The sequence below is a fragment of the Prevotella sp. P5-108 genome, assembly GCF_002251385.1.
In the GTDB taxonomy this organism is placed as follows: Bacteria; Bacteroidota; Bacteroidia; order Bacteroidales; family Bacteroidaceae; genus Prevotella.
Genome location: NZ_NPJJ01000057.1, coordinates 1 through 115343, shown reverse-complemented (window position 1 = coordinate 115343; position 115343 = coordinate 1). Strand labels below are relative to the sequence as shown.

Annotated in this window: 93 protein-coding genes, 2 tRNA genes and 1 pseudogene (1 of these 96 running past the window's edge); 53 read left to right on the top strand and 43 right to left on the bottom strand. The window is 55.7% G+C overall.

Annotated features, from left to right (window positions below; translation table 11 throughout):
• The 6 genes from CIK95_RS11105 to CIK95_RS11080 form a co-directional block, all read right to left on the bottom strand.
• On the bottom strand, window positions 1–2383 hold the 5' portion of the coding sequence (locus CIK95_RS11105) for an efflux RND transporter permease subunit (RefSeq protein ID WP_094388172.1). 887 nt of this gene lie to the left of the window's left edge; only the first 2383 of its 3270 coding nucleotides appear in the window; its start codon is at window positions 2381–2383; its stop codon lies beyond the left edge, outside the window.
• A 37-nt stretch (window positions 2384–2420) separates the two neighbouring features.
• Window positions 2421–3632 carry an efflux RND transporter periplasmic adaptor subunit gene (locus tag CIK95_RS11100; protein WP_094467013.1) on the bottom strand — a complete coding sequence of 404 codons (1212 nt, stop codon included), beginning with the start codon at window positions 3630–3632 and terminating at the stop codon, window positions 2421–2423.
• Window positions 3633–4025: 393 nt separating this feature from the next.
• A complete protein-coding gene (locus tag CIK95_RS11095) occupies window positions 4026–5138 on the bottom strand; it encodes an energy transducer TonB (protein WP_144007815.1) in 1113 nt (370 codons plus the stop codon).
• The gene (locus tag CIK95_RS11090; protein WP_094467011.1) at window positions 5135–5641 is read right to left on the bottom strand and encodes a DUF4251 domain-containing protein; all 507 of its coding nucleotides are present in this window, start codon (window positions 5639–5641) and stop codon (window positions 5135–5137) included. Before CIK95_RS11090 ends, CIK95_RS11095 begins: the two co-directional genes overlap by 4 nt.
• Window positions 5642–5859: 218 nt before the next feature.
• Entirely contained in the window at window positions 5860–8370 is a 2511-nt protein-coding gene (locus CIK95_RS11085) for an outer membrane beta-barrel family protein (RefSeq protein ID WP_254046461.1), read from the bottom strand.
• Window positions 8371–8742: 372 nt separating this feature from the next.
• Window positions 8743–9552: a helix-turn-helix domain-containing protein gene (locus CIK95_RS11080; protein WP_022311689.1), complete on the bottom strand. Its 810-nt coding sequence runs from the start codon at window positions 9550–9552 to the stop codon at window positions 8743–8745.
• A 184-nt stretch (window positions 9553–9736) separates the two neighbouring features.
• On the opposite strand from CIK95_RS11080, the gene CIK95_RS11075 reads away from it, so the two are divergent.
• The 3 genes from CIK95_RS11075 (at window position 9737) to CIK95_RS11065 (ending at window position 13712) form a co-directional block, all read left to right on the top strand.
• Window positions 9737–10969, top strand: a complete 1233-nt coding sequence (locus tag CIK95_RS11075; protein ID WP_094467010.1) for a TolC family protein — start codon at window positions 9737–9739, stop codon at window positions 10967–10969.
• Window positions 10970–11040: 71 nt separating this feature from the next.
• The gene (locus CIK95_RS11070; protein WP_371591421.1) at window positions 11041–12075 is read left to right on the top strand and encodes an HlyD family secretion protein; all 1035 of its coding nucleotides are present in this window, start codon (window positions 11041–11043) and stop codon (window positions 12073–12075) included.
• Between the two features lie 20 nt (window positions 12076–12095).
• Window positions 12096–13712, top strand: coding sequence for a hypothetical protein (locus CIK95_RS11065; protein ID WP_094467008.1), 1617 nt, complete (start codon window positions 12096–12098; stop codon window positions 13710–13712).
• Window positions 13713–13966: 254 nt separating this feature from the next.
• On the opposite strand, the gene CIK95_RS13220 is transcribed toward CIK95_RS11065, so the two are convergent.
• On the bottom strand, window positions 13967–14146 hold the full coding sequence (locus CIK95_RS13220) for a hypothetical protein (RefSeq protein ID WP_158215133.1): 180 nt from the start codon (window positions 14144–14146) through the stop codon (window positions 13967–13969).
• A 157-nt stretch (window positions 14147–14303) separates the two neighbouring features.
• On the opposite strand from CIK95_RS13220, the gene CIK95_RS11055 reads away from it, so the two are divergent.
• The 8 genes from CIK95_RS11055 (at window position 14304) to CIK95_RS11020 (ending at window position 27072) form a co-directional block, all read left to right on the top strand.
• Window positions 14304–16838 (top strand): outer membrane beta-barrel family protein, encoded by a 2535-nt coding sequence (locus CIK95_RS11055; protein WP_094467007.1) that lies wholly within the window; start codon window positions 14304–14306, stop codon window positions 16836–16838.
• A gap of 513 nt (window positions 16839–17351) precedes the next feature.
• The gene (gene guaB / locus CIK95_RS11050) at window positions 17352–18836 is read left to right on the top strand and encodes an IMP dehydrogenase (protein WP_022311684.1); all 1485 of its coding nucleotides are present in this window, start codon (window positions 17352–17354) and stop codon (window positions 18834–18836) included.
• A 24-nt stretch (window positions 18837–18860) separates the two neighbouring features.
• Window positions 18861–20291 carry a peptidylprolyl isomerase gene (locus tag CIK95_RS11045; protein ID WP_094467006.1) on the top strand — a complete coding sequence of 477 codons (1431 nt, stop codon included), beginning with the start codon at window positions 18861–18863 and terminating at the stop codon, window positions 20289–20291.
• Between the two features lie 3 nt (window positions 20292–20294).
• Window positions 20295–21743: a peptidylprolyl isomerase gene (locus CIK95_RS11040; RefSeq protein WP_094467005.1), complete on the top strand. Its 1449-nt coding sequence runs from the start codon at window positions 20295–20297 to the stop codon at window positions 21741–21743.
• Window positions 21740–23413, top strand: a complete 1674-nt coding sequence (locus CIK95_RS11035; RefSeq protein ID WP_022311681.1) for an OstA-like protein — start codon at window positions 21740–21742, stop codon at window positions 23411–23413. The genes CIK95_RS11040 and CIK95_RS11035 overlap by 4 nt, the downstream gene beginning before the upstream one ends.
• Entirely contained in the window at window positions 23397–23771 is a 375-nt protein-coding gene (locus CIK95_RS11030; protein ID WP_094467004.1) for a hypothetical protein, read from the top strand. Before CIK95_RS11035 ends, CIK95_RS11030 begins: the two co-directional genes overlap by 17 nt.
• Before the next feature lie 12 nt (window positions 23772–23783).
• On the top strand, window positions 23784–25595 hold the full coding sequence (mutL, locus tag CIK95_RS11025) for a DNA mismatch repair endonuclease MutL (protein ID WP_094422578.1): 1812 nt from the start codon (window positions 23784–23786) through the stop codon (window positions 25593–25595).
• A gap of 331 nt (window positions 25596–25926) precedes the next feature.
• Window positions 25927–27072, top strand: coding sequence for an OmpA family protein (locus CIK95_RS11020; protein WP_094384891.1), 1146 nt, complete (start codon window positions 25927–25929; stop codon window positions 27070–27072).
• A 1-nt stretch (window position 27073) separates the two neighbouring features.
• Here the strand turns inward: CIK95_RS11020 and CIK95_RS11015 are convergent, their stop codons facing one another.
• Complete coding sequence (locus tag CIK95_RS11015) at window positions 27074–27712, bottom strand: hypothetical protein (RefSeq protein WP_144007814.1); 639 nt, start codon at window positions 27710–27712, stop codon at window positions 27074–27076.
• A 563-nt stretch (window positions 27713–28275) separates the two neighbouring features.
• Between CIK95_RS11015 and CIK95_RS11010 the strand changes: the two genes are divergently transcribed.
• The 5 genes from CIK95_RS11010 (at window position 28276) to asnS (ending at window position 33131) form a co-directional block, all read left to right on the top strand.
• Window positions 28276–28350: transfer RNA gene (locus tag CIK95_RS11010), tRNA-Val, on the top strand.
• Between the two features lie 278 nt (window positions 28351–28628).
• Window positions 28629–28703 (top strand) — tRNA-Val (locus CIK95_RS11005).
• Window positions 28704–28825: 122 nt separating this feature from the next.
• Window positions 28826–30172 carry an adenylosuccinate lyase gene (gene purB, locus CIK95_RS11000; RefSeq protein ID WP_022311676.1) on the top strand — a complete coding sequence of 449 codons (1347 nt, stop codon included), beginning with the start codon at window positions 28826–28828 and terminating at the stop codon, window positions 30170–30172.
• Between the two features lie 73 nt (window positions 30173–30245).
• Window positions 30246–31709: a pseudouridine synthase gene (locus CIK95_RS10995; RefSeq protein ID WP_094384895.1), complete on the top strand. Its 1464-nt coding sequence runs from the start codon at window positions 30246–30248 to the stop codon at window positions 31707–31709.
• A 27-nt stretch (window positions 31710–31736) separates the two neighbouring features.
• Window positions 31737–33131 (top strand): asparagine--tRNA ligase, encoded by a 1395-nt coding sequence (asnS, locus tag CIK95_RS10990; protein WP_022311674.1) that lies wholly within the window; start codon window positions 31737–31739, stop codon window positions 33129–33131.
• A gap of 119 nt (window positions 33132–33250) precedes the next feature.
• Here asnS and CIK95_RS10985 read toward each other — a convergent pair whose 3' ends face one another.
• On the bottom strand, window positions 33251–33673 hold the full coding sequence (locus CIK95_RS10985) for a hypothetical protein (RefSeq protein WP_094422588.1): 423 nt from the start codon (window positions 33671–33673) through the stop codon (window positions 33251–33253).
• 588 nt (window positions 33674–34261) lie between these two features.
• Here CIK95_RS10985 and CIK95_RS10980 point away from each other — a divergent pair.
• The 4 genes from CIK95_RS10980 to typA all read left to right on the top strand — a co-directional run bounded on the left by CIK95_RS10980 (window position 34262) and on the right by typA (window position 40333).
• The gene (locus CIK95_RS10980; protein ID WP_094467002.1) at window positions 34262–35515 is read left to right on the top strand and encodes a DUF3575 domain-containing protein; all 1254 of its coding nucleotides are present in this window, start codon (window positions 34262–34264) and stop codon (window positions 35513–35515) included.
• Complete coding sequence (locus tag CIK95_RS10975; protein ID WP_094467001.1) at window positions 35512–36582, top strand: DUF6562 domain-containing protein; 1071 nt, start codon at window positions 35512–35514, stop codon at window positions 36580–36582. The genes CIK95_RS10980 and CIK95_RS10975 overlap by 4 nt, the downstream gene beginning before the upstream one ends.
• Before the next feature lie 77 nt (window positions 36583–36659).
• Window positions 36660–38309 carry a DUF6562 domain-containing protein gene (locus CIK95_RS10970; RefSeq protein ID WP_144007813.1) on the top strand — a complete coding sequence of 550 codons (1650 nt, stop codon included), beginning with the start codon at window positions 36660–36662 and terminating at the stop codon, window positions 38307–38309.
• A gap of 221 nt (window positions 38310–38530) precedes the next feature.
• The gene (gene typA, locus CIK95_RS10965; protein ID WP_094384907.1) at window positions 38531–40333 is read left to right on the top strand and encodes a translational GTPase TypA; all 1803 of its coding nucleotides are present in this window, start codon (window positions 38531–38533) and stop codon (window positions 40331–40333) included.
• Window positions 40334–40562: 229 nt separating this feature from the next.
• Here the strand turns inward: typA and rpsO are convergent, their stop codons facing one another.
• The 5 genes and pseudogenes from rpsO to CIK95_RS10940 form a co-directional block, all read right to left on the bottom strand.
• Window positions 40563–40832: a 30S ribosomal protein S15 gene (gene rpsO, locus CIK95_RS10960; RefSeq protein WP_022311668.1), complete on the bottom strand. Its 270-nt coding sequence runs from the start codon at window positions 40830–40832 to the stop codon at window positions 40563–40565.
• Window positions 40833–41009: 177 nt separating this feature from the next.
• Window positions 41010–41126, bottom strand: a pseudogene (locus CIK95_RS12935) (GntR family transcriptional regulator); the annotation flags it as partial.
• A 544-nt stretch (window positions 41127–41670) separates the two neighbouring features.
• Entirely contained in the window at window positions 41671–42516 is an 846-nt protein-coding gene (locus CIK95_RS10950) for a S1 RNA-binding domain-containing protein (protein ID WP_094466998.1), read from the bottom strand.
• Window positions 42488–43192 carry an ABC transporter ATP-binding protein gene (locus CIK95_RS10945; protein ID WP_094466997.1) on the bottom strand — a complete coding sequence of 235 codons (705 nt, stop codon included), beginning with the start codon at window positions 43190–43192 and terminating at the stop codon, window positions 42488–42490. The genes CIK95_RS10950 and CIK95_RS10945 overlap by 29 nt, the downstream gene beginning before the upstream one ends.
• Before the next feature lie 10 nt (window positions 43193–43202).
• A complete protein-coding gene (locus CIK95_RS10940) occupies window positions 43203–45332 on the bottom strand; it encodes a cation:proton antiporter (protein WP_094384911.1) in 2130 nt (709 codons plus the stop codon).
• A 144-nt stretch (window positions 45333–45476) separates the two neighbouring features.
• Between CIK95_RS10940 and CIK95_RS10935 the strand changes: the two genes are divergently transcribed.
• From CIK95_RS10935 to CIK95_RS10895, 8 genes are all read left to right on the top strand, one after another.
• Window positions 45477–46490, top strand: a complete 1014-nt coding sequence (locus tag CIK95_RS10935) for an aspartate-semialdehyde dehydrogenase (protein WP_022311663.1) — start codon at window positions 45477–45479, stop codon at window positions 46488–46490.
• Between the two features lie 181 nt (window positions 46491–46671).
• Entirely contained in the window at window positions 46672–47208 is a 537-nt protein-coding gene (locus tag CIK95_RS10930; protein WP_158215132.1) for an RNA polymerase sigma factor, read from the top strand.
• On the top strand, window positions 47192–47509 hold the full coding sequence (locus CIK95_RS10925; RefSeq protein WP_022311661.1) for a hypothetical protein: 318 nt from the start codon (window positions 47192–47194) through the stop codon (window positions 47507–47509). Before CIK95_RS10930 ends, CIK95_RS10925 begins: the two co-directional genes overlap by 17 nt.
• Window positions 47510–47596: 87 nt before the next feature.
• Window positions 47597–47962: a hypothetical protein gene (locus tag CIK95_RS10920; RefSeq protein ID WP_144007812.1), complete on the top strand. Its 366-nt coding sequence runs from the start codon at window positions 47597–47599 to the stop codon at window positions 47960–47962.
• A 1408-nt stretch (window positions 47963–49370) separates the two neighbouring features.
• Complete coding sequence (gene dxs, locus CIK95_RS10910; RefSeq protein WP_094422608.1) at window positions 49371–51263, top strand: 1-deoxy-D-xylulose-5-phosphate synthase; 1893 nt, start codon at window positions 49371–49373, stop codon at window positions 51261–51263.
• Window positions 51260–52603, top strand: a complete 1344-nt coding sequence (gene trkA / locus CIK95_RS10905; protein WP_094466994.1) for a Trk system potassium transporter TrkA — start codon at window positions 51260–51262, stop codon at window positions 52601–52603. The genes dxs and trkA overlap by 4 nt, the downstream gene beginning before the upstream one ends.
• 15 nt (window positions 52604–52618) lie before the next feature.
• Complete coding sequence (locus CIK95_RS10900) at window positions 52619–54076, top strand: TrkH family potassium uptake protein (protein WP_094384920.1); 1458 nt, start codon at window positions 52619–52621, stop codon at window positions 54074–54076.
• Window positions 54077–54115: 39 nt separating this feature from the next.
• On the top strand, window positions 54116–55078 hold the full coding sequence (locus CIK95_RS10895) for a type I phosphomannose isomerase catalytic subunit (RefSeq protein WP_094466993.1): 963 nt from the start codon (window positions 54116–54118) through the stop codon (window positions 55076–55078).
• A gap of 141 nt (window positions 55079–55219) precedes the next feature.
• On the opposite strand, the gene CIK95_RS10890 is transcribed toward CIK95_RS10895, so the two are convergent.
• Entirely contained in the window at window positions 55220–56311 is a 1092-nt protein-coding gene (locus tag CIK95_RS10890) for a DUF4435 domain-containing protein (RefSeq protein WP_022311202.1), read from the bottom strand.
• A complete protein-coding gene (locus tag CIK95_RS10885) occupies window positions 56304–57128 on the bottom strand; it encodes an AAA family ATPase (protein WP_022311201.1) in 825 nt (274 codons plus the stop codon). Before CIK95_RS10885 ends, CIK95_RS10890 begins: the two co-directional genes overlap by 8 nt.
• Before the next feature lie 111 nt (window positions 57129–57239).
• Between CIK95_RS10885 and CIK95_RS10880 the strand changes: the two genes are divergently transcribed.
• From CIK95_RS10880 to CIK95_RS10860, 5 genes are all read left to right on the top strand, one after another.
• Window positions 57240–58163, top strand: coding sequence for a DMT family transporter (locus CIK95_RS10880; protein WP_094384924.1), 924 nt, complete (start codon window positions 57240–57242; stop codon window positions 58161–58163).
• 124 nt (window positions 58164–58287) lie between these two features.
• Window positions 58288–59694 (top strand): aminopeptidase C, encoded by a 1407-nt coding sequence (locus CIK95_RS10875; RefSeq protein WP_094388743.1) that lies wholly within the window; start codon window positions 58288–58290, stop codon window positions 59692–59694.
• Between the two features lie 163 nt (window positions 59695–59857).
• A complete protein-coding gene (locus tag CIK95_RS10870; RefSeq protein WP_158214759.1) occupies window positions 59858–62701 on the top strand; it encodes a glycosyl hydrolase in 2844 nt (947 codons plus the stop codon).
• Window positions 62702–62802: 101 nt separating this feature from the next.
• The gene (locus CIK95_RS10865; RefSeq protein WP_094384930.1) at window positions 62803–64341 is read left to right on the top strand and encodes a glycine--tRNA ligase; all 1539 of its coding nucleotides are present in this window, start codon (window positions 62803–62805) and stop codon (window positions 64339–64341) included.
• A 59-nt stretch (window positions 64342–64400) separates the two neighbouring features.
• Window positions 64401–65009, top strand: a complete 609-nt coding sequence (locus CIK95_RS10860) for an FKBP-type peptidyl-prolyl cis-trans isomerase (protein WP_094384932.1) — start codon at window positions 64401–64403, stop codon at window positions 65007–65009.
• 231 nt (window positions 65010–65240) lie between these two features.
• Here the strand turns inward: CIK95_RS10860 and CIK95_RS10855 are convergent, their stop codons facing one another.
• From CIK95_RS10855 to CIK95_RS10810, 9 genes are all read right to left on the bottom strand, one after another.
• Window positions 65241–66110 carry an RNA polymerase sigma factor RpoD/SigA gene (locus CIK95_RS10855; RefSeq protein ID WP_094467053.1) on the bottom strand — a complete coding sequence of 290 codons (870 nt, stop codon included), beginning with the start codon at window positions 66108–66110 and terminating at the stop codon, window positions 65241–65243.
• 384 nt (window positions 66111–66494) lie between these two features.
• Window positions 66495–66725: a hypothetical protein gene (locus CIK95_RS10850; protein ID WP_094466992.1), complete on the bottom strand. Its 231-nt coding sequence runs from the start codon at window positions 66723–66725 to the stop codon at window positions 66495–66497.
• A 539-nt stretch (window positions 66726–67264) separates the two neighbouring features.
• Window positions 67265–68911: a calcineurin-like phosphoesterase family protein gene (locus CIK95_RS10845; RefSeq protein WP_094466991.1), complete on the bottom strand. Its 1647-nt coding sequence runs from the start codon at window positions 68909–68911 to the stop codon at window positions 67265–67267.
• 98 nt (window positions 68912–69009) lie between these two features.
• Window positions 69010–71409, bottom strand: a complete 2400-nt coding sequence (locus CIK95_RS10840; RefSeq protein WP_254046460.1) for a calcineurin-like phosphoesterase C-terminal domain-containing protein — start codon at window positions 71407–71409, stop codon at window positions 69010–69012.
• 28 nt (window positions 71410–71437) lie between these two features.
• Window positions 71438–73321 (bottom strand): BACON domain-containing protein, encoded by a 1884-nt coding sequence (locus tag CIK95_RS10835; protein ID WP_094466990.1) that lies wholly within the window; start codon window positions 73319–73321, stop codon window positions 71438–71440.
• Between the two features lie 493 nt (window positions 73322–73814).
• Entirely contained in the window at window positions 73815–75587 is a 1773-nt protein-coding gene (locus CIK95_RS10830; protein ID WP_094466989.1) for a hypothetical protein, read from the bottom strand.
• A gap of 2 nt (window positions 75588–75589) precedes the next feature.
• On the bottom strand, window positions 75590–75799 hold the full coding sequence (locus tag CIK95_RS10825) for a hypothetical protein (RefSeq protein ID WP_094466988.1): 210 nt from the start codon (window positions 75797–75799) through the stop codon (window positions 75590–75592).
• A 237-nt stretch (window positions 75800–76036) separates the two neighbouring features.
• Entirely contained in the window at window positions 76037–77413 is a 1377-nt protein-coding gene (locus CIK95_RS10820; protein WP_094388730.1) for an MATE family efflux transporter, read from the bottom strand.
• A gap of 191 nt (window positions 77414–77604) precedes the next feature.
• A complete protein-coding gene (locus tag CIK95_RS10810) occupies window positions 77605–78018 on the bottom strand; it encodes a hypothetical protein (RefSeq protein WP_094466987.1) in 414 nt (137 codons plus the stop codon).
• A 417-nt stretch (window positions 78019–78435) separates the two neighbouring features.
• On the opposite strand from CIK95_RS10810, the gene CIK95_RS10800 reads away from it, so the two are divergent.
• The 5 genes from CIK95_RS10800 (at window position 78436) to CIK95_RS10780 (ending at window position 81347) form a co-directional block, all read left to right on the top strand.
• The gene (locus CIK95_RS10800; RefSeq protein ID WP_371591419.1) at window positions 78436–79263 is read left to right on the top strand and encodes a MotA/TolQ/ExbB proton channel family protein; all 828 of its coding nucleotides are present in this window, start codon (window positions 78436–78438) and stop codon (window positions 79261–79263) included.
• Window positions 79260–79754: a hypothetical protein gene (locus tag CIK95_RS10795; RefSeq protein ID WP_094466984.1), complete on the top strand. Its 495-nt coding sequence runs from the start codon at window positions 79260–79262 to the stop codon at window positions 79752–79754. The genes CIK95_RS10800 and CIK95_RS10795 overlap by 4 nt, the downstream gene beginning before the upstream one ends.
• Before the next feature lie 9 nt (window positions 79755–79763).
• Window positions 79764–80285: a biopolymer transporter ExbD gene (locus CIK95_RS10790; RefSeq protein WP_094466983.1), complete on the top strand. Its 522-nt coding sequence runs from the start codon at window positions 79764–79766 to the stop codon at window positions 80283–80285.
• Window positions 80282–80734: a biopolymer transporter ExbD gene (locus CIK95_RS10785; RefSeq protein WP_094387483.1), complete on the top strand. Its 453-nt coding sequence runs from the start codon at window positions 80282–80284 to the stop codon at window positions 80732–80734. The genes CIK95_RS10790 and CIK95_RS10785 overlap by 4 nt, the downstream gene beginning before the upstream one ends.
• Before the next feature lie 85 nt (window positions 80735–80819).
• Window positions 80820–81347 (top strand): Lrp/AsnC family transcriptional regulator, encoded by a 528-nt coding sequence (locus CIK95_RS10780; protein ID WP_022311180.1) that lies wholly within the window; start codon window positions 80820–80822, stop codon window positions 81345–81347.
• Window positions 81348–81527: 180 nt separating this feature from the next.
• Here the strand turns inward: CIK95_RS10780 and CIK95_RS10775 are convergent, their stop codons facing one another.
• Window positions 81528–82076 carry a DUF3332 domain-containing protein gene (locus CIK95_RS10775; protein WP_022311179.1) on the bottom strand — a complete coding sequence of 183 codons (549 nt, stop codon included), beginning with the start codon at window positions 82074–82076 and terminating at the stop codon, window positions 81528–81530.
• 209 nt (window positions 82077–82285) lie between these two features.
• Here CIK95_RS10775 and CIK95_RS10770 point away from each other — a divergent pair, with 209 nt between their 5' ends.
• Window positions 82286–82921 (top strand): deoxynucleoside kinase, encoded by a 636-nt coding sequence (locus CIK95_RS10770; protein WP_094387485.1) that lies wholly within the window; start codon window positions 82286–82288, stop codon window positions 82919–82921.
• A 15-nt stretch (window positions 82922–82936) separates the two neighbouring features.
• Window positions 82937–83563 (top strand): deoxynucleoside kinase, encoded by a 627-nt coding sequence (locus CIK95_RS10765; RefSeq protein ID WP_022311177.1) that lies wholly within the window; start codon window positions 82937–82939, stop codon window positions 83561–83563.
• Here the strand turns inward: CIK95_RS10765 and CIK95_RS10760 are convergent.
• The 9 genes from CIK95_RS10760 to CIK95_RS13215 are packed head-to-tail and all read right to left on the bottom strand — an operon-like array spanning window position 83533 to window position 91427.
• A complete protein-coding gene (locus tag CIK95_RS10760; RefSeq protein WP_094466982.1) occupies window positions 83533–84651 on the bottom strand; it encodes a DegT/DnrJ/EryC1/StrS aminotransferase family protein in 1119 nt (372 codons plus the stop codon). The two genes, CIK95_RS10765 and CIK95_RS10760, sit on opposite strands and share 31 nt — an antisense overlap.
• Window positions 84648–85622, bottom strand: coding sequence for a GNAT family N-acetyltransferase (locus CIK95_RS10755; protein WP_254046027.1), 975 nt, complete (start codon window positions 85620–85622; stop codon window positions 84648–84650). The genes CIK95_RS10760 and CIK95_RS10755 overlap by 4 nt, the downstream gene beginning before the upstream one ends.
• The gene (locus CIK95_RS10750; protein WP_094387487.1) at window positions 85588–85983 is read right to left on the bottom strand and encodes an FdtA/QdtA family cupin domain-containing protein; all 396 of its coding nucleotides are present in this window, start codon (window positions 85981–85983) and stop codon (window positions 85588–85590) included. Before CIK95_RS10750 ends, CIK95_RS10755 begins: the two co-directional genes overlap by 35 nt.
• Window position 85984: 1 nt before the next feature.
• Window positions 85985–87166, bottom strand: a complete 1182-nt coding sequence (purT, locus tag CIK95_RS10745; protein ID WP_094467051.1) for a formate-dependent phosphoribosylglycinamide formyltransferase — start codon at window positions 87164–87166, stop codon at window positions 85985–85987.
• A gap of 24 nt (window positions 87167–87190) precedes the next feature.
• Entirely contained in the window at window positions 87191–88342 is a 1152-nt protein-coding gene (rfbB, locus tag CIK95_RS10740) for a dTDP-glucose 4,6-dehydratase (RefSeq protein ID WP_094387488.1), read from the bottom strand.
• Between the two features lie 22 nt (window positions 88343–88364).
• The gene (locus tag CIK95_RS10735; RefSeq protein ID WP_094466981.1) at window positions 88365–88874 is read right to left on the bottom strand and encodes a metallophosphoesterase; all 510 of its coding nucleotides are present in this window, start codon (window positions 88872–88874) and stop codon (window positions 88365–88367) included.
• Entirely contained in the window at window positions 88867–89511 is a 645-nt protein-coding gene (locus CIK95_RS10730) for an AAA family ATPase (protein WP_094388739.1), read from the bottom strand. Before CIK95_RS10730 ends, CIK95_RS10735 begins: the two co-directional genes overlap by 8 nt.
• Window positions 89501–90877 (bottom strand): MATE family efflux transporter, encoded by a 1377-nt coding sequence (locus CIK95_RS10725; RefSeq protein ID WP_094466980.1) that lies wholly within the window; start codon window positions 90875–90877, stop codon window positions 89501–89503. Before CIK95_RS10725 ends, CIK95_RS10730 begins: the two co-directional genes overlap by 11 nt.
• A complete protein-coding gene (locus CIK95_RS13215) occupies window positions 90870–91427 on the bottom strand; it encodes a hypothetical protein (protein WP_158215131.1) in 558 nt (185 codons plus the stop codon). Before CIK95_RS13215 ends, CIK95_RS10725 begins: the two co-directional genes overlap by 8 nt.
• Between CIK95_RS13215 and CIK95_RS10720 the strand changes: the two genes are divergently transcribed.
• Entirely contained in the window at window positions 91405–93243 is a 1839-nt protein-coding gene (locus CIK95_RS10720) for a glycosyl hydrolase 115 family protein (protein ID WP_158215130.1), read from the top strand. The genes CIK95_RS13215 and CIK95_RS10720 overlap by 23 nt on opposite strands.
• 139 nt (window positions 93244–93382) lie before the next feature.
• Here CIK95_RS10720 and trmB read toward each other — a convergent pair whose 3' ends face one another.
• Window positions 93383–94144 (bottom strand): tRNA (guanosine(46)-N7)-methyltransferase TrmB, encoded by a 762-nt coding sequence (gene trmB / locus CIK95_RS10715; RefSeq protein WP_094387493.1) that lies wholly within the window; start codon window positions 94142–94144, stop codon window positions 93383–93385.
• Between the two features lie 267 nt (window positions 94145–94411).
• Here trmB and CIK95_RS10710 point away from each other — a divergent pair, with 267 nt between their 5' ends.
• Window positions 94412–95446, top strand: coding sequence for a low specificity L-threonine aldolase (locus CIK95_RS10710; protein WP_094466978.1), 1035 nt, complete (start codon window positions 94412–94414; stop codon window positions 95444–95446).
• A gap of 145 nt (window positions 95447–95591) precedes the next feature.
• Here CIK95_RS10710 and CIK95_RS10705 read toward each other — a convergent pair whose 3' ends face one another.
• From CIK95_RS10705 to CIK95_RS13490, 5 genes are all read right to left on the bottom strand, one after another.
• The gene (locus CIK95_RS10705; RefSeq protein ID WP_094387499.1) at window positions 95592–96608 is read right to left on the bottom strand and encodes a branched-chain amino acid aminotransferase; all 1017 of its coding nucleotides are present in this window, start codon (window positions 96606–96608) and stop codon (window positions 95592–95594) included.
• 90 nt (window positions 96609–96698) lie between these two features.
• Complete coding sequence (gene xseB, locus CIK95_RS10700) at window positions 96699–96875, bottom strand: exodeoxyribonuclease VII small subunit (RefSeq protein WP_022310422.1); 177 nt, start codon at window positions 96873–96875, stop codon at window positions 96699–96701.
• A gap of 8 nt (window positions 96876–96883) precedes the next feature.
• Window positions 96884–98119: an exodeoxyribonuclease VII large subunit gene (gene xseA / locus CIK95_RS10695; RefSeq protein ID WP_094387501.1), complete on the bottom strand. Its 1236-nt coding sequence runs from the start codon at window positions 98117–98119 to the stop codon at window positions 96884–96886.
• Window positions 98120–98122: 3 nt separating this feature from the next.
• The gene (locus CIK95_RS10690; protein WP_254046459.1) at window positions 98123–99493 is read right to left on the bottom strand and encodes a S8 family serine peptidase; all 1371 of its coding nucleotides are present in this window, start codon (window positions 99491–99493) and stop codon (window positions 98123–98125) included.
• Window positions 99494–99544: 51 nt separating this feature from the next.
• Complete coding sequence (locus tag CIK95_RS13490) at window positions 99545–100717, bottom strand: helix-turn-helix domain-containing protein (protein WP_254046069.1); 1173 nt, start codon at window positions 100715–100717, stop codon at window positions 99545–99547.
• A gap of 300 nt (window positions 100718–101017) precedes the next feature.
• On the opposite strand from CIK95_RS13490, the gene CIK95_RS10680 reads away from it, so the two are divergent.
• The 6 genes from CIK95_RS10680 (at window position 101018) to CIK95_RS10650 (ending at window position 107584) form a co-directional block, all read left to right on the top strand.
• Complete coding sequence (locus CIK95_RS10680; protein WP_144007811.1) at window positions 101018–101383, top strand: hypothetical protein; 366 nt, start codon at window positions 101018–101020, stop codon at window positions 101381–101383.
• A gap of 372 nt (window positions 101384–101755) precedes the next feature.
• Entirely contained in the window at window positions 101756–102628 is an 873-nt protein-coding gene (locus CIK95_RS10670; protein ID WP_022310426.1) for a hypothetical protein, read from the top strand.
• Between the two features lie 12 nt (window positions 102629–102640).
• Complete coding sequence (locus tag CIK95_RS10665) at window positions 102641–104128, top strand: TolC family protein (protein WP_094466974.1); 1488 nt, start codon at window positions 102641–102643, stop codon at window positions 104126–104128.
• 7 nt (window positions 104129–104135) lie between these two features.
• The gene (locus CIK95_RS10660; RefSeq protein WP_022310428.1) at window positions 104136–105122 is read left to right on the top strand and encodes an HlyD family secretion protein; all 987 of its coding nucleotides are present in this window, start codon (window positions 104136–104138) and stop codon (window positions 105120–105122) included.
• A gap of 14 nt (window positions 105123–105136) precedes the next feature.
• Window positions 105137–106300: an ABC transporter permease gene (locus CIK95_RS10655; RefSeq protein ID WP_173823504.1), complete on the top strand. Its 1164-nt coding sequence runs from the start codon at window positions 105137–105139 to the stop codon at window positions 106298–106300.
• A gap of 6 nt (window positions 106301–106306) precedes the next feature.
• A complete protein-coding gene (locus CIK95_RS10650; protein WP_254046458.1) occupies window positions 106307–107584 on the top strand; it encodes an ABC transporter permease in 1278 nt (425 codons plus the stop codon).
• A gap of 86 nt (window positions 107585–107670) precedes the next feature.
• Here the strand turns inward: CIK95_RS10650 and CIK95_RS10645 are convergent, their stop codons facing one another.
• Complete coding sequence (locus CIK95_RS10645) at window positions 107671–108774, bottom strand: Mrp/NBP35 family ATP-binding protein (RefSeq protein ID WP_094389098.1); 1104 nt, start codon at window positions 108772–108774, stop codon at window positions 107671–107673.
• An 11-nt stretch (window positions 108775–108785) separates the two neighbouring features.
• Complete coding sequence (locus tag CIK95_RS10640; RefSeq protein WP_094466973.1) at window positions 108786–109187, bottom strand: hypothetical protein; 402 nt, start codon at window positions 109185–109187, stop codon at window positions 108786–108788.
• A 265-nt stretch (window positions 109188–109452) separates the two neighbouring features.
• Here CIK95_RS10640 and CIK95_RS10635 point away from each other — a divergent pair, with 265 nt between their 5' ends.
• From CIK95_RS10635 to CIK95_RS10615, 5 genes are all read left to right on the top strand, one after another.
• Complete coding sequence (locus tag CIK95_RS10635; RefSeq protein WP_022310433.1) at window positions 109453–110127, top strand: hypothetical protein; 675 nt, start codon at window positions 109453–109455, stop codon at window positions 110125–110127.
• 3 nt (window positions 110128–110130) lie between these two features.
• Window positions 110131–110997 carry a DUF4384 domain-containing protein gene (locus CIK95_RS10630; protein ID WP_144007810.1) on the top strand — a complete coding sequence of 289 codons (867 nt, stop codon included), beginning with the start codon at window positions 110131–110133 and terminating at the stop codon, window positions 110995–110997.
• A 6-nt stretch (window positions 110998–111003) separates the two neighbouring features.
• Window positions 111004–112038: a hypothetical protein gene (locus CIK95_RS10625; protein ID WP_144007809.1), complete on the top strand. Its 1035-nt coding sequence runs from the start codon at window positions 111004–111006 to the stop codon at window positions 112036–112038.
• Window positions 112039–112106: 68 nt separating this feature from the next.
• On the top strand, window positions 112107–113483 hold the full coding sequence (locus CIK95_RS10620; RefSeq protein WP_158215129.1) for a caspase family protein: 1377 nt from the start codon (window positions 112107–112109) through the stop codon (window positions 113481–113483).
• Between the two features lie 22 nt (window positions 113484–113505).
• Window positions 113506–114996 (top strand): transglutaminase domain-containing protein, encoded by a 1491-nt coding sequence (locus tag CIK95_RS10615; protein WP_022310438.1) that lies wholly within the window; start codon window positions 113506–113508, stop codon window positions 114994–114996.
• Window positions 114997–115343 lie beyond the last annotated feature (347 nt).

The window sequence follows — 115343 nt, the reverse complement described above, 5'->3', positions numbered from 1 at the left end:
GTATCATTACACGATAGAGCTTGCCGTAGGCGTTGAAGTTAGACGCATACATACCTCCGTAGTAGCCCTGCAGGGTGGCGAGCACCGTAGAGGGTGAGATGCCGGCCTGCTTGGTCTTGGCTACGTCTACATCCACCATGTACTGGGGATAGTTGGGGTTGTATGAAGTCATGGCGTTCTGTATCTCGGGGCGCTTGTTGAGCTCGGCGAGGAAGTTCTTGGTCACCTCGAAGAAGCGGTTCAAGTCGCCACCGGTCTTGTCCTGCATGGTCATCGTCACACCGCTCTGGGCAGAGAAGCCAGGAATCATAGGAGGGCCGAAGGCCAGAATCTGGGCGTCCTTGATGGTCGCGGTCTGCTTGTAGATCATGCCCAGCACTGAGCCCGACTCCATAGGATTGACGAAGAGGGCCTCGATGCCGCCGCCGGTAATCGCGCTCTTGATGCGGTGGAAGAAACCGCCAGGGCGCTCGTCGAATGGCTTCAGCTTGATGATGAAGGTGGCCTGGTCTGAGCCCTGGCCTGCGATGAAGTTGTATCCGATGATGGCCTCACGCCGCTGGATGGCGGGGTTGCCTGCCAGCATCTTGTCTACCTGGTCCACAATCTTCAGCGTGCGCTCCTGGCTGGTACCAGGGGCTGCCGAAATGGTCACAAAGAGGGTACCGGTATCCTCGTCGGGCACAAGTCCGGTCTTGGTGGTAGCCATCAGGATGACCAGCACGGCAATACCTGCGACTATCGTACCGGCGGTTATCATGCCGTGGCGGATAATCCACTCGACACCACCTTTATACTTATTGGTAATCTTCTCAAACTGGTAGTTGAAGCCAGCGTGGAAGCGGTCAATGAACGACTTGGCCTTGTGGCTGTCGGCGTCGTCGGCATGGGGCTTCAGCAGCATGGCACAGAGGGCTGGCGACAGGGTGAGGGCGTTGATGGCGGAGATGACGATAGATACGGCCATGGTCACACCAAACTCGCGATAGAAGGTACCGGATGTGCCGCCCATGAATGACACGGGGATAAACACAGCCGACATTACCAGCGTGATGGAGATGATGGCACCCGAAATCTCGTTCATCGCGTCGATAGAGGCGGTCAACGCGCTCTTGTAGCCCTGGTCCAGCTTGGCGTGGACGGCCTCGACTACCACGATGGCATCATCGACCACGATGGCGATGGCCAACAGCAGCGCCGAGAGGGTAAGCAGGTTGACGGAGAAACCGAATATCCAGAGGAAGAGGAAGGTACCTATGAGCGCCACAGGTACGGCAATCATAGGGATGAGGGTCGAGCGGAAGTCCTGGAGGAAGATATACACTACCATGAATACCAGCAGCAGCGTGATGATGAGGGTAAACACTACCTCCTCGATAGAGGCGTAGAGGAACTCGGTCACATCCTGCTCGATGGTGTACTCCAGTCCGGGAGGGAAGCTCTTGCTGGCTTCAGCCAGGGCTTTCTTCACGTCGGTGGCTATCTGGGTGGCGTTAGAGCCGGCAATCTGCTGTACCATACCCATCACGGCGGGCTGGCCGTTGTTCTTCAGACTTACGGCGTAACTCAGACCGCCCAGTTCGATGCGTGCCACATCACCCAAGCGCAGGGTCTGACCTGTGGTGTTGCTCTTGAGCAGTATGTTCTCATACTCGGGCACGGTCTTCAGACGACCCTTGTAGCGCAGCACATACTCGTAAGCCATATCCGAGTTCTCGCCAAACTTACCTGGGGCAGCCTCGATGTTCTGCTCACCCAGGGCGGTTGAAATATCAGAAGGTACGAGTCCGTACTCCTTCATCTTCTCGGGCTTGAGCCATATACGCATAGAGTAGTTACGCATAGAGGGACTCTGCACATCACCCACACCGGTAATACGCTTAAGCTGGGGGATGACGTTAATCAGCGCGTAGTTGGTAACGAACTCGTCGTCGTAGCGGCCGTCCTCGGAGGTGATAGAGAACATTATCACGTTGGATGTCTGGCGTTTCGACACGGTCACACCCACGCGGGTTACTTCGGCGGGGAGCAGCGCCTGTGCTTGAGACACGCGGTTCTGCACGTTTACGGCTGCCATATCGGGGTCAGATCCCTGCTTGAAGAATACGGTGATGTTGGCCATACCGTCGTTGGTGGCCGACGAGGTCATATAGGTCATGTTCTCCACACCGTTGATGCTCTCCTCGAGCGGTACGATGACAGAGTTGAGCACCGTCTGGGCATCGGCACCGGTATAGGTGGTCGATACCGAGATTGTAGGCGGTGCGATATCGGGGTACTGCTCCACTGGCAGCGATATCAGACCGATGGTACCCAGCAAGACGAAGAAGATGGAGATTACCGTCGAGAGTACCGGTCGTTTGATAAAGTTTGTAAATGTCATGATTTACTTGTTTTCTTATACCTTATTATATATATGCTTACTTCTTCTTGCCGCTCATGGTGGCAGCGAAGTCGTGGGCGTTGCCCTGGCTCTCGGCCAGCTTGGCTGCCTCGTCTATCTTCTGCTGATAGCGTTGCTCGGTGATGGGGACAATCTCCATACCGTCGGTGAGCTTGGTGATACCCTTGGTCACGATGCGGTCACCCACGTGCAGACCCGAGGTCACGATATAAGTCTGGCCGTCGTTCTGGGGGTTGATGGTTATCTCGGTATATTTCACCTTGTTGTCCTTGGTCACTACATACACGAAGGTCTTGTTCTGTATCTGTGAGCAGGCCTCCTGAGGTATCTGGATGGCACCCTGGTCTACCGAGGGCACGATGATGGTGCCGGCGCCGCCGCTCTTCAGCAGCTTGTCGGGATTGGCAAAGTGGGCTATCAGAGATACCGAACCGGTAGTGGCGTCGAGCACACCGCTCATCTTGACTACCTTGCCGGGATGGTTGTAGATAGAGCCGTCGGCCAACTTCAACTTCAGCTCAGGGAAGGAGGCGATGGCAGCCTGGGTGCTGCCGTTGGTCTTGCTCAGAGCCAGCAGCTCGCTCTCAGAGACTGAGAAGAACACCTCTACGGTGCTTACGTCCGACACCGTGGTCAATGCCTGACCCGACGCGCTTACCAATGCGCCAGCCTTGAAGGGCAGACTGCCCACTACACCGGCTGCCGGGCTCTTCACACTGCACCATGCCAACTGCTCGCGGGCAGCGGCAAGAGCGGCCTCGGCCTGGGCAAGTTGAGCCTGGGCTGTGGCGTAAGAGTTGGCAGAAGAGGTATACTCATACTGGCCGATGATGGCCTTGTCATACAGTTTCTTGTTGTTGTCCATGGTCAGCTTGGCGGTGCTCAGCTGAGCCTTGGCGGTGCTGACGGCTGCCCGGGCCTGACGCACGGCAGCGGCATAGGTCTCGCTGTCGATGGTGAAGAGCACCTGACCGGCAGCTACGGTCTGACCCTCATGCACCAGAACCTTGGTGATGAAGCCTGACACCTTCGGACGTACCTCTACATCCTGAATACCTTTGATGGTGGCGGGGTAGGTGGTCTGCAGCGCAGCGTTCGACGATGCTATCGTGCGTACGGCAAACTCGTTGTCACCGAAGTTGGGCATTCCGCCACCACTTTTCCCACATGAAGCTAAAAGAGTAGCCCCGATACAGGCTACCACAAGCGAGAATTTTCTTACTTTCATACCTAATTATGCTATTAATATTGATGTTTCAATTGTATCCCTAAACACGACACTGTAGAAAACCTACAGCGGTCAAAAAGTTTTTTGACACTGCAAAGTTAATAAACTTCTCAGTAACGTAGTTCAGTTTTGTGCGTATTTTAACAATAATTGTACACTTTTTTCTGATTTTTGTGCCATTTGTCGTATCTGGTTGACATAGTGCAATTTGCGTGGCTTTTTCGCCGCCTGTCGCCAGGCTTGTCACCACCGCTTTCGGCACCCTTTTCTGCCGCTTCCCGACCCTTGAAGACAACACCAGCGGCGTGGAGCATAACTCTGCGTCGCTGGAGGGTGTCTTGGCATCGCTGGAGGATGCCTCTGCGCAGCTGGAGATGACCCACCGTGCGATTTCTATTTCTTCAGCACTATGGGCAGCATGCACCACACGTTGGCTGGCTTGCCTCCCACCGTTCCTGGTGCCCATGCGGGCATGAGTCGGGCTGCGCGCATCAGTTCGCGGTCAATCCCGGGCGTGGCACTGCTCACCACACAGGGGCGGCGTATGTGTCCGCTGGCGTCTACGATGAAGGCAATGACGGCGCGAGCCCCTGCAGGAAGCCGCTCGATAGCCACAGGGTCGAGTCTGAGGTTGCGAGCCAGATAGTTCATCAGGCTCTCGCCGTTGAAGTCAAATCGGGGAGCCTGGTCGGCATGGGTGTATACCGTGTCGCCATCCACGCGCGTGGGCAGCATATACTGGTCGGTGAGGAGAGTGACGCTGCCGCTCATGAGCCGCTTCACGTTCTTGGTCACGATGCTCCTGATGCGGTCGGGAGCCACCAGCGTGGTGAAGGGGGTGATGCGCTCGCCGTCGGTGCAGCACATGTCTATCAGCAGTGCGTCGTCAGCGAGACAGGCATCGTTTACCTGTAGCGTATAGATGTTGTCGGGCAGCGGGGTGTGGGTTCCGGCGAGCAGGTTGTAGACGACGTCGTCGCCGTAGTACCCGTCGCGCAGTCGGTTGATGCGCAGCAGGTCGGCATCGCGCATGATTGTGCCGCTGCCGAGGTCATACGTGACCAGCATCGACACCGTATCGCCCTTTTGCGTTGAGTTCTGCTCGGGCGAGCATACATAGCTGGCTCTCATCGAGATATAACTGTCGGCACGGTGACCTATCAGCTTGAGCGTACAACTGACGTAGCAGAAGCGGCTGTCGTCGGGGATAGAGTCAAACTGCCGAGTCACGGGCTTGCCAAAGCGTGCGAGAAAGCGGGTGTAGGCACTGTCGAGCGTCGAGTGCTCGTTGCCGAGCAGGGTGCGTGTCAGCAGCCGCTGCAGAGGCACCGCCGCCGACCCGTCGACCATCTCGGGCCACTCCATGTCTATGTCTATCACGTTGGTCTCAGCCCCCCGCTGGTAGAGCAGATGCTCCTTGACATAGCGGGCACAGTAGCGAGGATTGGCGTGGGCGCCCATAGCCGTCACCACTATACCTATTATATATAGTATAAGGCGTCTCATCGGCGCGCCTCCTTGGTGATGTTACCGTTATAGCGTATGCGGTCGCGCTGCCGGCTGTCTACCGTCAGGTCTACCACGCCCGACGGATAGATGTGGACCGTGTATACGTACGAGTCTTCCTCGTTCTCCACCCATATCTTCATCTGCTGCTCGCCTTTCTTCATCTCTGTCAGCGTCCATCGTTTCATCGGCTCCGAGAAGTCGAGCCCCTTGCCGCCGCCGTAGGGCACCTCGTAGGCACGGCCGAAGTAGGGGAGATACGAGCGCAGCGTGTCGCCGTGAACCTGGATGCCGTAGTCGTAGTTGAGATGGCGCATCGAAGCACCCTGGGGGAATACAGCCGACACCTCCACGCCGAAGCGGCGGCTTTTTACCAGGCTGTCGGTCTCCTGGGCTATCAGGGTCTGCCTGACGAGTTTCTCCGTCTGGCTCAACTTCTGCACGCCACAGGCGGTGAGTGCCAGCGTGGCGATGATGACTGTCAGTGTCTGTTTGGTTTTCATGCTTGTTGTCGTTATCTGAATGTCGGTTTCAAAGATACTCACATTTATCTTACCGACAAAGGTTTGGCACAAAAAAAATGCAGCCGTGCTGCATTTTTCTGAGTGTCGCGTGTCGATGCGCGATGTCCCTTGCTGTCTTTCTGGCCGCTTTCTCTGTCTTTCAGCCTGTCGCTGGTGGCTCTGATGTCAGCCAGAGCCGTGCCGGGGCAGGCTCTGCGCTAACCCTTGCCGCCACCGCCGCCCTGCTTCACGTCGTCGTTTTCCACGCTACGCTCTGCACGCTTCACCTGGGCCTTGAGCTTGCCGATGCGCAGGCTTGCCGACACGCCAAACGTGCGCTGGCTGTATCTGCTGCTTGATGCTGTGTAGTAGTTAGGGCCCCTCTGCTCGTCGCGCCATGTCATATATCCCTTGAAGGGATTGACGATGAATACCGAGAGATTGAGTCTCTTGTCCATCAATGTCTTGTTGAGCGAGTAGGAGTCCTGGAAGAACCCGCAGCTCTTGCCCTGCAGCATGATTTCAGGTGTGCTCTTGTAGATGTTTGCGCTCACTGTCCATGTCTTGGCGATGGTCTGCTGCACGCCGAGATTGACGTTGGCTACCCATCCATGGTTGCGCAGCTCCTGGCCGTCGCTCATGCTCTTGTATCCGCCCTGTCCGTTGAGTGTGATGCGTGTGTCTGTCCAGGGGTTCCAGTTGACATACGCGCTCAGAGCCGCTCTCTGCGTCTCGCCTATGTTGGCATAGGTGGTGTAGAGCACCTCTTTGCCCGTGGGGTGGGGCAGCCCCGCGATGTCGCGGTCGTCGGTGAGACGGGTGATGCTCTCGATGCTGTTGTTGTTGAAGCGGTAGCTGGCGGTGAGGTTATAGGTGAGCTTGCTCGAGTAGTTGCTGTACTGCAGGCTGATGTCGTGGCTCTTCTCCGACACCAGGTTGGGGTTGCCCTGCATGATGTTCTGTGGGTCCCGGTCTACGAGATAGGGATTGAGAAACCATATACCCGGACGGTAGATGCGCATCTTGTAGCCCAGTGCCACGTTGGAGGCTTCGCCGAGCTTGTAGCCCAGACGGGCGGAGGGCACCACGTCGTCGAAGTCCTTGTGGAAGTCGGCGCCGCGACCCAGCAGATACTTTACCTTCTGCAGCGTGTGCTCATAGCGCATGCCCAGACGTGCCGACCACTTGTCTTTCTGGTAGCCATAGCCCATATAGGCAGCCAGGATGTCGTTGCGGTGACGGTAGTGCGAACTGTTGTCGCTGTCGTAGGTCTCGTCGCTCTGTCCGGGTGCCTGCGTATACTTGTCGTTGTCCGAGCGGTTGTTGCGCAGTATGTATTTCACTCCCGTCTCCCAGTTGTGATACTTGGCGAAGGGCGTGGTGTAGTCTATCTGGAACGTGTGCTCCACAGAGAGCTGGTTGTCGGTGTTGCGCTGGTCGGCTATGCGGTTCATGAAGGCGTCCCAGTCGGCATTGCTGTACCTGTCGGTATATCTCAGCCGCTGTTCGCTGTCAGAGGGGTCGCTGTCTATGCGGTAGGAGAGGGTGAGGCGTCGGTCTTCTACGCTGAACGAGCGCTGGTAGTCTATGTTGGCATACAGTCCGTTCCAGTTGGCGCGGTTGTTACGGTGGATGCCATATCCGTAGAGGCGTTCGCCCGTGGCGGGTAGGGTAGACGAGACGTCGCTGTCAAAGTCGTAGTTGCTGTGATAGCGGCTGATGGAGATTGAGCCCGAGAGCAGTCTGAGCGAGTCTATCTCGTAGCTTGCGTCCAGGTTTCCGCCGTGCCAGATGGAGTGCCCGCGGTCAGTCGATGTGGTCACGTCGCGCTGGGTCTCGTTGCCGCTGTCGTCGGTCTTGACCACCAGCTGGTCGCCATGGCTCTTAGGCTGCCACTGGGGGTAGGCATTGTAGCTGGCGCTCATGGTGAGCTTGCCCTGCTTCACGGTGGCAAAGACGCCGGTGCTCACGTGGTGGTTGCTGGCTCCGGCAGAAAACGAGGCATTATATCCCTCGGGGCCGCTGCCGGTGGTGATGATGTTGAGTATGCCGCCCACGCCCTCGGCATCGTATTTGGGTCCGGGGTTGGTGATTACCTCTATCTTCTTGATGCTCGATGCGGACATGCTCTTGAGTATCTCCTTCGGGTTCTTGGTCATCATGTTGTTGGGCTTGCCGTTCACATAGATTTTGAACGAGCTGTTGCCGTTGACCCGTATGTTGTCCTGCCCGTCTACAGTCACCATGGGCACCTTCTTGAGCATCTCTATCACTGTGTTGGTGTTGGCCTCGGGGTCGTCCTCCACGCTGTAGGCTATCTTGTCTACATCGGCCTTGACCAGCGGCTTGTAGGCCACCACCTCGACCGTCTCCAGCTGGTTGCCGCCGTCCTGCAGGAGCAGCGTGCCCAGGTCTATGGTGCGTGTGGTGGCGTCTACGGTGTAGGCGCGCTGCATCGGCTTGCGTCCCATCGACCTTACCATGAGCAGATAGCTGCCCGTGCCGCTTGAGCTGATGCTGAAGCGGCCCTTGATGTCGGTGAGCGCTTGCTTTACGGGCTTGGCTGCCGAGTCGGCTCTCGCTATGGTCAGCGTGGCGTAAGGCTCGCCCTCGTGGGTGACCGAGTCGGCCACCACGCCTGTGATGGTGTAGCTGTGCTGGGTGTTCTGTGCTTTGGCGCATAGCGCGAGCATCAGTATGAGCGCCATGCTTATCAGGGTCTGTTTCATTGTCATGTCTGTTTTGGTTGTTGCAGCGTAGGGCATCGTGGCCATCGGTGCCATCGGCGCGGTTACACTACTAAAGACGATTGAAACGCCGATTATGGATGCCGCAGCCCCGTTTCTTAAGATTGTTTAACGCTGACAGCGCGCCCGCCGCCATGTCTGTCGCCGTGGAGGTCATGGCTGTCGGCTCGTAACATAAGTCACGAGCCCGCGTGCCTTATGTCACGAGCGCACGTATCGTAAGTCACGAGCTCTCGTACCTATTGAAACGAGCCGGCGGGGGCGCTCCCCACGTCGCCCATGAGGGTTGCCCCACCATCTGGTCATGCACGCTCTGCCGGGCTGCGTGGCTTGCGGCTCCCGCTGCCGTGCAGCCTACTGGCGCAGACGGTACTGCTGTGGCGACAGCCCCGCATGATGGCGGAAGTAGCGGGTAAGAGCGCTCTGGTCAGAGAAGTTGTAGTCGTCGGCTATCTGCTTCAGACTGCGCTTGGAGGTACGCAGGGCGAGCTTGAGCCTCAGCATGATGTACTCGTCGATGATGCGCTTGGGCGATACGCCAGTCCTGTCGCTGACGATGAGCCCCAGATACTTGCGCGAGATGTTCATGCGCTGCGCATAGTAGTTTACCTCGTGTCCCAAGCGGTATTCGTCTTCGAGCAGCTGCATAAACCGGTTGAACAGCTCTACCTTGCGCTGGGTGCCGCGGTCATTGCCCGGCTCGCGGGGATTGGCGAGCAGATAGTCGTAGAAACCCAGGAAGAACGCCTGCAGCTGCAGGGTCACGATGCGGTCGGTGAGCGTGTAGTGTTCTACGGTGAAATAGAAGCGGAAGATACGGAACATGCTGTCTACGACATGGGCGATGAGCTCGGGGTAGCCACACCGGCGGTCGGCCCTGAGCGTATCGTAGACCGTGTGCTCGATGTTGAGGCTCGCCGTACGCAGTATGTCGCTGCTGTAGATGATGGCGTCGGCAGAGAAGTCGTCATCCATCATTTCCCATTTTATAACATCTCCAGGAAACATGATAAGCACGCTCTCGCCCTGCATATCCCAGTGGTCGAAATTGATACGTACCGAGGCGATGCCCCTGTGGCTGTAGATGATGGCTCCCCGGTCGAGTGTGTGGCTCTCGCCGTCGATGACGGCACTGCTGATGGTGGTAAGTTGGGTCTCTTGCATGCTGCAAAATTACTCCAAGTTTCCCAAAATGTCAAATTCTGGCGTATTTTTATTCACTGTTGCTTCCCAAATAGTAACTACCTTTGCACCGATTTTTAGAAAAGATATGAACTGAAGACTATTCTATGCGATAACCGTGTGTATCGCCATTACGACCAACGCTCATGCTCAGAATGAGCACAGGATGACTATCGGAGACATGTATGGATTGATAGACCAGCACAACCGCACCATCCGCGCGGGCAAGACTGCTGTGGCAGCTGCCGACGAGGGTGTCAGGGCAGCCCGCAGCCAGCGTCTGCCCGATGTGGGAGCCCAGGTCTCTGCCAGCTATATCGGCAATGCAGTGCTTACCGACCGCGACTTTGCCCATGTGCATGGCCTCCATTCGCCCCACTTCGGCAACCAGCTGGTGGTAGATGCCCGCCAGACCGTCTATGCCGGCGGAGCCATCGATGCAGGCATCCGTCTGGCACAACTGGGTGCCGACCAGGCTCGGGCCGAGCTGGCTCTCAATCTGCAGAACCAGCGCTTCATCGCTCTGGGCCAGTATCTGGACCTGATGAAGACCGCAAACCGCGAGAGGGTGGTAGAGAACAACATCGCGCTCACCCAGAAGCTCATCGACAACATTACCGAGAAGCAACAGCAGGGCGTGGCGCTCAAGAACGACATCACCCGATACGAACTGCAGATGGAGCGGCTCCGTCTGAGTCTTACCCAGCTGCACAACAGCCGCCGCATACTCAACCACCAGCTCTGCAACACGCTCGGACTGCCTATAGACTATGCGATAGAGCCTGCCGACGATGCCTGCTCTGCCCTCTATGGCAAGGATGGCGAAGCCTACTGGCAGACTGCAGCCGTGGCGGCAAGCCCTAAACTGGTGATGGCGGGCGTGGGCGAGCAGATGGCACGCCAACAGGAGCGCATCGCCAAGAGCGAACTGCTGCCCAAGGTGGCTCTCGTGGCGCAGAACAACTTCAACGGCCCCATCACCTTTGAACTGCCGCCCGTAGACAAGAACCTCAACGTGTGGTATGTGGGCGTGGGCGTGCAGTATCAGCTGTCGGCGCTCTTCAAGAGCAACCGCAAGCTGGCGCAGGCCCGGCTCAACTCCCGCAACGCCGCCGAGCGCAAGGAGGTGGCTGCCGAGCAGGTAAACAACGACATACAGGCTGCCTACACCCTCTATCTGCAGAGCTATGCCGAGCTCGAAACCCAGCAGAAGAGCGTGGAGCTGGCGCGCCAGAACTATCAGGTGGTCAACAACCGCTATCTCAACCAGCTGGCGCTCATCACCGACATGATAGACGCTACCAATATGAAGCTCGACGCCGAACTGGGCGAGGTCGATGCGCGCATCAACATCGCCTATGCCTATTATAAGATGAAGTACATAGCCGGGCAGCTGTAGCCACCGGCACCCCTACACCCCATACCCTATACACCAACCCAAGGGTCGCCACCGGCAGACCCGCAACAACCATCAAGATGAAGAATATCAAGAAATACGTTTACAACAGCATGGTGCTCCTGCTCATTGTAATCGGAGCCAGTATCGTCATTGTCAATTTCGGCCACTTCGGCCATGTAGAGTTTACCGACAACGCCCGTGTGCGCCAGCACGTCACTCCCCAGAACACCCGTGTGCAGGGTTTCGTCAAGGAGGTAAGGTTTGAGGAGTTCCAGCACGTCAAGAAGGGCGACACCCTGGTGGTCATCGAGGACACCGAGTTTCGTCTGCGTCTGGCCCAGGCCCAGGCCGACCTTGCCCGCGCCGAAGAGGGCTCCAAGGCCACTGGCTCCAGCATAGCCACCACCGAAGCGGGCATGCAGGTGACCGATGCCAGCATCGAGGAAGCCCGTGCCCATCTGGACAACGCCCGTCGCGAGGACGCCCGCTTCGAAGCCCTGCTCGCCAAGGAGGCTGTGACCCGCCAGCAGTATGACAACGTGCATACTGCCTACCTCAGTGCCAAAGCCCGATACGAGCAGGCGGCTCGCTCGCGTGCCACCCAGACCAGCGTCAAGACCGAGCAGGGCCACCACCTCTCTGCCTCTATCAGCACGCTGCGACTCGCCCAGGCTGCCGTCCAGCTGGCCCAGCTCAACCTCTCCTACTGCTACATCATCGCCACCTGCGACGGCGTGGTGGGTACCAAGGACATCCAGGAGGGCATGCTCGTGCAGCCCGGTCAGACACTGGTAAACATCGTCGATGCGGGCAGTCTGTGGGTCGAGGCTAACTACAAGGAGAGCCAGCTCGACCATATCCACGAAGGGTCTGAGGCGCAGTTCACCGTCGATGCCGTGCCCGGTATCGTCTATCGGGGTCGCGTGGAGCGCATCAGCCGTGCCACGGGCAGCGCCTTCTCGCTCCTTCCCGTCGACAATGCCACTGGCAACTTTGTCAAGGTCGAACAGCGCGTCACCGTGCGCATCGCCCTCGACGGCAACAGCGCCAAAGACCTTGCCCGCCTGCATGCCGGGTACAACGTGGAGTGTGAGGTGAAATACTGATTACGACGCCAAGGACGATTATGATACCAATGCCTCCTCCCCCACAGACAGCAGGCATGGGCTTCAATATGCCCATGTTCCGCGACTGGGTGCCACGGTGCATCCGGCCGTGGATATATGTGCTGTGTGCGTTCTGCATCCAGTTCTCTGGCAGTATGTACCTGGGTTCGCTTGAGGCCATCCAGGGTTCCACCAACTTCATGATAGAAGACCTGATGATGCTGCTCTATGCCAGTCTTGCCGGCATGGCCATCTACTTCCCCATGCTCTTCCGCATGAAGTTCCGCTTTACCAACCAGCAGCTGCTCATCACCTCGGCGGTGGTCATAGCCGTGACCAACCTCGTGACCATCCATACCACCTTCATGCCGCTACTGCTGGTGGTGTGCTTCATAGGCGGTATGGCCAAGCTGCAAGGCACCTTTGAGTTGATGAGCAACATCCAGCTGTGGATAACTCCCCGCCGCGACTTTGCCGTGTTCTTCCCCGTGCTCCACATCGTGCTGCTCACGTCTATCGAGGGCAGCGCCTTCCTGGCGGCTTGGTTCGGCTATCACTTCACCTGGCAGATGATGCACGTATTCATCATCGGCGCCATGTGCGTGGTGGTGGGCGTGCAGCTGGTGATGTGCCGTCCCTTCTGCCCCATGCCCAACAGGATAAGCCTGCGTGGCATCGACTTCTGCAGCGGTCTGCTTATCAGTCTGCTCATGCTCGTGCTGTCCTACATCTTTGTCTATGGCGACTACAAGATGTGGATGGACAGCCGCACACTGCGCATCCTGACGGGCGTGGCGCTGGCTCTGGCGGGCGTGGTGGTACACAGGCTGCTCAGGGTGGGCAATCCCTATGTAGACCTGAGAATCTTCAGGCTGCGCAACATAGTGCCCATCATGGTGGTGGTGACAATGGGCGAGCTTCTCTTAGGCTGCGAGCACACCCTCGAGGAAATACTCTATACCGAGGTGATACGGCTGGAAGAGCATACCAAGGCACAACTGCTCTTATGGGCACTGCCCGGCGTCTATCTGGGCATAGCCATCGACCTGTTGTGGCTCAAGGTGATGAAGTGGAAGGTGTGGAAACTCTTTGCCCTTGGCTTCGGCTTCATCCTGGCTTATGCCCTGCTCATGTACTTCAGACTCGACATGCAGGTCAACATCGAGCAGTTCCGTCTGCCTATCATCTGCCGCGGTGCGGCTTATGCCATTCTCGCCGCCACGCTCATGTGGGCTCTCAACGAGTCTGCCCCCAGTCTGGAACAGTTCTTCATGGGGCTCTTCGTGTTCAATATCTTCCACATGTATCTCGCCGGTGCTGCCGGATATGGCATCTACACCCACTGGTTCTCCTGGTTCATGAACGACGACATAGCCCGCTACGGCCAAGGGCTCACGCTGACGCGTCTGGACCTGTCGCAGATGAATTACCCTGCCTTTATGGAGCAGTATATACGCAGTATGATGAGCGTAGCCCTCAAGCAGATTTACGGCATCGTGGTCTGGATGAGCGGCTGCATGACTCTGCTCTTCCTGGCGCTCGACATACCGGCGGTGAGGACCAATGTGCGCAAGGTGCCGCTATGGCCTGTCTATGGCATAGAGTATCTCGGCAGATTGGCGCAGCGTCTGAAATAGGCTGCCCATACACCCGGACCGCCTCTTGTCGCCTCTGGCAAGAGGCAGGGGGTGCGTGCGTATCGTCTGGAAACGCATAAGACCGACAAGGGTAGTGGCGCGTCTATATATAATATAATGTATATAGGGCGGGCGCAACGACAAGCGGCTTGAAAGGGTGGGCAACGCCACTCTCTCAAGCCGCTCTTCCTGTATAGTCAGCCAAGGAGTGATTTTCGCTGGCGGATCAGAACCTGAGGTGCTCATCCATAAGCCTAATCGTTTGCAATAACTTTTCTGCCGGTTACACGGCGCAGTCTGTGGTCATCCTCTCGCCTGGGCAGAGCCATGCGGCATCTCTGCAACGGCAGCAGAGGGTGGCAGAGCAGGTCGGCAGCCGTCGCCCGATGGTGGAAGTGGCTGCCGGAGTGGTCATCGGCGACACAAATGGTCACATAATCAGCGTGGAAATGAAAAAAATGCACGGGGAACGTAAAAAAACGAGGAAAAAGATTGCCATATCGTTTTTTCTTTTTACATTTGGACATTCCTTTCTAATCCAGGAGTTTTGCGGAGCTACGCTTTGTGAATGTGTAATAAAACTATAAGCCTATGAAACCACTATCAATGATGCTGACAGTACTGGCTGTCATGTTTGCGATGCCGATGGGCGCTCAGACGCCCGCCACTGTCCCGATGTGTAAGGTTACGGGAACGGTGATGGACAAGGAGACCGGCGAGCCCGAGATGATGGCCACCGTATGCGTGGCACACAAGTCGCTGCCTGGCACCGGCGTGAAGAAGGTGCTGGCCGATAGCGTTGGCCGATTTGAGGTGGTGGTGCCCGTCATGCCCGGCCAATACACCGTCACCGCAGCCATGGTGGGCAGAGTGGCTGAGCCCCGTCGCTTCGCTCTGACGGAGGGACAGGAAGTCATGGACATAGGGGCCGTCTATGTCGCCGATGATGTGAAGATGCTGAAAGAGGTAACGGTGGATGCACAGAAACCGCTGGTGACGATGGATGTGGACAAGCTGACCTACGATGTGGCGTCGGACCCCGACGCCAAGATACTGCGACTTTCGGAGATGATGGGCAAGGTGCCACTGATAAGCGTAGACGGCGACGGCAATATAGAGATGAATGGCACCAAGAAGTTTCTCATCCTGCAGAACGGTCGCAAGACCGCCGTCACGCGCAACCCCAAGGAGGTGCTGCGCAGTCTGCCTGCCGAGATGGTCAAGAGCATTGAAGTCATTACCTCGCCGGGTGCCCGGTATGATGCCGAGGGTATAGGCGGCGTTATCAACATCGTGATGCGCTCGCAGTATGAGGGCCATCTTACCACCCTGTCGGCCGATGCAGGTACGGTGGCCTACAACGGCAGCGTGATGACGATGAGCAAGATAGGACGGTTTGCCTTTGACGCCGACTTCTCTTACAACCGCATACTGGCGCCCGAGGACAGGACGTCGCTGCTGCGCAATGGCTACGGCGCGGGTGGCACCACCCAACTCAGGAGCGTGAACAGCACCAAGTCGCAGGACAACACCGAGTTTGCCTCGGTCAACGCCAGCTACGAGATAGACAGCGTGCAGATGATCACCTTCTCGCTGATGGGTATGGCTGCCCAACAGCACATGATGAGTGACGAGCGTACCGGCATGTGGAGCCAGGGCAACAGTCAGGCAGACTACTCGTATCTGCGCCATGGCAATCTGAAGAACTCGATGCTCAACGGCACCCTTAATCTGGACTACCAGCGCAACGGAAGACGCAACCACCAGCGCGTCACCACGCTGTCGTATCAGCTGAGTACCGGTCCGTCGCACAGCAAGGACATCACCCAGTATGCCGACATCGTGAGTGGCGGCATGGCGAGCCTGATAGAACAGCTCCAACTCTATGACAACCGCTCCAACCGTGACAACAAGACCAACGAACACACCCTGCAGCTGGACTATAGCACACCGCTGGGGCGGCAGCACACGCTGGAAGTGGGCGCCAAGTACATCCTGCGCAACAACGAGAGCCAGAACGACCTCTATGACAGCAGGGCCATGTCGGGGCAGTGGGCCCACAACGACCTGCGGAGCAACCACTACAAAAACCGCAATGACATCGTGGGCGGTTATCTCAGCTATACCTACCGCGGAAAGACCGTCTCGGTGATGCCGGGCCTGCGCTACGAATATACCTATCAGGACATCAAGTATCTGGCAGGGCCCATAGGCGCAGAGGGCAACTACTCGAGCCACTACGCCAACGTGGTGCCGTCGGTGAGGGTCAACCTGAAGCTCGCCAAGGCCCAGTCGCTGAGGCTGGAGTACGGCAAGAGGCTGGCACGCCCCAGTATATACTATCTCAACCCCTACTTCAACAACCTGAACCCGCAGAACATCGTGCAGGGCAACAGCAGCCTGGACGCAGAAAACAGCTATAACCTGGGCGCCACCTATGGATGGTTTACCCGCAAGACCAACCTCAGTCTGAGCCTGAGTTACCGCCATCTGAGCAATGGTATCGAGAGCTACAGCAGACTGATAGGCGAAGGGGGCGAGTATTTCGACAACGGCAAGCACTATGCCGCGCCCGGTGCCGTCTATACCACCTATCTCAATGTAGGCAAGGTGGAGCGTACGGCTGTGAATGTCTACTACAAGTGGAACCTCACCTCCAAGCTCTGGCTCACGCTGAGCATGGGAGCCGCCTATATAGACCTCAGAGCGCCCAGCCGCCAGCTGCAAAACCACGGATGGACCGGCAACGCAGACCTCAACCTGTCGTGGAGGCTGCCGGCAGACATCTCGCTCTATGCCATCCTGTCGGCGCGGTCGAGAGACGTCACGCTGCAGGATAGGGTAGACGGTCTCGTGTATAACTACTTCTCGCTGTCGCGGCCGTTCCTGCGCAGCAAGCGCCTCATCGTGTCGCTGCGTGCCGCCGACCCGTTTCATAAGTGGCTCACCCGTACCACTTATACACAAGGCCCCGGCTATCAGAGCCAGTCGGACAGACGCTATTCGCGTCAAGGCATCAGCATAGGCGTCAGCTATCGTCTGGGCGACATGAAGTACTCCAAGACCAAGCGCTCGCGTCACTCTATCTATAATGACGACCTGAAGAAAGCGCCCACGGCGAAGTAGCGCCGAACACCCCACCGCGACGGGCAAGGCGTAGACGGGCAAGGAGATGGACAAGCACCGGGCAGAGGGCTGCGGCAAAGGTACGCCGGCGACCGCAGACTCTGCCGGGATGCTGTATAATGTAGATGCGAGGCGCGATAGGAGTATTTCGCGGCAGGATATGACGATTGCAGACTGTGAAATGACTGTTTCGCGGTCTGCAATCAGTCTGGTGATGGTCACGGCGACATCTGAGGGTGTCGGCTTTGCGGTGTCTTGCTGCTCCTTGATAATGTCTCGCCGCTTCCTGCCAGTGTCGGTGCGCTCCCTGCTGCCGTCAACCACCGCGGTCTGGATAGAGACTACGGTCGTGGTCGTAATCGTCGTGAGGCATCTCGGATGTGTAAGAGCGGGCCTGATGGGAGTCGCCCTTTCAGCGTTAAATACAATTAATTGTGATAGAAAATCGGGAAAACACACTCGTGAATGAATTTTTATTGCTAAATTTGCATGCAATAAATTTCAAAAATACATATGTCATCATTTGTTGCAGATAAAGTAGTGATGGACGGTCTCACTTTCGACGACGTCCTCTTGATTCCCGCTTATTCAGAAGTGTTGCCCAAGACGGTAGAGTTGAAAACCATGTTTTCGCGCCATATTGAGCTCAATGTGCCTTTTGTGACGGCTGCCATGGACACCGTGACCGAGTCGTCGATGGCCATCGCCATTGCCCGCGAGGGAGGTATCGGTGTGATACACAAGAATATGAGCATCGACGACCAAGCCCGTCAGGTGGCAATCGTGAAGCGTGCTGAGAACGGTATGATCTACGACCCCGTGACCATACGCAAGGGCCGCACCGTGCAGGATGCGCTGGCCATGATGCACGACTACCACATCGGCGGCATACCCGTAGTGGATGAGGAAAACCATCTGGTAGGTATCGTCACCAACCGCGACCTGCGCTTCGAGCGTCGCCTGGACAAGACCATCGACGAGGTGATGACCAGCGAAAATCTGGTGACCACCCATCAGCAGACCGACCTGGCTGCGGCTGCACAGATACTGCAGGAACATAAGATAGAGAAACTCCCGGTGGTAGATGCCGAGAACCATCTCGTGGGTCTTATCACCTATAAGGATATTACCAAGGCCAAGGACAAACCTATGGCCTGCAAGGACGACAAGGGTCGTCTGCGTGTGGCTGCCGGAGTGGGCGTCACCAAGGACACGCTGGAGCGCGCTGCAGCCCTGGTGGGCGCAGGTGCCGATGCCATCGTGATAGACACAGCCCACGGTCACTCACTGGGCGTGGTAGAGAAGCTGCGCGAGGTCAAGGCTGCCTTCCCCGGTATAGACATCGTGGTGGGCAACGTGGCTACAGGTGCCGCAGCCAAGATGCTGGTAGACAATGGCGCCGACGCCATCAAGGTGGGCATCGGCCCGGGCTCAATCTGTACTACACGTGTGGTAGCCGGTGTGGGTGTGCCCCAGCTGAGCGCTGTCTACGACGTCTACTCTGCACTCCAGGGTACTGGCGTGCCACTGATTGCCGATGGCGGTCTGCGCTATTCGGGCGACATTGTCAAGGCTCTTGCTGCCGGCGGTTCGTCGGTGATGATAGGTTCGCTCGTTGCCGGTACCGAGGAAAGTCCTGGCGATACCATCATCTTCAACGGTCGTAAGTTCAAGAGCTATCGCGGTATGGGTTCGCTCGAGGCTATGGAGCAGAAGAACGGCTCTAAGGACCGCTACTTCCAGGGCGACACCACCGATGTGAAGAAGCTGGTGCCCGAAGGCATCGCCGGCCGCGTGCCCTACAAGGGAACGGTTCAGGAGGTTATCTACCAGCTCATTGGTGGACTGCGCTCGGGTATGGGCTACTGCGGAGCTGCCACCATCGACCTGCTGCACAATGCCAAGTTTACCCGTATCACCAATGCAGGTGTGCTGGAGAGTCATCCCCACGACATCACCATCACCAGCGAGGCGCCTAACTACAGCCGCCACGAGTAATATATATAAAAGGTATAGAGCAAGATGAAACAAACAACAATACTACTGATGGCTGCCGCACTCTGGTGGGGCAGCCCAGTTCATGCTCAGAGCGACCCCGTCATCATGACGGTCAACAACAAGCCTGTGCTGCGCTCGGAGTTTGAGTACTCGTACAACAAAAACAACAATGCGGGCGTCATAGACCGCAAGAGCGTGAAGGAGTATGTCGATTTGTTCATCAACTACAAGCTGAAGGTAGAGGCGGCTCTCGACGCGAAACTGGACACGATGGAGTCGTTTCGCAAGGAGTTTGCCACTTACCGTGACCAGCAGATACGTCCATCGTTTGTCACACCCGAAGACGTGGAGGCCCAGGCCAAGAGCGTCTATGCCGAATACCGGCAGCGTGTGGACGGCAACGGCGGACTGGTAAAGCCGGCGCATATCCTCGTGATGCTGCGCCAGAAGACCACTCCGGAGAAGGTGGCTGCAGCCAAGGCGCGCATAGACTCAATCTACAGCGTGCTGCAGGCGGGAGCCGACTTTGCCGACGTGGCTCGCCGTCTCTCTGACGACAAGGGCTCTGCCCAGCAGGGTGGTGAACTGCCGTGGATAGAGCACGGACAAACGCTCAAAGAGTTTGAAACCCAGGCTTACGCCCTCGAGAAAGGGCAGATGAGCCGTCCCTTTGAGTCGCCGGCAGGATGGCATATCATCCTGATGAAAGACCGCCGCATGTGTATGCCCTACGACACACTGCGCGCGTCAATCCTGCAGTTTGTAGAACGCAGGGGAATGGTTGAGGCAATAATCAACCAGCGCATTGACTCGATAGCGCGCCAGCAGGGCAGCAATGTGTCGCACGAAGAGGTGCTCACCGCCCGCATGAAGGAGCTCGAGGCCAAGCAGCCCGAGCTGCGCTATCTTATCCAGGAGTATCACGACGGTCTGCTGCTCTTTGAAATGAGCAACCGCACCGTATGGGAGAAAGCCCAGAACGACAAGGAAGGTCAGGAAAACTACTTCAAGGCCAACCGCAAGCGCTACAAGTGGACTGAGCCTCACTACAAAGGCATTGCCTATCACACCCGTACCAAGGCAGACATCGCCGCGGTGAAAAAGGCGGTGAAGGGGCTGCCCTTTGACAAATGGGCTGAGCGGCTGCGCACCACATTCAACAATGACAGCATCCTGCGCATACGCGTAGAGAAAGGTATATTCGTCAAAGGCGACAACAAAACCATCGACCGACTGGTCTTCAAGACCGGCGATGAGGCCAAGCCCAACAAGGACTTCCCCTTCGACGCCGTCTATGGCAAGAAACTCAAGGCCCCTAAAGAGGCAGCCGACGTGAACGCCCTCGTGGTGGCCGACTATCAGGAGTATCTCGAGGAGAAGTGGGTCGGGGAGTTGCGTAAGCGGTATACTTTCACGGTCAACGAGGATGTGGTAAACACGGTAAACAAACATTAGAAGATGAAGAATATATATAAAATAGGTATAGGTGCCGCCGCCCTCACGCTGATAGCCGGCGGCAACGCGATGGCTGGCAAGGGCCAGTGGGTCATGAAAGGCCAGGCGCCCAAAGATACCGTCAAGGTAGCTAAAGACACAGTGGCCAACGTGCCCGAGTCGGCTGTGGTCGACGAAGTAATCTGGGTGGTGGGCGACGAGCCCATCCTCAAGTCGGATGTCGAGACTATGCGCCTGCAGGGACAGATGGAAGGCATGCAGTGGAAAGGAGACCCCGACTGTGCCATCCCTGAACAGATGGCAGTGCAGAAGCTCTTCCTCCATCAGGCCGAGATAGACTCTATCGAGGTGTCTGAGAGCGAAGTGACCACAAGCATAGACCAGCAGATCAACTACTGGATTTCGATGGCGGGCTCAAAGGAGAAGCTCGAAGAGTATCGCAACCAGACCGTAGCCCAAATGCGCCAGCAGATGCGTGATGAATTCAAGAACCAGCAGCGTATAGAGAAGATGCGCAAGGAACTGGTAAAGGATGTGGCGACGACTCCGAGCGAGGTGCGCAAGTACTTCGACAAGCTGCCCGTAGACAGTCTGCCCTTCGTGCCAGTAGAGGTCGAGGTGCAGATTATCACCCGCCAGCCCAAGGCTACCCGTGAAGAGATAAACAAGGTCAAGGAGGAGCTGCGCAACTTCACCGACCGCGTAACCCGTGGCGAGACATCGTTTGCCACGCTGGCGCGCCTCTACTCAGAGGACCCAAAATCAGCCCGAAGTGGCGGTGAGCTCGACTATGTAGGCCGAGGTATGCTCGACCCAGCCTTCGCCAATGTGGCATTCAACCTCACCGACCCCAAGAAGATTTCCAAGATTGTGGAGTCTGAGTTCGGTTTCCATATCATCCAGCTCATCGACAAACGAGGCGACCGTATCAAGGTGCGCCATATCCTGCGCATACCCAAGGTAGACCATGAGGTGGTCGAGAAGACGCGCCTGCGCCTTGACTCTATCGCCGACGAAATCCGCGAGGGCAAGTATTCGTTTGAAGAGGCTGCCTCTTACATCTCGGACGACAAGGATACCCGCAACAACAATGGACTTATGGCCACAAGCCAGACAGAGGAAGGCCGAACATCACGTTTCCAGATGAAGGCGCTGCCCACAGAGGTGGCACAGCAGGTGGAAAACATGCAGGTGGGCGATGTGTCAAAAGCCTTTGAGATGATTAACGCGAAGGGACAGAAGGTCTGCGCCGTCATCAAGCTCAAGAGCCGCATCCCCGGTCATCGCGCTACGCTGGCAGAGGACTACCAGCTGCTCAAGAACATCGTGCTCAACAAGATGCGCGAGGAAAAACTGCACAACTGGGTGGTCGACAAAATCAAACATACGTATGTTTGGATGGCCGACAGATACAAGAACTGTGATTTTGAATACCAAGGTTGGGTGAAATGACGAAAGGTAAACAAGTAAAGATATATTTATCAGGGCATAGAATTGCATTGGTCGCAGTTCTATGCTTTTTTGCGCTTTGCGTGCAGTCGGTGGTGACGCAGAAGAAGCACAAGCCCAAAGGCAAGGATGAGAAGATTTATCTCATCCATTCCGATGAACTCAAGTTTGACCACTATGGCATGAACCCCGATGCGCAGATAGCCAAGGGACGTGTCCACTTCCGCCACCAGGGTGCCGAGCTCTGGTGCGACAGTGCCTACTTCTTTCAGGAGTCCAACTCGGTGAAAGCCTTCGGCAACGTGCGCTTCCGTCAGGGCGACACGCTCTCGCTCACTTCCCGCTATGCCGACTACGACGGCGTGGAGCAGCGTATGGCGGCACGCTACAATGTGGTGCTGACCCACCGCAAGCAGGTGCTCAGAACCGACAGCCTCAACTACGACCGACTCTACAACTACGCTTACTTCCTTGAGGGCGGTGTGCTCGAGGACGGCAAGGACAAGCTCGTGGCTGACTGGGGAAAGTATAATCTTGAGACCCGCGAGGCTGTCTTCTACTACAATGTGCGTATGCGCAGCGAAGACACCGACATCGCCACCGACACTCTCTATTACGATACTCGCAAGTCGCAGGCCCATATCGTTGGCCCAGGTTCGACGATACATACCAAGGATGGCGTGGTGCTCACCACCGATGCCTACTATGACACCAAGACCGACAAAGCCCAGCTCTTCAATCGCTCACGACTCGAGGACAGTCAGAAGGTGCTCGAGGGCGACAGCCTCTTCTACGCCAAGGATGGCGACAGCTACGGCTACGGACGCGTGGTCTACATCGACAAGAAGAACAAGAACTCGCTCGTCTGCGATAAGCTCAAGTACAACGAGAAGACCGGCGAAGGCTATGCCACCAAGCGTGCGCTGCTCAAGGACTTTTCGCAGAGTGCCGACACGCTCTACGCCCATTCCGACTCTATCCGCATCTACACTTTCAATATCAATACCGACTCTGTCTATCGCAAGATACACTGCTACAACCACGTCAGCGTCTATCGCACCGATGTCCAGGCCATCAGCGACTCTATCGTCTTCAACAGCCAGGACTCCTGCATGACCATGTACAAGGACCCGGTGGTGTGGAACGGCGGCAGACAGTTGCTCGGCGAAGTCATACGCGTCTACATGAACGACTCGACCATCCGCTTTGCACAGGTAGACGGCCAGGCATTCTCGGTAGAGCAGTTGCCAGACAAGCAGCACTACAACCAGGTGTCGTCGCGACTGATGAATGCCTACTTCGAAGCAGGCAGCATACGCCAGACCGAGGCCATAGGCAACGTGAGGACCGTGTATTACTACACCGACGAGAAAGACAGTTCGCTTGTGGCGCTCAACTACATGGAGACCGACACCCTGCGCATGTTTCTCTCGCCCGAGCGCCAGTTGGAGAAGGTATGGGCAAGCAAGCCGCAAGGCACGATGTACCCCATGACGCAAATCCCGCCCGGCACGGAGCGCCTCGATGTCTTTGTGTGGCTCGAGGACCTGAAGCCCCGCGACAAGGATGACATCTTCAACTGGCGAGGTAAGAAAGCCGGCGAAGGACTCGTGGTGCGCAAGCGTCAGGAGGCCCCTCTCCAACATCTTGACCACGATGGGCTGGTTGAATAGCCGCAAGCCGCAAGGTTTCCACCATACCTATATTTATATAGATGAGCGCAACGAAGCCGTGCGCCGTCTCAGACAGAGTAGGGTGGAAGCGGCGGCAGATGAGGCTTCTCTTACCGCTGCGGGGGATGGCGCTGCTTCATCAGCTGATGCCGCCAAGCCGTCAGCCGACTCCGCCAAGCCATCTGCCGCCTCCGCCACTCCCGCGCCAGAGACCTCGTCAGCCGGACCGCTCTTCGTTTCGGCATTGGCAGAGCGACGCCGCCAGTCGCGCGATGCCGCCATGAGGTTGGTGGGCGCCATCGTCGTCCCGCTGCTCATGCTCTTTCTCGTTCTTACCATTTTTATCTTCCTCCTTTAGCAAATCATCATTATGAGCGATATTATCCAATTACTCCCCGACTCGGTGGCCAACCAGATAGCCGCCGGCGAGGTGATACAGCGTCCCGCCAGCGTCATCAAGGAACTGGTCGAAAACTCAGTCGATGCCGGTGCCCGTCACATTCAGGTGCTCGTGACCGACGCAGGTCGCACGGCGATTCAGGTAATCGACGACGGCAAGGGAATGAGCGAGACCGACGCCCGACTGTCGTTTGAGCGCCACGCCACGTCCAAAATCCGACAAGCCCAGGATCTCTTTGCACTCACCACGATGGGCTTCCGAGGCGAGGCGTTGGCTTCCATAGCCGCTGTGGCACAGATTGAACTGCGTACTCGCCAAGAAGCCGACGAGCTGGGCACCCATCTGTCTATCTCGGGCTCACGCTTCACAGGTCAGGAACCATGTTCGTGCCCGTCGGGAAGCAACTTCCTCATCGAAAACCTCTTCTACAACGTTCCCGCACGCCGCAAGTTTCTCAAGTCCAATTCCACCGAGCTCGCTAACATCGTCACCGCCTTCGAGCGCATTGCGTTGGTCTATCCCGACATTGCCTTTACCCTCTCGAGCAACGGCACCGAGATGTTCAATCTGCGCTCCGGAAGTCTCCGCCAGCGCATTGCCGACATCTTCGGACGCAAGATGGACAGCGACCTCATCCCCGTGGAGGTAGAGACCACCCTCTGCAGCATCAAGGGATATGTGGGCAAGCCCGAAACATCCAAGAAGAAAGGCGCCCAGCAGTATTTCTTTGTCAACGGGCGCTACATGAAGCATCCCTACTTCAACAAGGCGGTGATGGCAGCCTTCGAGCGACTCATACCGATGGGCGAACAGGTGCCATACTTCATCTATTTCACCATCGAGCCAGCCAATATCGATGTCAACATCCACCCCACCAAGACCGAGATAAAGTTTGAAAACGAGCAGGCCATCTGGCAGATTCTCTCTGCCGCTGTGCGCGAGTCGATAGGCGTCTTCAACGATGTGCCGTCCATCGACTTCGATACCGAAGACCGTCCCGATATCCCCGTCTTCACCCAGCACGCGCCCCAGGTCGAGGCCCCGCGCGTCAACTACAATCCCCACTACAACCCCTTTACCCCCGACACCTCGTTGCCGTCGTCATCAGTGCCCTGCGACTGGCAGCAGCTCTATGCCGACACACCCTCTGCCGACGCCAGCGAGGGCGAAGACTTCTTCGCCGCCAAGCCCGTGAGCAACGCCAATATCTCCGACGACCGTTCGCCCGTCCACTACCAGTACAAGGGCCGTTACATCATGACCGCCGTCAAGTCGGGCCTTATGATTATCGACCAGTGTCGCGCCCATTACCGCATCCTCTTCGAGAAATACCTCCTCCAGATGCAAAACAAGAAGGGTGACGCCCAGCGAGTGGTCTTCCCCGAGGTGCTGCAGCTCACCCCCGACGATGCGGCCATGTTGCAGGAGGTGATGCCCGAGCTCGTTGACATGGGCTTCGAACTCACCGACCTCGGAGCCAACAGCTATGCCGTCAACTCCATCCCCGCCGACATCGAGGGTATCAGCGTCACCGCCCTCATCACCGACATGCTGGCTGCCGCCCGCGAGAAGGGCAGTGGCATCAAAGACGATATCAATCATCGGCTTGCGTCGAGCATGGCCCGACATGCAGCCATCCCGCAGGGACAAGTGCTCAGCAACGTCGAGATGGAGAATATCGTCAACCAACTCTTCGCCTGCTCCAATGTCAACTATTCGCCCGACGGCAAAAACATCCTCTGCATCCTCAAACAGCAAGAGATAGAGAAACTGCTGGGCTAATCATCCCGCTCCAGCCTTACTCCAGCCCCGGTTCTGTCCTCTAAATCATCAAGAATGAGGCAGAACCGGGGTCTTTTGTTGCTCTTGGGTCCAGAAAATGGCGTCTCCAGGTTCATAAATGTGTAAAAAAGTGTTTATGCAATATAAATAAACTGAAATTACTTACGTATTTACGCTTTTTGTAACTATTTTTTTGAAGAAAACTATAAGAGCTATGGAAAATTTAACTAACTTTGCATACACTAACATACGTAGGTGCGCGTAATGCAAGGCATCCCGCGTCGACGTGAATAGCGAACAACGAGATTATTGATTGTTTAATATAAAAGTTATGAAAAAATTATTGATTGTATTGGCTTTTGCCAGCGTGTCTCTGTGCACATTTGCACAGGATGCAGATCCTACACTGAAGCACAGTGTAGCAACTAATTCTTTCTGGAGCAACTGGTTCATCCAGGTAGGTGGTGAATGGAATGCATGGTATTCAGGTCAGGAGCACGGCTCAGGCCTGTCACATAGCCCTCTGAAGGGTTTCCGTTCTAACCCCGGTGTTGCTGTTGCTGTAGGTAAGTGGTTCACTCCCGGCATCGGTCTCCGTACTAAGGTACAGGGTATCTGGGGCAAGCAGGTTAACCACACTCCCGCACGTCAGGACGTAGGTAACAAGTATTGGGTAGCTCAGGAGCAGGTTCTGTTCAACCTCAGCAACCTTATCTATGGTTACAACCCTGAGCGCGTTTGGAACTTCGTTCCTTTCCTCGGTGGTGGCTTTGGCCGCTCTATGAGCTACAACTCTTATGCTCTCGGTCTCAGCGCTGGTATCCTCAACCAGTTCTATGTAAGCAAGAAGGTCGCTATCAATGTTGAACTTGGTCTGATTACCAGCGAGAACGACAAGGATGGCAATGCTGCTTTCACAGGTACTGGCCGTGGTTGGGATGCTCACGACAACCACCTCTATGGTGAAGTTGGTCTTACTTTCAACCTGGGCAAGGCTTCTTGGGACAAGACTCCTGATGTAGACGCTATCAAGGCTCTTTCTCAGTCTCAGATTGACGCTCTCAACGCACAGCTCAACGACGCTAACGCTGAGAACGCTCGCCTGAAGAAGCTCCTGGCTGAAAAGTCAAATGAGACTCCTGCTGTTAAGGAACTCGTACACACTCCTGTATCAGTATTCTTCAACATCAACAAGTCTAAGATTGCTTCTAAGAAGGACCTCGTAAACGTACAGGCTCTCGCCAAGTACGCTGTTGACAACAACTCTAAGTTGGTTGTTACAGGTTTCGCTGATAGCGCTACCGGTAAGCCCGCTTACAATCAGGCACTGTCTGAGAAGCGTGCTGCAACTGTTGCTGACGAGCTCGTTAAGATGGGCGTAAGCCGCGACAACATTACTACTAAGGGTAATGGTGGCGTTGATGAACTGTCTCCAGTTTCTTTCAACCGTCGTGCAACTGTTACTGTTGCTGAGTAATTTATATTAGCAATACATCCAAGGGGAGTACTTCGGTGCTCCCCTTTTTTATTGCCTTTGTCCGAACATTCCCGACCGCCGAGCTTACCCTCCCGACCAACGTTTGCGCGTTAGTGACCTCCATACTGACCCTTCCGCCCTCCATGCTGCCCGTTCCGCCCTCCATGCTGACACTCCCGAGCATTATGTTAATTCTCCGGCCCATCACACGGCCCCTTCCGCCCAACATGCTGCTCCTTTTGGCCATGGCGTTGATACTCCTTCCTACCGAGCAGACCCTCCCGAGTATTATGTTAATTCTCCAGCCCATCACACAGCCCCTTCTGCCCAACATGCTGCTCCTTCTGGCCATGGTGTTGATACTCCTTCCTGCCGAGCTGACTCTCCCGCTTATATATATTAATAAGGTGTAATCCGCAGTTGCCACTCCCACCGCGCCGTCGATAGAGCCAACGCTGCTCGCTGTGTCCAGGGTTCTGTCTTTAACCGTCGCCATCCCAACCACCATCTCGATAACCCCCCAGATTCTCCCCGCCACCCTCCTGACCATCTCAGAGAGATTTATGACCACCTCCACGAGATTTATGACCACCTCCACGAAATTTATGACCACTTCCACGAAATTTTTGATCATCTCCATGAGAATTATGACCACCTCCAACATTCTCCTGATTGTCTTCGTTAATCTCGCTGACTATCGTCGGCAAGCGTTCTGACCATTGTTGGCGCGCTCCTGACCATCATCGCCGGTTCGTATCGGACGAAACGTGCTTCCGTATCGGACGACACTCGCATCCGTATCGGAAGGTACGAGCATCCGCGTCGGACGATACGCGTGGCCAACGATGGTCTCTGTGCGGCTATCTCCGCTCCTGGAGCCGCTCCGTGCGCCTCCCTTTGCAGCGGAGACAAGCAGCAATCGAGGGGTGATGGTCGCGATGGCGGTCACTGTGCGCTGCGCAGTCATGGTGGGGGAGGGGGCGCCGCGCGGTCTTTCCTCCCTGTTCTATTCCTCCAATTGCAGTCGCGTCACTGCCCTTTTGCCCTGCGCCATGGTAACGGCGGTGAAGCCGGAAATCATGTGCATTTCGCCCTTGATACCCCCGAAAACCACAAAAATCGCATATTTTTTGAAAAAACATCATGAAAAGTTTGGTGGAGTGCAGAAAAGTCACTACCTTTGCAACCGCTTACGACAAGTAAGGGCGTTTAGCTCAGCTGGTTTAGAGCATCTGCCTTACAAGCAGAGGGTCGGCGGTTCGAATCCGTCAACGCCCACTGGGGTGTTTTCCCGGTAGAGTTCTCTTATGAGACTTTGCCGGGATTTTTTTATTCCCCCAGCGCCCCCATCGTTCTTCTGCCGCCATCCCGATGTGCCGGAGAGGGTGCCATCCGCCATCAGCGTAGTGGCGTAGCCGGCAGCGGTGAACACGCAGCAAGCATCCGTAGTCGCGTCGCAGCAATCCACTATTTTGAAGATTTTTTCAAAAAATATGGGAAAACATTTGGTGGTGTCAGAAATAGTTGCTACCTTTGCAATCGCTTACGAAAAGTAAGGGCGTTTAGCTCAGCTGGTTTAGAGCATCTGCCTTACAAGCAGAGGGTCGGCGGTTCGAATCCGTCAACGCCCACTCCAAGTTGAAGAGTCTTAAAGTTAACTGCTTTAAGACTCTTTTTTTATTTTTTTCGATACATTTACGCTCTGTTTCAGATATTATTATTAATTTTGTGGGCAGTAAATAAAGCATAGAATATGAATTTGGATTTGTTGACCGCCATTTCGCCTATAGATGGCCGTTATAGAGGGAAGACAGAGGCATTGGCCGAGTATTTTTCTGAGTATGCACTTATCAAGTATCGCGTCCGTGTGGAAATCGAGTACTTCATTACCTTGTGCGAGTTGCCCTTGCCCCAGCTGGCATCGTTTGACCATGCACTGTTTGCCCGCTTGCGCCAGATATACCTGTCGTTCTCTGAAGCAGACGCCCAGCGCGTGAAGGATATCGAGATGATAACCAACCACGACGTCAAGGCCGTCGAGTATTTCATCAAGGAAGAGTTTGACAAGATAGGCGGTCTGGATGCCTACAAGGAGTTTATCCACTTTGGTCTTACTTCTCAGGATATCAACAATACCAGCGTACCCCTCTCGGTGAAGGACGCGCTCAACGAGGTCTTCTGCCCCCAGGTAGAAGAAGTCATTGACCAGCTGCAGCAGTATGCCGACGAGTGGCGCGACGTGCCCATGCTCGCCAAGACCCACGGCCAGCCCGCTTCGCCCACACGCTTGGGCAAGGAGATTATGGTCTTCGTCTACCGTCTTCAGGAGCAGTTGGCCACCCTTCGTGCCTGCAAACTCACCGCCAAGTTTGGTGGCGCCACCGGCAACTACAATGCCCACCATGTGGCTTATCCCGACTACGATTGGAAGTCCTTTGGCAACCGCTTTGTGAGCGAGAAGCTCGGACTGGAGCGCGAGCAGTATACCACCCAGATTAGCAACTACGACCATCTGGCCTCGGTCTTCGACGCTATGCGCCGCATCAACACCATCCTCATCGACTTGGACCGCGACGTATGGATGTACATCTCCATGGAGTATTTCAAGCAGAAAATCAAGGCCGGCGAGGTTGGCTCGAGTGCCATGCCCCACAAGGTCAACCCCATCGACTTCGAGAACAGCGAGGGCAACCTGGGCATCGCCAATGCCGTGCTGCAGTTCCTCGCCCAGAAACTCCCCGTAAGCCGTCTCCAGCGCGACCTTACCGACTCTACCGTGCTGCGCAATATCGGTGTGCCTATGGGCCACAGCGTCATTGCCTTCCAGAGCACCCTCAAGGGTCTGCGCAAGCTCATCCTCAACGAAGAGCGCATCGAGGCCGACCTGGCCAACACCTGGGCTGTGGTGGCCGAAGCCATCCAGACCATCCTACGCCGTGAGGGCTATCCCCATCCCTATGAGGCGCTCAAGGCGCTCACCCGCACCAATCAGAAGATGACCGAGCAGACCATCCATGAATTCATCGGACAGCTCAACGTGAGCGACAGTGTGAAGGCCGAACTGATGGCTATCACCCCGCTCAACTACACCGGTTTGTAAACTCAACATTATAACCGCAATAACCCTATTATTAACAACAGCCGTGAGGCTATAAAGTATTATCAATTAAATTATGGATTTAGAGAACAATTCGCAGAACCTGAACAATGGTAACAGCGATGCAACCGACGGTTTCGGTTCACAGGAGAAGAAGAGTGTAGGCGCCAGACCACAGCGTCCCCGTATTCGCACCACACGCGCCTACAGTGATAATCGTGACAACAATCAGGAGGGTGGTTTCCGCCCCGAGGGCTTTGGAGCCAATCTCCAGGGCGCTGCGGGTGGCAGCCAGCCAGGCGGCTATCGCCCTCGTTATAATAATGGTGGCGGCTACCAACCCCGTCAGCAGGGCGGTTACCAGTCCCGCCAGCAGGGTGGCTATCAGCCCCGCCAGCAGCAGGGTGGCTATCGTCCACGCTACAACAGCAATGGTGAAGAGGGTGGCTATCAGCCCCGTCAGCAGCAGGGCGGCTACCGTCCCCGCTACAATGCCAACGGCGAAGAGGGTGGCTACCAGCCCCGTCAGCAGCAGGGTGGCTATCGTCCACGCCAGCAGCAGGGTGGCTATCAGCCCCGTCAGCAGGGTGGCTATCAGCCCCGTCAGCAGGGAGGTTATCAGCCCCGTCAGCAGGGTGGTTACCAGCCCCGTCAGCAGGGTGGTTATCAGGGCCGCCAGCAGGGTGGTTATCAGGGCCGCCAACAGGGTGGTTACGGTCAGCAGCGCGGTGGCTACCGTCAGCGTACAGCCGACTACGACCCACATGCAAAGTATAGCATGAAGAAGCGCATCGAGTACAAGGAAGACCACATTGACCCCAATGAGCCCCTGCGCCTCAACAAGTTCCTCGCCAATGCCGGCGTATGCTCACGCCGCGAGGCCGACGAGTTTATCCAGGCAGGCGTGGTCACCGTCAACGGCCAGGTAGTGACCGAGCTGGGTACCAAGGTGCTGCGCACCGACGAGGTGAAGTTCCACGACCAGCCCGTGACCATCGAGAAGAAGGTGTACGTGCTGCTCAACAAGCCCAAGGACTATGTCACCACAGTGGATGATCCCCAGCAGCGCAAGACCGTGATGGACCTCGTCAAGGACGCTTGCCCCGAGCGCATCTATCCCGTGGGTCGTCTTGACCGCAATACTATGGGAGTGCTCCTACTCACCAACGACGGCGAGCTGGCTTGCAAGCTGACCCATCCCAAGTTCCTCAAGAAGAAGGTATATCACGTATATCTCGACAAGAACCTCACCGCTCACGACATGCAGCAGATAGCCGACGGCATTACCCTCGAAGATGGTGAAGTGCACGCCGACGCCATCGAGTATGCCGATGACAACGACAAGAGCCAGGTGGGCATCGAGATTCACAGCGGCAAGAACCGCATCGTGCGCCGTATCTTCGAGAGCCTGGGCTATCATGTCACCAAGCTCGACCGCGTGATGTTTGCCGGTCTTACCAAGAAGAACCTGCGTCGCGGCGACTGGCGCTATCTCACCGAGAAAGAGGTAGACATGCTGCGCATGGGTGCTTTCGAATAATCAGAAACTAAACGACTATAGATAAAGATGAAAAGAACTAAAGTAGTCGATGCCCTCAAGAGCACCGATTTCGGAAAAGAGATAAATGTAAAGGGATGGGTGCGTACCCACCGCAGCAGCAAGGCTGTCGATTTTATTGCGCTCAACGACGGTTCTACCATCAAGAACATCCAGGTGGTGGTTGACCCTGCCAAGTTTGACGCCCAGATGCTCAAGAACATTACCACTGGAGCCTGCATCAGCGCCGTGGGTACACTGGTAGAGAGCCAGGGTGCCGGCCAGACTGTAGAAATCCAGTGCGAGCAGCTCGAGGTCTACGGCCTCTGCGGCAGCGACTATCCCATGCAGAAGAAGGGCCAGACCTTTGAGTATATGCGCCAGTACGGCCATCTGCGCCTGCGCACCAATACCTTCGGAGCCGTGATGCGCATCCGCCACAACATGGCTATGGCCATCCACACCTACTTCCACGAGCACGGGTTCTTCTACTTCCACACTCCGCTCATCACCGCGAGCGACTGCGAGGGTGCCGGCCAGATGTTCCAGGTCACCACGATGAACCTCTACGACCTCAAGAAGGACGAGGATGGCAAAATCAACTACGACAACGACTTCTTCGGCAAGCAGACATCACTCACCGTGAGCGGACAGCTCGAGGGTGAGCTCGGTGCCACTGCCCTGGGTTCCATCTACACCTTCGGCCCCACCTTCCGTGCCGAAAACTCCAACACTCCACGCCACCTGGCTGAGTTCTGGATGGTAGAGCCCGAGGTGGCGTTCATCGACCTCGCCGACCTGATGGACCTCGAGGAAGACTTCATCAAGTACTGCGTCAACTGGGCGCTCGAGCACTGCAAGGACGACCTCGAGTTCCTCAACAAGATGATAGACAAGACTCTCCTGGAGCGCCTCCATTCGGTTGTGGCCGAAGAGTTTGTGCGTCTGCCTTACACCGAGGGTATCAAGATACTCGAAGAGGCTGTCGCCAACGGTCACAAGTTTGAGTTCCCCGTAAGCTGGGGTATGGACCTCGCCAGCGAGCACGAGCGCTTCCTCGTCGAGGAGCACTTCAAGAAGCCCGTCATCATGACCGACTATCCCAAGGAGATCAAGGCCTTCTATATGAAGATTAATGACGACGACCGCACCGTGCAGGGTACCGATGTGCTCTTCCCGCAGATTGGCGAGATTATCGGTGGTAGCGTGCGCGAGGAGAACTATGACAAGCTCATCGGCGAAATCAACCGTCGCAACATCCCTATGAAGGATATGTGGTGGTATCTCGACACCCGCAAGTATGGAAGCTGCCCCCACGGTGGTTTCGGCCTCGGCTTTGAGCGCCTTATCCTCTTCGTGACCGGTATGCAGAACATCCGCGACGTGATACCTTTCCCACGTACTCCCAAGACAGCCGAATTCTAAGAGCGCGCCACTGCCTCTCGGACTATAGATACAAAGAGCCGGTAGAGAACTATTCTCCACCGGCTCTTTGGCGTCTTGGGCGGGCGTGTGGATGTACTATGTCGCCGTGTACATGCCCGCTATTTGAATATCTCTGGAAAATTCCAGTACGGGAACATCATATTGTCGTTGCCGAACATTATCATCCATGCCTTTCCTGCCTTGTCAGACACATAGACTTTGGCAATGGGAAATTCTCCCCAGTCAGCCCCCTTCTTGCAGTATAGTTTGACCACATATTGTTGCGTTCCCAAGTATTCCTTGCGGTCTTTGTCTTCTCCTTCTCCCTTGATGTTATAGGTAGAGATCTCCGACCTGCCGCAGTATCCATACTTGGAGTAGTATTTGCTGAACTTAGGGTTCTTGTAGATGGTCAGGGCTATCTTGGTGAGCTCTGTTTGGCGCTGCGTTTCGTCCATAGACGAGAAGGTCTGGCCCAGCACGCTTTGGCTACCGGCTATGAGTAGCAGCGATGCAATGATGGTTCGGATGAAGTTGGTCATAATTGTAACGTTTTAATTGTTATTGTATTATAGGTTATGAGTTATTGTCGCTATGTCATTTGCAAATATAGCGTTTTTGCATGAATTGGTGTCCGAATTGATGCAAAAAGTTTGCAAAGAGCCGTGGTTTTAAGATAATTCTTCTTTGCAGGTGCCTGGCTTTGCCTTCTCGCGCGCGTGTACGCGTATAATATAATAAGGTGAAAACCCACAAGACTTGTCACGCGCCCGAGCCCCCGACCGGCGACAGTCCCAGCGCAGCGCAGCAGACACAGCGTGCTGGACGATGTCGCGACGGTATCTGCATGGGCTTCCATGCTGCTCGCAGCGCTCGTGGCCGAGGCGATGGGGCGGGATGCGGTAGGGCTCAGAGCGATAACGAAGGTAGAAAGGGTAGTGGGGTTGCGCAAAAAAGTTGTGCAAAAATGCATGCCGTTAACAATAATTAACGGGGGGGGGTGAATACAACGAATAGGAAATAACCTTAAATTTGCAGCGTACGATAGATACAAATCGACAATCCAATGCCATGCGTGTCAATTGTCTACAACTTCTATCCAAGGATTTGAACCGATAACTCTAACCGATATGAAACGACTGACTTACATCATCACGCTCATGCTAATCGCCTGGATGCCCGTCACAGAGTCCAGGTCGCAGAGTCATGTGGTCAACACCCATTTCAGCGTCTTCTTTCCCGTGGGCAAAACGGTGCTCGATACTGCCTATACCAGTAACGGCTGTAGTCTGTCGGCTATGCTCGACTATCTGTCAGCGGTGCGCCGCGACAGCAGTCTTTCGCTTTTGAATGTCCAGATTACGGGTATGGCGTCGCCCGAAGGCAGTTATCAGACCAATCGCCGTCTCGCCAATCGTCGTGCCCAGGCTCTGGCCTCATGGCTTCGTGCTCATACCGATACAGAGTTGCCCCTCGTGTTGGCAGACAATATGGGTGTGGGCTGGTCGTTGCTCGATACCCTCACCCTCGATAGCCCCACGCTGTCGCCCTACACTGCGTCGATGGCGCATATCCTGTCGCTCGACTCTACCCAGGTCTCCTATCACCGCGGGCAGACGATAGACCGCCGCGTGCTGCTCCTGCGCCGCGCCCAGGGTGGCCGACTCTGGCCCATACTCATGCGCGATGTCTATCCCCAGATGCGTATGGCACGTGCCGAGGTCGACGTGGCACGCGTAGAGACACCTCCCACCATCGTATGTCCGGCTCCCGAACCTATGCCCGAGCCTGCGCCAGCCGCTCCCACGGTAGCACCATCCACGGCAGATACTGTGGCGACGACGGCAGAGACTCCCTGTCAGCGCCATATCATCCTCAAGACCAATGCCGTGGCTTGGGCGTTTCTCATCTCCAATATCGCCATTGAGATGGATGTCGCCCCTCATTGGTCGGTGGCTCTGCCCGTGAACTTCTCGGCATGGAACTATTTCAGCAACAGCCGCAAATACCGCATCTTCTCGCTCTATCCCGAGTGTCGCTATTGGCCCTCAGCCTGCAATACCGGCTTCTTTGTGGGAGCCCATCTCGGCATGGCTTACTACAATGTGGCTTTTGGCGGACGCTACCGCACCCAGGACCGTGGCGGTCATCGTCCGGCGCTCGGTGGTGGCGTGTCGGCAGGACTGCGACTCCCCGTCAGCCGCAACCGTCGTTGGCAGATGGAGCTCTCTGCCGGTGTTGGCGTCTATTCGCTCAACCACGACAAGTTCTACAACCAGCCCAACGGCCTCAAGGCATATACCGAGAACAAGACCTACACGGGTATAGACCAGGCTTCGCTGTCGCTCTGTTATGTGTTTGACTTCAAACGAGGGAGGAAATGATGATGCCAAACCAGTCCACTATACTCCGCCGCCTCTGCTGCCTGCATGCAAGGATGCTGCTGGCAGTGCTGCCGCTGTTCCTTGTGGGATGTGGAGTGCATGAGTTTCCCGACGTGCCCGACACGGCGAAGGTCAGTCTGCATCTGCGGTTTGATACCGATATGCCCCAGGTCTACTACACCCTCTCGCGTACTGGCGCCCCCGTCCAGGTTACCTCTGTCCGCACCCGTGGCACGATGAGATACATCATCCGTCTCTATCCTCAAGCCTCTGCGCCCCAGGCAATTCCCGTCCGCGAATACATCGTGCGGCGCGACGTCAGTCAGGGCTATGATGCCGATATAGACCTCGACGCCCCTGCCGGCAGCTATCGCGTCATGGTGTGGGCCGACCTCTCTGATGATGATGCCGGCGTGGGTGGCTTCTACGATGCTTCCGATTTTTCCAGCATCAGAGTCCTCATGCCCTATCAGGGCAGCACTGACTACCGCGATGCGTTCAGAGGTGAGGCCGAGGCTGTCGTCGCCACCAGCACCAGTGAGCAGGCGCCCGTCGGAGTCACCGTGCAGATGACCCGCCCGCTCGCCAAGTTTGAGTTTGTGGCCAATGATGTGCGCCTCTTTATCGAGCAGCAGTCGGCAGCCATAGCCGGCCATACGCCCGTCGACCCTTCTACGGGAGCCGCGACGCCTGCCGTAGACCTGGATATGTTCACCGTGCGCATCATCTACAACGGCTACGCACCCAACACCTATAATATATTTACCGACAAGCCCACCGACGCCATTATGGGAGTGGTCTGCGATGGCCGCGTGGAGCGCCTGTCTGCCGACGAAGCCTCGTTGGGGTTTGACTATGTGCTCGTCAACGGCCACGCCTCCGAGGTCACCGTGCAGTTGGGCATCTACGATCGCCAGGGTCGTCAGGTTTCGCTCTCCCGCGCCGTCAACGTGCCGCTCCAGCGCAGCCGCCATACCATCGTCAGAGGCGAGTTTCTCACCCAGACTGCCACGGGTGGCGTAAGCGTCAACCCCGGTTACGACGGCGAGTTCAATGTCTTCTACTGACATTCCCCTTACCATAGAACAACTAATTCACATTGTTTTATATATCAATTATCTTAATCATCTAAATTATTTACAAAATGAAAAAAGTAACTATCTTTGGAATGTTTGCCGCTCTGATGCTGGCAAACTCGTGTTCGGACGACAACAATGTCCCGCAGGCAGACAGCAGTCTTGCCCAGGTAACGTTCAAGGTAAGCGCCGATGGTGCCCTTACCCGTGCTATCAGTGACGGCACCACCGTCAATGAGCTTGTCTATCGTGTGTTTGACAAGAATGGCAACCCCATTGATGCACTGCCCCTCGTTAAAGTGTCTGCAACCGACCTCAGCTCCGGCCATACGGTAGCGCTCACCTTGGCAAAGGGCCAGACCTACAAGGTAGCCTTCTGGGCCCAGAAAGCCGGAACCACTGCTTACTCCGTGAATGACAACATGCAGGTTTCGGTCAACTACAGCGGCGCCAACAATGACGAGAGTCGCGACGCATTCTTCAATGCCGTTGAGATAACCGTCAATGGCGATGTCGCTCAGACCGTTGAACTCAAGCGCCCCTTCGCCCAACTCAATGTGGGTACTACTATAGCAGACTGGAATGCAGCTGTAGCTTCGGGCGCTACTTTCGACAAATCAAAGGTGACCGTGAAGCAGGCAGCCACTATGCTGAATGTACTTGACGGCAAGGTCTCTGGCGCCGCCGATGTCAACTTTGACTATGCTGCTAAGCCTGGCGAGTCCCTGAAGGTCGATGCCGATGGTGACGGCACCAAGGAGGATTACGAGTATCTCTCCATGAGCTACATTCTGCCCAACGACGCTACCGACGGTACCCAGAAGACCCTGGCTTCGGCTGAATTTACCTTCAAGACAGCCTCCGGCACCGAAATCGTAGTCAAGAACGGTCTGCAGAACCTGCCCCTCCAGCGCAATTACCGCACCAATATCGTGGGCAACATCCTCTCTGGTACTACCACATTCTCCGTAGTGGTCGACCCTGCTTTCTCCACTCCTGACCACAACACCACCTACCGCATGGTACATGCTTCGACCCAAGCCGAGATGACTGCTGCTGCCTCTCAGCCCAATACCGTTGTGAAGTTGGCTGCCGGCAACTCCTATACTCTCTCTACTGCACCTGCCGACGGCGTGATATTCTCCAGCGACAATGCCGCTACGACCACAATCAGTATTCCCGCCGCTGTAACTGCCACGAATGTTGCCTTTGAGAATGTCACCGTAGCGTCGCCCAATGACAACTATATAGGTATCCAGCATGCTACCACGGTGAAGTACAAAGGCTGCGTGATTACCGGCCAGCCCTTCTCTTATGCAGCTGATGCTTCATATGAAGACTGTAAGTTTGTGCAGACCGCGAGCAACAGTTACAACATCTGGACCTATGGTTCATCTAACATTACCTTTACCCTCTGCACCTTCAACTGCGCCGGCAAGAGTGTGCTCATCTACAACGAAGGTGCCATAACAGGCCAGACAGCCACATTCCAGGACTGCACCTTTAACGCCTCGGCTTCCGTTACAGGCAAGGCTGCCATAGAGATTGACAGCTCTCTTCCCACAGGCGTAGGCACTCCCTTCAAGGTGGTTATCAACAACTGCACAGCTACCGGATTCGACAACGGCTCTGTCAGCGGCAACTCGCTGTGGAACGAGAAGATAGGTACCAAGGCTACCGTCATCGTCGACGGTGTTACCGTGAAGAACCCTTCATAGACTGATATAATCCCAAGACCTTAGGGTCTCTACTCTGCGACGGGCTGCCAACTGCGAGAGCGTGCTGGCAGCCCGTATTCTGTAGCAATTCATTCCTTGTAATACTCAGTACATTAGTAAATTATCATAAATTACCGCGAGTCATGTCAAAAAACTCAACAAGTATGTCTTTTTGTCCGATAGTTTCAGTAACTTTGCATCCGAATTTAAGGTAACATTTGATGCAAGACATTAGGAATATTGCAGTGATTGCACACGTCGACCACGGAAAAACTACGCTGGTCGACAAGATGATGCTCGCCGGAAAACTCTTCCGTGAGGGCCAGGATAATAGTGGTGAGGTGTTGGATGCTAACGATTTGGAACGTGAGCGCGGTATCACCATCCTCTCCAAAAACGTTTCTATCAACTGGAAAGGTGTTAAGATAAATATCCTCGACACGCCGGGTCACTCCGACTTCGGTGGCGAGGTAGAGCGTGTGCTCAATATGGCCGACGGCTGTCTGCTGCTCGTCGACGCCTTTGAGGGCCCTATGCCCCAGACCCGATTTGTGCTGCAGAAGGCGCTGCAGTTGGGCTTGAAGCCCATCGTGGTGGTCAACAAGGTAGACAAACCCAACTGCCGTCCCGAGCAGGTCTATGAGATGGTGTTCGACCTTATGTGCGACCTCAACGCCACCGAAGACCAGCTCGATTTCCCTGTCGTCTATGGTTCTGCCAAGAACGGCTGGATGTCGGCAGACTGGACCAAGCCTACCGACAATATCGAATATCTGCTCGACGAGATACTCGAGAAGATTCCTGCTCCACGCCAGTTGGACGGAACGCCCCAGATGCTTATCACTTCGCTCGACTATAGCAGCTACACGGGTCGTATCGCTGTGGGCCGCGTGCATCGTGGCGTGCTGCGCGATGGTATGAACATCACCATCTGTCACCGCGACGGCAGCAAGGAGAAGACCAAGATTAAGGAGCTGCATACCTTTGAGGGTATGGGTCACAAGAAGACCGCCGAGGTATGCTCTGGCGACATCTGTGCCGTTATCGGTCTCGAGCGTTTCGAGATTGGCGACACCATCGCTGACTTCGAGAACCCCGAGCCTCTTCCACCCATCGCCATCGACGAGCCTACGATGAGTATGCTCTTCACCATCAACGATAGTCCTTTCTTCGGCCGTGAGGGCAAGTTCTGCACCTCGCGCCACATCAACGACCGACTGCAGAAGGAACTGGAGAAGAACCTCGCGCTCCGCGTCGTTCCCGTCGAGGGCTGTACCGACCGTTGGATTGTCAGCGGCCGTGGTGTGCTCCACCTCTCTGTGCTCATCGAGACCATGCGCCGCGAGGGCTACGAGCTCCAGGTAGGTCAGCCACAGGTTATCTACAAGGAGATAGACGGCCAGAAGTGCGAGCCCATTGAGGAACTCACCATCAATGTGCCCCAGGACTTCTCCAGCAAGATGATTGACATGGTTACTCGTCGCAAGGGCGAGCTCGTGGGTATGGATACCGAGGGCGACCGCGTCAATATACAGTTTGAGATACCCTCCCGCGGTATCATTGGTCTGCGTACCAATGTGCTCACCGCCTCTCAGGGCGAGGCCATCATGGCCCACCGTTATAAGGAGTATCAGCCGTTCAAGGGCGAGATTATTCGTCGTACCAATGGTTCGATGATAGCCCTCGAGACGGGTACCGCCTACGCCTATTCGATTGACAAGCTGCAGGACCGTGGCAAGTTCTTCATCGACCCGGGCGAGGAGGTATATGCCGGCGAGGTTGTGGGCGAGCACGTTCATGACAACGACCTGGTCATCAATGTCACCAAGGCCAAGCAGCTCACCAACGTCCGCGCCAGCGGTAGCGACGAGAAGGCCCGTGTCATCCCCAAGGTGGTGATGAGTCTCGAGGAGTGTCTGGAGTATATCAAGGGCGATGAGTATGTTGAGGTGACACCCAAGAGCATGCGTATGCGCAAGGTGCTGCTCGACCATCTCGAGCGTAAGCGTGCCAACAAGGAGTAACAGCCTCACTATAGGCATCCTATAGACTGCGTCTGTCGCGGCTCTTGCCCGTCAGACTGCCGGCGGCAAGCCCATCCCGCCGGCTGCAATCCCAAGCTGTGTCAAGCTATCCTGTCGATAGCTTGGCACAGCTTCTTTTTGTGCCAGACAGAGGTACAACAAAAAAGGATGCCCATCCTTGCGGACGGGCATCCTTGTATGGGTCTTTCGACCAACCGTTGCGTTGCGATTACTTACGCAGACCGAGAGCCTTGATGATGGCGCGGTAGCGGTTGATGTCGATGCGATAGAGATAGTCGAGCAGCGCGCGACGCTTACCTACGAGCTGAGTCAGTGAGCGGGTGGTAACGAAGTCCTTGCGGTTCTGCTTTACGTGCTCAGTGAGGTGAGCGATACGATAGGTGAACAGAGCAATCTGGCTCTCGGCAGAACCAGTGTTCTTGGCGTCATTACCATACTGTGCGAAGATCTCTTCTTTCTTAGCTTTGTCTAAATACATGATTTTAAGTTGATTAATTGTTGTGCTATTACATCCATCGGGCGCCTGCTGGCCTTAATCACAACCGGCCACGCCTTCGAATGCATCGGATTTTCCGAAATTGCGGTGCAAAGGTACTGCTTTTTGCGCTAACTGCCAAGCATTTTGCCGATTATTTTGTTTGCAGCTGCCACAATCTCAGTCTTTTTGCGCTACGAGTCTTATGCCTCCGTCCTCCATGACGATGAGTCTGCGTCGGTAGAGGTCGCCGATGGCCTTCTTATAGACCTTCTTGCTCACCTCGAAGCGCGCCTTGCCTTTCTATCTGTTATTCCTGTTGCTTGTTGGCGTTGTGCCCGTACTTTATAGACGCTATCTCTTGCCTTCTCAGTTGCCCACGACGGCTTGCGATTCATTTTTTGCTTATAGACAATATCTACTCGATGGCCGTTTCTCTTGATGCCTGTTATATAGTCGGGGCTGAGAAGGGGGTTCGTATAACGTCCCGATGGGAAGAGACTGGTAGTAAACGGTGTCATTCTTATGTATAGTGATACCTTTACGCCTTATAAAGTCCTTCCATGCCATTGCTTTTACATCGGCAGGAAGTTTGAAAAGTATCATTGTCTTTACTCCCATTCTCTTGTATTTCTCTTCTACTTTCAGCCAGCCCATATAGGTTATCTCTGAAGAATGAAATAACGCATCACTTGTTAGGTATCTCTTGCCGTCATGTGTCTCGATAGTGAAAAGGACAGAGTTGCTAACCCTCTGTTTCTCTCTGAAATCCCTTTGGGCATAGATATAACAGGTGAAGGTAGATAAAAGGATAAAGGGCAATAGCTTCCTCATCTTGTTTTCATACTTTGTCTATCAGGCGTATGCCTCCGTTCTCCATGACGATGAGTCTGCGTCGGTAGAGGTCGCCGATGGCCTTCTTATAGACCTTCTTGCTCACCTCGAAGCGTGCCTTTATCTCCTCGGCATCGCTCTTGTCGCCCAGTTCGCAGTATCCGTCGTGCTGTTGCAGCCAGTTGAGCAGCGTCACCGAGAAGTCGAGTGTCTGCTGGCGGCCTGTGGGCTGCAGCGTGAGGTCTATCTTGCCGTCGGGGCGTACGCAGGCGATGTAAGCCTTCATGCGGTCGCCCGTCTGCACGTGCTTGAATATCTGGTCGCGGTAGATGAGGCCGGCATACTGGTTGTCGATGATGACCTTGAAGCCCAGATCGGTCTTCTGCCATATCATGATGTCTACCTCGTCGCCGGCGTTGTATGTGGGCTTTTCCTTGTTGAGGTATTTCTCCACCTTCGCCGTAGCCATAATGCGGTAGCTCTCTTCGTCGATGGTCACATAGACGATGTACGACGAACCTATCTCCATGCGGCGTTTCTGTTCGCGGAAGGGGCAGAAGAGGTCTTTCATCAGGCCCCAGTTGAGGAAGGCGCCGTATTCGTTCACCCACGAGCACTCGAGGTAGGCAAAGTCGCCCGGCTTAGCCAGCGGGTGCTCGGTGGTAGCCACGAGGCGTTCGTCCTGGTCGAGGTACAGAAACACGTCGAGTTCGTCACCTATCTTATAATCTTTGGGTACATAGCGTTTGGGCAGCAGTATCTCGCCCTCATCGCCTCCGTCGAGGTAGAGTCCGAAGTCTACCTCTTTCACTATTTTCAGCAGGTTATATGCTCCCAGTTGTATCTTCTCCATTGTCTTCTTGATTTTGTGTTTCGGTGTGGATGATCATGCCGTCCTTCAGGTGGATGGTGCGGTCGGTGATGGCAGCCAGCTGTTCGTCGTGGGTCACGATGACAAAGGTCTGGCCCATCTTCTCGCGCAGGTCGAAGAAGAGCTGGTGCAACTCCTGCTTGTTCTTGCTGTCGAGCGAGCCGCTGGGTTCGTCGGCCAGTATCACGTCGGGGTCGTTGACGAGCGCTCTTGCCACGGCGATGCGCTGCTTTTCACCTCCTGAGAGTTGGGCGGGCTTGTGCTGTGCCCGCTCTTCGAGTCCCATAAACTGCAGCAGCTGCATGGCTTTCTCGCGAGCCTCGCTCTTGCTTGTTCCGGCGATGAGGGCGGGAATCATGATGTTTTCGATGGCGGTAAATTCGGGCAGAAGCTGATGGAACTGGAACACGAAACCGATATGACGGTTACGGAAATCGCTCAGCTTGTTCGACTTCAGCCGGCTTACCTCTACGCCGTCGATGCACACCTGTCCGCCATCGGGCTTGTCCAGTGTGCCTATTATCTGCAGCAGTGTGGTCTTGCCGGCACCGCTGGGGCCGACGATACTCAGTATCTCGCCCTTGTTGATGTGCAGGTCTATGCCCTTGAGCACCTGCAGCGAGCCGAAACTCTTGGTTATGCCTTTGATATCTATCATAGTGTCTGTCTTAGTTCTTGTGACGCCAGTGCTTGGCTATCCAGTTGTGTATCATGTCATAAGCGCTGTCTTCCTCCGTGTGCTGTGGCTGGGCGAAGGTCATCTCGTCCATGGTGCCTCCATACTGGTCGGGGAAGATTATCATCAGGTTGGTGCCGTTGAAGTAGTGCTCTATCTCGTAGGGCAGCTTCTCCTGCGCCGACTTGTACGACACCGTGCCCTTGCGGGCTGTCACCACCACAAACAGGTGGTCGTCGGCAATCGTCGTAGCCAGATGCGGCAACTGGTTCCAGTGGTTCATGCTTATGTATTCGGCCCTGAGCGCGGGGTGCTGGTTGCGCACCCATTCGGTAATCAGTGCCATGGTGTCTTCGCGGGCGTGGTAGGTGATGCGACATTCCAGGTTCTCTGCCATACGGGCCAGTCGTTCCATCCATCGATAGAATCCAGGCTCATACTGGGCCCTCGACGGCACAGCCACCTGTATGCGGCGCAGCGTGGAGAGCGGCTGGTTGAGGCGCGCCATGATAATCTGGCAGTTGAGTCCGTTGAAGAGACTCTGGTGGAAGTTTCCCCAGAACTTGTTGGACTTGTCGGCGTGCATGTGCATGCCTATGAGTATCTCCGAAGCCTGAAACTCCTTGAAGGCATGCTTGATGCCGTTGGCTATGTTGGCGGCTATGCGCACCTGAGTCTCCATCTGCACGTCTGCCGATGCGGCATGGCGCACCAGATGTTCCAGCAGCTTCTGCCCCTCTTCCTGGTTCTGCATCAGGTCGGCGTCGTCGTAGACCACGTTGAGGCCCACGATGGGCGTCTTCAGCTTGGGGTTGCGCATCATGAAGGCCATTGACATCAGCTGGTCGGCATACTCGGGATATTTCACCGGCACCAGTATCTTCTCGTTGTCCTTGCTGGGGTTCTTGGGTGCATACTCCTTGTCGCGGAACACTATCTGCTGCGCCGCCCTGTCGGTGACGATGGTCGAGATGACGCAGGTGAAGAGTATCATCAGTACCACGCCGTTGAGCAGCGTGTCGTCTATCATCGATACGCCTCCGGGCGAGGTCAGCTTCATGCCCGTCATCAGTATGGCTATGGCTCCGGCGGCATGTGCCGAGGTGAGACCAAACATCATGTTGCCCGATGTCCACGGTAGCCGCAGTGCCACCGATGAGATGTAGGCTGCCAGCGCCTTGCCCAGCGTGCCGAAGATGGTAATCACTGCTGCCACCCAGATGATTTGCCCTCCGGTGAAGAGCAGCCTCACGTTGATGAGCATGCCCACACCTATCAGGAAGTAGGGGATAAACAGGGCGTTGCCGATAAACTCGATGCGGTTCATCAGCGGCGACAGGCGGGGTATGTATCTGTTGAGTATCAGTCCGGCAAGGAATGCGCCGAGGATGCCTTCAAGCCCAGCCAACCCCGACAGCACGGCACTCATGAAGAGTATGGCGAGCACAAAGATAAACTGCATCACCGAGTCGCTGTATCGGCGCAGAAAGCAGCGCGTCAGCCTCGGTATCACCATGCTCATAAACAGGCAGAGCGCCACGGTCTTGGCGGCAAACAGAGCCCAGAACCCTATGCCGCTGTCGCCCTGGTGTATGCCCACGATGGCTGCCAGCGCCATGAGCGCCATGAAGAGCGACAGCATCGACGACCCCACGCTCAGCGCCACACTCGGTTTGCGCTGCAGACCATAACGTCCCACGATGGGGTATGCCACCAGCGTGTTTGAAGCCATCAGACAGCCCAGCAGTAGACAGGTCTGCACCGGATAACCCAGTATCCAGCGCGCAGCGCCACCCGTGAGCAGTGCCGGCAGGATAAAGGTGAGTATGCCGTAGATACCCATCTGACCCTTCGTACGCTTCACGCCCTCCATATCCATCTCCAGGGCGGCGAGGAACATGATGTAGTACATGCCCACCTTGCCGAAGAGCTCGAAAGAGGCGTCGCGCGAGAGTATATTCAGACCGTAGCTGCCTATCGCCATACCCGCCAGCACCATGCCGATGATGTGGGGAATACGCAACTTGCCCATGATGATTGGCGCAAAGAGGATGATGAGCAGCACGACAAAGAATATGATTGTCGGGTCGGTTATGGGGAAATATTGGGATAAATCGGGCATAGCTCTCTGTGACGTATAAATCTACTGCAAAGGTCCGAAAAAAATGTCACATTTGATGATAAAATCCCTAAAAATTAACTGATAAGTGCCCCAAATGTTGTAATTTTGCACACGATAACAGATAATCAATAAGAAATAAACAAAATGAAAGTAGCAATTGTGGGCGCGAGTGGCGCCGTTGGACAAGAGTTTCTTCGTATTCTCGCTGAGAGAGAGTTTCCCATCGATGAGCTGGTACTGTTTGGCTCCAAGCGCAGCGCAGGTACCAAATACGCTTTCAAAGGTAAAGAGTACGAAGTCCAGCTGCTCCAGCACAACGACGACTTCCGCGATATAGATATAGCCTTCGTTTCTGCCGGTGGCGGCACTTCCAAGGAGTTTGCCGAGACCATCACCAAGCACGGCGCGGTGATGATTGACAATTCCAGCGCCTTCCGCATGGACGAGGACGTGCCACTGGTAGTGCCCGAGGTCAATCCCGAGGACGCCCTCAACCGCCCCCGTGGCATCATCGCCAACCCCAACTGTACCACCATCATGATGGTCGTAGTGCTGCAGCCCATCGAGAAGCTCAGCCACATCCGCCGTGTCCATGTCTCTTCTTATCAGAGCGCCAGCGGTGCAGGTGCCGCAGCCATGGCCGAACTCGAGCAGCAGTACCGTGAGGTTCTCACCGAGGGCAAGGTAAAGACCATCAACAAGTTTCCCCATCAGCTGGCCTACAACGTCATTCCACAGATTGACGTGATGACCGACAACGACTATACCAAGGAGGAGATGAAGATGTATCATGAGACCCGCAAGATTATGCACAGCGACGTGCGCACCAGCGCCACCTGTGTGCGCGTCTCTTCGCTCCGCTCCCACTCCGAGTCTGTGTGGATAGAGACCGAGCGTCCGCTCACCGTCGACGAGGTGCGCTCTGCCATCGCAGCAGCTCCCGGTTGCACCCTCGAGGACGACCCCCAGCACTATGTTTATCCCATGCCGCTTGAGAGTGCGGGCAAGGACGATGTCTTCGTAGGCCGCGTGCGCCGCGACCTGGCCGACGACCATGGCATCACCCTCTGGCTTACCGGCGACCAGATACGCAAGGGCGCCGCGCTCAATGCCGTGCAGATAGCCGAGTATCTCGTCAAGGTGGGCAATGTGAAGTAAAGCCCCACGCTGATATACCATCGGGCCACCGCCAGCCATCCTGTAGAGAGCAGTAGGGCAGGCGGTGGCTTTTTCTTTGCCTCAGCCACGGGGGGAGGTTAGGGCAGCGCCCCGTCAGAGAAAAAATATGGGCATGGGGTGTAATAATAGCGCCCCGCCGTCGTCTTATGATAAAATGACAATGAAAACAGAGATGACCGACAGACAACTGGTGACGCTCGTGCTGGGCGGCAAGACCCAGGCTTACAGCGATATCGTGAGCCGACATTCGGCCCTGGTCTTTGCCAAGGCCATGGGCGTGGTGCGATGTCGTGACCTGGCTGCCGAGATAGCCCAGCAGACCTTTGTGCGCGCCTATACCCGGCTTGCCGACTGGCATGGCGACGACTCCATCGCGCCGTGGCTCGCCATGATTGCCGTGCGCCTGTCGCTGACCCATCTCGACACCGCCCGCCGCCGTCGTGCCGGTCAATTGGACCACGATGTGCCCTACGATGACTATTCCCCCGAGCACGAACGCCGCCTGCAGCGCATGGAGCAGGCTGTCTCGCAGTTGGGCGAGCCCGACAGGAGCATCGTGCAGCTGCATTACTACCGCCACCAGACTACCGCCGAGATAGCCGCCAGGCTCAGTCTCACCCAGGCCAATGTGCTGGTGCGGCTCAACCGTATACGTCAACGATTAAAGAAACAACTGGAACATGGAGAAGATGAATGAACAAGAGTTTGACCGCCTCATCAGCGAGGCGGTAGAGCGCCAGATGCTGCTCTCGGATATCAACACCAGGGTGATGACCGAGGTAAGACGCTCGGCACGCCGCACCCTGCTGCGCCGTTGGGCGCGCGTGGTGGCTTTTGCCTTTGGCATGCCGCTGCTGGTCTTTGTCGTCGGCGTCTTGTCAGACAGCGTGGCTTCGGCGTCCACTCCCGTCGTAGCCGTGTCTATGGCAGTGGCGGCAGTGACTACCCTCGTGGCTGTCGTCCGCGTCATCTGCGATTTTTCTGTCACCAGAGTGTAATAATTTGTCTGCATGCCGGTCTTTAGGTAAAGCAATGACAACAACAGTATTAACAACATTAACACATTAAGCATTATGGATTGCATTATGGATTTAAAACAAGTCGTCGGCATCATTATGGTGTTCTCCGTCCCCCTCTCGTTGATTATCGGTCTGGTCTACTACCTTGTAGACATGAAACGCAACGCTTTCAGACTGCGTAGCGAAATCATCAGCGGCGGTGTGGACTGCGACACGGCACGCTTACTGCTCGAGGAGACCGGGCGCCGTCACTCTCTCTCGTTCGCCACCCTGCGCCTGGGTCTGCTGCTGTTCTTTACAGGCATCGCAGCCGTGCTGGCCCGTGTGGCTGACTTCACCATACTCACCCTCTGGCTTACGGCAGCCATAGGCGGCGGCGTAGGCTTGCTCATCGCCTTCGTCATCGAGTGGAAGATGGTAGAGAAAAAGTAGGCGTCTCTCCGCGCCATAACGGTTACAAGCATCAGTCCCGGGCAACAGGCAGTTGTCCGGGATTTTTCTATTTCCTCCGTCGCCGCGTTGGCGTCCTCTGCTCCCGCGTTGGCGTCCTCTGCTCCCGCATTGGCGTCCTCTGCTCCCGCATTGGCGTCCTCTGCTCCCGCATTGGCGTCCTCTGCTCCCGCATTGGCGTCCTCTGCTCCCGCATTGGCGTCGGTCTAAGTATATCTGCCGCCCATAGCAGCCAACTGTCTGGCGATGTCTTTATTTATCATTTCGTGGTTTGATACCACTATTTCGGGGCTTGCCGTAATCATTGCAAGTCCCGATTTCTCTATTTCATGCTCCGCCTCCAGCTTATATGCGCCCTCCATCACCATTGATAGCCACGCCGCGCCCGCCGCCATAACGCCCGCCGTCGCAGACGGTCACATCGGTGGTTCGTGACGGATGATACGTGGTCACGTGCCTTATGATACGGGCTTACGTAACAAGCGGCACGTGAGCCCGTGACAACCGTCACGAGCCGCCAAGGACGATTAGGACATGGCGGAACACAATTCGCCGATGGCGCAGTTCCATCGGCAGCGATACAAGTAGCCCATTGTGGATGGTGCGCACCCCTGGCAACTCTGTAGGAGTTGCGATTTCATAGCCCAGGGTTGATACGTGCAGCGCCTATGTCCATCGGCAGCGATACAAGTAGCCCATTGTGGATGGTACGCACCCCTGGCAACTCTGTAGGAGTTGCGATTTCATAGCCCAGGGTTGAGGTGCGAAGCGCCTCTACCCTGGGTGCTGATACACAAAGGGATAGCAACTCTGTAGGAGTTGCGTTTAGCCGAAGGCGTTATTATCAGTTTGATGGTATTTCCCTACACATTTCAGCCCTTTGTCCTGCTGCGGGTAACGCCTACGGCTAATCGCAACTCCTACAGAGTTGCCAGGTTAGTAGTGCAGCTACCCAGGGTAGCGGTCTTCGCCCGCAACCCTGGGCTGGGGAATCGCAACTCCTACAGAGTTGCTGCTGCTTGTGGGCTCTCTATTTGTATCATTCCCCACGTAGCTGCTGCTTGTGGGTTCCTCGTTTGTATCATTCCCCACGTTGCTGCTGCTTGTGGGTTCCTCGTTTGTATCATTCCCCACATTGCTGCTGCTTGTGGGCTCCTTATTTGTATCATCCCCACTTAACTGCTGCTTGCGCACACCTCTTGTCAATACCTGGACAGGGTGGACTCCGCTGCCCCTGCTGGCGCCAACCGTGGGGCTGTGCTTTACTCCCTTTACACCTTATTATATTATAATGCGCGCGACTGTAATGGCGGGCGCCATTTTTTTATGAATAAATAGGGTAATATCAAAAAAAATTAATACTTTTGCATGAATATAACATGTTATAGTTGTGGACAAGAATAAATTCGGACTACTAAGCCAAATAAAATACCCTTCTGACCTGCGCAAGTTGGATATAGACCAGTTGGCAGAGGTTTGCAGCGAGCTGCGCCAAGACATTATCGACGAGGTGTCGGTCAATCCCGGTCACTTTGCCTCGAGTCTGGGCGTCGTTGAGATTACCGTTGCCCTGCACTATGTCTTCAATACCCCCGACGACCGCATAGTGTGGGATGTGGGTCATCAGGCTTATGGTCACAAGATACTTACAGGACGTCGCGACACGTTCTGCACCAACCGTCATCTGCACGGCGTCCGCCCGTTTCCCTCCCCATTGGAGAGCGAGTACGACACTTTCGCCTGCGGTCATGCCTCCAACTCCATCTCTGCCGCCCTCGGTATGGCGGTGGCTGCCCGCAAGACCGGGCACGACGACCGTCATGTGGTGGCCGTCATCGGCGATGGTGCCATGAGCGGCGGTCTGGCCTTTGAGGGTCTCAACAATGTCTCGTCGACCCCCAACGACCTGCTCATCATCCTCAACGACAACGACATGAGCATAGACCGCGCTGTGGGTGGTATGGAGAAGTATCTGCTCAATCTCGACACCAATGCCACCTATAACAAGATAAGGTTCAAGGTGGCCCGATGGCTCGAGGACAATGGCCATCTGAGCGACCGCCGCCGCAAGGGCATCATACGACTCAACAACGCCATCAAGTCGGTGCTGAGCCATCAGCAGAATATCTTTGAGGGCATGAACATACGCTACTTCGGCCCCTTCGACGGTCACGACGTCAAGGAGGTGGTGCGCCTGCTGCGTCAGCTCAAAGACATGAAGGGCCCCAAGCTGCTGCACCTGCATACCACCAAGGGCAAAGGCTACAAGCCCGCCGAAGACGAAGCCACCATCTGGCACGCTCCGGGCCGATTTGATGCCGAGACTGGCGAGCGCATCGTGAGCGACTCGTCCAACAAGCCTCCCAAGTACCAGGATGTGTTTGGTGAGACCCTGCTCGAACTGGCACAGATGAACGACCGCATTGTGGGCGTGACACCCGCCATGCCCACCGGCTGCTCGATGAACATACTGATGAATGCCATGCCCGACCGCGCCTTCGATGTGGGCATAGCCGAGGGCCACGCCGTGACCTTCTCGGGAGGTATGGCCAAAGACGGTCTCCAACCCTTCTGCAATATCTACAGCTCGTTTGCCCAGCGCGCTTACGACAATATCATTCACGACCTCGCTCTGCTCTCGCTGCCCGTGGTGCTCTGTCTGGACCGCGGCGGACTGGTGGGCGAGGACGGCCCCACCCACCATGGCGCCTTCGATATGGCGGCGCTGCGCCCCATCCCCCATCTCACGATTTGCTCGCCCATGGACGAGCACGAACTGCGCCGGATGATGTACACCGCACAGCTCCCCGACATGGGTACGGTGGTGATACGCTATCCCCGAGGCGCTGCCGAGCACAACGACTGGCGCTGCAAGCTCGAAGCCATCGAGGTGGGCACCGGCCGACGCATGCACGAGGGTCACGATGTGGCAGTGCTCACCATCGGCCCTATAGGCAATGTGGCTGCCGAGGCAGTGGCTGAAGTTGAGGCTGAGGGCCAGCTCACTGTGGCCCATTACGATATGCGCTATCTCAAACCCATCGACGGCGGCATACTCGACGAGGTGGGCCAGAGGTTCAGCCGCGTCATCACCGTGGAAGACGGTGTGAGATGCGGTGGTCTGGGAACGGCTGTCACCGAATGGATGGCCGACCATCACTATACGCCCGAGATTGTAAGGCTGGGCCTGCCCGACGAGTTTGTCGAGCACGGCACCGTAAGCGAACTGCGCCGCATCGCGGGTATAGACAAGGCAACGATTATTCAACATATTAAAGGATGAAAATCATTATTACCGGTGCCTACGCCATAGGTACCCATCTGGCACGACTGCTCTCGCGCAACCACGAGGACATCACGCTCATAGACCCCGACCCCGACCGGTTGGCACGTATCGGCAGCGACTACGACCTGCTGACGATGGTGGCCGACCCCGACAGCATACAGGCCCTCACCGATGCCGGCGTGGGCCACACCGACCTCTTCATCGCCGTAACCCCTGACCAGAGTCTCAACCTCAACTGCTGTATCCTGGCCAAGGCACTCGGTGCCCACAAGACCGTGGCGCGCATAGACCGCGCCGAATATATCGAAGACGACAAGCGCGAACTCTTCGTCAGACTGGGCGTCGACGAACTCATCTACCCCGAGGTGCTCGCTGCCCGTGACATCAACAACGGTCTCAAGATGTCGTGGGTGCGCCAGCGTTGGGATGTGCACAACGGAGCCCTCATCCTGCTGGGCATCAAGCTGCGCGAGGGATGCGAGATACTCAACCGTCCGCTCCGCGAGCTCTGCGGTGCGCAGGACCCTTACCACGTGGTGGCGGTGAAGCGTGGCCTCGATACCATCATCCCTGGCGGTAACGACGTGCTGCAGCTCTACGACCTGGCCTACTTCATGACCACGCGCCAGTTTATCCCCTACATCCGCAAGATTGTGGGCAAGGAGCAGTATGCCGATGTCAAGAACGTGATGATTATGGGCGGTGGCAATACAGCCGTCAACGCCGTCAAGGGCATGCCCGAATACATGGATGTCAAAATCATCGAGAGCAGTCTGGAGCGCTGCGAACAGCTCAACGACATGCTCGACAGCCATAAGGCGCTCGTCATCAACGGCGACGGCCGTGACCTGTCGCTGCTCACCGAAGAGAGCATCAACAATACCCAAGCCTTTGTGGCGCTCACGGGCAACACAGAGACCAACATCCTGGCCTGCCTCACCGCCAAGCGAATGGGCGTGAGAAAGACCGTGGCCATGGTCGAGAACCTCGACTATGTAAGCATGGCAGAGAGCCTGGATATAGGTACCATCATCAACAAGAAGGCTATCGCCGCCAGCCGCATCTACCAGATGCTGCTCGATGCCGATGTGCTCAATGTCACCTTCCTCATGTCGGCCAATGCCGATATCGCCGAGTTTATCCCCAAGGAGGACTCCAAGATTACCCAGAAACCCGTATACGAACTGGGACTGCCACAGGGCATGACCATCGGCGGACTGGTAAGAAACGGCGTAGGTATGCTGGTGTCGGGTAACACCCAGATTATGGCGGGCGACACGGTGATGGTGTTCTGCCACAATATCAATATGAAAAAGATAGAGAAGTTCTTCATCTGATAGAGTGCAGCCGTTATGATCAACTGGAACATGATAAGCAAGATTATGGGAGCGCTCCTCTTCTTCGAGGCAGCCCTCATGTCGCTGAGCCTGGGCATCTCTGTCTATAGCGGCGAGGGCGACACGCCGGCGTTTGTCACCTCGGTGGGGCTGATACTCCTTGCCGCCATCGTCTTCAGGTATTTCGGACTCAAGGCGGGCAACCGCCTCTCGCGCAAGGATGCCTACATGGTCGTCACGCTGTCGTGGGTGGTCTTCAGCCTCTTTGGCTCGCTGCCGTTCATGCTGAGCGGATATGTCAACAACTTCACCGACGCGTTCTTTGAGAACATGTCGGGATTTACCACTACCGGCGCCACCGTGATAGACGATGTCGAGGCGCTGCCCCATGGTCTCCTCTTCTGGCGCTCGTTCACCCAGTGGATAGGAGGTCTGGGTATCGTCTTCTTCACGGTCGCCCTGCTGCCCTCGCTCGACGGCGGCTATGTCAAGGTGTTCTCTGCCGAGATTACGGGCCCCATCCAGACCAAGCTGCATCCCCGTCTGTCGATGGGAGCCAAGTATATATGGATGGTATATGTATGCCTGACGGCAGCCTGTGCAGGCTGCTACTGGATATTCGGCATGTCGCCGTGGGAGAGCATCAACTATGCCATGACCTCGACAGCCACCGGCGGTTTCTCCATATACAACGACAGCATGGAGAACTTCCACTCGCCCGCACTGGAATATACCTGCACCACATTCTGCTTCCTCGCGGGCATCAACTTCACCCTGCTTTACTTCACCGTGGCACGCCGCCGCATAGGGATGCTCTTCAAGAGCGACGAGTTCAAGTTCTATCTCTTCATGACGGCAGCCTGTACGGCATTCGTCATGTTCCAGCTCATGGCGTACCGCGGCTATGACGCCGAGCACGCCTTCCGTTGCGGCGCCTTCCAGGTAGTCAACTTCCTGACCACCACGGGCCTGTTCAACGACAACGCCGCGCTGTGGCCCCATGTCACCTGGGTGGTGCTGGCGGTATGTATGTTTGTGGGAGCCTGCTCGGGCTCTACCAGCGGTGCCTTCAAGAGCATACGCAGTATGATGGTGCTCAAGGTGATACGCAACGAGTTGCGGCAGATACTCCACCCCAATGCCGTGCTGCCGCTGAGGGTCGACGGCGTCAATGTGCCCATCCAGAAGAGGGTGACGCTGCTGGCATTCCTCGCCACCTATGTCATCATGCTGCTGGTGGTGGCGTTTATCATGATAGCCTGCGGCATAGACCACACCAATGCCATCACCATCTGTCTGAGCAGTCTGGGCAACGTGGGTCCCTCGCTGGGTCTGGAGATAGGTCCCACGATGTCGTGGAGCCAGCTGCCCGACCTTGCCAAATGGACCTGCTCGTTCATGATGCTCGTAGGGCGTCTGGAGATATTCACCGTGCTGGTCATCTTCACCCCCACATTCTGGAAAGACAATTAGAAAACGACAAACAGTATAAAACAACAAACAATAAAGCGTATGAAACCATTAAAGTTTAAGGCTCTGTTGAAGCAGACCATCTGGGGTGGCGACAAAATCATCCCCTTCAAGCATCTCGATGACCATCTCGAGAACGTAGGCGAAAGCTGGGAAATCTCTGGAGTGCCCGGCAACGAGACAGTGGTAGCCGACGGTGAGTATGCCGGCAAGAAGCTCAACGAACTGGTAATCGAGCAGAAGGACAAGCTCGTGGGCAAGGCCAACTATGAGCGCTTCGGCGACGAGTTCCCCCTGCTCATCAAGTTTATCGATGCCCGTCAGGACCTCTCTATCCAGGTGCATCCCACCGACGAGATAGCCAAGCGTCAGGGCAAGGAGCGCGGCAAGACCGAGATGTGGTACATCATGGACTCTGACAAGGACGCCAAGCTCTACAGCGGTCTGAAGATGCAGATTACCCCCGAGCAGTACAAGGCTATGGTCGAGGACGACACCATCACCGACGCCCTCGCCCAGTATGAGGTCAAGGAAGACGACTGCTTCTTCCTACCCGCAGGCCGCATCCACGCCATCGGCACAGGCTGCTTCCTCGCCGAAATCCAGCAGACCAGCGATGTCACCTATCGCATCTACGACTTCAAGCGCAAGGACAAGGACGGCAACTACCGCCAGCTCCACACCAAGGAGGCTGCCGAGTGCATCAACTACACCGTGGAGGACGACTACCGCACCCACTATGAGCACAAGAAGAACGAGGGCGTGACCCTGGTGGAATGTCCTTACTTCACCACAGCCGTCTATGACCTCGACGAGCCCATGACGCTCGACTACAGCGAGCTCGACAGCTTTGTAATCCTCATCGGTCTGAAGGGCGAAGGCACCATCACCGACAACGAGGGCAACACAGTGACCATCAGCGCCGGCGAGTCTATCCTCGTGCCTGCCACCACTGACACGCTCAAGGTCGAGGGCACTATCAAGATGCTCGAGACTTACGTATAAACCCTCATCGCATGGCCGATAGGGCATGTACTCCCCGCCGCAAGGCAATAACAGAAAGCGAGAGGAAGCACGGTATCAGCAGATACGGTGTTTCCTCCCGCTTCTTGTATGGACGGGGATGACGGTGACGGAGGCTGTGGGCTACTCTCCGGCTGCGGTGGCTGGCGGGGTAGGGTCGGCCGCAAGGGCGGTGGGCCCGGCGGTAGCCCCAACAGTCTCGGCTGGCGCAGGGGCATGATAGGTGTCGAGGAAGTGCTGCACATCGGCACGGATGTGAGCAAAGACATCGGAGAGCACATACCCCATGTTCTTCTTGAGCATCGCCTCGACATCTTCCACACTGTGCGAGTAGCAGCTCAGCTCATTGCGGCGCTGGGTGGAGTGCATGCTGTCGCGCGAGATTTCGTTCTCGCGCTCGCGGATGAGCTGGGCGCAGATGCGCGTCATGGCTGGGCTCACCACGCGGTCGAAGAGATGATGCCCCTGTATATATAAATAGGTGGTCTGTGGCGTCACGCCCAACGAGCGCAGACTCGCCTCGACCTTGGGGTAAGCCTTGACGCCCTCGGGGTAGTTGCGGCGCAGGGCGTCGAGCCGTCTGACCACCTTGTGAGACAGGCGGGCGAGCATGTCCTGGGCATGGACGGCGGAGAAGTTGCCCATCTCGATGACCGAGAGGAAGTCGCTCATCGTGAACTCGCCGTAATGGGGCGTGCGATAGAACCATACGTTCCACACGAAGAGCGGATAGATAATCTCGGAGAAACTGCGCAGATAGCCGTTGAAGTCGAAAATGTGGTGGTCGTTGAGGGTGATAGCCACGCAGACATCGTGGAGCGACGGGGCGTAGCACTGCAGGTTCTCGATGGCATAGGCGTAGGTGTGGAAGACGTATGGGCTGTCGATAATCTGCTGCGAGGTGGGCGTGGCCTTCTGGATAAGATAGTCGTAGTCGGCATCGACGCAGGCAATCATATCACTGCCCACGCGGTCGGTCATGAGCCGCATGAGCGCCGCCTTCTTGCCACGGTTGAGCTGGCGGGAGCGCGAGGGGAGCATCACCTGGAAGTAGTAGCTGTCGGTCTCGAAGCTCGAGAGGACAGTGCGCCAGAAGAACACGTCGTCGTAGCTTTCGACATAGGCCACGATGCGGTGACGCGCCTGCCTGGAGTTGAGCCTGTTGGCAGCCGACAGGTAGTCGGAGGTGATGCTGTCTTTGAGTCGTCTACCCATTGTTGACAATAATATCGGATACCTCGGTCACACGGTCCATCCATCCGTTCATGATGACAGCCGGACTGTGGGTGGTGAGGATAATCTGTACGTTGGGGTTGAGCTCGAGGATGAGGTCTATGAGCTGCTGCTGCCAGTCTACGTGCAGGCTCACCTCGGGCTCGTCCATGAACAGCACGTAGGGCTTGTTGTCCTCGACCAGCACGGTGAGCAGGATGGCGAGTATCTGCTTCTCGCCGCTGGACAGCTGATAGGGCAGTAGCGTCTCGCCGATCTGCGTGAACCGAATCTCGTTCTCTGTGCGCACAATCTTCTTGCCCGTGTCTGCGAAGAGTCTGTCTATCATGTCCTGGAACTTCTTCTTGGGCTCACTGATACGCTGGGCTTCGGCGGCACCGTCGCAGCCGCCCTGTTGGAGCACGCTGATGATGCGGTTGCCAATGTTGACCTGGTAATCGAGGTAGCGGCGCTGCAGTTGGAAGAGTTGCCAGTCGAGCTCGGTGACCAGAGAGATGTCGACCTTGGTGAGCATGTCGGCGTTGAGCAACGGCCTGTCGAACGAGCGTATGATATCGTAGCGTATCCATTTGGCGTCGGCTGGGCTCACAGTGAGGTGGACGCCCTTGAGCATGTGGCTGGGAAACTCGCCGCCGGCGGCGAGGCCCTTGACCACCTTGTTGAGGATGGTGCTCTTGCCCACGCCGTTGACGCCGCTCAGCACATTGACGCGGCGGTCCAGTTGCCACACGACATGACGCTGCCCGCTCCACAGCGACTCTATCTCTATCTCCTTGATGTAATCGGCATATTTCTGCATGATGATACAGGTTAAGTTTTCGCACAAATTTACGAAAAAAAGCCTTGCCTTGCACCCATTTATGGCTTATTTGTTTACCTTTGCCCCCGAAATTTAACTATTAATAAGATTATGAATGACAATCGTGCGCTCAAGGCCCATCTGAGTCTGCTCTTCGCCGAAATCTTTTGGGGCCTTATGGCTCCGGTGGGCAAGGATGCCATGGCCCACGGCATCGACGGCATCTGTCTGGTATCGCTCCGCGTGGCAGGCGCCGCGCTGCTGTTCTGGACGGCGTCGCTCTTTGCGCCCCGTGAGCGCATGGCACGCCGCGATGTGCTGTTGTTGGCTGTGGCGGCACTGTTTGGCATCGTGTTCAACCAGTGCATGTATACCATCGGACTGGGCATCACCTCGCCCGTCAATGCCAGCATCGTCACCACATCGATGCCCATCTTCGCCATGGTGCTGTCGTTCTTCATCCTGCGCGAGCCCCTGTCGGCGATGAAGGCGGGTGGGGTAGCGATGGGCTGTGGCGGCGCCGTCATCCTGATCGTGAGCAGCGTGTCGGCAGCCAACGCCCGGGTGGGCGACTTGCGAGGCGACGTGCTGTGCATGATGGCCCAGTTGTCGTTTGCCCTCTATCTGGCGCTGTTCAGCAAGCTGGTGCGCCGCTATTCCGTCATCACCGTCAACAAGTGGATGTTTCTCTGGGCATCGCTCTACATCCTGCCCATAGCCTCGCCCCACCTGATGGCCAACGACTGGTCGGCAGTGGCTCTTACCACCTGGGCAGAGGCAGGCTTTGTGGTCTTCTTCGGCACGTTTGTGAGCTACCTGTTGATGATGGCTGGCCAGCAGGTGCTGCGCCCCACCGTGGTGAGCGTTTACAATTATGTGCAACCCATCGTGTCGGTCACCGTGTCGGTGCTTACGGGTCTGGCCGTCTTCACGCTGAGTCAGGCGCTGGCGGTAATCCTCGTCTTCTCGGGCGTATGGCTCGTCACCAAGTCGAAGTCGCGCCGCGATGTCGAGCATCCCGAGGCCAAAGATTAATCCCGCCGGGCTGTTTTTTCGCATTATCATCAGAGATTTTATCATTTTTATCCCCTTCGGCTCGGCAGAAAGTGCTAACTTTGTAGCATCATAGACAGTAATTACTAATTTATTATAAACGATGATGAAACAAAAGACACTTCTTATTGCTCTGGCGCTGATGGGAGCGGTTACCGCCTCGGCGCAGAAGCATGACGGCGGGCTCAGCAATGATATGCTTGCTGCCATCCGCAAGGCTCAGCCTACAGCGGCTCAAGACAAGGCGCTCTTTAATGCCATTGCCGCCAACTCTATCGACGACCTGGCGAAGAATTATGCTGCCAAACGCCCTGTAGACACCCACTTCAGCAACGAGACTCCCAAGCAGAAGATTCACAACCAACGCAGTTCGGGCCGCTGCTGGATGTTCTCTGGCTTCAATGTGCTGCGCGCCAACTTTGCCAAGCAGCATCAGGACAGCCTCTGTGTAGAGTATTCACAGGCTTATCTCTTCTTCTACGACCAGCTGGAGAAGGCCAACCTCATGCTCCAAGGCGTCATCGACAATGCCCGCAAGCCCATCGACGACCAGCGTGTGCGCTTCTTCTTCCAGCACCCCATCAACGATGGCGGTACCTTCTGTGGCGTGGCCGACCTCGCCGAGAAGTACGGTCTGGTGCCTATGGCAGTGATGCCCGAGACCTACTCGTCTGACAATACCAGCCGCATGGCAAGGATTATCTCTTCCAAACTGCGTGAGTATGGTCTTGAGCTGCGCTCGATGGTGGCTGCCGGCAAGAAGGCTCAGGACATCCGCAAGCGCAAGACCGAGATGCTGGGCACCATCTACCACATCCTGGCTCTTACCATCGGCGAACCCGTGCAGGAGTTTACCTACGCCTTCACCGACAAGAACGGACGCACCCTGACTCCCGCCAAGCGCTATACCCCCAAGTCGTTCTACGATGAGACCGTAGGCCACTCGCTCAACGGCTCCTTCATTATGGTGATGAACGACCCTCGCCGCGAATACCACAAGACCTACGAGGTGGAGTATGACCGCCACACCTATGACGGCCACAACTGGAAGTATCTCAACCTGCCTATGGACGATATTGCCCAGCTTGCCATAGCCAGTATCAAGGGTGGCAGCAAGATGTACTCCAGCTACGATGTGGGCAAGCAGCTCGACCGCAAGCGCGGCTATCTCGACACTGAGAACTTTGACTACGGCTCGCTCTTCGGCATCACCTTCGGCATGGACAAGGCCCAGCGCATCGAAACCTTCGACAGCGGCTCTACCCACGCCATGACCCTCACCGCCGTAGACCTGGATAAGGACGGCAAGCCCGTGAAGTGGAAGGTGGAAAACAGCTGGGGAGCTGACAACGGCTTCGGTGGATGCTTCATCATGACCGACCGCTGGTTCCGCGACTACATGTTCCGCCTCGTTGTCAACAAGGAGTATGTGCCCGAGAACTTCCTTCGTGAGTTCGACCAGAAGCCAGTAATGGTTATGCCCGAAGACCCTCTCTTCGCCGAAGATATGTAAACGCATAATCATCCCCATAACCAGAGCCCGAGTGACGGAGGCCACAGCCTTCTCGCTCGGGCTCTCTCTTTTTGTTATTCGCCTATGAATAATGATATTTTAGTGAGTTTTAACGATTATGGTTAGCCTTCCCCGCCTAATCATGGTAATTTTGTTACCAATTATGAAAAATGTTATCTTTACCCTAATCCTGTCGGCCATGGCGCTGATGCCCGTGCATGCCGACAATAAGCCGAGCAAGCTCTCGGCGCAGGCGTTGTATGCCCAGTTTCAGAACCCGGACAGCCGCTATCGTCCCTTCGTGCGCTGGTGGTGGAACGGCGATGCCGTCGTAGGCAAGGAGCTTGTGCGCGAGCTCCACTTGTTGCGCGATGCAGGCATCGGTGGTGTCGAGATTAATCCCATCTCGCTGCCCTACGGTGCCGACCAGCACGGCTACAAGCAGCTCACCTGGCTCAGCCAGCCCTGGCTTGAGGCCCTCGATACCACGCTGACCGAGGCACGCCGCATCGGCATGACCTGCGACCTGCTCATCGGTTCGGGATGGCCCTTCGGCAGCGAGACTCTGCCCCACAAAGACCGTGCATCGGTGCTGCTTACCGCTGCCATCCCTCTGACTCCTGGCCGTCATTACGAGTTCTCCAAGTTTGACCTGTTCAAGCGCCTCGACCCTGGAGTGTCTATCACCAACTCAGCCCGCGAGCCCCGCTTGGAGATAGCTTATCTCGTGCCCGATTCCATCAATGACTTCCGCCAGGCCAAGGATGTCACCGCCGAGTTTGCCAATGGCAACTACGTAGTAGACACCCCCGCCGAGGGCAAGTATCAGCTCTACGCCATGGTGCGTTTCGACTCCTTCGCATCGGTCATCAACGGCGCTCCCGGAGCAGCCGGCAGCATACTCGACCACATGAATGCGGGTGCCGTACGCCGTTATCTCGACAATATGTACAATACCATTGAGACCAAGACGGGTCCCCTCTCGCGCTGGTTGCGTTCGTTCTTCGTCGACAGTATGGAGCTCGAGGGCACCAACTGGACCGACGACTTCCGCGAGGAGTTCAAGCGCCGTCGCGGTTATGACGTGATGCCCTGGCTGCCCTTCACCATGTTCAAGGTAGGACGCCTGGGCGATGTGGAGAGCTATATCTTCGGTGCCAAGAAGGGCCCCGACTTCAAGAACCAGGTAGACCGCGTGCGCTACGACTTCGAGCTGACCAAGGCAGAGTTGCTGCAGGAGCGATATACCAATACCTTCACCTCATGGTGCAAGGAAAAGGGCGTCAAGTCGCGTGCCCAGGCTTACGGACGAGGCTTCTTCCCACTCGAGTCATCCCTCTCCTACGACATTCCCGAAGGCGAGTCGTGGACTACCAACTGGTTGCGCCACCGTCTGGGTGAAGAGATGGGCGATAAGGACTACCGCCGTGGCCGCGGATATACGATGATAGACAAGTATGTCTCTTCGGCAGCCCACCTTACCGGCAAGCGCCTCGTGAGCTGTGAGGAGATGACCAATACGTATCTCGTCTTCAATACCCCGCTCGAACTTATCAAGATAGGCACCGACATGTCGGCCTTCTCGGGTGTTACCCACTCCGTATGGCATGGCTTCAACTACAGCCCGCGCGATGTGGCATTCCCCGGATGGGTCCAGTATGGCAGCTACTATAACGAGAAGAACACATGGTTCCCCTACTGGAAGTATCTGAACAACTACCGTGCCCGCGTGAGCAGCATCCTGCAGAATGTGGACATGCAGACCGACATTGCCATACTGCCCCCCAACGCCGACCTGTGGACCGAGATGGGCGTGCAGACCGAGCCGTTTCCCCGCGACCTCAACGTGACCTATACTTCCCTCATCTGGGAAGCCATCCATAAGAATGGCGGCGGCGCCGACTATCTCAGTGAGAGCATCATCGAGAAATGCGACGTGCGCGATGGCCATCTCTGCTATGGCCCCAAGAGCTATTCGGCTATCTTCCTGCCCGAAGTCAAGGGCACTACCCAGGGCGTGATGGACAAGCTGCTCGAGTTTGTCCGTGGTGGCGGCCGCGTGTTCTGCATCGGCACCTATCCCCAGCGCTCGCTCGGTCTGAAGGACTATCAGGAGCGCGACGCCAAGATGCGTGCCACCGTTGACGAGCTCAAGGGCTACGCCGACCGCTTCGTGCTGCTCGAGAAGCCCCAGGACGGCAAGTATCTCGAGTGGTATCGCAACGTGATGGACAAGTATCAGCTCTCCCACGCCGTTACCATCACCAACCCCGACCGCTTTGTGCTCCAGAACAGATACAAGGCCGACGATGGTTCCGACCTCTTCTTCTTTGCCAATGTCAACCTGAAAGACAGCAAGCAGACCGATGTGGTCTTCCCCGAGAGCATGACCCGTGGCAAGTCGGCATGGCTCTACGACCCCGCCGACGGCAAGCGCTATACGCTCAAGCTCGACGGCCAGCGTCTGCACCTCGACATGGGTCCCGCTGAGGCCTTTTTCGTGGTCTTCAATGATGTCAAGGCCAAGGCCCCCGTCTACAAGCGCAAGCCTCTGCAGGGCGAGCAGTACATCGAGTTGGGCAACTGGACCGCCAGCCTGCACCACTCGCGCGAGGGATGGGTCAAGACGATGGCCATGCCCGACAGCCTGCAGGACCTGAAGAACACGGAGTACTCCCACTTCATGGGCGATATCACCTACACCACCACCGTCAATGTGGAGAGCGGACGCATGCCCAAATACCTTAACTTAGGACGCGTGTGCGAGATAGCCGAGGTCAAGATCAATGGACGCCCAGCCGGGGTGCAGTGGTTTGGCGACCGCGTCATCGACGTCGAAGGCATGCTCCATGCCGGTGCCAACACCATCGAGGTCAAGGTGACCACCCTCATGGGCAATTACATGCATACCCTCAAGGACAACAAGGTGGCACAGCGCTATGTAATCAAGCGCAATCACCCTCTGCGCTCTATGGGTCTGCTGGGTCCGGTGCGTCTGTATGAGTAGTTAATTTTTGATTAAAACCGAAAAATAAACGACTATATCTTAGCGGGTATCTATTTTTTGTAGTACCTTTGCAGTCAGCATTTAACGAAGATAAATCAATTATGGCACAAGAAGATGTTTTCAAGAAAATAGTCAGCCATTGCAAAGAGTATGGCTTTGTTTTTCCCAGTTCAGACATTTACGACGGTCTCGCCGCCGTGTATGACTACGGTCAGAACGGCGTTGAGCTTAAGAATAATATCAAGGAATATTGGTGGAAGTCGATGGTGCTGATGCACAGCAATATCGTGGGTATCGACGCCGCCATCTTCATGCACCCGACCGTGTGGAAGGCTTCCGGCCACGTCGATGCGTTCAACGACCCACTTATCGATAACCGCGACTCCAAGAAGCGTTATCGTGCCGACGTGCTCATCGAAGACCAGATAGCCAAGTACGAGGAGAAGATAGACAAGGAGGTTGCCAAAGCCGCCAAGAAGTTCGGCGACGCCTTTGATGAGCAGAAATTCCGCGCTACCAATCCCCGTGTGCTCGAGCATCAGCAGAAGCGCGACGCTCTTCATGCACGTTACACCGAGGCAATGCAGGGTCCCAACCTTGAGGAGCTGAAGCAGATAATCCTCGACGAGAACATCGTAGACCCCATCAGCGGCACCAAGAACTGGACAGATGTGCGCCAGTTCAACCTGATGTTCTCTACCGAGATGGGTTCTGTTTCCGACACTACCAACAAGATTTACCTGCGTCCCGAGACCGCCCAGGGTATCTTTGTCAACTACCTCAACGTGCAGAAGACCGGCCGCATGAAGCTGCCCTTCGGTATCGCACAGATAGGAAAGGCTTTCCGCAACGAGATAGTGGCCCGCCAGTTCGTATTCCGTATGCGTGAGTTTGAGCAGATGGAGATGCAGTTCTTCTGCCAGCCCGGCACGGAGATGAAGTGGTTCGAGTACTGGAAGCAGTATCGCCTCAAGTGGCACGAGGCTCTTGGCATGGGCGCCGAGAACTATCGCTTCCACGACCACGAGAAGTTGGCTCACTACGCCAATGCCGCCACCGACATCGAGTTCCGCATGCCATTCGGCTTCAAGGAGGTTGAGGGTATTCACTCACGTACTAACTTCGATCTCTCTCAGCATGAGAAGTACAGTGGTCGTCAAATCAAGTATTTTGACCCCGAAACCAATGAGAGCTATGTACCTTACGATGTTGAAACATCTATCGGCGTAGACCGTATGTTCCTCAGCGTGATGTGCCATGCCTACACCGAGGAACAGCTCGAGAACGGCAGCCGCGTAGTGCTCAAGTTGCCCGAGCCACTGGCTCCCGTCAAGTGTGCCGTGCTGCCCCTGGTCAACAAGGACGGACTGCCCGAGAAGGCACAGGAGATTGTCAATGACCTGAAGTTCCACTTCAACACACATATCGAGGCCAAGGACTCTATCGGCAAGCGTTACCGCCGCCAGGATGCCATCGGTACTCCCTTCTGTGTCACCGTCGATGGCGATACCCTTACCGACAACACCGTTACCCTGCGCTATCGCGACACGATGAAGCAGGAGCGTGTGCCTGTAGACCAGCTCCGCGCCATCATCGAAGACCGCGTGAGCATCACCAGTCTGCTCAAGAAGCTCAATTGATTTTTTCACATCCTCCCTGTTGTCCACCGACGGCAGGGAGGATATACATAGTATAATAGATGATAAAGAATATCGTAAAATTCTTATTGATGGCATTGCCTCTCGTGATGGCATCGTGCTCCGAGACCCCCGGCGAGCCCAGCGAGTTTGAGGATTGGCAGAATCGCAATGAGACTTACTTCAACAATCTCTACCAGACAGCCAAGAGCAATCCAGCCAGGTACAAGGTAATACGCAGTTGGGACTTGCCCGAGAATGTGGCCACAAACCCCGACAATTACATCGTAGCCGAAGTGCTCCACGAGGGAACCAGCACCGAGAGTCCTATGTACACCGACTCCGTGACGATACACTACCGTGGTTGCTTTATCCCCACGACATCGTACCCCGCAGGATATGTGTTCGATCAGACATGGACGGGAGACTACGACCTCACCACGATGAACTCCACGACCTACACCGCGTCGACCTTCATCGACGGTTTCACCACAGCGCTGCTCAATATGCACCCCGGCGACCGCTGGCGTGTCACCATTCCCTACGCTCTGGGTTACGGCAAGTCGACCTACGCCCCCAGTGGTGCCACCACATCTATTCCGGGCTACTCTACGCTGGTGTTCGACCTCACGCTGGTTTCGTTCCATCGTCCCGGAACAACCCGACCGTAAGCCGAGCTGGCGACTGTACAGAAAGCAAATACACAGCATACTACAATTATCCGCAATACCGACCGACTGGTATTGCGGATATTTTTTTTCCCTATCGTCGCTGTAGCCCTTCCCATCCACAGCCTTGCCGGGGGCAGCAAGCGGCAGGGCACCACCCTCTGTGGGTAGTGCCCTGGCTGCAGTGCTGGCAAGGAGTCTGTCCCTGCGCTATATATATAATAAGGTGGGCGCCTACCCCAAGTACTTGGCGAGAATGTGGGCCTGGTCGCTGCCTTTGAGCTTGAGGATGCAGCGCTCGCGTATCTGGCGCACGCGCTCGCGGGTGAGATTGAACAGGTCGCCTATCTCTTCCAGTCCCTTTTCGGGACAGCCTATGCCGAAGCAGTATCTCACGATGGTCATCTCGCGCTCCTTGAGCACCTTCTGCATGACCTGGCAGAGCTCGTCGGTGAGACTCTTTGAGTCGGCCTCCTTGTCGGGGCTCCATTTGCTGTCGGCCTGTATCGTGTCGGCTATCGTCGTGTCTTCGCCAGACTGCAGGGGCGTGTCGATGCTGGTATGAGGGCCGTGGCTCTTCAGCACCTGACCGATTTTTTCAGGGTCTACATTGGTGATGGCTGCCAGTTCGTCGACCGAGGGCAGCCGCTGGTGTTTCTGCATGAAGTCGTTGGTGGCGTTGGCTATGGTGTGCAGCACGCCCTCCACATTGAGCGGCAGACGCACCATGCGGCCCTGCTCCGAGATGGCTTGCAGCACGCTCTGGCGTATCCACCACACTGCATAGGAGATGAACTTGAAGCCACGGGTCTCGTCAAACTTGTCGGCAGCCTTCATCAGACCTATGTTGCCCTCGTTGATGAGGTCGCTGAGCGCCAAACCCTGGTGCTGGTATTGCTTGGCGACCGATACCACGAAGCGCAGGTTGGAGGTGACCAACTTCTCTCTGGCTTTCTCGCCCTCCGTTCCGCCGCGCTTGATTTTCTGGGCGAGTTCTATTTCCTCTTCTATATTGAGAAGGGGGAATTTGGCTATCCAGGTGAGGTAGGAGCCTAAAGTCTGATCACGATTGGTGATGCTGTTGGATATCTTAAGTTGTCTCATCATTTGTATAAAACTTGTTAGTTGGTTGATGGTCAGTTTGTATGCTTTCCCATGTTAAAAGTGGCGCAATATACCATAATTATTCCATATCTCCAAATATTTCTTCATCTTTTTTTGATTTTTCTTCATTATCCTTGTCTTTTCGGCGTTTTATGCCCCAATTCTGCTGCATCGCTCCGTGGATGATGGCGTCATTACCACAACTCTGCCGACCCGCTCGGCGCGTCTACTGACCATCTTTCCCCTCTTTTCCAGAGCCTTTGCGCCCCTGCCGACCGTCATTGCCGGCTCGTATCGTAAGGCACGAGCCTGCGTATCGTATGATACGGGCTTTCGTTTCTTATGTTACGTGGCCTCGTGACTTACGATACGAGCTGCTGACTCTCATCTCCAGTCTTGCCGGAGGGCATGGCGGGCCGAGCGAAGGCGGATGGCGGAGCGGGCGGTGGCATGACTCGTCCAGCCAAGGCGGCAAGCGGCTGTCTGCCATGGATATCGGCGGGTGGGCATCAGGCTCTGCTTCCCCGTATCAGCCCCTTGGGCACGCCTATCTACAGCCTCTGGAGCAATAGAGCCAATCTTTGGCATGTTGATGTATATCAAAAATATAATCATTTTGTAAACTTTTTCCTTAGGAATGCTTTCTAAATGTCAGAAAACGCTTAACTTTGCATCAGAAATAAGAAATAAGGGTATTTCTGTTCAAGGTAATAAAGATAAGGATAACATTTGCATTTGCATTTAGACATAAGTGATTGTCATAGGTATTAAGTTAGGTAATTAGACATATGCACAGGTGTAGTCGCGATGACTGTCCTTTGCTTTTGGATAACAAAAAGAGAATTTTGAGAGAGAAAATGAAAGTGTAGAAATGCACTTTTGAAGAAGGCGGCTCCACAGAGGGTCGCCTTTTTTCGTCTCCATGCCAGCCACCGCCACATTCGCTCAGCCGCAAGCCGTGCAGGGCGCCAACGCAATGGCAGCCGAGCGCCACTGCCATGACAGCGTAGGATTATCGTCATGATGGCGGCGGCCAGAACGGCAGCACCGGGCGCATGGATGATGATGAGCGGCGCATGGGGGTACAAAACAAACACGCAGTAACGGCATCTATGGATGCGGCTACTGCGTGTCGGCTTTATGGGCGAGGCGGTCTACTCTTCGTCCACGTAGTAGTGGGCATAGTTGTAGAAAGGCTCGGTGACCACCTTGTCGCTCGTCTCAGTGTAGGTGTTGCCGTAGCGGTCTTTGGCCACGATGGTGACAATCGCTTTGGGGTCCTTGGGCTGGTAGAAGTACCAGTGGTTCATCTTCAGGTAACCGTTGCGCTTGCTGAAGAAGTTGTAGGGATTTGACTTGACATACTTGTGGTGATAGCCCACGGCAAAGGCGTCCTGGCAGGGCGTCTTCTGCAGTCGGGTCATCTCTGTCTTCACTCCATTCTCGATGGCGAAGAGTCGCCAGCCCGAGTCGGCGTTGAAGACATTGGCCACGATGATGCCCTTGCCACGCGGCAGGTTCCAGTCGGCGGCATAGCTCTCGCCATTGAAGTCGGTGTCGGCGAGGAAGAGCGTCATCTGGCGGCTCTTGTCCCATCGCGTACCTTTATAATAACAGTCGTCAATCTTGTTACCCTTGACGCTGTAGACGTAATAGCCATTGGGCACACCGTCGATGTTGAGGTTGGACTGCCAGATGTCGCCACAGGCGGCGGCATGACAGCGCTCGAGCACCTTACGGCCGTTGAGTTCTATCTCGTTGTTGATGGCAAAGTGGGTGTGTCCGCAGAAGAGCTGGTAGCCCTTGAACTTGTCGAGCATCAGGAGTATCTTCTCCAGACGGTTGGAGGCGTAGTGGCCCTTGCCCATGTCATTGGGATTGGGCTTGAGGGTACGGTTGCCGAAGGTGAAGGGGATGTGGTAGCTCAGCACCACCATCTTGTTCTTGGGCACCAGGCTGAGGTCGCTCTCGAGCCAGGCCATCTGCTCGTCGGTGAGCTCGCCGGGCTGGTAGTAGGCACCGCCCCGGTAGTAGATGACATTGTTGATGCAGACATAGTGCACGTTGCCGCGGTCGAAGGAGTAGTCGGTGGGTCCCCATGCCTCTTCCCACTTGCGCTTGAAGAGCGCCTTGCCGTCCTGGTCGTGGTTGCCGATGACCGAGAACGTGCGCATGCGGGTAGAGCCGAGCACGGCGCGCATCTGGCCCTCCAGCTTCTCGTTGTAGCCACCATAGTACTGCACGTTGTCGCCCATGCTGAGCGCATAGACGGGCATATCGTCGGGCAGCGAGGCGAGGGTCTTCTTGATGTCGGCCATGGTCTCGTCGGTGAAACGGTCTATGTCGCTCTTGCGCACGGCGTTGTCGTTGGGGCCCTGGAAATAGGGGCCATAGGCATTGGTCACCTGCGGGTCGCCGATGACGATGAGCTTGTAGCTTTTCTCCTTGCCTCGGGGCATACGGGTGAGCTGGAAGTCATAACGCTTCACGCTGTCTACTACCTGCCGGTAGAAGCAGGCGGTATTGTCGGTGGCTGAGTGGGTGGGCACCTCGCAGTCGGCGGGCACGGTGAAGTATACAAACTTGGTGGCGCTGTTGTAGGGCAGCTCGTAGTTGCCCTTGGTGTCGGTCTGCACGCAGGTGAACCCGTTGCTCACCACCACCCCGCGCATGGGGCGTCCTTTCTGGTCGGTGATGGTTCCGGTAAACTTCAGCGTGTCATTTTGGGCTGTGGCCTGCACGGGGCTGAGCATGGCGAGCGCCATGGTGGCCAGAGCCGTCAATAGGGTTGTCTTTCTCATGTATGGTTGTCTTGTTGCTGATTATCGTTATAAGCAAAAGCCGCACCCAGATGAAGGGCTGGGTGCGACTTCCGCTTTGATGGTTTTATCTGGTCTTGTTACTTGCCGTAGTAGTGGGCATAGTTATAGAACGGCTCGGTCACGGCGTCCTTGCTGCTTGCGGTATAGGTATTGCCGAAGGGGTCGGTGGCCTCGATGGTGATCACGGCGTTGGCGTCCTTGGGGATGTACGAATACCAGTGGTTCATCTTCAGATAGCCGTTGTTCTTGCTGAAGAAGTTGTACTTGTTGGCTACAGCATACTTCTTGTGGTAACCCACGGCAAAGGCATCCTGTCCGGGAGTGCTCTGCAGACGGGTCATCTCGGTCTTCACGCCGCCTTCCACGGCATAGACCTTCCACTTGGAGTCGGCGTTGAAGATATTGGCCACGATGGTACCCTTGCCCTTGCCCAGCAGCCAGTCGGCGGCATAGCTCTCACCGTTGAAGTCGGTGTCGGCACGGAATACAGACATCTGCTTGTTCTTGTCCCAGTTGGCGCCCTTGTAGTAGCAGTTGCTGATGGTTGCACCGTCCATGGTGTAGACATAGTAGCCGTTGGGGGTACCGTCGATGTTGATGTTGGACTGCCAGATGTCGCCACAGGCTGCGGCGTGGCTGCGCTCATAAACCTCCTTGCCCTCGAAGATTATCTCGTTGTTGACAGCGAAGTGGGTGTGACCGCAGAAGAGACGGTAGCCGGCAAACTGGTTGAGCAGGGTGAGTATCTTGCCCAATCGGGTAGAGGCATAGTGGCCGCTGCCCATGTCGGTGGCACCGCTGAGACGGCGGTTGCCGAAGGTGAGCGGGATGTGGTAGCTCAGCACCACCATCTTGCTCTTGTCGGCCAGCTTCAGGTCGCTCTCGAGCCAAGCCATCTGCTCATTGGTGAGCTCGCCGGGCTGGTAGTAAGTGGCGCCAGAGTAGAAGTATACGTTGTTGAAGCATACATAGTGTACGTCGCCACGGTCGAAAGAGTAGTCGGTGGGGCCCCAGGCCTCTTCCCACTTGCTCTTGTAGAGGGCGCTACCGTCCTGGTCGTGGTTGCCGATGACCGAGAAGAGGCGCATCTTGGTCGAACCGAGCTTGGCGCGGATTTCGGCTTCGAGGTTGGCATTGAAACCGCCGTAGTACTGCACGTCGTCGCCCATGGTGAGGCCGTAGACGGGGGTGCTGGCGGGCAGCGAGGCGATGGTCTTCTTGATGTCGGCCATGGTCTCGTCGGTGAAGCGCATCACGTCGCTCTTGTTAATCATGTTGTCGTCGGCGCTCTCGTAGTAGGGGTTGAACTTGTTGGTCACCTGTGGGTCGCCGATGACAATCATCATGTGGTTGGTCTCCTTGCCGCCGGCGAGCTTGGTGAGCTTGAAGTCGTACTCGTAGGTGCCCTCGGCGAGAGGCAGGTAGATGTTGGCGGTGTTGTCGGTGGCAGAGTGTACGGGCACCTCGCAGTCGGCGGGCACGGTGTAGTAGACAAACTTGGCGTTGGCGTTGCGGTTGAAGGCATACTTGCCCTGTGCGTCGGTCTTCACACAGGTGAAACCGTCGCTGACCACTACTCCCTCGATGGCGTTGCCGTTCTGGTCGGTCACCTTGCCGGTCACGTCGCTGTCGATGGCATTGACGCTGGTAGAGGCTACCGCCTTGAAGGCGCCGGCAGTGAGGGCTACGTCGCCGAAGTTGACGATGTATGCCTTGGTGCCCACCTTGACAGTGGCTTTCAGAGCCTTGATGTCGTTGGGGTAGAGGGCTGCATAGACGGTAAGGCTGTGGCCGTTGAGGGCGAGGCCTTCGGTGTCTATGGTGATGGCGCCCTCTTCGCCGGTCTTCAGCGTAGCGTCGGCGATGTTGAGCGACACATTATTATATACACCCGCACCCATGATGCTCACGCTTGTGGGCTTGGTGGTCACCTCGTCGGGCAGCGTCATGTCGAGCTTCACGATTGCCATCTTGCGCTGGAAGGTGAGCGCCAGCGGCTCGGTGGCGTTGGGGTCGTAGGTACCGGTGGCGAAGAGCACGTCGTGGGTAGTGGCGCTACCTTCGCCAGTGAGCTTGCCGGTCTGGAAGTGCAGGTCGTTGACGATGGCGTCGGCTTGGTTATACACATTGGGGTACTGGGCGTAGGCGTAGATGGGGGTGGTGGTGGCTACGTCGCGGTCGAAGTGACCCTTGAAGTTGGCGTTGCTCTTGTCGCTTCCCTTATAGCTTACAAATTTGAGGGTACCGCGGTTGGGGTTCACACCTGCATCGGCGTAGATGCTGATGAGGTCGGTCTGTTCCCACTGGGCGGTGAGGGCGCCGCCATCCTCGGTATAACCTACGCGGGTGGGGGCTATCTTGCAGGCGGTGACATCGAAGTCGTTGCCAGGCTCGTTGCCGGGTGTCACCTGTTCCTCTACGTTGCTGCAACCTGCCATCAGGGCAGCTGCGAGCAGTGAATATAATATCTTCTTCATACTTCTTTCGTGTGCTGGATGGGTTGGATTAATTGTTTCCGCCGCCTATCTCTACATCCTTGTAGCCCGAGGCGGTGCGCTTGATGACGATGTCGCCCTGATAGGTCACGGCGTAGGCAGCGAAGTTGGAGGCTGAGTAGCCGCCGGGCTTCTGGCGTATCATGCTGGTGGAAGAGATGCTGTTGTTGTAATAGCGCATCACCTGCAGACCGCAGATATAGAGCGAGGGTGTTTTGTCCGAGGTTCTCAGCATAGACATCTTGCTGGTGTTGGCGTTCCAGCGTACGGTGGTGGTATGACCCACTACGCTCACGGTGCCTGTATACCATGTGTACTGCACGCCGCCGATGGTGGCATACTGGAACGACCAGCCGCCGTTGATCTTGGTGCTCAACTCAGGCATCAGGGCTGCGTACTCTCCGGCATACTGTCCGGTGTAGAGGCGCTGTGCCTTGGTCGAGGTATGGGTGTCGATGAAGATGCCCACGGTAGCCTGCTTGGCAGAGTGGTCGACCTTGGTGAGGGCTTCGGTCTTCAGGTTTTCGAAGAGTCCGGTGATGCTCACGTTGTTGGTGGCTTTCTGCGAGTTCGGGCTCAGACTCTCGTATGCGGTGACGGTCTTTCCGGTCTTGTTGACCAGGTTCAGCTCGGTCTTGTTGTTGTAGTTCACGCCATCCACTATCTTCAGGTCGGTGCGGTTGTCGCTGGGCGTGGTGCCTGCGGCGCTCCACTTGCTGTCATAGTTGGTGGTAGAGGCAGAGCCCTTGGTGTAGAATGTCTTGAAGGCTGTCATATCCCATACGCCTGCGAAGTCGGTCTCTTCTATCTGGGTGAGGTCGATGGTGGTCTTCTGGCTGCCGTTGCCGAAGATGAGTTTGGCCTGGCGAGGTGCTCCGGTGGTGTTGGCGGTAGCCGACACGGTTACCTTGGTACCGTCTGAGGTGACACTGAGCCAGTCGCTGCCCTCAGCGGGTATGCGCTCGATGGTAGTAATCTTGTAGCCGGGCGCATCGTAGGTCTTGGTCCACGCCGCGTCGCTCGTCCAGAGCGACACGTCGCTCAGAGTCTCGTTATTGCGGGTCACGGTGTACAGCTTACCAGCCTCCAGGTTTACCTCGTTGGCTATCAGCAAGTCGTTATATGCCTGCCCAGTGGGCGAAACCACATCGGCACGCAGATTGCGCTTTGTGCCAGCCGTCAAGGCGGCATAGAAGGTCAGCTTGTTGCCATCGACACGGGCCGAGGTCAGCTTGATAGCGCCTTCCTGGATATCGCTCGTACTACCATCAGCACATGTATAAAAATACTTATTGACCATGTTGTCGGCCTTGAGCGTAAGGGCGTATGCCGAGGCGGTGGGGGTAAACGGCAGGACTACCGTGCCCTTGATAAAAGTCATCTTGTGATGCAGACGAACCTGCATGGCGCCACTGGCAGCTGGGTCGTACTCGCAGGAGCCTGTTACGAGGTCGTACTTGCTCAGCTCGTCTATCGTACCAGCCTGCTCGGACAGGTCTACCTTGACAAGGGCACCATTAACCTCCATGGCGGGACTCTTCACGGCCACTCCCACGGTAGTTTTCTGGGCGGGTGGCGTAGTAAATGAACCCGTGAACTCGGCATCGTGCCCATCGGCACTTATCTTGCCGATGGCGAAAGCCGTCATCTCCTCTGGGTTGGCAGCATAGTCTACCAGCAGCTGGTCCGTGTTCTGCCAGGCCACCTTAATGCTGGGTTGCTCGCCCTGTTCGGTAAAGGACAGGCGCGTAGAGGCGGCTCCGTCGATGCCGGCGCTAATGGTGAGCTTACCATTGCCGGTGCCGGGGGTTACATTGGGGTCATCCACGGCTGACGAGCAGCCGGCCATCAGAGCGGCGATGGCTGCTCCGAAGAATAGACGCTTTAGTTCCATAAATTCTCCTTTCCTATTTCAGAGGGTGAGTTACTGCCCTGATCGTCAATGTCGCCTCCAGGGGTGACGTCGGGAACAGAGGCATTACAGAGCGGACTTCCGGATTCTACAGAACGCACTTTGCAAAAGGGTTTCTTGTACTCGTATTTACAAGAAGCGGTCATAATGTTTTCTTTTTTCATGCTGTATGGTTAGAATAAACTGCGCGGCTGTCGCCACAACAGATTATAAAGGTTGGAATAGCAATATACCAGTCTGTTATAGCTACTGGTTCTGCCAACAAAGTTAATTAAAAAAAATAAAGTAATGCTATTTTTTAGAAAAAATGTTACTCATAATGATATAAATAACGCTCTCCATGAGTAACAGGGGCCACGCGGCGCGCACCGCCATGGCTCGTAGCCACCTATATATAATAAAGACACCTGCCAGAAAAGCAAGCGCTTTGCGGGCAGGTGTCTGTAATTATTTTACGAATATCTCTGTTATCGTATTACTTTCTCTTGAAAATGTTACCAGCGTATCCCTTAGGATTGGTCTGGTAAACATTGGCATAACCACTTACCGTGGCAGTGGCATCGTTAGTAGCCGAAAGCACGATGTCTATACCTACTATCTGGTTCATAGTAGAGCTATACTGCGAAACGGTAGAGAACTCTACATTGTTGTTCACACGGTTGGTGTAGACAATGGTCTTCATGTCAGCTGAAATGGTGAACCAACCCCAAGTGTAATTGGGTTCGCCCAAATTGGTCTCGTCAAACTTCCAAGGCTTAGCCCAAGCTGCAGCAGTGCGTGTTGCCAGTGCTGGGATAAAGCGAGCATACTTACCCTTAGCTGCTCCGTCGGCGGCAATGAGCTGACCCTCCTCGGCACGAGCATCATAGAACACACCCATCTTAGCTGTACGGTTAGCATAGTCTATCTCGATGGCGGCATCCATCACTGCGTCGAAGAACAAGCCCTTGATACCAACATTATTAGTATGCTTGGTTTTACCATCGGCATCTGTCAGCGTAACAGCCTTACGTGGCTCACCGATAGTTACATCCAGGGAAACAGGATCGTTAGCTGCTATGAAAGAGCCAGTGGCTGCAAAAGACTTGGTAGTAAATGTATAGTTGCCCTTGAAGTCCTTAGCCTCTACCTGAGTAATCTCATAAGGAACGCCATCAACAGTGATGGTACCTGTACGGGGTGCTCCGGTCTCGTTGGCCTTGGCATGTATCTTGCCACCGGCAACGGTGAGCCAGTCGGTATCGGTATCGCCAGTTCCACTGACGGCAACTACATCCTGCTCATTATCGTTCACCCAAATCTTCTGGGTCTCGGCAGCAGTGAAGGCCAATGTTGTAGCCATCTTATAGAGCTTACCAGCCTCAAGTTTGCCCTCTTTGGTCTTGGTATAGTCGCCAGTATAAATCTTACCATTGATAGTAGCCGAAATGTTAACACCGGCAAACTCATCGTCCTTGACACCGGGCCAGATAGTCATGTAGGCTGTAGCCACATTGCCGTTGACCTCGGCCACCTTGATGGTAAACTTAGCCTCGCCCTCAGCATTGACAGGCAGACTTTTTACTCCGGGATTGCCACTCGAAATCTGCACCTGGTTGTAAGTGCTCTCGGTGGTAACAGTAAGGGGTGTACCCTTCTCTACCTTGACACCCTCTGGGAAGGTAGCATCTATCTTAACGACAGAGGTTTTGGGCTTAAAGGTAACGTTGCTCAGTGTGGCCTCAGTGTTGTCCTTGTTATAAGCAAGGTTGCCCTCGGTATAGATATCGGCCTGGAACACGCTGTGCATGGCGGCACTTTCGAGCGTACCATCCTGCTGGCTCAGATTATCAATAAGATCGCACTTGCCGGCAGCAGCATCGATATACGGCGTGCCACCCTTGGTGGTGCCGATGAGGATGTGCAACAGGCCAGTGCCCTCGGGTATCACTACATTGCTGGCACGGAATGTGCCCTTAGTACCATTGGCTGATGCCGGGTCATAATATAGAATGGTACTCTTGTTGAGCCAGCCGCCATCGGCCGTACGGAAATAGGCAATCAGGTAATCGCCCTCCTGGAAGGAGGTCTTCAGACCGCCACCATCGGGTGTAAAACCTACACGCGAAGCTGCCGCAAGGTCGGCATTGATAGACAGGCTTACTGTCTTAGCCGTGCCATCGCCAGCGTTAACCGGCTCATCGTCAGACGAGCAAGAGGCAAACAGGGCCACCACCATGGCGGCGAAAAACATCAGTTTCTTCATCATGGTTAGTCCTCCCACAAGTTAAGATTGTTGTCCTTGGGGGCCAAGGCGCCACCATCATCATGATCGAGGTCACCAGAGTCAACTGTGGTGTCAACAGAAGCGTTGAGCAGATTGCCTGCCTCGATTCCGCGAGTCTTCACACAAGGCTTGAGATACGCTTGCTTTACTCCCCGTAAGCCATCCAATAAGGAGCTGCGTAATGTTTTGTCCATATTATTACTCGTTTAAGTTATTAATTATCAGTTTATATTCACGTTGGTTGGAGTTCTCCCGGGGTGCGGGCGAACTGTCTTCAACTGCGGTTGAACTGTCTTTCATGACAGAATAACTACAATTTGTGAGCAAATCTACTAAAAATCTGTGAAATATAATAGTGTTTTCTTTATTTTTTTTGATTTTCGTCAAAAAAAGTTGCGCAATAATTGCGCAAATGGCTATCGATAGACTTGTCAGACGGTAGCGAGGCCCCTCATCCATCTGCCTTTGAAGAGGCGGAAGAGAAATATAGTACCACGGAAAGTGAGCTCTATCGCCATGGCAACCCATACGCCGCGCAACCCATAGGTGGGGGCGAGCAGGGCAGCAAGCGTCAGGCGCACGCACCACATCGAAACCAGGTTGAGCAGAGCGGGTTTGATGGTGTCGCCGGCACCCACACACACGCTGTAGGTGACGATAGAAGCGGCGAAGAAAGGTTCAGCAAAAGCCTCGATGCGCAGCACCTCGGTGCCAAGGCGGCGTATCTCTTCGACGGGCGACAGCATGCCTATCATCTCTGGGGCGAAGACATACATCACCACACCCATCACCGCCATCACGCCCATGCCCAGTGCCACGGTCATATAGGCGAAGTTGCGGCACAGGTCTGCGCGTCGCGCTCCATAGGTCTGGCCCACCAGTGTCGACGCTGCGTCGCCGATACCATAGCCCGGCATATAGCAGAGACTCTCGGCAGTGATGGCAAACGAGTTGGCGGCGATGGCCACGTTGCCCAATGGCGCCACTATCAGTGTGCTTACTACCTGGGCACCACTCATCAGCGCCGACTGGATGGCTATGGGAAGACCCACGCGCAGGGCGTTGCGCACATAGAGCCATACCCAGGTGAAGGGGGCGGTGTCCTGGCGCAGGGCGAGGATGCGGTTGCGCCTCGTGGCAACCCACATCATGGTGAGCGAGATGATGGCAAAGGCGCAGAAGGTACCCATAGCGGCACCGCGCACGCCGAGTTCGAGGATGTAGATGAAGAAGTAGTTGAACACCACATCCAGTATGCACATCGTGATGCTCAGCAGACTGGGGATGTGCATATTGCCCGTGCTCTTGAGCATGGCTGAGTTGAGGTGGAACAGCAGGATAAAGGGCATGGCCAACGAGAAGATGAGGAAGTAGGCCGACGAGTCGCCGGCGATGTCCTCTCCGCCTCCCAGCCAGTAGGGTAGTGCTCCGTGGATGGTAACGCCCACCAGCAGTATCATCATGCTGACCACGGCGCCACACACCAGGGCATGGCGGAATACCTGGCGTGCCCTCACGAAGTCGTTGGCTCCGATGAAGTGGGCCACCTGGACTGAGAAGCCGGTAGATACCGCTCCCATCACACTGCCCATGAGCCAGGTGGTCGACTCGATGAGTCCGATGCTGGCAGAGGCTGCCGCACCGAGGTGTCCCACCATGGCGGCGTCGATGAAGAACATGAGTACGGTGGTGATTTGTGCCAGAATGGACGGTACGCTGAGGTCGACTATCAACCTCAACTTCTCGTGCATGGTCATCGCGTTGCCCATGCGTATCTTTTCCAGCAATATTTCACTCCGTTTTGCCATACCTTATTATATATATGGGTGCAAAGGTACGCATAATTATAGACATAGTCTGTCTAAAAGGCAAGAAAAAAGTGTCGCCAGCGGTTGTAGTATGCATAATCAGCGTGATATAGATACAAAAAGATTTGCGGCTTTTCAGGGCTGCGCCCTTTGCGTATGTGGCTGTCGGCAATGTCATCGAGAGCACGCTCTCAGCCATTCGCCGCCATCCCCATCCGCGCCTGCCTGTCGGCAGGCTGAAAAGCCGCAAAAACAAAAAGTCCGCCTTTGGCGGTAAAAAAAGTCCGGCAGTCGCCGGTACAAAAACAGCTATAAGCGGGGAGCCCGTAAGCAGCAGCAACTCTGTAGGAGTTGCGTTTCCCCAGCCCAGGGTTGCGGGCGAAGACCGCTACCCTGGGTAGCTGCCCCACTAACATGGCAACTCTGTAGGAGTTGCGATTAGCCGCAGGCGTTATCCGCAGCAGGATAATGGGCTGAAATGTGTAGGGAAATACCATCAAACTGATAATAACGCCTACGTCTAAACACAACAATTTACCTTTCCGCGTCGCACTGCGCTGCGCCGGTGACCTTTGGTTCAGCGTTGTTATCCCTTTGTGTATCATGACCCAGGGTAGAGACGCTTCGCACCTCTACCCTGGGCTATGTAATCGCACCTCCTACAGAGTTGCCATGGGTGCGTGCCATCCACAATAGACTACATGTGTCGCTGGCATAAATCTGACTACTGGACATCTGGTCTATGCTCACGACAAACGGCATCGCAGCCATCCCCAACCTAACTTCGAGGCGTGAAATGGTGAAAGCGTGGTTTGATATGATTGTGGCGCGGCCTGCAATCAATAATTCGCAGTTGGAAATGAAGATAGAGGGCTGCTGCGCTACCTTTGCCTCGTGCCCCCGCAACGCGTGGACAGTCTGTCGGCGAAATAAAAAAATGGGCGTGTTTACAAAGATTATACAAAAAATCTTGGTCTGTCGTGGCAAAACCGCTACTTTTGCACCTTATTAATATATATATGATGAAGACAATGACAAAGATACTGGGGCTCTGCCTGGCCCTGATGCTCATGATGGCTGTGCCCACGACGGCGCAGACCGCCGATAGCCTTGCTGCCGCCGAGGTGGCAGCAACCGATACCACCCTCGCCGCCACCGATTCGCTGACAGCCGGCGCCGACGACCTGCAGGCCATTGCCGACGACGAGGCACCCAGCTTCCACCAGATGCTCAAGACCAAGTTTATCGAGGGCAATGCCGGGTTTATGTCGCTCGTCGCCCTCGCCCTGGTGCTGGGCCTGGCGTTCTGCATCGAGCGCATCATCTACCTCGGACTCTCCGAGGTGGACGCCAAGCGACTCATGACCGACATCAAGGACAAGGTGGAAGGCGGCGACATCGATGGCGCCCGTGAACTCTGCACCACCACCCGTGGCCCCGTGGCAGCCCTCTGCGCCCAGGGACTCTCGCGCATGGCAGAGCCTATGGAGAACATTGAGCGCACCCTCGTGGCTTATGGCAGCGTGCAGGCCGCCAAGCTCGAGCGCGGCTGCTCGTGGATAGTGCTGTTTATCGCCATGGCACCCTCGCTGGGATTTCTCGGCACCGTCATCGGCATGGTGATGGCCTTTGACCAAATCCAGGCCGCCGGCGACATCAGTCCCGCCATCGTGGCATCGGGTATGCGCGTGGCCCTCATCACCACCATTTTCGGTATCATCGTGGCGCTGGTGCTGCAGGTGTTCTACAACCTTATCCTCTCCAAGATAGACCATCTCACCTGCCAGATGGAGGAGAGCGTCATCTCTCTGCTCGACATCATAGCCCGACACAAAGGAGGTCAAGCATGAAGACCGGAAGCAAACCTACCGAAGCCCTCTCACGCCTGGCGCTCTATGCAGTGATAGGTCTGGCTGTGGTGGTCTATGCCCTCTTTATGCTCATCGGCTATGACCTGCCGCTGGCTACCGACCCCACCTTCAGCGCGCCGCTGCTCACCCCGCTGCTCATCGCCTTTGTAGAGCTGACGGTGGTGGCTGCCGTCGTCGCCGCCCTGTGGCTGATGGTGGTGCGCCGTCGTGGCGTGAAGTCGCAGCCTCTGACCAACGGCATCCCCGCACGCCGCATCGTGATGGCGGTGGCTCTCGGCACGGTGGCTCTGCTGGCGATAGGCTTTGCCCTGGGCAGCAGCGTCCCCATCATGGCCAACGGTGCCCGCTTTGCCGACAGACTGTGGCTGAGAGTCGCCGATATGTTCATCTACGCCGGCACGGCGCTCATCGTGGCTGCTGTGGTCGCCGTGGCAGTAGTCAAGAGCAGGAAAGTCAAAGAAAAAAGATAGAAAACCATCATGTTTGCCCGTCGTCACCGCCGCTCGTTCGGCCTCAATACCACCTCGACAGCCGACATCTCGTTTGTGCTGCTCATCTTCTTTCTGGTCACCACGTCGATGGACCAGAACAAGGGCCTGGTGCGCCAGCTGCCGCCTATGGAGCCTGCCGAGCAGACCCCGACAGAGGTGGACCGCCGCGACGTGCTCATCTTCGCGCTGGCTGCCAATGGCACGGTGACGGTAGATGGCAAGCCTATGGCCGACAAGGATGTCGCAGCGCGCGTGGAGCAGCACGTGACGAGCCGGGGGCTGCGCCATATCATCGCCATCGACATAGACCCCGATGCCGAGTATCAGTCTTACTTCCAGCTGCAGAACAGCATCGTCGAAGCCTACCGCCAGCTGCGCGACGCCGAAGCCCGCCGACGCTATGGGCGCCCCATGAAGGGCTGCACCGCCGCCGAGCGCGACCAGGTGAGACAGGCTTGTCCGCAGCGCATCGTCGAAAACTATATGGAGAAAGGAGGTAGTCGCCCATGAGCATCATCCGTCGCCGCCGCCGTGAAGTGCCCGAGCTGAACACCTCGTCTCTGCCCGACCTGATATTCACCGTGCTCTTCTTCTTTATGATAGTGACCCACATGCAGACCAATGCCGTGCGTGTGCGCTATGATGTGCCCCAGGGCACTCACCTCTCCCGCCAGCAGAGTCGCCAGTGTGTGACCTATATCTACGTGGGAACACCCATAGAGCGGCCTGGCGCCCAACCCCAGATACAGTTGGGCGACAGGATGGTTGATGCCAGTCAGCTGTCGGCCCTCGTGGCTGCCGAGCGCAGCCGCATGACGCCCGCCGAACAGCAGCGCCATCTGGTCGTCATCAGAGCCGACCGCCATATCCCTATGAGTCTGCTGCGCCAGGTCAAGGACGCTCTTCGCAGCGCCCATGCTACGAGAGTTATCTATACTGCCAATGACAAAAAACGTTAACGCTGTTATTTTGTAACTTTTTTGCGTGGAAACAGAGTAAATTGCGGTAAAAATTAGTACCTTTGCAAGTAAAATATAACTTGCTATGGCATATCGTAATTTAGACTTACTGGACAAGAAGATCCTGAACTTGGTGGCCGATAACGCACGCATGCCTTTTCTTGAGGTCGCTCGTATCTGTAATGTGAGTGGCGCTGCCATCCATCAGCGCATTGCAAAGATGACAAAGATGGGCTTAATCAAGGGCTCCAAGTACGTAATCGACCCCGAAAAGCTGGGTTATGAGACCTGTGCTTATGTGGGCCTTTACTTGAAGGACCCCGCCACCTTTGATGATGTGGTCGAGAAGTTGAGAATGATACCCGAGGTGACCGAGTGTCACTACACCACGGGTGGCTATGACATGTTTATCAAGCTCTATGCCCGTACCAACCATGACCTGCTCAACATTATCCATGACCGTCTGCAGCCGTTGGGCCTGTCGCGTAGCGAGACCATTGTCTCCTTCAATGCGGTGATAGACCGTCAGCTGCCCGTGCCCGAGGACATCATCGAAGATGACGAAGACGATGCAGACTTCGACGATGTAGATATCGCCGACACCACCGATTAAATCCTTCACCGCCGAAGGGTAACCCCGTATGGACGGCAGTGCCTCCATATCCGAATGTCCCACTCTCTATGACAGAGAGTGGGACATTCGTTTAGGCTCTATTGGCCTGAAACCAAAAGGAGCAGCCTCTGCCAGTGGCGGTGGGCTGCTCCAGATGGTCTGTATGTAGAGGGTGTGACTCTATCTCACGGCAAAATACATGCCCTCGTTGGCATCCATGCGTGCCTGGTAAACTCCGGCTTCGTCGAGGGTGTAGGTGCGAGGCTCGCCGTTGACGGTGGCCATGATGGTGCCGTCGTCGTTGAAGCGGAAGATTTCCTTCACGTCACCGTTCTGCTCCATGGTCCATGAGTTGTTCTTCTTGTTGTATTTCAGATTGGTCACCTCGCCTGTAGGTGCCTTGATTTCATATCCGTCCTTGAGGGTGGTCACGGCATAGTAGCGTCCGTCCTGACCCATGATGGTGCGTGTCTTTCCGATGTCGGCGATGGGGTTGCTGCCACTCCAGAACTCAATGGTATTGAACAGCAGCGCGTCGCCCAAGAGGCATACCGAGCCCACGAAGGGAGTGATGATGAAGCCCACGATGGCGTTGACATACTTGTTGCTGGTCATCTGGGTCTCCCACTTGGCAAACTTGTTGAAGAGGGTGAACGAGCCGATACACGAACTCATGGTGAGGCTGCCCAGAAGCAACCATGCTACGACGGTGACATTGATTTTCTTCATATCTATAAGGTTTAATGGTGAATAATGTACTCTGTTACGATTACAAAGATAAATATAATATCCCGATTGGTAGACTGTTTTTAATTTTTTTTCTATTCCGCTACCTTTTTTTATATATAAATGGTTATCTTTGCACCGCGTTTGCGCCAATAGAGATGGCGCCGGGCAGTACAGATTTATCAATAACCACGATAAAAACCTACACTAACGTGCATATAGCGATAGCAGGCAATATAGGTAGCGGCAAGACGACGCTTACCACAATGTTGGCAAAACATTATGGATGGATACCACGCTTCGAGCCGGTGGATATCAATCCTTACCTTGAGGACTATTATAAGGACATAGCCCGATGGTCGTTCTGTCTTGAAGTGTATTTCCTCAAACAGCGTTTCCGCGACCTGTTGGAGATACGCAAGAGCGACAGAACCGTCGTGCAAGACCGCTCCATCTATGAGGGCGTCTATGTATTTACCGCCAACAACCGGGATATGGGCAACCTCTCAGACAGGGACTATGAGACCTACATGGAACTGTTTGAGATTATGACCGACGTGGCCCAGCTGCCCGACCTGATGATTTATCTGCGCGCCTCGGTGCCCCATCTGGTGAAGAACATCCAAAAGCGTGGCCGTGCCTATGAGCAGACGATGCAGCTGGAGTATCTCAAGAACCTCAACCAGCGTTACGAGGACTTTATCTTCAACAAGTATAAGGGCAAGGTGCTGGTGGTAGAGGCCGACGACAACGACTTCCAGCACGACCCCGACAAGTTTGCCCGCATCATCGAGCGCGTGGACAGCGCGCTGGAACTGGGTACACTTCCATTCAAAGACAACGAATAAAAACTCTATACAACTATGCATATAGCAATAGCCGGAAACATAGGCAGCGGTAAGACCACGCTTACCAAGAAGCTCGCCAAGCGATATGGGTGGATTCCCCATTTCGAGCCCGTCGACAACAATCCCTATCTGGCCGATTACTACGCCGATATGGACCGCTGGTCGTTCAACCTGCAAATCTATTTCCTCAACAAGCGTTTCCGCGACGTGGTGGAGATAGCCAAGAGCCAGGACACCATCATCCAGGACCGCACCATCTTTGAAGACGCGCGCATCTTTGCGCCCAACCTCCACGATATGGGGATGATGAGCGACCGCGACTTTGACAACTACACCGACCTCTTCGACCTGATGATGTCGCTTGTCAAGTTGCCCGACCTGATGATTTACATCCGCTCGTCCATACCTACCCTGGTGTCGCATATCCAGAAGCGCGGACGCGACTTCGAGCGCTCCATCCGCATCGACTATCTCGAGGGCCTCAACAAGAGATACGAGGAATGGATTGCCGGTTATAAGGGCAAGCTCATGATTGTGGATGGCGACACTCTGCAGTTTGAGAACAGCGTGGAAGACTTCAAGACCATCACCGACAATATCGACGCCGAGCTCTACGGTCTGTTCCCGTTTGATGGCGAGTAGTCGCTGACGGCCTCGGCTACCTGCCGGCACTCCTCGTCTGAGAGATAGGGTGCCAGCGGCAGACTCAGTTCCTGGGCATGTATCTGCTCGGTGATGGGCAGTGAGAGATGGCTCCACGCAAGATAACAGCGTTGGCGGTGTGGAGCGATGGGATAGTGGATAAGCGTCTGGATACCCCGTTGGAGGAGGTGCCGCGCCAACGCATCACGGTCATTGCAGCGTATGGGGAATATATGCCATACGCAGTCATTGTTTCTATCCGCAGGGAGAGCGACAAGCGGGTTGTGGATATGGTCCAGATAATAGCGGGCTATATCCTTGCGACGCTGGTTGTCACGGTCCAGATAGCGGAGCTTCACGCGGAGCACCGCCGCCTGTATCTCGTCGATACGGCTGTTGCGTCCGCAGTAATCAAATACATATTTCTTATGGCTGCCATAGTTGGCAATGGCTCTGACGGTCGCTGCCAGACGGTCGTCATCGGTGGTCACGGCTCCGGCATCGCCCAGGGCGCCCAGGTTCTTGCCTGGGTAGAACGAGTGTCCGGCTGCGTCGCCCAGGGCACCGGTGTGCACGTCGCCGAAACGGCATCCGTGGGCTTGGGCGTTGTCTTCTATCAGCAGCAACCCGTGTCGGCGGCATATTGCGGCTATCTGCGGGGAGTAGGCACATCGGCCATAGAGGTGCACGATGAGCACTGCGCGGGTGCGGGGAGTGATGGCCTGCTCTATCAGGTTGGCGTCGATGTTGTAGGTGGTTATGTCGGGCTCTACCAGGATAGGCTTGAGCCGGTTTTCGGTCACGGCGAGTATCGAGGCGATATAGGTGTTGGCAGGCACGATTACCTCGTCGCCTTCGGCCAGTCGTCCCAGCTCGATATAGGCGCGCAGTATCAGCGTGAGCGCATCCAGCCCGTTGCCGCAGCCTATGCAGTGGCGCGTGCCGATATACTGGGCATAGTCGTGCTCAAACTCCCGCGTGGCATCGCCTTGCAGGTAGCGTCCGCCATTGACCACGCCGGTCACCGCCTGCGCGATTTCGTCGGCATGCATCGCCGTCATCCGTTTCAGGTTCAAGTATTCTATCATAACTCCCATTCATAAGTGTCGTAGACCACACCCCGGCCGCCATAGCCCTCCTTGTGGGCGATGAGTCCGGCGTTGATGACGCTGCCTTGCTCCTCGGTAGAACTGCCGAAGTCGAGGTAGGGCCAGTCCTTGTAGTCCTGGTACATGACCTGCTCGTAGATAGCCTCCATGGCTCCATACTCCTTGCCCTCGTCGTTGGTTCCGCTGTACTGGCCGTGCACCACCTGTTGCGAGATGTAGAAGGTGATGCCGCCGATGATGTGTCCCTCGCGGTAGGCGCTGTACTGGATGATATTGTCGGGAAACCGGCTCTGCAGCAGGAGCATCTCGTCGAGCGTATGCACAGGTTTGGCGTCAAAGCGCTTGTGCAGGTTGTCGGTGAGTATAGGCCAGAACTCGGCTATGGACGCATTGGCCCTCACGGTCACGCCGTTCTCGTGGGCTTTTCGCAACCGCCGCAGATGGTCTTTGCGCCAGCGCAGATGCTGGGGCATGCTGATGGCGGTGCCGATGTTGCGGAGGGCGAGCCGGGCATGACATTGCCAGAAGATGGCATAGAGGTCTTCCTCGGAGGGATGAACATGATAAATCCAGGGGATGGGGCGGTAGAGCACACGGGTAAAGCCCTCGTGGCGCAGATAGTCGTTGAGACAGGCGAAGAGCTGGCAGGTGTCGCTTATGGTGACATGGATGTCCATAATGAGTCCGCCATAAGTGAGGCCATAGTGAGAGATAAGCGTGGTGTCGCGACGGTGGGCGGGGAGCAGGGCGTAGAGCCTGCCTTGGCGATAGAACATCAGCGACCAGTCATCAAAGCGGTCGGCGTGATACTCCATATAGTTGCGCTCAAAGAGGAAGGTGGCGTTGCGGGCACGGCGCACGTAACCGTCCCAGCTCTTGCGGTCGTCGGCGGTATATCTTCTTATCTCAAACATCTCATCGTCTGCTCTGCAGGTATTCTTCGTAGTCATAGATATAATCGGCCTCGTCGTAGGGGTCTTCGGCAAGCACCAGGCAAACGGCTCCCGACGAGAAATCGTCGAGAGTGCGCCAGATGCCGGTATCTACCAGTAGCCCCTGGTAAGGACGGTTGAGCTGATAGGTCTCACGCTCGGTGCCATTGTCCAGGCTTACGCTGAACGCGCCACTCACAGCGATGATGAACTCACGGCAGTGGCGGTGGGCATGACCTCCACGATGGCTGCCGGCAGGGATGTCGTAGGTCCAGTAGACACGGCTTACCTCGAAGGGGATGTCCTTCATCTGCTCGGCCACGGAGAGGTTGCCCCGAGGGTCGGCTATCTTGCTCAGGCTGATTATCTTTCCTATCATCTTACTTTTTCATATAAGGGTCGGTGCCCAGCACGGTCTTGGCCACACGCTTGGCTTTCTCGCGCAGACGGTCGATGTCGTCGCCCACCTCTCCATAGCAGAGGGCGACACCCATACGGCGGCCTACGTGGGCTTCGGGCTTGCAGAAGATACGCAGACGGGTGCGGTCTTCCTCCATGGCCTCGTCGAAGTGGTAGTCGAGCGGTTGGGAAGACTCCGTCGGCGAGAGTATCACGGCCGAACAGCCGGCGTGTTCGAGGTGGATGGCTGGGATGTTCCAACCCATAAAGGCACGCAGATGCAGCTCAAACTCGCTCAGATTGGTGGTGTGGGCGAGGGTGACCATGCCGGTGTCGTGGGGACGTGGCGACAGCTCAGAGAAGATTACCTCGCCCTGCTTGGTCAGGAAGAACTCCACGCCCCAGAGGCCATAGCCTGTCAGCGCGCGTGTCACCTCGGCAGCCATGTGCTGTGCCTGCTCCAGTGCCTGTGGTGCTATCTGGTAGGGTTGCCAACTCTCGCGGTAGTCGCCGCCCTTCTGCACGTGTCCGATGGGCGGGCAGAAGAGCGTCTTGCCGTTTTTCTGAGTGACGGTGAGCAGGGTAAACTCGCTGTCGAAGTCGATAAACTCTTCGATGATTACCTCGCGCACGTCGCCACGGCTTCCCTCCATCGCTTCGGTAAACGCCTGCTGTAGTTCGTCGTCATTGTGCACGTAGCTCTGGCCGTGCCCCGACGAGCTCATCAACGGCTTGACCACGCAGGGGAACCCTATGGCGTCGGCAGCGCTCTTGAACTCTTCAAAGGTCTTGGCGTAGAAGTATTTGGCGGTGCGCAGACCCAGCTCTCTTGATGCCAGGTCGCGTATGGCGCGTCGGTTCATCGTGTAGTTTACTGCCTTGGCGCTGGGAACCACCTGTATGCCCTGCGCCTCGAAGTCGAAGAGTCGCTCGGTGCGTATGGCTTCTATTTCGGGCACGATGATGTCGGGGTTGTGGCGCGCCACGGCGGCAGCGAGGGCATCACCGTCGAGCATGCTGAATATCTCTCTCTCGTCGGCCACCTGCATGGCGGGAGCGTTGTCGTATCTGTCACACGCCACCACGTAGAGACCGGCTCTCTTGGCAGCTATTACCAATTCTTTGCCCAACTCGCCCGAGCCGAGCAGCATTATCTTTTTCATTGTCATATATATAATAAGGTGGAATTATCCACGGTTGCCATACATTTGTTCGTAGTATTTCTGATAGTCTCCCGATGTGACGTCTTTAATCCAGTCCTGGTTCTCGAGGTTCCAGCGGATGGTCTTGACGATGCCGTCGGCAAAGCGGGTTTCTGGGTACCATCCCAGTTCATTCTTGATTTTGGTGGGGTCGATGGCGTAGCGCTGGTCGTGGCCCAGTCGGTCAGCCACGTGGGTGATGAGGCTGTCGTTAATCCAGTCTATGCTTATCTCGCCGTCGTCGCCGATTACCTGCTTGCGCAGCACCTTGCGCAGCTGCTTGTCTTCGGCCATCATGTCATGGATGGTGCTGATGATGAGCTTCACGATGTCGATGTTGCGCATCTCGTTGTGACCGCCCACATTGTATATCTCGCCCTCACGACCCTGGCGCACCACCAGGTCTATCGCCTTGCAGTGGTCTTCCACGTAGAGCCAGTCGCGCACGTTGAGGCCCTCGCCATAGACGGGCAGCGGCTTGCCTTCGAGGATGTTATTGATAATGAGGGGTATCAGCTTCTCGGGGAAGTGATAGGGGCCGTAGTTGTTGGAACAGCGGGTGATTGACACGGGCATGTGGTAGGTGTCGCGGTAAGCCATCACAAAGAGGTCGGCCGAGGTCTTGGACGCCGAGTAGGGACTGTGGGGGCAGAGTGGGGTCTCCTCGGTGAAGTAGCCTTCTGCGCCCAGCGAGCCATACACTTCGTCGGTGGCAACCTGATGGAAGCGCTTGCCCGGCTTCCATGCCGGATAACCCTGGCTGTCGCGTCCGGTGACCCACGCACGGCGGGCGGCGTCGAGCAGGTTCTGCGTGCCCAGGATGTTCACACTCAGGAAGAGCTGCGGGTCTTCGATAGAGCGGTCCACATGGCTCTCGGCGGCAAAGTTTACCACATAGTCTATATCGTATTCGCTGAAGAGTCTGTCGGCGAGCTCCCGGTCGCGTATGTCGCCCTTGACAAAGAAGCAACGACGGTTGTCGATGTCGTCTTTGATGGTGCCGAGGTTGCCGGCATAGGTGAGGGCATCGAGCACCACCACGCGTATGTCGTCGTTGGCATACTTCTTATAGAGTAGATACTTGATGAAATTGGCGCCGATGAACCCGGCGGCTCCCGTGACAAGGTAAGTCTTCATATCGGTATGTTTTTTAGTTGGTTTATCGTTGTTTTCTATCATTGAGGGTTATCACTTCGCAGTCGCTCATCTTGTCGCCGTCGATAGTGAGCCTTACCAGCGTGCGGTCTACGTGCCAGCCCTGCATACCGGCTGCTCCGGGATTGATGTGGAGCATCCCCAGCGTGCGGTCATACTGCACCTTGAGGATATGGGAGTGTCCGGCTACGAAGAGTTTGGGCGGCATAGCCACGAGCGAACTGAAGACCGAGCGGTCATAGTGGCCCGGATAGCCGCCGATATGCTTGATGAGCACGTCCACATCTTCACACTTGAACCGCAGCCTCTCGGGATAGCGCCGACGCAGGTCGCCGCCGTCGCAGTTGCCGCAGACGGCGCGGAAGACGGGGCGCATGGCCTCAAACTGGTCTGCCAGCTCGGTGGTGCCTATGTCGCCGGCGTGCCATATCTCGTCGCAGTCGCCGAGATAGGTCTCGTACTTGGCGTCCCAGCATCCGTGGGTATCGCTGATGATGCCTATCCGCTTACTCATGGCTCTTGTCGTTTGCCTGTCCCATCACCTGTCTTGCGTAGTCGGCTATCAGCTTGGTGGCAGCCTCGTGGCCCAACCGTCCTGCGTTGATGCAGAGGTCGTAGCTCTCACAGTGTCCCCACTGCTTGCCCGTGTAGTAGTTGTAGTACGACGCCCGTCGGCTTTCACCCTCGCTGATATACTTGCGGGCTTCGTCGTCGCTGATGTTGCGGCGGCGGGCTATCTCGGCGATGCGGGTGTCGAGGTCGGCACTTACAAACACGTTGACCACATTGTCCATATCGCGCAGCACATAGTCGGCGGTGCGGCCCACGAACACGCAACTGCCCTCCGAGGCAGCCTTGCGTATGGCGTCACACTGGAAGAGGTACAGGTTCTCCTGGTTGAAGTCGGTGTTGTAGTAGCTGTTGCGCGTGAAGAGAGGGAAGTGAAACTGCAGTGCAGTTTTGAAGAACCCCTTCTTCTCGTCGTTCTCTTCAAAGAACTCTTCGCAGAAGCCGCTTTCGCGTGCTGCCAGGTTGAGTATCTCCTTGTCGTAGAGGCGTGCGCCGAACTCCTCGGCGAGCATCTTGGCGATGGCGCTTCCACCACTGCCTATCTGCCGGCCTATGGTGATGATGATGTTGTTATTGTCCATGATTGTTAGTGGCTACGGGGTTGCTATTCTTTAGTTTGCTGATATATATCTTCATGATGACAAAGGTGGCGATAGTTGCCATGAAGTCAGAGATGGGCATGGCATACCACACTCCGCCGATGCCCCAGAACAGGGGCAGCACGCCGATGAGCGGCAACAGGAAGAGCATCTGTCGCGACAGCGAGAGGAAGATGCTTATCTTCACCATGCCGATACACTGGAAGAGGTTGGTCGTCACTATCTGGTAGCCCACAAAGGGGAACACCAGCATCATGATGCGTATGGCGCGTGCCGACATGTCGATGAGCGTAGGGTCGGTGGTAAACATGCGGGCACAGAGATGGGGCACAAACATGGCTATCAGCCATCCCACCGCCATGATTGCCGTAGCCGCCATTACCGATAGGTGGTATACTCGTACCAGACGGTCTATCTGTCGGCTGCCGTAGTTATATCCTGCTATGGGTTGCATGCCCTGGTTGAGGCCTATGATAAACATAACGAAGATGAAGGCTATGCTGTTGGCTATGCCGTAGGCACCCACACTCAGGTCGCCGCCGTAGCGCACCAGTTGGTTGTTGAGGAATATCACCACCACGCAGGCGCAGCTCTGCATGAGGAAGGGCGAGATGCCTATAGCGATGATATTCTTTACCAGATTGGCTTTGAGTCTGTATATGCCACGCTCCAGGTGGAGCAGCTCGTTCTTGTTGGCAAAGATGCGCATCTGGTAGCACAGCGCTATCGTCTGCGAGATTATCGTGGCCCACGCCGCACCGCGTATGCCCCAACCGAAGACCCAGATGAAGAGCGCGTCGAGCAGTATGTTCATCACCACCGTGAAGATGGTGGCGTTCATAGCCTGTCGTGGCTTGCTTGCCGACCGCAGCACGGCGTTCATACCCAGATACATGTGGGTCACGGCATTGCCCACGAGTATTATCTGCATATAGTCGCGGGCGTAGGGGATAGTGGCCTCGCTGGCGCCGAAGAAGTAGAGTATGGGGTCGAGGAATATAAGACACAGGGCACCAAGTCCGATACCCACCAGCAGGTTGAGCGTAATGGTATTGCCCAGCAGGTTCTCGGCGACACCATAGTCGCGCTGCCCCAATTTCACGGAGATAGAGGTCGAGGCTCCCACGCCGATGGCGGCACCGAAGGCTCCCGAGAGGTTCATGAAGGGCAGCGTGATGGCCAGTCCCGATATGGCGAGCGGACCTACTACCTGTCCCAAGAACACGCGGTCGGCGATATTGTAGAGCGACGAGGCGGTCATGGCAATGATAGCTGGCAAGGCAAACTGCCACAGCAGCCGCCCTACTGGCTTCGTTCCCAATTCTAACGTAGCTTTCTTATTATCCATTATATATAATTATGTATTGCAAAGGTAGTGCAAGTCGAAGACAATGCAAAGAAAAAACGAAAGTTTTTTCATTTGGCATTGTTGAGACGCAGCCTACCTTATCCAAAGGTAGTGCAAACCGAAGAGAATACAAAATAAACTCGTTTATTTTTATTCTTGAGGTGCCGCCTACCTTCACGGCGGGAGCCGTAAATAGTGCAAACCGAAGAGAATACAAAATAAACTCGTTTATTTTTATTCTTGAGGTGCCGCCTACCTTCACGGCGGGAGCCGTAAATAGTGCAAACCGAAGAGAATACAAAATAAACTTGTTTATTTTTATTCTTGAGGTGCCGCCTACCTTCACGGCGAGAGCCGTAAATAGTGCAAACCGAAGAGAATACAAAATAAACTTGTTTATTTTTATTCTTGAGGTGCCGCCTACCTTCACGGCGGGAGCAGTAAAGGTAGTGCAAGTCGAAGACAATGCAAAGAAAAATCTCAAGTTTGTTTTGTATTTCGCCCAGCTTGTACTACCTTTGTATTCAATGAAAAGGAATATACTTACCATCTTATTATGCTGCTTCGTGCTTGCCTCGTGGGCCAAGGACGTGGTCTGGTACAGCGGGCGAGGCAGCGTGGAATATAGTTTTGTGGGCAAGCGAACGGGTGTAGTCGATATGGCGCTCAATATGTTTGCCGAAGATATGCGTGCCGTCACCGGCCATCGAGCCGAGCATCGTGCGGGGGCTGTGATAGAGATTTTCGAGCTCGACAAGATGCGCGACAAGGACTTCCGGCGGCTCCAGCGACGCCAGGTGCCTATCGACCGTATCATCGCCAAAGACGATGCCTTTGCCATCTGTGTCGAGGGCGGACATATCGTGGTGCTGGGCAGCAATGCCAATGGCACTGCCTATGGCATCCTTGAACTCTCGCGCCTTGCGGGTGTCTCGCCGTGGGCGTGGTGGGGCGATGTCACTCCCCTGCGCCGCCACTATCTCGCTCTCGCTTCCGACTACCTCACCATCCAGTGGCCCTCGGTGGCGCGGCGTGGCTTCGTCGCCCAGGGCCATGGCCTCGACAGTCACCGCCTCCACCAGCTTCTCCTGCGACTCCGTGGCAATCTGCTGCGCCATGCCGACTGCGACGGACGGGGCGCCAAGTGTATGGAGATTGGTGAGCGCTGGCTCCCCTCTACCCAGCCCGGCCGCATTTATGCTGAGATGAAGACCGCTTACGACCAGGGTGCCCGCCACGAATGGGTAGCCCGGATTGACAATCCACGCACCGTGGCTTACCAGCTCTCGCTCTTCATGGATATGGCGTGGAACATCACCTATGTCAATGCCACCAATATCCCCTCCCACTTTCACGCGTGGCTTACCGAGCAGTTTGGCGAGCAGGCTGCCGACCGCCTGTTGCCCGTGCTCACCGAGTATTACCATCTCGTGGGCATACGCCGACCCGAGCAGATGAATGTCGAGTTCATGGCCGATGCCTTTGGCAACGAGCTCGAGCGCTATCTCGCCAACTACGAGGCACTCGTCAAGGCTCTCACCCCCATTGCCGCCCTCGTGCCCCAAGTGCGCAGCGAGGCGTTCTTCGCCTGGGTCGACTATCCCGTCAGGGCAGCATGGCTCATGGCGGTCAAGCAGTTGCAGGCCCAGGAGGCGCGCCATATAGGCCGCCCCAGTTCGTTCGCCCGCGACGATGAGGCACTGTCCTCTGCCGTGCGCAGCTGGACAGCCTACCAGCAGCTGCTGGCGCTCAACCGCAAGTTTTCCGGCATGCTCGACGGCAAGTGGGAGCATACCCTCTCTCTTGCCCACATGCCCCTGATGGCAGAGCCCAAGTTCCCCGGCCCGCTGTCTCACGACGCCATCAAACGCTTTGCCCAGCAGGGCCCCGAGCCGTTCAATCTCGATGTCGGCAATACCATAACCCGCAACGCCTGCCATTTCCGCCGCGCCACCCAGGGGGTACAGACGGTCTCTATGCTTGGCCACAGCATGAAGGCGGTGATGGTGCCGCCCGGTGGCAGCCTGTCCTACTCCTTCTTCTCCGAACTCAGAGGCAAGGCTGTCGTGCGGGTGGCTGCCATTGCCATGCCCGACTATCTGGGCCACGACATACGGCTGGCGGTGCGTGTCGACGATGGCGAGGCGCAGATAATGAGCGTGCGCCCCGATGCCCATTCGCCTCAGTGGCAGACCGCCGAACAGCGCGGACAGGTCATTATCAACGTCGATGTCAACCTCACCCGCAACAGCCACGACATTGAGATACGCGCGCTCGACACGCCGGTATTTATCGACCAGCTGATGGTCGACTACGACCCCGTGCGCGAGTTCTACATCTTCCCCGTGACCGCCGAGCAGCTGTAGACCCCATCCCCCTATACCGACACCAGCCCACAGATGAACTTCCATCTGTGGGCTGGTGTCTTATATATATAATAAGGTGTAGTCGCCGTTCGCCCCATCCGCTTGGCGGGGCTGGCATCTTGTGCCGTTGTCGTCGTGCTTACTTTGCCGTCTCCTTGGGGCTGCGCTTCTCGCGGTGATAACTGCGATACTCGTCCATGGGTATCTCCACATCGGGCTCGGAGAGCTCGCCCTCGCGCGGCAGACCCAGACAGATATACTTGATGTCTATGCCACGCTCCATCCACATCGACTCATAGTAGGTCTGTATGCTCAGCAACCGCTCGTCCATACCCGGGGTGTGGTAGAGGTCGGCGGTAGCCACATGGATGGGCAGCTGGTTGTGCTCAGCCATACAGCGGGTGTAGGTATAGAGGAAGTTGGAGTCGGTCTTGACATGCACCAGTCCGCCATCCTCCATGAAGCGGCGGTAGCGGGTCATGAATGTGGTCGAGGTAAGGCGCTTGCGCACGTGCTTCATCTGCGGGTCCGAGAAGGTGAGCCATATCTGCTGCACCTCGTCCTTGTCGAAGAAGCGGTCTATTATCTCGATATTGGTGCGCAGGAAAGCCACGTTCTTCAGCCCTTCGTCCAGAGCCTGCTTGGCTCCCGTCCACATGCGCGCGCCCTTGATGTCCACGCCTATGAAGTTGATGTCGGGATATTTGCGAGCCAGCCCTACGGCATATTCACCGCGTCCGCAGCCCAGTTCGAGCACTATCGGGTTGGAGTTGTTGAAGTACATGTCGCGCCAGTGCCCCTTCATCTCAAAAGGCACGTTGTCTATGACCGAGAAAGGATACTGAAACACGTTCTCAAACGCTTCCATATCCGCAAATTTGGCTAATTTACCTTTGCCCATATCTTGTTTTTGATGCAAAATTACACAATTTGTGTCAAATAATCAGACGACAGCCTCATAAATCATACCCTCTACGGCATAAAAGTATGCCGATACCTGCCGTCGGGACACAGATTGACAGCCATTGCCTTGGTTATGTTTCTGCTTTTCATTACTTTTGCACCCACCACCTTCGTCTTTCCGTCGGCAGCCACTCGTCCCCGCGGCCTGCCGCGTCGGTCTGCGATGGGGGAGAGTATAGATGACAACTTTACAACACGATAGATTATGATTTCTTTTGAGAGTGATTACAACAATGGATGTACCCCCGAGATACTCCGTCGTCTTGCCGATACCAATGACGACCGTACGTCGGGCTATGGCTCTGACCCTTACTGCCAGTCGGCCATCAGGCGCATACGCGAGGCAGTGCAGATGACCGATGCCGATGTCTTCTTCCTCACCGGTGGCACCCAGACCAATGCCACCGTCATCGACTCGCTGCTCATGGGCTGCGAGGCGGTCATCACGGTCGAGACGGGCCACATTGCCGTACATGAGTCGGGAGCGGTCGAGGCTTTCGGACACAAGGTCATCACGCTTCCCGCCGTCGACAGCAAGCTCACTGCCGCCACGCTCGACCGCTTCATGGACACCTTTACTGCCGACGAGACGGCGCCCCACATGGTGCAGCCGGGCATGGTCTATGTCTCCATGCCTACCGAGTTGGGCATGGTCTACACCCGCAGCGAGCTCGCCAGCCTCTACGAGGCGTGCCGCCGCCACCACCTCAGACTCTATATCGACGGTGCACGCCTGGGCTATGGACTTATGTCCGATGCCTGCGATTACGACCTGCCCTTCTTGGCACGCCATTGCGATGTGTTCTATATCGGCGGCACCAAGGTGGGAGCCATGTTTGGCGAGGCGGTGGTGTTTACCGGCATGAGCGCGCCCAAGTATTTCTTTACCACCGTCAAGCGCCACGGCGCGCTGTTGGCCAAGGGGCGCATGCTCGGCATCCAGTTCGACACGCTCTTTACCGACGGCCTCTACCTGCATCTCTCGCGCCACGCCATAGCGATGGCTGCCCGCCTCAAGGAGGTCTTTGCCCGTCACGCCATCCCTATGGCTTGCCTTTCGCCCACCAACCAGCAGTTTGTCATCCTCTCGCCCAGCCAGTACGATGTCCTCATCGCCCAGGTGGCTTTTGAGATATGGGAGCGCCATGCCGACGGCACCCTCACCTGCCGCTTTGTCACCAGCTGGGCGACCACCGATGCCGACATAGACTATCTTGACCGCTGTCTGGCTGCGCTATAACGGGCTGCCCATGGTGGTAGCCTGAAAGGCCGTCTGCCAGCCATGCCGGCTGGTTTGCCCCGGCGTTTATACCTTTATATATACGACACCAGCCCACAGAGGTATGACCATCTGTGGGCTGGTGTATGTTGTTATGGTTGTGTTCTTACTCGATAATCACGCGTGTCCATCCGTGCTTGTCTTCCAGTATACCGTACTGGATGCCGCGGAGGGTGTCGTAGAGCTTCTTCGACCATGGGCCGGGCTCGTTGCCGAAGAAGTATTTCTTGCCGGTCTCGAAGTCGTCGATGTGAGAGATAGGCGAGATGACGGCTGCGGTACCGCAGGCTCCTGCCTCTTCAAATGTCTCCAACTCTTCCTCGGGAATTGGGCGTCGCTCTACCTTCATACCCAGGTCTTCGGCTATCTGCATCAGACTCTTGTTGGTGATAGAGGGCAGGATGCTTGTCGACTTGGGAGTGATATAGGTGTTGTCCTTGATGCCGAAGAAGTTGGCAGCACCACACTCGTCGATATACTTCTTCTCCTTGGCGTCGAGGTAGAACTCAGAGGCGTAGCCGTTTTCGTGGGCTATGTGGTTGGCCTTGAGCGAAGCGGCATAGTTGCCACCCACCTTATAGATACCGGTGCCGAGGGGAGCGGCACGGTCGTAGTCGCGCATGATGACGTAGGGGTTGGCAGAGAAGCCACCCTTGAAGTAAGGGCCTACGGGGGTAACGAAGATGAGGAACAGATAGTCTTCGGCGGGATGCACGCCTACGCAGGGCGTGGTGCCGATGAGCAGCGGGCGGATATAGAGAGTGGCGCCGCTCTCATAGGGGGGGATATACTTCTGGTTGAGGCGTACCACGCGTTCAACCATCTCTACAAAGAGCTCGGTGGGAACCTCGGGCATCATGATGCCGCGGCTGGTACTTTGCAGGCGGGCTGCATTCTCTTCCACGCGGAATACGCGCACCTTGCCGTCGGGACAGCGGTAGGCTTTCAGACCCTCAAAGGCTTCCTGTCCGTAGTGCAGGCTGGAAGCTGCCATTGAGAGGTTGATGTTGGGGTCAGAACTGATTTCTATCTCGCCCCACTTGCCATTGTGGTAGTTGCAGCGCACATTGTAATCGGTCGGCAGATAGCCGAACTTGAGATTTGCCCAATCTAATTCTTTCATTTTACTATCGTTTTAGTATTCGTTCTACTTGTCAGGGTGCAAAAGTAAACAATATTTGTTGCTTTGCCAACCATCTGTAGCAAAAAGTTGTTATCCTGCCAATATTTTGTCTATTTTGTCATTGGCAGCAGTGAGCTTGGCCTCACACAGGGCGATCAGCTTCTTGGCTTCGGTGAGTTGCTTGGCGAGCGAGTCGATGTCGAGCTCGCCTTGTTCCATTTGCTGCACGATGGTTTCCAGTCTTGCCATCGCTTCTTCGTAATTCATTTGCTTGCTCATTTCCTTATCTCTGATTTCAGGGTTCCTTGTTCCAGTCGTGTTTCGATGATGTCGCCGTCGGCCAGTTCATCGCCACTGCGCAGGGCATGACCGTTGTGCAGCGTGATGCTGTAGCCCCGGCGCAGGATGTGTATGGGGTCTTGGGCTTGGGCGCGTTGGCCCACGAGCTGCAGCCTGTGGCGCTCGCGCTCCAAGCGTTGGGTTGCGGCGCTGTCCAGCCTGTGGGCGAGGGCGTCTATGCGTTTGGTCTGCCGTTCGCGGGTCAGGGCAAAGAGGGTAGGGATGCGGTCGGCGAGCTGCTTGAGCCTCATCTTCTCGTAGGCGAGATGGCGCTCGGCGATACGGCTGATGCGCTCGCGGGCGCTGACGAGGGCGGTATAGACCTCGCTCAGATGGTCTATGAGGAAGGCGGCTGCCGCTGTGGGTGTCTTCACCCGCATATATGACACCATGTCCAGTATGCACTCGTCGCGGTCGTGGCCTATGCCGGTGATGATGGGCAGCGGGAAGTTGGCCACGTTCTCTGCCAGCGCCAGCGTGTCGAAGCCCGACATGTCGGTGGTGGCGCCACCGCCACGGATGATGACCACCACATCAAACTCGTCTATGCGGGCATTGATGCGGTCGAGCGCGGCTATCACGCTCTGCTCCACCTGTTCGCCCTGCATGATGGCGGCGAAGAGTTCGTGGCTGAACGACAGCCCGTAGCTGTTGTCGTCTATCTGGTGGCAGAAGTCGCCATAACCGGCAGCCTGGGCGCTGGAGACGACGGCTATGCGCTGGGCAAAGCGGGGCAGCGCGAGCTCGCGCTGGAGGTCGAAGATGCCTGCCTCCTTGAGCTGGCGGATTATCTCCATGCGCTTGCGCACGATGTCGCCCAAGGTGTAGTCGGGGTCTATGTCGCTCACCTGGTAGGCGAAACCGTAGGCTTCGTGGAAGGTGGGCGTTACCATCATCCTCACCTTGATGCCAGGCCGCAGCTGTTGCTGGGTCTGGCGTTCAAACTTGCTGCGCAGTGCCGTCCAGCGGTTGGCCCAGCACACCGCACGGGCCTTGGCCAAAGGGGTGGGGCCGAAGGGATCGTTCTCCACGAGCTCCATATAGCAGTGGCTGCGGTCGTGCAGGTCGGAGAGCTCGGCTTCGACCCAGTATTTGCCGTCCATCTGCCGTTCGATGGTCTCGCGCACCATGTGGTTGAGCTCCAGCAGCGTGAAGGTTCTCTCGCTCGCCATGGGTTATCGTCCTTGTTGGTAGGCACGCCAGAAGTCGGGGATGCCGTAGCCGTAGATGTTGTCGGGGGTGAGATAGCGGTCGGCGCTGCTGCGCACCAGACCGATGATTTCCTTGGCGGTCTTGCCGGGCAGCGCCTGCCAGAGGCATGCCACCATGCCGCAGGCTATGGGCGAGGCAAACGAGGTGCCGTTGGCGCCACCGTTGACGCCGGCTGCGTTGAAGATGCGTGCCATGCCGCCCCGTGCCATGATGTCGGGCTTCACGCGACCGTCCTGCGACGGACCGATAGAGCTGAATACCGTGTTCAGGCCGTGGCTGTCTACAGCCCCCACCGTGAGCACGTCGATGGCGTCGCCCGGAGGCGTCACCTTCTTCCAGCGGTCGCGGCCCGAGTTGCCCGCGCTGCACACCAGCACCACGCCCTTCTGGGCCAGCATCGATGCCGTGTTGGATATGAGCGTGCGGCGGCCGTCGAGGTCCACATACTTGTGGCTCGTGGTGGCATCGTCAAACTCGGCGTAGCCCAATGACGAGTTGATGACATCCACGCCCACCGAGTCGGCATACTCGGCAGCCATCGCCCATGTGTCTTCCTCCATCAAGCTCTCTGTGGGGCCGTATTCCGAGCGCAGCAGATAGTAGGAGGCTTCGGGTGCGGTGCCCACGTAGCGGAACGAGTCGACCGCAGCCATGCACGACAGCACCATAGTGCCGTGAGACAAGAGGTCTTCCATCTTGTCGCGGTAGGGGTAGACAAAGTCGCGACAGCCCAGCACGCGTACACCGCGCAGGGCGGGTATACGGGTGTAGTTCATGTAGCCGCCGTCGATGATGGCGATGGTCATGCCCTTTCCGCGGAAGCCAGCCTCATGCAGCTTCACGCCGTTGAGCTGTGCTATCTGGGGCAGCGCCTTGCCATAGACGCTCTCCGATGCCTTGGTCGTGTCTTTCACCACGCCGTAGGGCTTCACGGGACTCACCGAGTCGGGCGACTCGAAGACGCGCACCACGCGGGTCACAAAGTTGAGCCCTTCGAGCCGGGGGGCGATGTCGCCCTTGGGCGAGGCGATGAGCACGGTGTTGTTCCATCGGCTGCCGCCCACCACCTGATAGCCGTCGTGGCGCAGCGTGCCTATGTATTTGGATGATACGGGCAGGTCGGTAGAGTCGACAGCCAGCCCCTGGCGCTCTCTGCGGGCAAGGGCCTTGGCAGAGAGAAACTTCTCGGGGTGGCGCAGCGAGTAGCTTCCGCCCTTCTTGTCTTTGAGATACACTCTGTACATGTAGCTTTTGCCCCCGGCAAAAGCCACCTTCTGCGCCTGTATCTGCATCGAGCAGCACAGCGCCAGTAGTAGATATAATATTCTGTTCATAGTCGTGTGGTTGGTGGTGGCTGTCGGGGTGAGGGCTACAGCCGCCGGTGGTTACATACTGCCGTCGGCATCGCTGCCGCCTGTCTGCGACGGCAGTATGGGGCAGCCCCTCTCTCTCCAGGCTGTGGGTGTGCAGCCTGCGCGGTTCTTGAAGATGCGGTAGAGGTGGGTGCGCGACGAGAAGCCGCACTCGGCAGAGATGATATCATTGCTGTAGTCGGGGTAGTCGCGCATCATCTCCTGTGCCGCCTTGAACCTTATCTCGCTCAGCCATATACGGAACGACAGTTTCAGGTTCTGCTCGAAGTAGCGGGTAAGCTCTGCCCGAGGGATGAGCAGCATGCGCGAGAGGGTGAGCATGTTAGCATTGCTGTCGCGGTAGCCCTTGTCCTGGCACCATTTGTCCAAGCGCTCGGCGACGATGCGCTCGCGCTCGGGCGGCAGGGCTGCCAGATTGTAGGTGGCGGCTGCCGGGCTTCCGGTGCCATTGGTTCCGGCTGCGCGGGCAGACTCCTCGTCATCGTTGACCAGCTCTTCGGTGGGCACGTAGTTGAAGCCCAGGTTGCTGAATGTCAGGACAAAGAAGAATATGGCGAGCAGAATGACGGGGGCGTAGATGACCAGTATTTTGTTGAAGAGGATGACAAAGGGCATCGTCATCAATGCTACAAACAGCACCGCCACGCTCGTCTTGGCAAAGCGCACATGGGGCAGCATGTCGTTGGCGGTGAGGGTCTCGAGCAGCTTGCGGCGGAGCAGTATCTGGCGAGATGCCTTATAGATGCAGTAGGCTACAAGGCATATATAGAGGGCAAGCATCACATACATCCACATGCCGATGCGCATGCTGCCGTTGCAGCAGTAGCCTATGGCGTAGCACACGACGATGAGGGCATAAAGCCCGACGATGCCGGCGACAAAGCGGCGGCGGTTGTCGTGGACGGCTTCGATGTTGTAGATGGACAAAGCAATCAGTGCAAAGCTCGGGGGATAGGCAAGCAGATTGAGCACTGCACCCAGGTCGGCGCCCGACGCTCTCACAGACAGGGTCATCTGCGCCAGGAAGTGGGCAGCCAGTATCAGCATGGCTGCAAACAGCATCCAGCGCGACTGCTCATAACGACGGTTCTTCCATCTCACGTGGAGGCTGCCAAGGCCCAATAACATAGCATTGATAAGCATGGACAAGAGGCTCGTAAACTGAAGCAGAAATAAAATCTTCATGACCTTTCGATGTTTTAGTCGTTAATCATACACTCTCAGAGTATCATCTCGCAATACTTTAGAGTATTATCTTGCAAAAATACAGCTATCTTGCAATACCCTTGGTATTATCTTGCAAAAAATACAGCTATCTTGCAATACCCTTAGTATTATCTTGCAAAAAATACAGCTATCTTGCAATACCCTTAGTATTATCTTGCAAAAATACAACTTTCCTGCCAAACGGCGGAGGAAAAATCCCGAAATCTTGAAAAGTTTTTTGCCAATCTCCGAGGCATCGTGCCAACCACCCTCACCAGCATGGCGCCCACCGCGATTGTCTCCAGCATCGTGGAGAGCACCTCCAGACAACTGGAGGGTACCTTTAGCGAGCTGGAGGGTACCTTTGGACAGCTGGAGGGTACCTTTGGACAGCTGGAGGGTACCTCTATCGGCGTGGAGATTGTCTCTATTGAGCAGGATGGTATCTCCAGAAATCAGGCGACTGCAGACAGCGGCGTGGAGGTTGCATGGGCTGGCTCGTGCCTTCTGATACGAGCCCACGTGACAATAGGCACGAGCCCACGTGACATAAGATACGAGCCCTCGTATCGCAAAGCACGAGCCGATGATGATGGTCAGCACACCGCCGAACGTGGTGGATGCCATAAGTCTTGGTCATCGTGACGACAACAGTGCCGATAGCGTTGCCTGGTGGCACAATCGCCAGCCCACAGACCACGGTTGGCGTAGGCGAGTATGCCCCTATCCACCCCACCGACAGCCCCACAGATAGGGTCATGATTGCGGGCGTCTCGGCAGCTGTCAGCCCCCAGCCCGAGACGGTCGGCAGCGAGCCCGCAACAGGCTCTCCGAGAGGACTGAGAGTGGTGGTATACACCGCAACTGCCCACTGCAAACAAATATTAATGATTGGCCTTTTTTTCCACAAAAGTGCTAATTTTTCATATTATTATATATTTGGTCTGACGATTTATTTGATAAGTCAGATAATTGGCTTACTTTTGCAGCGCATAACAAATATTCACAGTGCAATATATGAAGACTAAAATTCTTATCCCCGTAATCGTCGTAGGTCTGCTCCTTGTGGGCGGCATAGTGTATCTCGCTCTCAGCCTCAACCAACAGAGGCAGGAAAACCAGGCCATGCAGGAACTTGCCGAGATAGACAAGCGGGAAATGGAGAACGAGTATCAGCAGTTTGCCAATCAGTACGGTGAGATGAAGACCAAAATCAACAACGACTCTATCGTCGCCCAGCTCACCGCCGAACAGGAGCGTACCCAGCAGCTGCTCAAGGAACTCAAGGATACCAAAGCGTCGGACGCAAGAGAGATAGCCCGACTGAAGAAGGAACTGGCCACCGTGCGCGCCGTATTGCGCAACTATGTGTTGGAGATAGACTCGCTCAACCGACTCAATCAGAACCTTACTGCCGAGAATACCCGTGTGCGCGGACAGTATGAAGAGGCTACCAGACAGATAGAGGGACTCAATTCGGAGAAAGCAACGCTCTCGGAGAAGGTCGCTATAGCCGCACAGCTCGATGCTATAGGCATCAGCGTCACACCCTTAGACAAGCGAGGCAGGGCTACAAGAAAGATAAGGAAGTGCAAGGCCATCCAGGTGAGCTTCGCACTCGCCAAGAACGTCACCGCCCAGAGCGGCATGAAGACAGTATATGTAAGACTGACATCGCCCACAGGCACACTGCTGGGTGGCGCAGGTTCATTCAGCTATGAAAACCGCACCCTGCAGGCTTCGATGAAGAAGGTGGTGGAATATGGCGGCCAGGAGACCCCCGTGACACTGTTCTGGAATGTCACCCAGGCGCTGGTCGAAGGCACCTATCATGCAAGCATCTTCGCCGATGGCAACATGATAGGTTCCAAGAGCGTTACGATAGACTAAAAAGGAGAGCAAATGACAAGGCTATTATTATCCTTAATGTTATGTGCCGTCTGGCTGCCACAGGTTCAGGCGCAGGGGCTGTCGCTCGACAGTTGTCGGGCTCTGGCGCTGCGCAACAACAAGCAGCTCAATGTGGCAAGGCTCAAGCAGGATGTGGCGCGATACAACCGCAAGGTGATGCGCACCAAGTATCTGCCCAAAGTCGATGCCGTGGGCGGCTATGAGTATTTCAGCAAAGAGATATCGCTGCTCAACAGCAACCAGAAGACCGCTTTCGGGTCGCTGGGAACGACTGCCACGGGAGCCGTGGGTGGCAATATCACCCAGATGATAACGGGGTTGGTTCAGCAGGGCGTCATCACGCCCGAGTTGGCACAGCAGTTGGGTGGCGTGCTCAACAAGCTCACGCCACAGTTGGCTGAGGCTGGCAACAAGTTGGGCCAGGCGGTCAACGACGCCTTCCGCACCGACACCAAGAACATCTGGTCGGGAGCCGTCATGGTGAGACAGCCCATCTTTATGGGCGGCGCCATCGTCGCAGCCAACAAGATGGCAGACATCAGCGAGAAGATGGCTGCCAGCGACCTCGAACTGCGTCGGCAGACCACCCTCTACGACATAGACCAGGCCTACTGGCTCGTGGTGTCGCTGCGCCAGAAGGAGCAGTTGGCCCAGAGCTATCGCGACCTGGTCAAGAAGCTCAGCGAGGATGTGAAGAAGATGATTAGAGAGGGCGTGGCTACCAAGGCCGACGGACTCAAGGTCGATGTCAAGGTCAACGAGGCCGACATGCAGCTCACCCAGGTCGAGGACGGCCTGTCGCTGGCCAAGATGATGCTCTGCCAGCTCTGCGGTCTGCCCATGGACCGGGAGATAACCCTCGCCGACGAGAACGTGCAGACACTCGCCCCGGTCGTAACAGAGACCTATGAAGCAGCCGACACAACCTATGCTGCGCGCCCAGAGATACAGATGCTCGAGAACACCATCGAACTGAGCCGCCAGAGCACCCGCCTCATCCGCGCCGCCGCTCTGCCCCATGTGGCACTTACCGGCGGATACATGGTAAGCAACCCCAATGTCTTCAACGGGTTTGAACGCAAGTTTGCCGGCGTATGGAACGTAGGCGTACTGGTACAGGTACCCGTGTGGAACTGGTTTGAAAGCAGCTACAAGATACGCGCCGCCAAGACAGCCACCAGCATAGCCGTGATGGAGCTGAGCGATGTACGCGAGAAGGTCAATCTGCAGGTGGCACAGAGCCAGTTCAAGCTCAAGGAGTCGCTCAAGCGGTTCCACATGGCCAACGAGAACATGAAGAGTGCCGAAGAAAATCTGAGATGTGCCAACCTGGGATTCAAGGAAGGCGTGATGGAGGTCACCGATGTCATGGCGGCACAGACCGCATGGCAGATGGCGCAGTCGCAGAAGATAGACGCCGAGGTGGGCGTCAAACTGTCGCAAGTAAACGTAAAGAAAGCATTAGGTATATTAAACTGAAACGATTATGTCAGCTAAAACACAACATAACAACATACTGCTTGCCGTCGTAGGATTTACGGCAGTGGTGGTCATCGTGGCCCTCATCGGCTATCTTACCCTCGGCCAGGAACCGGAGATTATCCAGGGCGAGGTCGAAGTGTCTGAATACAGGGTGTCGAGCAAACTGCCCGGCCGCGTGGTAGAACTCAGAGTCAAGGAGGGCGACTTTGTGCATGTAGGCGATACACTCGCCATACTCGAGGTGCCCGAGATGGACGCCCAGAAGCGAGTGGTCGAGGCTACAGGTGAAGCGACCAAGGCGCTCAAGGACCTCACCGACGCCGGAGCACGCCAGGAGCAGATACAGGGTGCCTACCAGCTGATGCAGCAGGCCAAGGCTGCAAGCGAGATAGCCCAGAAAACCTATAACCGCATGCAGAACCTCTACAACGAGGGCGTCATAAGCGGACAGAAGCGCGATGAAGCCTTTGCCGCGTACAAGGCGACCGAGGCACAGGTAAAGGCTGCCGAGAGCCAGTATGAAATGGCGAAGAACGGAGCCCGCAAACAGGAGCGCGAGGTGGCTGCGATGAATGCCCAGGCCGCCAGCAACGCTGTGGATGTGGTGAGCTCGCTGCTGCGCGAGACGGTGCAGGTGGCACAGGTAGAGGGCGAGGTGAGCGAGGTATATCCCAAGGTGGGAGAACTCGTGGGACTGGGCTCGCCCATCATGAGCATCTCGATGATGAACGATGTATGGGGCACATTCAATATCCGCGAAGACCAGTTGGGCGGCATGAAGATTGGCGACACGTTTACCGCCTACTGCCCGGCATTCGGCAAGGACATAGAACTCAAGGTATACTATATACACGACCAGGGAAGCTACGCCGTGTGGAAGGCCACGAAGACCAACGGCCAGTATGACCTCAAGACATTTGAAGTCAAGGCTCGCCCAGTGGGCAAGTTTGAGGGCCTGCGTCCGGGTATGAGCCTTATCCGTAAAGACTGAGAGGCACAGACACTATGATAAAGCAGATATATCGGATAGCCCTGCGCGAGTGTGGCATCCTGCGCTCCAATCCCATCTATGCGTTTTGCATGGTAGTGTTCCCGGTGCTGGTGGTGGTGTTCTTCACCTCACTCATGACCGAGGGACAGCCTGTAAACATGCCGGTGGGAGTGGTAGACCAGGACAATACCGCCACCACGAGGGCGCTGATACGCCGGCTCGATGCCTTTCAGACCACGAAGGTGGTGGCGCACTATGCCAACATCAACGATGCGCGCCGCGCGGTGCAGGAGGGCGACATCTATGCCTTTCTGCTCATCCCAAAGGGTACCACCGACGGCATGGTGTCGGCACGCCAGCCCAAGATATCATTCTACTACAGCCAGGTGACGCTCCTGGCGGGCTCGACGCTCTTCAAGGACCTCAAGACCATCTGCACGCTGGGCTCGGCGGCGGTAGGCTCGGCTAAGCTGTCGGCTCTGGGCAAGACCGAGCGCGAGATACAGGCTTTCCTGCAGCCCATAGCCCTCGACATGCACATGATAGGCAACCCCTGGGCCAACTACAATGTGTATCTCTCGACCATCATGGTACCCGGACTGCTGCTGTTGTTTGTATTCCTCATCACCCCATACTCCATCGGCACCGAACTCAAGTTCAAGCGTTCGCACGAGTGGCTCAAGATGGCGGGCAACAGCATGCCGGTGGCTCTGGCAGGCAAGCTGCTACCCCATACGCTCGTCTTTCTGACGGTGTTCTATGGGTTTGACTTCTACATCTATTATATATTGGACTTCCCCTATCCTGGAGGCGTGGTGCCGATACTGCTCGATGGCTTCCTCTCGGTGGTGGCAAGCCAGTGCTTCGGCGTGTTTGTCTTCGGACTGATGCCGTCGCTGCGTATGTCGATGAGTATCTGCTCGCTGTGGGCGGTGCTGAGCTTCTCGGTGTGCGGAGCCACCTATCCCGTGTTCGCCATGGACTCGATGATAGAAGCCATGGCACAGCTCTTCCCGCTGCGCCACTACTACATGATATATAAAATAAGCATATTCAACGCATTCCCCCTTGCCGACTGCGCAATCAACGTCGCGGCTCTGGTGCTGTTCATGCTGCTGCCGCTGTTTACCGTGCGCAACCTGCGCAGGGCCATGCAGGAATATGTCTATATACCCTAAATGATTATGAAAGGAGACCATAGTCTTATCTCACAAATCAAACAAGGCATCTATGACATGTGTCATATCTGGGCCAAGGAGATGCGGTCGGTATTTGCCGACGAGGGCGTGCTGTTGTTCTTCATCTTCCTGCCCTTGTTCTACCCTGTGCTCTACTCATGGATATACAACAACGAGGTGGTCAACAAGGTGCCCGTAGCCATAGTAGACTTGTCGCACAGCCACGACAGCCGCGAGTTTGTGCGCAAGGTCGATGCCTGTTCGGGGGTACGCGTGGCTTACTACTGCAACAACCTCGAGGAGGCGCGTGAGGTGGTGGGGCACCAGAAGGCCCACGGCATACTCTATTTTCCATCAGACTTCGCCACGAAACTGCATCGGGGCGAACAGGCACATGTGGGCGTGTACTGCGAAATGAGTCTGATGCTCACCTACAAGGCTATACTCCAGTCGGCGCAGGCTGTGTCGATGGAGATGGGAAGCCAGATACAGATAGCGGGCTCCAACTCGTTTACCGCCCGCGATGAAGATATAGCCACCCGTCCGCTCGACTTCGACGAGGTGCCCATCTTCAATGCCACGGGTGGTTATGGCAATGCCATCCTGCCCGGTGTGCTCATGCTGATACTCCAGCAGTCGCTGCTCTTGGGCATCGGTCTGGCGGCAGGTACCGCCCGCGAGAACAACCGTTATCAGGACCTCGTGCCCATTACCAGCCATCACAACGGCATCTTCCGTATTGTGCTGGGAAAGGCGATGTGCTACTTCATGATTTATGCCGTGGCGGGTGCCTATATCACCCTCTGCGTTCCTCGCTTCTTCCACTTCACCACCCTGGCCCAGGGCGGTCCGCTGTTGGCCCTCATGGTGCCCTATCTGCTGGCTTGCATCTTCTTTGGCATGATGCTGTCGTGTCTGGTGCGCTATCGCGAGAATGTGATGCTGCTGGTGGTGTTCACCTCGGTACCTCTGCTCTTCATGACGGGCATCAGCTGGCCCGTAAGCAATATTCCCGGCGTGTGGAAAGGCGTGTCGCTGCTCTTCCCGTCGACCTTCGGCGTGAGGGGCTTCCTCACGCTCAACAGCATGGGAGGCACGCTCGACGACATCACCACCGAATATATGGCATTGTGGGTTCAGGTGGCCATATACTTCTTTGCCACCTGCGTGGTCTATCGTCTGCAGATTATCCACACCCACACCCACGCCTACGAACGCCTCGAAATGCTCAAGCAGAAGACCAAGGAGGCAATAGGCCGCAAGCAGTCGGGTAAGGAAGGGTAATTGCGGCAGTGCAGAAATGACAATCCCTGTCTCTGGCATCCATCGGATGGAGAGACAGGGATTGTCGTATTCTATAGGGGCGTAGATTACTTCTTGCTGATGTCTACGATGCGGGTCTTGGGCAGCTCCTTGTTGCGTCGGTTGGTCACTGTCACCACCGCCTGGGCGAGATTGAGGAACGCCTGACCAGTCTGGCTCTCGGTGTTGAGTACTGCGGGAGTACCGGCGTCGCCATTGTCGCAGATGCTCTGCACCAGAGGAATCTGGGCGAGCAACGGACAGCCCATCTCCTTGGCCAGCTGCTTGCAGCCCTCCTTGCCGAAGATGTAGTAGCGGTTCTCGGGCAGTTCGGCGGGAGTGAACCATGCCATATTCTCCACCAGACCGAGGATGGGCACGTTGACCTTGTCGTTGCGGTACATGTCGATGCCCTTGCGCGCATCGGCGAGAGCCACATTCTGCGGCGTCGATACGATGACGGCACCGGTGATGCTCAGCGTCTGCAACAGGGTGAGGTGGATGTCGGATGTGCCGGGAGGCGTGTCAAGGATGAAATAGTCCAGGTCGCCCCAGTCGGCGTCGGCGATGAGCTGCTTCAGGGCAGATGTGGCCATGCCTCCGCGCCACAGCGTGGCGGTGTCGGGATTGACGAAGAAACCAATGGACAGGAGCTTTACGCCATACTTCTCGATGGGCTCGATGAGCTGGCGACCATCCTTCTCTACCGCATAGGGGCGCTCGCTCTCTACGCCGAACATCTTGGGCATGGAGGGACCGAAGATGTCGGTATCGAGCAGACCCACCTTGTAGCCCATGATGGCGAGGGCTATGGCGAGATTGGCAGAAACGGTCGACTTGCCTACGCCGCCTTTGCCCGAGCTTACGGCTATCACGTTCTTCACCTGAGGCAGCAGTTTGCCTACCTCGGGGCGTGGCGCAGACTTGAACTCGGTCTTTATCTCGACCTCTACCGCCTTGTCCACGTGGTAGTGTATGGCTGCCTCGGCAGCCTTCAAGGTTGATTTGAGAAACGGGTCGGTCTCGCGGGGGAATATCAGTGTGAAACTCACCTTCATACCGTCGATGCGAACATCGTCGGCGAGCATTTCTGCCTCTATCAGGTTTTTCTTGTTACCAGGGTAAGTCACCGTAGCCAAAGCGTCGGTGATAAGTTTTGGATATAATGTCATCATATTGTCTTTTAATCAGTTGCAAAATTAGCCAAAAAAACTGTAACAGCCTCATAAATGTCCATAATAATATCCCCCGCACTCTCCCCGCCGTCCTCTGCCCCTGCCACAATGGTGCCCTCCACGACCGAGACGGCAACCGCTGCCGCAGACCTCGCCACCTTCGGCATGGCGATGGCGGCAGAGAGGGTGGCGACAACCGTTGTCAGGGATGCTATATATATAATAAGGTGTAGATGGGTTGCAGCCAACCCAAGGATGACAGGCGGGCGGAGCGCAGGCTGCAGGAATGGCGCAGACAGGGACAGATGCGTCACTTCCTCCAGTATAAAGGACTGGTGGATGGCGGCGGAAAGCCAATGGATATGGATGGTCTTGACCGTGATTTGGACAAAAATAACGATGATGGTCAAAAAATCTTCCGTTTTTTAGTATTTATTCAGAATTTAATGCTACTTTTGCAACTAACGAGATTATAACTATTACCTCACCAACTTTGGCGATGTCGATTACGAGCTAACAATGGTCGCCCTTGGCATATTGCATTTCACACGTTCACTCCACGGAGTGAGGCTCTCCGTGCTACAGATGTATATCTGCCCTACATAACACAATTAATGTCCGTCACATCTTAACCAAGCCAATCGGGAGCCGTTGGTACAATTAAAAACTTAACGTATGAGAACCATCAGATTAGTATTGACCCTGGTGCTGGTCATGACTTTTACCGTATCTTTTGCCCAGTTGACGAAAGAGCAAATCAAGGAACGCAAGGAAATCAAGAAAGCCTCGAAGGCTGAACTCGGCGAGAAGGCCACGAAGACAGCCCGCAAGGAAGCCAAACGCTTGGCAAAGGAGGGATGGAAGGTCACGCCCGGCGCTCTGCCATTGGAAAAACAATTGGACAAGTCGTACCTCATGCAGATGGAGTATGATGAGAATATGTTTCCCAAGTATCTCATGGGCGAGGCTATGAGTATCGGCGAAAACTATGACGCTGCCCGCCTGCAGGCTATGGAGCTGGCCAAGCAAAGCCTGGCTGGACAGATACAGACTGAGGTGACCGCCCTGATAGAAAACACCGTAAGCAACAAGCAGCTGGCGGCTGAAGAGGCTGCCTCTGTGACCCAGACCATCAGTGCAGCCAAGAACCTTATCTCCCAGAGTATAGGCCGTGTGCTCACCGTGGTAGAGATGTATCGCGTGCTGGGCAACAAGAACAAGGAGGTGTCGCTGCGCATTGCCTATAATGCGGAGATGGCAAAGCAGGCTGCCAAAAAGGCCGTGCGCCAGGAACTGGAAAAGAAGGGCGACGACCTGCACAAGAAGTTGGACGAACTGCTGGGTTGGTAGCGTATGCGTAGTTGGGTAGTAAATCTATGCTGTCTCGTGGCGAGTGTGGCTTGGGCGCAGAAAACCGTCACGGTGGTAGCGTCGTACACCTATCACGTGCCCGAGAATGTGACGGTGGAGCAGGCCAAGACTACGGCGCTCGAAAGGGCAAAGGTCCAGGCTATCGCCGACGAATTTGGCACTCTCATAGGGCAGAGCAACTCTACCCTGGTGACCAATGAAAACGGAAAGAGTGATACCCATTTCTCATCGATTGGTCGTAGTGACGTCAATGGCGAGTGGATAGAAACCATCGGTGAGCCCCAATATGCGATAAACTATGAACAGGGGATGCTCATCGTCAATGTGAAGGTCAAAGGGCGCATACGCAAGTTGTCTGGCCCCAAGATAGACCTCGCTGTCAATATACTGCGCAATGGCACCGAACTCAAATACGAGAGCGACGATTTCCGCAATGGCGACGATATGTATCTCCACTTCCAGTCGCCCGTAAGCGGCAGACTGCTGGTCTATCTCGTCGACTATACCGCACGCCAAGTCTACTGTCTCTTGCCCTATTCGCAGCAGGCGGATATGGCCCAGCCTATAGAGCAGGGTAGGGAGTATCTGTTCTTTTCTGCCAAGAGTGTGGCAGCCGAAGAGCGGCAAGTGGTGGATGAATATACGCTCACTACTGACAAGAAAATGGAGCAGAACGAAATGGTCGTGATATTCAGCTCTGGCGAACTGGCCAAAGCCAATACCTCGGCGAGTGAGGGACTGCTGCCGCGAGCTATGAGCATTGACCACTTCAACAAATGGCTGGCTGAAATGCGCATCAAAGACAAAAATATTCAAATCATCAATAAATCATTAACCATTAAAAATTAACTAATTATGAAAAAGGTATTGCTTTTATTCTTTTTTGTCTCCCTCTGTGTGAGCAACATGTATGGAAAAACCAAGACTTCTTATCGCAACGCGCTGATATTTGCCTATTCTCAGGCCAACAGTGTGTTTGAAGATGACAATATACGACTGGAGATTTACAACGAGCAGCTATGGGCCAAGAACAAGACCAAGAAGACCATCTTCATCGACTTGTCTCAATGCTTCATGGTGCATAATGGTTCGTCGTTCCCTCTGTTTGACAAGAAACAGGACGAGCGCCACGCCTCGAAGAAAGGCAAGACTACGTCGATCGATGAGTTTATTACCATCCCGCCATCTACTGGCGGCAAGCAGAATGATACTTTCATCTGTAACATGGCAACGGGTATTCTGGGTAATTACAGTACCTCGGAAACTCCTGCCGGAGAATTCACCGAGTATGACAAGCGACTGTTTAATCTCATTGCCGATTTGCTGGATGAGTCGAAGAAAGCCGACCCCAAACGTGAGGAATACAAAGGTACTGTAAGCCGTCATCTCACCGAAGACGAGAGTATCAACAATATCGGTGCCTCTATTGCCTATGCCTTCAACAAGCGTTCCGAGGAATGGACAAGTGTGGCCCTGTCTGCCTGGGTGAGTGACATCATCTTCTCGCCCTACTATGTGGAAATGCCCGACGACCTGACCAAGAAAGATAAACGCGGGTTTGGCGTCAAGGAGACCAAACCAGCCGTTCTTCACGTGATGGCCAACTCTCCCTTTGAGTTTGACGAAGACCGCTCACCCATCATCGTGTGTGACTGGGAAGGTAACTTCAAGAAGGGAACATTCAGACTGAGCAGTACCAATGTGTCGAAGCAGGGAAAGGTTGGTATCGGTCGTATTATCGGCGCCATATTTACCTATGGAGCTACGCTGCTCGTGCCCCTGTCAGAGACCAGCTATAAGAAAGTCATCCACTTTGATGGCGCTACAAGCGATTGGGGTAAGATGACTTACGTAGGTAGACTTCAGGATACCAAGCAGGAAAAGAAATAGTATAAACCGCGACTGCCACTCTGCCCGAATGAATGAGGGGAGTGGCAGTTGTCTTAGCATTGTATGTCATGATGCGCTTATTGTTCCTTATATTAATATGGTGCGTGCAGACGGTGTCGGCGCAGAGTATGGATGTGCAGAGTAAGGCTGCGCTCGAGTCGATGCGCGGCGGTTATGTCCAGTATGCTTTTGATGAGTTCAAACGGCTTGCCGCTTCCAATGACATGGCTGCCCAGTACTATCTGGGCTGGTGTTATGAGAATGGTGTGGCTTGTGAGAAAGCGCTTACGGATGCGTTCCGCCTCTATCGTCGTGCAGCCGAACGTGGTCTGCCTGATGCCATGTTGCGCTTGGCTTCGTTTTACCAAAATGGTATTGTGGTAAGTCAGGACGATGGCAGATATAACGAATGGATGGAGCGCTATCAGAAGAAAGGCGGCAAGTGTCTGCTGCCTGATATCGCCGAGGCATATAATGGGGCGCAACGCAATATAGCCAATTATGCGCTCAGTCCGAAACGGGGAGGAACGGTAAGGCAGCAGCCCGCCGCCAGTAGTGGAGGCACAGGGCAGACGGTAAACCATATTACTATCGTACAGCAGACGGCTCCCACGCCAAAGCCAGAACAACCCAAGCCCGCGACGTCAAAGCCAGTGGTGACCAAGTCGGATGTAGATACCGGCATCCCCTCGACTGGTGCGGTCAACGAGAATACTTTTGCGCTCATCATCGCCAATGAAGCCTATCAGAATGTGGCACCTGTACCCAATGCTATCAATGACGGAAGGGTATTTGCAGACTATTGCATGAAGACTCTGGGTATGCCCAAGACCAACATCCATCTGGTAAACAATGCAACCTATATCAATATCAAGCGTGAACTCAATCTGATGCGTCAAATTGCTGAAGCATACAAGGGTGGGGCTAAACTTGTCGTCTACTATGCAGGACACGGACTGCCCGACGAGGCTTCGGGAGACGCTTACCTCTTGCCGGTAGATGGTTATGGTTCGGATTTGACAACCTGCTACAATCTGAATGATTTCTATGCCGCATTGGGAGCAATGTCCCTGTCTCAGGTGGTGGTGCTGATGGATGCCTGCTTCTCCGGCTCGTTGCGTGGAGATGGCATGCTGGCGTCGGCTCGTGGTGTGGCAATCAAGGCCAAGGGCAGCGAGTCTAAGGGAAACATGGTCGTACTGTCTGCCGCTCAGGGAGACGAGACTGCCTATCCCTTGGATGGGCAGCATCATGGTATGTTTACGTATTATCTTCTTAAGAAACTGAAGGAGAGTAAAGGTACGGCAAATTTGGGCAGCCTGTTTGACTATGTCAAGGACAATGTGGTGAAGAAGTCGCTGGTGGTAAATGGCAAGCGGCAGACTCCTACCATTTCTCCGTCGGCTGCTGTCTATGACAAGTGGCGTAATTGGACATTGAAATAACCATTGTATAAAGGAGACAATCATGGTGAGGCAAATGGTGTTCTGCGTGTCGCTGCTGATGGCAGTAAACTGTCTGGGGCAGACGACAAACAAGGCTCGGCAAGGGTATGAGCAGTTTAAGAAACAGGCTCGGCAAGGGTATGTAGACTTCCGTCGGGCTTGCAATGCTGATTATGCTGCTTTCCTGAAACAAGCCTGGCAGTCGTATGAGGCAGGTCCCGTGGTGCCACGTCCCAAAGAGCGTGAGGTGAAGCCCGTGGTAATGCCGCAAGGAGATGTGGACAAGCCGGTGAAACCTATGCCTATCAAGGTGGATACGGTGATAGCTCCTGTGCCTCAAGGGGCTCAGCCCAAGCCTGTGGCTCCCATCTATGAGGGAACGGTGGAGAATGAACAGCAACTTTCCTTTACCTTCTTCGGAACAGAAGGCCGTGTGCGGATGCCTGTCCTGCGTCCTGATATCGGTGCCGTCTTGAAGGGCGGTGTGTCAGAGAATGAGGTGAGCAAAGGATGGACTATGCTCTCGGAAGGCGGCTTTGACCATCTCATCCGCGATTGCCTCGGACTGCGTATGAGTCATCAGCTCTGCGACTGGGCTTATCTGCTCATGCTCCGCAAGATGAGCGAGAGCTACTATGGTGGCGACGCCAATGCCTCGACCCTCTTCCTGGCTTGGGTCTATTGTCAGAGTGGTTATCAGATGAGGTTGGGGAGCAACGGTCAACGTCTCTATCTTCTGTTTGGTAGTCGTCATCAGATTTATGACCACGCGTTCTTCCGCATCGATGGTAATTATTTCTATCCGCTTGTGGACAAGGGAGAAACGGCTAGTACGCGGTTGCGTATATGCGGGGCAGCTTTCCCCGAAGAGCAGCCTCTGTCGCTCTATATCCCTTCGGCGATGTCTCTGACCAACAATTTCAGCGACAACCGCACCATACGGTCCAAACGCTATCCCTCGGTGGAGGCGCAGGTAAGGGTAAACCGCAATCTGATAGATTTCTACGATGTCTATCCCACCTCGGCGATAGACGACAATCCACTTACGCGCTGGGCGATGTATGCTAATACGCCTATGGCTGAGAATGTGAAATCCCAGCTGTATGGCAAGATGCGGCAGCTCATTTCTGGCAAATCTCAGATTGAGGCGGCCAATATGCTCATAGACTGGGTGCAGACGGGGCTGGTGTATGAATATGATGACAAGGTCTGGGGTGGCGACCGTGCCTTCTTTGCCGAAGAGACGCTCTATTATCCTTATTGTGACTGCGAAGACCGTGCGATTTTGTTCACTCGTATGGTGCGCGATTTGCTCGGATTGAAGTGCATCCTGGTGTATTACCCCAACCATCTGGCTTGCGCCGTCGCCTTCGACCAAGCGGTGCAGGGTGACTATGTAGTGGTCGGTGGTCGGCGTTTCGTGATTGCTGACCCAACGTATATCGGGGCGCCAGTGGGGCGGACTATGCCCGATATGGATAACAGCTCTGCGCAGGTAATCATGCTCGAGTAGTCTTCGGTCTATGGCAATTCCACATGTGACCGCCGTCAGTCTGCATCGGAATAGATTGGCGGCGGTCACATGTATCATGACTTCTTCTACATCTTTGATGAATGTGTAAATGTCGGTCTGTGGGGTATATATTATAATAAGGTATATAGTCCCCAGGGTCATCATTTCGGTTGATATAAATCAATAGGTGAAAAATATTTTCAACTTTTTTGTTGAAATTTTTGGTTTGTGTTGAAAAAAGCTATACCTTTGCATCCGCTTTCGAGAATGAAACACTTCTCCTGAGCGCTGAAGAAAGAGTTCTTTGAAAGATTTAAGATAAACAGAAGAGTAGTAGTACAAGAAGC

Bases quoted from the DNA above. Each gene is read 5' to 3' on its own strand.
- CIK95_RS11055 (WP_094467007.1), top strand. From the start codon at position 14,304: ATGAAACCACTATCAATGATGCTGACAGTACTGGCTGTCATGTTTGCG.
- trmB (WP_094387493.1), bottom strand. From the start codon at position 94,144: ATGGGCAAAGGTAAATTAGCCAAATTTGCGGATATGGAAGCGTTTGAG.
- CIK95_RS10935 (WP_022311663.1), top strand. From the start codon at position 45,477: ATGAAAGTAGCAATTGTGGGCGCGAGTGGCGCCGTTGGACAAGAGTTT.
- CIK95_RS10615 (WP_022310438.1), top strand. From the start codon at position 113,506: ATGGTGAGGCAAATGGTGTTCTGCGTGTCGCTGCTGATGGCAGTAAAC.
- CIK95_RS10875 (WP_094388743.1), top strand. From the start codon at position 58,288: ATGAAACAAAAGACACTTCTTATTGCTCTGGCGCTGATGGGAGCGGTT.
- CIK95_RS10850 (WP_094466992.1), bottom strand. From the start codon at position 66,725: ATGATTATATTTTTGATATACATCAACATGCCAAAGATTGGCTCTATT.
- CIK95_RS10975 (WP_094467001.1), top strand. From the start codon at position 35,512: ATGATGATGCCAAACCAGTCCACTATACTCCGCCGCCTCTGCTGCCTG.
- CIK95_RS10860 (WP_094384932.1), top strand. From the start codon at position 64,401: ATGATAAAGAATATCGTAAAATTCTTATTGATGGCATTGCCTCTCGTG.
- CIK95_RS10795 (WP_094466984.1), top strand. From the start codon at position 79,260: ATGAAGACCGGAAGCAAACCTACCGAAGCCCTCTCACGCCTGGCGCTC.
- CIK95_RS10980 (WP_094467002.1), top strand. From the start codon at position 34,262: ATGAAACGACTGACTTACATCATCACGCTCATGCTAATCGCCTGGATG.
- CIK95_RS11100 (WP_094467013.1), bottom strand. From the start codon at position 3,632: ATGAAAGTAAGAAAATTCTCGCTTGTGGTAGCCTGTATCGGGGCTACT.
- rfbB (WP_094387488.1), bottom strand. From the start codon at position 88,342: ATGAAGACTTACCTTGTCACGGGAGCCGCCGGGTTCATCGGCGCCAAT.
- CIK95_RS11095 (WP_144007815.1), bottom strand. From the start codon at position 5,138: ATGAGACGCCTTATACTATATATAATAGGTATAGTGGTGACGGCTATG.
- CIK95_RS10705 (WP_094387499.1), bottom strand. From the start codon at position 96,608: ATGAAAGAATTAGATTGGGCAAATCTCAAGTTCGGCTATCTGCCGACC.
- CIK95_RS10660 (WP_022310428.1), top strand. From the start codon at position 104,136: ATGTCAGCTAAAACACAACATAACAACATACTGCTTGCCGTCGTAGGA.
- CIK95_RS10830 (WP_094466989.1), bottom strand. From the start codon at position 75,587: ATGATGAAGAAACTGATGTTTTTCGCCGCCATGGTGGTGGCCCTGTTT.
- CIK95_RS10835 (WP_094466990.1), bottom strand. From the start codon at position 73,321: ATGGAACTAAAGCGTCTATTCTTCGGAGCAGCCATCGCCGCTCTGATG.
- CIK95_RS11045 (WP_094467006.1), top strand. From the start codon at position 18,861: ATGAAACAAACAACAATACTACTGATGGCTGCCGCACTCTGGTGGGGC.
- CIK95_RS11020 (WP_094384891.1), top strand. From the start codon at position 25,927: ATGAAAAAATTATTGATTGTATTGGCTTTTGCCAGCGTGTCTCTGTGC.
- mutL (WP_094422578.1), top strand. From the start codon at position 23,784: ATGAGCGATATTATCCAATTACTCCCCGACTCGGTGGCCAACCAGATA.
- CIK95_RS10970 (WP_144007813.1), top strand. From the start codon at position 36,660: ATGAAAAAAGTAACTATCTTTGGAATGTTTGCCGCTCTGATGCTGGCA.
- CIK95_RS10670 (WP_022310426.1), top strand. From the start codon at position 101,756: ATGAAGACTAAAATTCTTATCCCCGTAATCGTCGTAGGTCTGCTCCTT.
- CIK95_RS10775 (WP_022311179.1), bottom strand. From the start codon at position 82,076: ATGAAGAAAATCAATGTCACCGTCGTAGCATGGTTGCTTCTGGGCAGC.
- CIK95_RS11015 (WP_144007814.1), bottom strand. From the start codon at position 27,712: ATGGAGATGATCAAAAATTTCGTGGAAGTGGTCATAAATTTCGTGGAG.
- CIK95_RS10810 (WP_094466987.1), bottom strand. From the start codon at position 78,018: ATGATACACAAAGGGATAACAACGCTGAACCAAAGGTCACCGGCGCAG.
- purT (WP_094467051.1), bottom strand. From the start codon at position 87,166: ATGAAAAAGATAATGCTGCTCGGCTCGGGCGAGTTGGGCAAAGAATTG.
- CIK95_RS11065 (WP_094467008.1), top strand. From the start codon at position 12,096: ATGATACCAATGCCTCCTCCCCCACAGACAGCAGGCATGGGCTTCAAT.
- CIK95_RS10725 (WP_094466980.1), bottom strand. From the start codon at position 90,877: ATGGATAATAAGAAAGCTACGTTAGAATTGGGAACGAAGCCAGTAGGG.
- CIK95_RS11090 (WP_094467011.1), bottom strand. From the start codon at position 5,641: ATGAAAACCAAACAGACACTGACAGTCATCATCGCCACGCTGGCACTC.
- CIK95_RS10625 (WP_144007809.1), top strand. From the start codon at position 111,004: ATGAAAAAGGTATTGCTTTTATTCTTTTTTGTCTCCCTCTGTGTGAGC.
- guaB (WP_022311684.1), top strand. From the start codon at position 17,352: ATGTCATCATTTGTTGCAGATAAAGTAGTGATGGACGGTCTCACTTTC.
- CIK95_RS10845 (WP_094466991.1), bottom strand. From the start codon at position 68,911: ATGAGAAAGACAACCCTATTGACGGCTCTGGCCACCATGGCGCTCGCC.
- CIK95_RS10820 (WP_094388730.1), bottom strand. From the start codon at position 77,413: ATGGCAAAACGGAGTGAAATATTGCTGGAAAAGATACGCATGGGCAAC.
- CIK95_RS10800 (WP_371591419.1), top strand. From the start codon at position 78,436: ATGAAGACAATGACAAAGATACTGGGGCTCTGCCTGGCCCTGATGCTC.
- trkA (WP_094466994.1), top strand. From the start codon at position 51,260: ATGAAAATCATTATTACCGGTGCCTACGCCATAGGTACCCATCTGGCA.
- CIK95_RS10635 (WP_022310433.1), top strand. From the start codon at position 109,453: ATGAGAACCATCAGATTAGTATTGACCCTGGTGCTGGTCATGACTTTT.
- CIK95_RS13490 (WP_254046069.1), bottom strand. From the start codon at position 100,717: ATGAAGATTTTATTTCTGCTTCAGTTTACGAGCCTCTTGTCCATGCTT.
- CIK95_RS10900 (WP_094384920.1), top strand. From the start codon at position 52,619: ATGATCAACTGGAACATGATAAGCAAGATTATGGGAGCGCTCCTCTTC.
- CIK95_RS11080 (WP_022311689.1), bottom strand. From the start codon at position 9,552: ATGCAAGAGACCCAACTTACCACCATCAGCAGTGCCGTCATCGACGGC.
- CIK95_RS10945 (WP_094466997.1), bottom strand. From the start codon at position 43,192: ATGATAGATATCAAAGGCATAACCAAGAGTTTCGGCTCGCTGCAGGTG.
- CIK95_RS11085 (WP_254046461.1), bottom strand. From the start codon at position 8,370: ATGAAACAGACCCTGATAAGCATGGCGCTCATACTGATGCTCGCGCTA.
- CIK95_RS10760 (WP_094466982.1), bottom strand. From the start codon at position 84,651: ATGATAGAATACTTGAACCTGAAACGGATGACGGCGATGCATGCCGAC.
- CIK95_RS10755 (WP_254046027.1), bottom strand. From the start codon at position 85,622: ATGACTACGAAGAATACCTGCAGAGCAGACGATGAGATGTTTGAGATA.
- CIK95_RS10790 (WP_094466983.1), top strand. From the start codon at position 79,764: ATGTTTGCCCGTCGTCACCGCCGCTCGTTCGGCCTCAATACCACCTCG.
- CIK95_RS11075 (WP_094467010.1), top strand. From the start codon at position 9,737: ATGACTATCGGAGACATGTATGGATTGATAGACCAGCACAACCGCACC.
- CIK95_RS10920 (WP_144007812.1), top strand. From the start codon at position 47,597: ATGGATTTAAAACAAGTCGTCGGCATCATTATGGTGTTCTCCGTCCCC.
- CIK95_RS10730 (WP_094388739.1), bottom strand. From the start codon at position 89,511: ATGGACAATAACAACATCATCATCACCATAGGCCGGCAGATAGGCAGT.
- CIK95_RS10650 (WP_254046458.1), top strand. From the start codon at position 106,307: ATGAAAGGAGACCATAGTCTTATCTCACAAATCAAACAAGGCATCTAT.
- CIK95_RS10950 (WP_094466998.1), bottom strand. From the start codon at position 42,516: ATGGAGAAGATACAACTGGGAGCATATAACCTGCTGAAAATAGTGAAA.
- CIK95_RS10690 (WP_254046459.1), bottom strand. From the start codon at position 99,493: ATGAACAGAATATTATATCTACTACTGGCGCTGTGCTGCTCGATGCAG.
- CIK95_RS10750 (WP_094387487.1), bottom strand. From the start codon at position 85,983: ATGATAGGAAAGATAATCAGCCTGAGCAAGATAGCCGACCCTCGGGGC.
- CIK95_RS10710 (WP_094466978.1), top strand. From the start codon at position 94,412: ATGATTTCTTTTGAGAGTGATTACAACAATGGATGTACCCCCGAGATA.
- CIK95_RS11040 (WP_094467005.1), top strand. From the start codon at position 20,295: ATGAAGAATATATATAAAATAGGTATAGGTGCCGCCGCCCTCACGCTG.
- typA (WP_094384907.1), top strand. From the start codon at position 38,531: ATGCAAGACATTAGGAATATTGCAGTGATTGCACACGTCGACCACGGA.
- CIK95_RS10925 (WP_022311661.1), top strand. From the start codon at position 47,192: ATGGAGAAGATGAATGAACAAGAGTTTGACCGCCTCATCAGCGAGGCG.
- CIK95_RS10655 (WP_173823504.1), top strand. From the start codon at position 105,137: ATGATAAAGCAGATATATCGGATAGCCCTGCGCGAGTGTGGCATCCTG.
- CIK95_RS10855 (WP_094467053.1), bottom strand. From the start codon at position 66,110: ATGAGACAACTTAAGATATCCAACAGCATCACCAATCGTGATCAGACT.
- CIK95_RS10620 (WP_158215129.1), top strand. From the start codon at position 112,107: ATGATGCGCTTATTGTTCCTTATATTAATATGGTGCGTGCAGACGGTG.
- CIK95_RS10870 (WP_158214759.1), top strand. From the start codon at position 59,858: ATGAAAAATGTTATCTTTACCCTAATCCTGTCGGCCATGGCGCTGATG.
- CIK95_RS10765 (WP_022311177.1), top strand. From the start codon at position 82,937: ATGCATATAGCAATAGCCGGAAACATAGGCAGCGGTAAGACCACGCTT.
- asnS (WP_022311674.1), top strand. From the start codon at position 31,737: ATGAAAAGAACTAAAGTAGTCGATGCCCTCAAGAGCACCGATTTCGGA.
- CIK95_RS10985 (WP_094422588.1), bottom strand. From the start codon at position 33,673: ATGACCAACTTCATCCGAACCATCATTGCATCGCTGCTACTCATAGCC.
- CIK95_RS13215 (WP_158215131.1), bottom strand. From the start codon at position 91,427: ATGGTAAGTATATTCCTTTTCATTGAATACAAAGGTAGTACAAGCTGG.
- CIK95_RS10780 (WP_022311180.1), top strand. From the start codon at position 80,820: ATGGCATATCGTAATTTAGACTTACTGGACAAGAAGATCCTGAACTTG.
- CIK95_RS10680 (WP_144007811.1), top strand. From the start codon at position 101,018: ATGGCGCCCACCGCGATTGTCTCCAGCATCGTGGAGAGCACCTCCAGA.
- purB (WP_022311676.1), top strand. From the start codon at position 28,826: ATGAATTTGGATTTGTTGACCGCCATTTCGCCTATAGATGGCCGTTAT.
- CIK95_RS10880 (WP_094384924.1), top strand. From the start codon at position 57,240: ATGAATGACAATCGTGCGCTCAAGGCCCATCTGAGTCTGCTCTTCGCC.
- xseA (WP_094387501.1), bottom strand. From the start codon at position 98,119: ATGGCGAGCGAGAGAACCTTCACGCTGCTGGAGCTCAACCACATGGTG.
- CIK95_RS10645 (WP_094389098.1), bottom strand. From the start codon at position 108,774: ATGACATTATATCCAAAACTTATCACCGACGCTTTGGCTACGGTGACT.
- CIK95_RS10940 (WP_094384911.1), bottom strand. From the start codon at position 45,332: ATGCCCGATTTATCCCAATATTTCCCCATAACCGACCCGACAATCATA.
- CIK95_RS11035 (WP_022311681.1), top strand. From the start codon at position 21,740: ATGACGAAAGGTAAACAAGTAAAGATATATTTATCAGGGCATAGAATT.
- CIK95_RS11030 (WP_094467004.1), top strand. From the start codon at position 23,397: ATGGGCTGGTTGAATAGCCGCAAGCCGCAAGGTTTCCACCATACCTAT.
- CIK95_RS10785 (WP_094387483.1), top strand. From the start codon at position 80,282: ATGAGCATCATCCGTCGCCGCCGCCGTGAAGTGCCCGAGCTGAACACC.
- CIK95_RS10930 (WP_158215132.1), top strand. From the start codon at position 46,672: ATGAAAACAGAGATGACCGACAGACAACTGGTGACGCTCGTGCTGGGC.
- CIK95_RS10630 (WP_144007810.1), top strand. From the start codon at position 110,131: ATGCGTAGTTGGGTAGTAAATCTATGCTGTCTCGTGGCGAGTGTGGCT.
- CIK95_RS10840 (WP_254046460.1), bottom strand. From the start codon at position 71,409: ATGAAGAAGATATTATATTCACTGCTCGCAGCTGCCCTGATGGCAGGT.
- CIK95_RS10995 (WP_094384895.1), top strand. From the start codon at position 30,246: ATGGATTTAGAGAACAATTCGCAGAACCTGAACAATGGTAACAGCGAT.
- rpsO (WP_022311668.1), bottom strand. From the start codon at position 40,832: ATGTATTTAGACAAAGCTAAGAAAGAAGAGATCTTCGCACAGTATGGT.
- xseB (WP_022310422.1), bottom strand. From the start codon at position 96,875: ATGAATTACGAAGAAGCGATGGCAAGACTGGAAACCATCGTGCAGCAA.
- CIK95_RS10825 (WP_094466988.1), bottom strand. From the start codon at position 75,799: ATGGACAAAACATTACGCAGCTCCTTATTGGATGGCTTACGGGGAGTA.
- CIK95_RS10890 (WP_022311202.1), bottom strand. From the start codon at position 56,311: ATGGGTAGACGACTCAAAGACAGCATCACCTCCGACTACCTGTCGGCT.
- CIK95_RS10735 (WP_094466981.1), bottom strand. From the start codon at position 88,874: ATGAGTAAGCGGATAGGCATCATCAGCGATACCCACGGATGCTGGGAC.
- CIK95_RS10720 (WP_158215130.1), top strand. From the start codon at position 91,405: ATGAAAAGGAATATACTTACCATCTTATTATGCTGCTTCGTGCTTGCC.
- CIK95_RS10895 (WP_094466993.1), top strand. From the start codon at position 54,116: ATGAAACCATTAAAGTTTAAGGCTCTGTTGAAGCAGACCATCTGGGGT.
- CIK95_RS10865 (WP_094384930.1), top strand. From the start codon at position 62,803: ATGGCACAAGAAGATGTTTTCAAGAAAATAGTCAGCCATTGCAAAGAG.
- CIK95_RS10665 (WP_094466974.1), top strand. From the start codon at position 102,641: ATGACAAGGCTATTATTATCCTTAATGTTATGTGCCGTCTGGCTGCCA.
- CIK95_RS10885 (WP_022311201.1), bottom strand. From the start codon at position 57,128: ATGCAGAAATATGCCGATTACATCAAGGAGATAGAGATAGAGTCGCTG.